This is a genomic window from Myroides phaeus (assembly GCF_009799805.1).
GTDB classification, from domain to species: Bacteria; Bacteroidota; Bacteroidia; order Flavobacteriales; family Flavobacteriaceae; genus Flavobacterium; species Flavobacterium phaeum_A.
The window spans coordinates 315,343-430,685 of sequence record NZ_CP047050.1 but is presented as its reverse complement, the minus strand read 5'-3'; the positions used below and the strand labels follow the sequence as shown (position 1 = coordinate 430,685).

Here is a 115,343-nt window from a genome sequence, read left to right as displayed (position 1 = left end):
CTGCCTAAGATTTGCAAGGCTAATAAACCTGCATTTTTTGCTCCATTTAAAGCAACTGTTGCAACAGGAACACCACCTGGCATTTGAAGTATAGATAATACACTGTCCCATCCATCAATAGAGTTAGATGATTTTACAGGTACTCCAATTACAGGAAGTGGCGACATAGAAGCAACCATTCCTGGTAGATGTGCTGCTCCACCTGCACCCGCAATAATTACGTTTATTCCTCTTTTATGAGCATTTGATGAAAAGTCAAATAACTTTTCTGGAGTTCTATGAGCAGAAACAATATCTACTTCAACGTCAATTCCAAATTCTTTAATAATATTAATGGCGTCTTGCATTACAGGCATATCTGAAGTACTGCCCATTACTACTGCTATTTTCATAATTATTTGCTGATTACTTTGATGGTTTCTTTTACTTGTTGAGCAATTGCTCTTGCTTTAGTCATATCTGGATTAACGATAGTAACGTGTCCCATTTTTCTGAAGGGTCTTGTCTCTCTTTTACCATAAATATGAGGTGTTACCCCATTAATGGCTAAGATTTCTTTCATCCCTTCATAATATACCTGTCCTGTATATCCTTCGGCACCTACTAAGTTAACCATAACACCAGCAACCTTGCTATCTGTGTCCCCTAAAGGTAAATCAAGGATAGCTCTGATGTGTTGTTCAAATTGTGATGTATAACTTGCTTCAATAGAATAGTGTCCCGAGTTATGTGGACGAGGAGCAACTTCATTAACTAAGATGTCATCATCTTCTGTTTGAAACATTTCAACTGCAAGTAAACCAACGTGGTTGTATTTTTCTGATACTTTTAAAGCAACTTCACGTGCTTTATCAGAAACTGCAGAAGGAATTCTGGCAGGGCAAATCACATATTCAACTTGATTTGCTTCTGGATGAAATTCCATTTCTACAACTGGGTAAGTTTTTATTTCTCCTGATACTGATCTTGCTACGATAACAGCTAATTCATTTTTAAAAGGAATCATTTGTTCTGCAATACATTCTACATTAGGTAGTTTGTCTAAGTCAGCCACAGAGCGTACAACTTTTACTCCGTTTCCATCATATCCAAATTGTGCTGCTTTCCAGACAAAAGGAATAGTAGCTTCATTATTGTTAACGGCATCTTTTAGAGATTCGATGTTATCAAATCTTTTATAAGGTGCGGTAGGGATGTTGTTCTGAGTATAGAAGTCTTTTTGTTTTCCCTTGTGTTGAATTAAACGTAGGGTAGAAGGAGAAGGAAATACGTTTAAACCTTCTTTTTCAAGTTGCTCTAAAGCATCAAGGTTAACGTTTTCTATTTCAATAGTTAAAGTGTTTACTGTTTTTCCAAAGCGGTAAACAGTTTCAAAATCCATTAGATCTCCTTGAAAGAACTTGTGAGCACCAAATTGTGCGGGTGCATCAATACTTGGATCTAAGACATTCGTTGCAATGTCAAATTTTCGAGTATCATAAAGGAGCATTTTGCCAAGTTGGCCACCTCCTAAAATTCCCAAACGGAAATCAGTTGAAAAATAATTCATTGTGTTGTTGTATAGTTATAACGACAAAGATAATTTAAAAAAGAATGAAATAGAATTCTGATGTATGATTTTAGAATTAACAGTAAATAATTGTGATAATGATGTTTTAATGAGTAATTGATTTTTAACAGAGTGTGTTTTAAGCTTTTATTGGTTAATTTTTAATATTAGTGTTTTTATTTTGAGTATAGTTTAAATATTGGTAAATAAATATGAATTATAATTTAAATTGAATTTTAATATTTTATTAATAAAATATTTTTTAGTTAAAAAAATTAACTTATATTTGAATTGTGATTGAGTGTTAATCATAGTATAGATAGTGGATGTATAAATGATATTTAAAAGTAATCTCAACGATAGAACTATTAACTTTGGTTTTAGAGTTAGATTGAATTAGTTTGTTTTAACGTAGCGTTTTATAACGCTACGTTTTTTGTTTATACCTTAAAATATTTATTCTAAAAGGGATTAAAATCTTGAGAAATATTTTAACTTTTAGAATAAGATATTAATCATTATCTTTAAAAAGTAGACTTTGCTTATCCGGTAGGTGGAGTGAGGTTTTTTTGTGTTTTCAGGCAATTCCTTTGCGTAGAAACTAATAAAGGTTTATTCTTTTTGTATATTTGCAAATTACGTATAACACAACACAATGGAAATACAAGTTTTAGATAAGGTTTTTGTTCCGTTTATTTCAAGGGAACGTATCGACAACAGATTAAAAGAAATCGCACAACAAATGGTGGTAGATATGAATGGGGAAGTACCTGTTTTTATCGGTGTTTTAAATGGATCATTTATGGTGATTTCTGATTTAGTGAAACACTACACAGCACCTTGCGAAATGAGTTTTGTGAAGATGGCTTCATATATTGGAACACAATCTACAAATCAAGTAAATCAATTATTGGGATTAGATATTGATGTAACGGATCGTAGAGTTATAATCGTTGAAGATATTGTTGATACTGGAAATACGTTGGTGGCTTTGAAAAAGTTATTTGAACAACAAAGACCAAAAGATATCAAAATTTGTACTTTATGTTTAAAACCTGAAGCGTACACAAAAGATATCCCGTTAGATTATGTAGCGTTTGAAATCGAGAATAAATTTATAGTAGGGTACGGAATGGACTATGATAAACACGGTCGTAACTTGCCTGAGATCTATCAAATAAAAGAACAATAATTAATACACTAACAGTATAAAACATATATAATGATTGCAATAGTTTTATTTGGAAAACCTGGTGCTGGAAAAGGTACTCAAGCTCAATTTCTTAAAGAAAAATACAATCTTACTCATATTTCAACAGGAGATGTATTTCGTTTTAACTTAAAAAACGATACTGAATTAGGAAAACAAGCAAAGGTTTTTATCGATAAAGGGGAATTAGTACCAGATGAAATCACAATTAATATGCTTGCTAATGAAGTAGCTAATAATATGGATAAAGCAGGTTTCTTATTTGATGGTTTTCCTCGTACAATTAAACAAGCTGAAGCTCTTGAAGAATTACTAAATGAAAAAAATATCAAGTTCGTAGCGACAATCGGAATTGATGCTGATGATGAAATTCTTGTTTCAAGAATTTTAGAAAGAGGTAAAACAAGCGGAAGAAGCGACGACCAAGATGAAAATAAAATTCGTAACCGTTATACTGAGTACAATGAAAAAACTGCTCCATTAATCAAGTATTATGAAGAGAAATCTAAATATACTGCTGTTGATGGAATAGGTGCTATTGAAGAGGTTACAGAAAGATTAAGTAAAGTTATTGATACATTAATATAGTGTAAACTATTTAATATTCATTAAAAAATATTACATTTGCCGCCCAATTCCTATGGCATAGTGCTTTAGGGTGGGGGAAAAACTTAAGGAAATGACTGAAGGGAATTTTGTCGATTACGTTAAAATATATGTAGCTTCCGGTAAAGGAGGTAGAGGTTCTACACACTTACACCGTGAAAAATTTATTGAAAAAGGTGGTCCTGATGGTGGAGATGGAGGACGTGGAGGACACGTTTATATCGTAGGGAATGAAGGTTTGTGGACGTTGTTTCACTTGAAATTTGCACGCCATATTAAAGCTGGTCACGGTGGTGATGGTGGTAGTTCAAGAAGTACTGGTTCTGATGGTGATGATAGAATTATCGAAGTTCCATTAGGTACAGTAGTTAAAGATAAAGAAACTGGAGAGGTATTATTCGAAATCACTGAACACGGTGAAAAGAGAATTGTAGCTGAAGGTGGGAAAGGAGGTTTAGGTAACTGGCACTTTAGAAGTTCTACAAACCAAACACCAAGATATGCACAACCAGGTATGCCAAGTACTGAGTTAGATGTTATTTTGGAATTAAAAGTATTGGCTGATGTTGGATTAGTGGGATTCCCTAATGCGGGTAAATCTACTCTTCTTTCAGTAGTTACTTCTGCTAAACCTAAGATTGCTGATTATCCATTTACAACGCTTAAACCAAACTTGGGAATTGTAGCTTATAGAGATTTTAAATCTTTTGTAATAGCTGATATTCCTGGTATTATTGAAGGGGCTGCAGAAGGAAAAGGATTAGGACATTATTTCTTACGTCATATTGAGCGTAACTCTACGCTTTTATTTATGGTTCCGGCAGATGCTGACGATATTACGAAGGAGTATAATATTCTTTTAGATGAGTTAAGACGTTACAATCCTGAAATGCTTGATAAGGATCGTTTGTTAGCAATTACTAAATGTGATATGTTAGATGACGAATTGAAAGCAGAAATGAAAGAACAATTGGATGCTGAATTAGAAGGTGTTCCTTATATGTTTATTTCTGCAATTGCAAATCAAGGTATGCAAGAGTTAAAAGATAAGCTTTGGAAAATGCTTAACAGCTCTAAATAAATAGATTTTAATAATATTACCATATAAAACCGATCTGAATTTCAGGTCGGTTTTTTTTATTCTTGCAATTGTTGCATCTGTTTTTGAAGAAAAAAACTATCTTCGCAATCTAACACAGTATTTTAATTTATGAAAAAAGTCATTTTATTTTTAACTGCATTTTTGTTAGCGCTACCTTTTCAGGTAAAAGCTAATGAAGGAATGTGGTTTTTGATGTTCATTGATCGTTTAAATCAACGTGATATGGAAAAGATGGGACTGCAATTAACAGCAGAAGAAATTTATAGTATAAATAATCACTCATTAAAGGATGCTATTGTGCAATTTGATGGTGGGTGTACAGCAGAAATTATTTCTAATCAAGGTTTAGTGTTGACTAATCACCACTGTGGATATGATAAAATTGCTGACTTATCTACTCCAGAAGATGATATCTTAACAAATGGTTTCTGGGCTAAAGACAAAAATACAGAGCGTTCTGCAAAGAACTTATCTGTACGTTTTTTCGTTAGAATGGATAATGTGACAAGTCGTATCTTAAGCGTTGTTAGAGATTCAATGACTGAAGCAGAAAGAGAAAAAGCAATCAATCAAGAAATTGCTAAAATTCAGAAAGAGAATGATGGAGATGGTAAATACACTGTATCGGTTAAATCATTCTTTCAAGGAAATGAATTCTACTACTTCGTTTACCAAGATTACAATGATGTACGTTTAGTAGGTACTCCTCCTAATAGTATTGGTAAATTTGGTGGAGATACTGATAACTGGGAGTGGCCACGTCATACAGGTGACTTCTCTTTGTTTAGAGTTTATACAGATAAAAATGGAAACCCAGCAGAGTACTCTCCTGAGAATGTTCCGATGACTCCTAAGCATTATTTACCTGTTTCTATAACAGGAATTCAAGAAGGTGACTTCTCTATGATTTTAGGTTACCCTGGTAGAACTAATCGTTGGATGCCAGCACAAGGTGTAGAGCAAAATATTAAGTTTGCATACCCAGCTTGGGTTGAAGGTTCTAAATTAGGAATGGATGTAATGAAGAAACATATGTCTTTAGATGACGCTGTTCGTTTAAACTATGCTTCTAAATACGCAGGGGTTGCTAACTATTGGAAAAACCGTCAAGGTATGATTGATGCCTTAACGCAACATAATACAGTTGGTTCAAAAACTGAAGCTGAAAATGCTTTTAATAAATGGGCTAATAAAAAAGCTAACAAAGCAAAATACGGAAACGTAATCCAAGACATTAATAATTTCTATGCAGCTACAAATGAAAAAGCTCGTCACGATAATTACTTAATGACAATGATGCGTACTTCTATTTTAGCAGCAGCTCCTTATCGTTTAGCTGGAGGTATGGAAGCATACGCTTTAGGTGATGATAAGAAAAGAGATGAAATGCGTGAAGATTTTACAGCGTATGTTGAGAGTATTTACAATAGTGTAAGTGAGCCTTTAGAGCGTGAAATGTTAGCTAAACAATTAGCATTATATGCTTCTAAATCGGAAGGGTATGCTATTGCTCCATACATTGCTCAGATTGAAAAAGAGTATAATGGTGATTTCGAAAAATTCGTAAATGAAGCTTTTGATAAGAGTGTATTTGCTAATAAAGCTAAGATTGAAGCTTTTTTAAAAGATCCAAAAGATATTGTTGTATCTCGTGATCCTTTATTGAAATTGTCTTCTGCAATTATGGATAAATACAGAGAGAAATCAGATGCTTTAAGTGCTTTAGAAGATAAATACCAAAAAGCATATCGTTTATTTGTAGATGGTGTTCAGAAAAGTAATCCAACAGGAAAATACTATCCTGATGCAAACTCTACTTTACGTTTAACTTATGGTACTGTAATTGGATTACCAAGAGGTAATAAAGTGAATGATGCAAAAGAAAATTGGTTTACAACATTAAAAGGAACTGTTGCAAAACACGTACCTGGTGATGAAGAATTTGAAGCTCCTCAAAAGTTAATCGACTTATACAATAGTAAAGATTATGGAATGTATGCTGATAAAGACGGTCATATGCCTGTAAACTTTTTAACTAACCACGATATTACTGGTGGTAACTCAGGTTCTCCAGTATTGAATGGAAAAGGGGAATTGATTGGTTTAGCATTTGACGGAAACATTGAAGCTATGGCAGGAGATGTTATCTATGATCCTAAATTACAAAGAACAATCAGTGTTGATATTCGTTATGTGTTGTTTATCATTGATAAGTTTGCAGATGCAAAACATATCGTTGACGAAATGACTTTAGTGAAATAAGACAATTTTAAAAAATATGAAGAATGCCTAATTTATTAGGCATTTTTTTTTGCACTTTTGTTAATCTAAATAAGAGGTAATAAAATGAGGTATTTAATTTGTTTGTTGAGTTTGTTTTTGTTGCTCGGATGCGATTTTAAAAACAATAAAAATTCAAAAACATCATTGTCATATTATTATTGGCGTACGTCTTTTCAGTTAGATAGTATAGAGAAAAAGTCATTGGAAGAATTGAATATAAAGAAACTTTATATAAGGTATTTTGATGTTGTTCTTCAAGGCAATCAAGCTATACCTGTTAGTCCAATCATTTTTAAAGAACGGCTACCTCAGTTAGAAGTTGTACCTGTTGTTTATATTAAGAATGAAGTTTTAATTAACGAGCAGACTAACTTGTACACATTGGCAGAGAAGATAGTTGATTTTATTAGACAGGTAAATGATGTGAATGATGTAGACTGTCAAGAAATTCAATTAGATTGTGATTGGACTTTACAGTCTAAAGATCGTTTTTTTAAGTTGATCGAGTATATTAAAAAAGATATTGATTGGAAGTTGACGTCAACAATCCGATTACATCAAGTTAAGTATGCATCAAAAACAGGAATACCTGATGTTGATGGTGGAGTACTAATGTATTATAATATGGGAACTATTGCTTCTGATAGTTTGAATTCTATTTATGATAGAAGCATAGCGAAAAAGTATATAGGAGGATTGAAAGATTATCCTCTAACATTAGATTATGCTTTTCCAATTTACTCTTGGGTAGTTCAAAGTAGAAATGGAAAAGTAATAAAGTTAATAAGTCGTGTACGCTTAGATGACTTAAAGGAAAAAAGTGGACTAAAGCAAATCAGTGAATTTGTTTTTAGTGTTCAAGAAGAAGGACTTTATTTTGGGGAGTATTTTCAAGTGGGAGATCAAGTAAAAGTTGAAAGTATTAAACCAGAACAGTTGCAAGAAATGAAACAAGATTTGTATCAGGCAAGTGGTAAATGTCCATCTGAAATAATATTATATGATTTGAATTCAAAAAATGTGCGTTTTTATGAGAAAGAAGTTTTGGAAGAATTGTCTCTATGCAAGTAGCTTTTCTTTAATAATAGGAGTAGGAGCCTATACTTATGCGTGTGCAGACGATTGGTTTAGTTATTCGTCTGTGTCGTCATTTGCACCAGAGGCTTTTGTTGATAATTCATATAAACCAATGTTTTTTGCGCCGTATGAGCGTTTTTATAATTGGGGCTATATGGATAATGTTTCTATGTTCAACGACCAAATTGTTGAAGATTGGAAAGCTTATTTAGGGAGTAGTGTACCTGAACACGTAATCAAAGAATACTTAGTAGAAAGTACGGATACAACTGATAATATACGTGATTTATATAATGATGTATTAAAGAAGAAAGCAAAAACGGGAACTTATGGTTTAAACCTGAAAGATGAAAAGGTTAGAAACTTTATTACATTCTTATATTTTGCAAAGGAGATAGAAGCTTATAGTGCGCAAACGATTAATTATTGGGATTACGAAAATCATATTGCGATTACAGCTTCTGATAGAGTGGTTAATGAAATAGAGTCGTACTATAATAAGTTGAGTAAAAACGACACTTTCTTTACAAACCGTATGTGGTTTCAAGTAATGAAAGCTAAGTTTTATTCTAAGGATAGAGCTTCGGTGATTTCTTATTTTGAGCATACAGCAAACGGGCAAGTTAAGAATACTCTTTATTATCGCGCGGTGGGCTATGTTGCTGGTGCTTATTATCAACAAGCTAATTACGTTAAGTCTAACTTGTATTATGCAGAGGTGTTTAATGCTGAACCTTCAATGAGACAAGTGGCATTGTATAATTTCAGACCATTAGACAATAAACAACTTCAGAATGTTATTAATAGTACCAATGATAAAGAAGTAAAAGCCGCAATTTGGGCGATTACTGGTTATTATAAAAGTTCGGCTGAAGCAATGAAAGAAGTCTATGCTATAGATCCAAATAGTAAGCATATAGATTATTTATTGACTCGCTGGGTGAATGAACAAGAGAGTGCTGTAAATGTTTTTGTAGACAGTAGTTTTAAGTCGAAGGATGAGTATTTCAAGACTATTAAAAAGAAGATTGACTTAAATACATTGAAATGGGTAAAACAAGTTGCTAATGATACAAAAGGTGTTCATAACCCTGTATTGTGGAAGTTGGCAGCAGGTTATATGGATGTGTTTCAAGGTAATTATAGCGAAGCAGAGAAATTAATAAAGGAGGCGAAAAGTTTTGTAAAAGGAGATGATAAACTATTGGCAGATCAAGTGAGATTGTTTGCTTTGATAAATACTGTTTCACAAGTTAAGAAGATTGATAAAACAGTTGAAAAATTGTTGATAACAGATTTAAAGTGGCTTTATAATGATTTGCCCAATGGTGATTATGAAGGAGCTTTTAGATATGACTATGCATCAAATTGGATACGCCAATTTTTATCTGCGGTTTATAAGGAACAAGGTAATTTAATTATGTCTGAACTATTGCTTAGTGATGGTAGTTCTTTCTACCAAGATGTGAAACGTTCTAATGAAATGGAAGCCTTTTTTAAAAAAACGAATAAGTCTGAAATAGAAAGTTTATTTGCTTCTCATTACAGGTTTAATTTGAGTGATATTTATGAAAGCCGTGCTATCTATTTGTATTATCAAGATAAGGTAGAAGAGGCTATAGTAGAAATGGAAAAGGCAGAGCCAGTTAGAAAGTGGAGTAGTTTTTACAATGAAGAAACGGTTGATGCATATAAAGAAGCTGAATTGTATGGAAACCCGTTCAATGGTAAGATAAAGGACTGTAATGACTGTGATCACGCTGCTAAGCAAAGTGTAAAATACAGCAAGCTTGCTTTCTTGAAAAAGGTAAAAGAAATGCAAGATAATGTTAAGAATGGTAACGATGTGTTTAACAATGCTATGTTGTTAGGAAATGCTTATTACAACACAACTTATTTTGGTAATGCAAGAATGTTCTATTATAATAATATTGTTGGAGAGTCAGGAAGTAATAGTATAATGTCAGAAAACAAATCGTTTTTGTTAAGTATGAAATTAGCTCAAAAATATTACAATATTGCTAAAGCTAATGCTACAACAAGAGAACAGAAAGCAAAGTTAGCTTACTTTGATGCTAAAATAGAACGCAATACATTTTATGTAGGGAAGTATCACGCAGATAGTTATTACTACGGAGCTTGGGGAGATGACACTGTGTTTAAAAAGTGGAGTGGATTTGCCGAGTTACAAGAAAAGTACAGCGATACTAAATACTATAAAGAAGTAATTAATGAATGTGGATATTTTAGAAAGTATCTTGGAATGGAATAATTAATAATAAGAACTCTGGGTAACTTAGGTTATTCAGAGTTTTTTATTTGGTTAAAGCTAATAGGATAACAAGGTTTAATCCGATTGAAATTGTAATTGGAAAAAGTGATATTACAATTGCAAATAGAGAAGGAGTGAGCTTATTGTTTATCTTTTTAGATTTGTTGTAAGAGAGAATTGAAAACAATAAAGCTGTACAACCCAAGAAGAAAGCAATTATGTTGACAAATGGTATAAATGAAATAATGATTGCGATAAACGAACAGATAAATGATAAGAGATTATAGACAAAGCAAGTACTTGCTATATTCGCTTTCTCATAATTTGTAAGTTGCTTGTTCATTAGAAAAGACTTAATAGTTAGATATTTTAGTCCTAATATAGCTGTATTTTGATTAAAAATAAGTATGTTTTCTTTTTAAAATTGTATTTTTACGCTAAGTTGAATTTATTGATCAAAATAGAAAATAATGCGTGTACATTTTATCGCAATAGGAGGGAGTGCAATGCACAATTTAGCTCTGGCATTGCATGCAAAAGGTGATGTTGTATCGGGTAGTGATGATGCTATCTTTGAACCTTCAAAAACAAGACTTGCTCAACAGGGACTATTACCAGAACAAGAAGGTTGGTTTCCTGAGAAAATAACTTCAGATATAGAGGCTGTAATTCTTGGTATGCACGCTAAAGGGGATAATCCTGAATTAGCGAAGGCAAAAGAATTAGGCTTGAAAATATATTCTTATCCAGAGTTCATTTACGAACACTCAAAAAATAAAACGCGTGTTGTAATCGGTGGTTCTCACGGAAAAACAACCATTACATCTATGATTCTTCACGTTATGCATTATCACGGTGTAGAAGTGGATTATTTAGTTGGTGCTCAATTAGAAGGGTTTGACCGAATGGTAAACTTAACTTCTGACAATGAATTTATGCTAATAGAGGGAGACGAATACTTATCGTCTGCTTTAGATTTACGCCCTAAATTTCACTTGTACCAACCTAATATTGCTTTGCTTAGTGGTATAGCTTGGGATCATATTAATGTGTTCCCAACTTTTGATAACTACGTGGAGCAATTTAGCATCTTTGTTGACAAAATTGTTAATGGAGGAATCTTAATCTACAATGAGGAAGATGCAGTTATCAACGAAATAGTTGAAAATACTAAAAACCCAATTCGCAAATTACCTTATGCAACTCCGGAATATTCAATTGACGGAGGGGTTACTTATTTAGAGACTCCAGAAGGACCAATGCCTTTAGAGGTATTTGGTAAACACAATTTAAGCAACTTGAGTGGGGCTAAGTGGGTTTGTCAAAATATGGGTATTGATGAAGAAGATTTTTATGAAGCTATTGCGTCTTTTAAGGGAGCATCAAAACGCTTAGAGAAGTTGTGTGATAATGGAAGTACTGTTGTATTTAAAGATTTTGCGCATTCTCCAAGTAAAGTGATTGCTACTACTGAAGCTGTAAAAATGCAGTATCCAAACAAGAAGGTTATCGCGTGTTTAGAATTGCATACTTACAGTTCTTTAAATGCAAACTTTTTGAGTGAGTATGAAGGAGCACTTGCTAAAGCTGATGAAGCAGTTGTTTTTTACTCTTTAGAGGCTTTGAAAATTAAGCGACTTGATGAAATCTCATCAGAGCAAATGGTTAATGCATTCAAGAAAGATAATCTTGTAACGTATACCAATGCTGCTGATTTTAGAACGTATTTAGATGCTTTAGATTTAGATAATACCGTATTACTATTTATGAGTTCTGGTAATTACGGAGGATTAGACTTAAACGAATTTGCCAATAATTTGATTACATAATATGCACACTATTACTCCTGAAAATATTTTATTAGTAGGATCTGTTCTTTTATTTGTTAGTGTTTTAGCAGGTAGAACTTCATTCCGTTTTGGAATTCCAGTTCTTTTAATGTTCCTTTTTATAGGAATGCTTGCAGGTTCGGAAGGACTTGGTGGAATTCATTTTGATAACCCACAATTGACACAGTTTATAGGAATTGCATCGTTGAATTTTATTTTATTTTCAGGAGGATTAGATACGCATAAAGATGATATACGCCCCGTCGCCGCAAAAGGAATAGTACTCTCCACCTTAGGAGTGTTACTTACTGCTTTTGCGGTAGGGGCGTTTGTTTTTTACATATCTCCATTCACCTTTTTAGAGTCATTATTGTTGGGGTCTATTGTGTCTTCTACAGACTCTGCTGCTGTATTCTCTATACTGCGTTCTAAAGGATTAGGTTTGAAGAATAATATCAGACCAATGCTTGAGTTAGAGAGTGGTAGTAATGACCCAATGGCATATGTTCTAACGATTACAGTTTTGAGCTTTATGCAGATTCCGGATATGAGTTGGTTTTCCATATTAGAGTCGTTTGTTTTACAAATGTTAGTTGGTGCTGTTATGGGATTTGTAATGGGGAAAGCTGGTCGCTATGTATTGAATAAATTAGATTTAGGGTATGAAGGCCTTTATATGGTAATTGTACTTGCACTAATGTTCTTTACTTTCTCTTTCACAGATGTAATTCGTGGAAATGGATTCTTAGCTGTTTATATTGCAGGATTAGTCTTAGGTAATTCGAAGGTTGTTCATAAAAAACAAATCATACGATTCTTTGATGGAATGGCTTGGATTATGCAAATTGTCTTGTTCTTGACCTTAGGACTTTTAGTGTTCCCATCTGAAATTATTAATGTTGCTGGAATCGGTATTGCTGTTTCAATCTTTATGATTTTGGTAGCAAGGCCTATTGCAGTCTTTATATGTTTATCTTTTTTTAAGGTGGATATTCGAACTAAAACATTTGTGTCTTGGGTTGGTTTAAGAGGAGCAGTTCCTATTGTATTTGCTACTTATCCTTTAGTAGCAGGAGTTCCTCAAGCTGATGTTATTTTTAATATAGTTTTCTTTATTACACTTATATCTATTTTATTCCAAGGGAGTACAATTTCTTTGTTTGCTAAGTGGTTAAAATTAGATTTACCAGAAGAAGATAAGGTTAAGGAACAATTGACATATGATTTAGATAATCGTGAAATGACCTTAATGGCAATTGTAGATGTTAAAGAACATTACCCTGTTGTCTCAAAGAGCTTGGTTGATATTGATTTGCCATCAAGTGTTATTATAGCAATGATAAGAAGAAATAAACGATTCTTTATTCCAAGTGGTTCTACTGTTATTGAGGCAGGAGATAAGATTGTACTTCTGGCAAGTGATCGGGAAGAGAAGCGAAAAACGACTGCTTTTTTTAGAGGAGAAGGTTTTTTAGGTGTTGAAGAATAAGTAATTCAAGGCTTGATTTTTGATAGTGATAAGTTGCTATTAAAATATCAAAAATGGAAAAACAAAGGATTACTATCAAAGAATGGGCTGAAGACGACCGGCCACGAGAAAAATTAGTTTTAAAAGGAAAGGCATCGTTAAGTGATGCCGAATTACTGGCAATACTTATTGGTTCGGGAAATAAAGAAGAATCAGCAGTTGAGCTATGTAAGAAAATATTACTTACCTATAATAATAACTTAGGATTATTAGCACGGCAAAGTTTAAGCCAATTGACTTCATTTAAAGGAATAGGAGAGGCTAAAGCTATTTCAATTATTGCTGCATTAGAACTTGGTCAACGTAGACGAATGAACGAACAATTAGATTTGTCTAAGATTACATCAAGTAAAGATGTTTTTGAAATTATGAATCCGATTATAGGAAGTTTAGATCACGAAGAGTTCTGGGTTATCTTTCTGAATAATTCAAATAAGATTAAGTTTAAAACGTCTTTAAGTAAAGGGGGAATGACAGGAACGGTTGTTGATATTCGCGTCTTATTTCAAATTGCCTTAGAGCAAAAAGCGACAGGAATTATCTTGTCTCACAATCATCCAAGTGGGAAACTTAAACCCAGTGAGGCAGATATTTCAATCACCAAAAAAATAAAGGAAGCAGGAAAAGTAATGGATGTTCAGGTGTTAGACCACGTTATTGTAACTGAATATAGTTATTATAGTTTTGCAGATGAAGGTTTGTTATAGTGCTTACTAAATTTAGAATACTTAATTTTGTCGCTAACACAATGAAATTATAGGTATGAGTTTTGGAGGTTTTTCTGGAAAGACAAATATATTTTTTGATTTAGATCACACTTTATGGGATTTTGAAACAAATTCAGCAAAGGCTTTTGAGCAGGTAATAGCTGAGTCTAATTTTCCTTTTACAAGTGAACAGTTTTTAAATTATTACATAGATATTAATGCTGTTTACTGGGATAAATATAGTTTGAATCAAGTAACAAAAGAGGAGTTAAGGGTAGGACGTATTCGCGATACATTTGAGGCTTTGGACTACGAAAGTAGTGTAGAGGGAATTCTGAAATTAGGAGATGAATATATTCGTACTTTACCTAACTTTAATCATCTTTTTGATGGGGCTGTAGAATTGTTAGACTATTTACAACAAAAATATAGATTACATATAATCACAAATGGATTTAGTGAAGTTCAACAAAAGAAGTTGTCTAATTCAGGAATTGAAGATTATTTTATTACGGTTACTAATTCAGAATTAGCAGGAGTTAATAAACCTGATCCACAAATATTTCACTTTGCTATGAATCAAGCGAAAGCAAAAGTTGATGAAGCGGTGATGGTAGGGGATAACTTATTAGCAGATATTAAAGGTGCTTTAGGTGTAGGAATGGATGCTATTTATTATAATCAATTTGATAAAGAAGTATCGCCGGAGATTATACAAGTAAATGAATTAATAAAAATAAAAGACCTACTTTAAGAGTAGGTCTTTTATTTTATAATTATAGTCTTAATAGTTATATTTTATCTGCCATCTGTTTTTCAAGAATTCACGAGTACTCTTTTCTCTGCTATTATCGCCAGGTTCATAAAGTACAAGACCACTAATCTCATTAGGTAAGTATTCTTGCTCTACGAAGTTGCCAGAATAATCGTGTGAGTATTTGTAGTCCTCACCATAACCTAATTCTTTCATTAATTTAGTTGGGGCATTTCTTAAGTGAATAGGAATCGATAAATCGCCAGTTTGTTTTACTACTTGTTGTGCTTTTCCAATAGCTAAATAAGTTGAATTACTTTTAGGTGATGTAGCTAAATAAATAGCGCATTGGCTTAGTAATATTCTACTTTCAGGATAACCAATAACAGAAACAGCTTGGAATGTATTTGTTGCCATAATTAAAGCAGTAGGATTTGCATTTCCGATATCTTCAGATGCAGAAATAACAAGCCTCCTTGCAATGAACTTTACATCTTCACCTCCTTCAATCATTCTTGCTAACCAATAAACTGCACCATTAGGATCACTTCCTCTAATTGACTTGATGAATGCTGAAATGATATCATAATGTTGTTCACCAGTTTTGTCATACAAAACAGTATTTTTTTGAACAACCTTCATAACCATTTCATTGTTGATTTCAATCTTGTCATCCGTTGTTGCGTTGACAATAAGTTCAAATGTGTTCAAAAGTTTACGGCCATCACCACCAGATAATCTAAAAAGAGCTTCTGTTTCTTTTAAGGTTATCTCTTTTGATTGTAAAAATTTGTCTTTAGCAATAGCTCGAATAAGTAGTGCGTTTAAATCTTCTTTGGTGAAAGCATTAAGGGTGTAAACCTGGCATCTTGAAAGTAAAGCAGGTATTACTTCAAAACTTGGATTTTCTGTGGTTGCACCAATTAGAGTTACCCATCCACGTTCAACCGCAGCAAGCAATGAGTCTTGTTGAGATTTGCTAAAACGATGGATCTCATCAATAAATAAGATTGGATTTCGAGCAGCAAATAAGCCTGTATTTTGTTTAGCTTTATCAATTACTTCACGAATATCTTTTACCCCAGCATTGATAGCACTTAATACATAGAAAGGACGTTCACTTTCTTTAGCTATAATTTCCGCTAATGTAGTTTTACCAGTACCAGGAGGTCCCCAAAAGATAAGGGAAGGAATAAATCCCATTTTCAATTGATTGGTCAGAATACCTGTTTCTCCCACTAAATGGGATTGACTGATATAATCTTCTAATGAATGCGGTCTGACTCTCTCTGCTAAAGGTGCTTCCATAGTATCTTTCTTAATAACTTTATTCACAAAAATACAACGCTTTTTTAAACTTCATCAACAATCTGTTTATTATGATTAAATCAACAGCTTTTAGTTGTGATTGAATATGTTTAAAAACAGAAAACTTTAATGACTGGAAGCATCAATTGTGATTGCTAATTAGCTGTATAGTGCTGAATGCGATGATTTATTTTAAATAAAAAAAGCTAATCTTAAACGTGTTTTTGTTTAAAAACTGGACTTGTAAATACTTTTTTAGTCAAAAAAATGCCTGTTTTTAAAGATTATAAGTGCTATTTTAGAGATAATATTACTTTTATAGAACAATATTATTTTACTTTTTTGAGTCTGTTTTTTAGAGTTATTTATCCGTAAGCCCTTTAAGTACGGAGATTAACAGATTTATCTTATGCAATATTTCTTGTAGATTTTTTATAGAATTATCTGAGGGGTGTCTGAGTATTGTCGGACAATGGTCCGACTTTAAGGCCCTCAACCCGTGTAAACACGGAGAATTCTCAGATGAGAGTCAGAGAATACTATTTTAAGATATTGTCAATGGTTTGTTTAAGGGAGTGTTGAATGTGAGTTTAATTATAGTAGTTCCTTTGTTGATGAGGGGGGAGAGCTGTTTATAAAGGTAGTTTTAAGATATTAAGAAGTTGGCTTTTGCTTTAATTGATAGATATGATCAAGAATTACAATTAAAGTTTCTTTTGTTATTTAATATTCACAATAGTTACTAAATTAGGAGGATGAATCAAAAGAATCCACCCTTTACAATTTCGCTTTTGTTATTACCTCTTTTTGCTGTGGTAATTATATGGGGTGTTTACTGGGCTGATTGGACCTACTATTTAGAATTATATAGGTATGGTGTTTATCCTCGTACTTTGAGCGGCTTGCGAGGTATTCTGTTTAGTCCTTTTATTCACGGAGGGTTAAAGCATTTATATAACAATTCAGCTGCATTATTTGTATTGCTAACGTTACTTCAATACTTCTATAAAAAACAAGTATGGGCTGTACTTGGCTTTGGTATTATACTTTCGGGTATTGGTACTTGGCTAATAGCAAGAGAGAGCTTTCACATAGGGGCGAGTGGTTTGGTTTATGTTTTAGTGAGCTTTATCTTTTTTAAAGGAGTACAAACCAGATATTTTAGATTGATGGCTTTGTCTTTAGTAATAGTTGTTTTGTATGGTGGTACTGTCTGGTATATGTTTCCAGAGATAGAAGAAGGGATTTCTTGGGAAGGACATTTAAGTGGTTTTATAACTGGTTTAATATTGAGTTTTGTTTTGTCTAATCCAGATATGCCTGAAAAGTATTACAAATACGAGTGGCAAAAACCTGATTATGATGAGAGTAAAGATTCATTTATGCAATGCTTTGATAAAAATGGGAATTTTATAATAATTCCCAAAGAAGTAGTTGTTGAAAGAGATTATAAGAATCCTTTTCGTTCTTCGTTACCCATTATATATAATAAGCTATATCCTATAAAACAAAATAAGGATTTGCAAGAAGAGTTAATTAAGTTGTTGATGATTGCTCTTGATAAAAGAGAGATTACTAAATAGTAACAAGATCAAAATAAAAAAGCGTCTTCGTTAAAAGACGCTTTTATAATTTTTAATGACATAGTTTATCATAGTCTCTAATATTTCTCCCATATTAGAGCAGTATTTAAATTGTTTGTCTTTGCTCAAGTTGTACAAATCGAGTTTGAGATGATCTATATTTTCGAGAGTTGAAATGGTGTCTTTTTTCATTACCTCAATTAGGTCATCAAATCGTTCTTTGTTACTCAAAACTCTTCTGACTAAAACGGAACGGACTTCTTTTCGATACTGTTCTATTGAATTGTCTTTTAGTTTGTCTAAAACCATCATAACTACCGTACTATTTTCTTTGAAAAACTGGGGCATATAAAACTTTAAATTGCCTTCATAATTTTGCTGATCAAAGTCAATAGGACGTATTCTATAAACTACTTGGTCAAAATCGTGGGTAGGAATGATAACGTAATTATACGATCTCATATCACCTAATAAGCCAAGTAGACATCTTTCATTGAACTTTACAAACTCTTTAGAGATTTGTGCTTTTTCTAATTCAGTACATTTTGGCAAGTGGTCTTTTATAAACACATCAGCAGGAATTCCTAAGATGTGCTCTTCAATTAAAGTTTCCTTATAAACCAAAAAGTTCATTGGGTAAGGAGAGAGCATCTCTTCTAATTCTAACCCGTATATTCTTGAAGCATCGGCTCTTTTTATATAAAGATTTGTAAAGTTGTCATTCAGAATATTTCTTACTTTAATTCTAAAGGGTTTTGAATTGCCAAACGAACAAAAGTCAATGCTGTCAATTGTTAAGAATGGCAATGTTTGTTCATCTCCATCAGAATGAAGTAAAGTGTATATTTTTGTTAGACTTGCTTCAATTTCTTTGTATTCGTGTTCAGGATAATAAACTCTTAACCAAAGTGTATCATTTCCTTTAGAATCTTCTAAATTGATAAAACCACAAAAGCGCATTAAGTCATCATAGAAAATACTGGTCTTAGTAATACGGTTGTATTTTTCTAAGTACGCTTCAAGTTCTTGATTAACTGGAAAATTAGGTTTCTTTTGTAGTTTAGTCTTTTTCAAATTATCTTCTTTGTCTGATAGTTTCATACAAGAAAGCACCACAAGCAACAGATACGTTTAATGAATCAATTACACTAAACATCGGTAGTTTTGCTTTCTCGTCGATGATTTTTAATACAGAAGGGTTGATTCCTTTATCTTCACTACCCATAATAATAGCTAAAGGTACGTTTAGATCTACGTCGTAAATTTCTTTCTCAGCTTTTTCAGTAGCTCCTAAAGTGATTACACCAGAACCTTGTAAATAGAATACAGCATCTTTAATGTGATCAACTTTACAAATAGGAATATTAAAAACAGCACCAGCAGATGTTTTAACAGTATCTCCATTTACTGGAGCAGCACCATTTTTACCAACGATGATTCCGTCAGCACCACAACATACAGCAGTACGTATAATAGCTCCAAAATTACGAGCATCTGATAATTGGTCTAAAATAAGGAATAGAGGTTTATCTTTTTTCTCTAAAACAGATTCAACTAAAGTTTCTAAAGCAACAAATGCAATAGGGGCAATGTTAGCAATAGCACCTTGGTGATTCTTTTTAGTAAGTCTGTTTAATTTTTCAATAGGTACATATGAAAAATTAATATTATTCTTTTTTAAGTTTTTGATAAGTTCATTCATTAGCTCACCTTGAGCGTCTTTCTGAATAAAAACTTTATCAATGTCTTTTCCTGCTTCTATGGCTTCGATAATTGCGCGAATACCAAATATTTGATTGTCCTGTTCCATTTTGCAAAGGTAAATATATTTTGTGTTCAACAATACAAGAAAGTTTAAATGCTCTCTATATTATAAGGAGAGAGAATTATTGGAATGTTTTTTGTGTTTTGTTTTTTTGTAAAATGTTGTTTTTTAGATTTTTGTATTCAATTTTAGGTTTTTTTTTGACAATGTAAAAAGCTTAAATAAGATGTTTTTTTGGTTTTGACGATTATTTTTCTTATATTGAATATGCAAAAAGTATTTCTATTAAAAACTAAAAATACAGGATAAATCTAAGTAATATGGGGGTTTGAAAAACGCTCAGGATAAACACGTTCTTTTTTGTATTAAAAGGAATAGGTAAAAAAAATTAATTCTGTTGAAAATTAGTGTTTTGAGATTTGAATAATTAAAAAATAGTTATACATTTGCAACCCCGTATATAGTGCGGAATAATATATTGTAGAAATTATTAATAAACATTATGCCAACAATTCAACAATTAGTAAGAACAGGGAGAACCCAATTGACTAAGAAGAGTAAATCGGTTGCTTTGGATTCTTGTCCTCAAAGAAGAGGTGTTTGTACGCGTGTTTATACTACTACACCAAAAAAACCTAACTCTGCAATGCGTAAAGTTGCAAGGGTACGTTTGACAAATGGTAATGAAGTAAACGCTTACATCCCAGGAGAAGGACACAATTTACAAGAGCACTCGATAGTATTAGTTAGAGGTGGAAGGGTGAAAGACTTACCAGGTGTTAGATACCACATCGTTCGTGGAGCTTTGGATACTGCAGGAGTAAGCGGTAGAACTCAAAGAAGATCTAAATATGGTGCTAAACGCCCTAAAGACAAAAAATAATCGTATAAACGTTTAAGAAACAGACATGAGAAAAAGACAGGCTAAAAAGAGACCTCTTTTACCAGATCCAAAATTTAATGACCAGTTAGTAACTCGTTTCGTTAATAACTTGATGTGGGATGGAAAAAAGTCTACAGCGTTTAAAGTTTTCTATGATGCTTTAGAAATCGTAGAAGAAAAGAAACAAGATGAAGAAAAAACTTCATTAGATGTTTGGAAAGATGCATTAACTAACGTTATGCCACACGTAGAGGTTCGTTCTCGTCGTGTTGGTGGAGCAACATTCCAAATTCCAATGCAAATTCGTCCGGATAGAAAGATCTCTATGGCAATGAAATGGATGATTTTGTATGCGAGAAAAAGAAATGAGAAATCTATGGCTGCAAGATTAGCATCTGAAATTTTAGCTGCTGCTAAAGAAGAAGGAGCTGCTGTTAAAAAGAGAATGGATACTCATAAAATGGCTGAAGCTAATAAAGCATTCTCTCACTTTAGATTTTAATCCATACAGAAACTATATACAATGGCAAGAGATTTAAAATATACAAGAAATATTGGTATCGCTGCTCACATCGATGCTGGTAAAACAACTACTACAGAGCGTATTTTGTTCTATACAGGTAAAAACCATAAAATGGGAGAGACTCACGAAGGATCTGCTACTATGGACTGGATGGAGCAAGAAGCAGAAAGAGGTATTACAATTACTTCAGCTGCAACTACTTGTACTTGGAGTTTCCCAACGAATCAAGGGGCAAAATTGCCTGATTCAATGGAATACCACTTCAATATTATTGATACTCCAGGACACGTTGACTTTACAGTAGAGGTTAACCGTTCTTTACGTGTATTAGATGGATTAGTATTCTTATTTAGTGCTGTTGATGGTGTTGAGCCTCAATCAGAAACTAACTGGAGATTAGCTGATAATTACAAAGTACCTCGTATGGGGTTTGTAAATAAAATGGACCGTCAAGGTGCTAACTTCTTAGCTGTTTGTCAGCAAGTTAAAGATATGTTGAAATCAAATGCAGTGCCGATTGTTTTACCAATTGGTGATGAAGCTGATTTTAGAGGTATCGTTGACTTAGTTAAAAACAGAGCAATCGTATGGCACGATGAGAACCACGGTTCTACATTTGATGTTGTTGAGATTCCTGCTGACATGGTTGATGATGTTAAACAATACAGAGGTCAATTAATCGAAGAGGTTGCGGCTTATGACGAAAACCTTTTAGAAAAATATATGATGGATGAGGAATCAATTTCTGAGGACGAAATCCACGCTGCATTAAGAGCTGCAACTTTGGATATGAGTATCATTCCAATGACTTGTGGATCTTCATTCAAAAACAAAGGTGTTCAGTTTATGTTAGATGCTGTTTGTCGTTACTTACCTTCTCCAATGGACAAGGAAGGTATTGAAGGAACAGATCCTGATACTGAAGAGCCAATCGTACGTAAACCATCTGTAACAGAGCCGTTCTCTGCATTAGCGTTTAAAATTGCTACTGACCCATTCGTAGGTCGTTTAGCTTTCTTTAGAACTTATTCAGGACACTTAGATGCAGGTTCTTACGTATTGAATACTCGTTCTGGTAATAAAGAGCGTATTTCTCGTATCTACCAAATGCACGCTAACAAACAAAATCCAATCGAATATATTGAGGCTGGAGATATTGGAGCTGCTGTAGGGTTTAAAGATATCAAAACTGGAGATACTCTATGTGATGAGAAAAACCCAATCGTTTTAGAAAGTATGATTTTCCCAGATCCTGTAATTGGTATCGCTATTGAGCCAAAAACAAAAGCGGATATGGATAGAATGGGTACTGCTTTAGCTAAATTAGCTGAGGAAGATCCAACGTTCACAGTGAAAACTGACCATGCTTCTGGACAAACAGTAATTTCTGGTATGGGAGAGTTACACTTAGACGTGTTAATCGACCGTATGAAACGTGAGTTTAAAGTAGAAGTTAACCAAGGTGAACCACAGGTAGAGTACAAAGAGGCTCTTACACGTGATGCACAACACAGAGAAGTTTATAAAAAACAATCTGGTGGACGTGGTAAATTCGCTGATATCGTTTTCAAAATTGGACCTGCAGAAGACGTTGATGGTAAACCAGCAGTTGGATTACAATTCGTTAATGAGGTTAAAGGTGGTAACGTACCAAAAGAATATATTCCTTCAGTAGAAAAAGGATTTAGAGAAGCAATGAAACAAGGACCTTTAGCAGGATTCGAAATGGATTCTATGAAAGTTACTTTAACTGATGGATCTTTCCACGCAGTTGACTCTGATGCTTTATCTTTCGAATTAGCTGCTAAAATGGGATATAAAGAGTCTGCAAAAGCTGCAGGAGCTGTTATTCTTGAGCCAATTATGAAGTTAGAAGTGTTAACTCCAGAAGAAAACATGGGTGATATTGTAGGTGACTTAAACCGTCGTCGTGGACAAATCAATAGCATGGATGATAGAGCTGGTTCTAAAGTTGTTAAAGCTTCAGTTCCATTATCAGAAATGTTTGGTTATGTTACTACATTAAGAACATTATCATCAGGTAGAGCTACTTCTACAATGGAGTTCTCTCATTATGCAGAAACACCTTCTAATATTTCTGAAGGAGTTATTGCAAAAGCTAAAGGAAACGCATAATCTTAGTTAGAGAAAAATGAGTCAAAAAATCAGAATAAAATTAAAATCTTACGATCATATGTTGGTTGATAAATCAGCTGAGAAAATCGTAAAAACTGTAAAAAGTACAGGTGCAGTAGTAACAGGACCAATTCCGTTACCAACACACAAAAAAATATTTACTGTTCTTCGTTCTCCTCACGTGAACAAAAAAGCAAGAGAGCAGTTTGAATTAAGTTCTTACAAAAGATTGTTAGATATCTATTCTTCATCTTCTAAAACAATTGATGCTTTAATGAAATTAGAGTTACCAAGTGGAGTAGAAGTTGAAATCAAAGTGTGATAAATAACGCTTAGTTCGAAACAAAAATTTTATAACTAAGTATTGAGGTAATTGCCTCAATACTTAGTTCTTTTAAATTGAAAAATAAATTTTAAATAAATATTTATGTCTGGGTTAATTGGTAAAAAAATCGGCATGACAAGTATTTTCGATGAAAACGGGAAAAACCTTCCTTGTACAGTAATCGAATTAGGTCCAAATGTCGTTACCCAAGTCAGAACCAATGAGGTTGACGGGTATGAAGCGTTACAACTTGGTTTCGATGACAAGACAGAGAAACATGCTACTAAAGCTGAGTTAGGTCACTTTAAGAAAGCTGGAACATCTGCTAAAAGAAAAGTTGTTGAAATCAAAGAATTCGAAGGTGATTACAAATTAGGTGATGTTATCACTGTTGATTTGTTCGCTGAAGGTGAATTTGTAGACGTTCAAGGTGTGTCTAAAGGAAAAGGATTCCAAGGGGTTGTTAAACGTCACGGTTTCGGTGGAGTAGGTCAAGTTACTCACGGACAAAAGAACCGTTTAAGAGCACCAGGATCTGTAGGAGCTTCTTCTTACCCATCAAGAGTATTCAAAGGAATGCGTATGGCGGGAAGAACTGGAGGAGTAAATGTAACAGTACAAAACCTTAGAGTTTTAAAAGTAGTTGCTGATAAAAATCTACTTGTTGTTAAAGGAGCTATTCCTGGACACAAAAACTCTTATGTAATCGTTCAGAAGTAATGGAAGTAAAAGTTTTAGATATCACAGGAAAAGATACTGGAAGAAAAGTTGAACTTTTAGATTCAGTATTCGGTATAGAACCAAACAATCACGCAGTATATCTTGATGTTAAACAATATTTAGCAAATCAAAGACAAGGTACTCATAAAGCTAAAGAAAGAGCTGAGATATCTGGTAGTACTCGTAAGATTAAAAAACAAAAAGGAACTGGTACAGCGAGAGCGGGAAGTATCAAGTCTCCAGTTTTCAGAGGAGGGGGAAGAATCTTCGGACCAAGACCGAGAAACTACTCTTTCAAATTAAACAAAAGTTTAAAACGTTTAGCGAGAAAATCTGCTTTCTCTATCATGATGAAAGAATCAAATTTAATCGTTGTTGAAGACTTTAATTTCGAAGCACCAAGTACTAAAAAATTCATTAACGTTTTGAATGCTTTAGGGTTGGAAAATAAAAAATCTCTATTTGTGTTGGGTGAATCAAATAATAATGTATATTTGTCATCACGCAATTTAGAGAAGTCTGCTGTTGTAACTAACTCAGAATTAAGCACTTACGCTGTTTTAAACGCAGGTAGTTTAGTGTTAACTGAAGGATCTGTAGCAGGAATTGTTGAAAATTTAAGTAAATAATAGGAAGATGAGTGTTTTAATTAAGCCTATAATTACAGAAAAAATAACTAAAGACGGCGAAATTTTCGGCCGCTTTGGTTTTGTAGTTGATAGAAAAGCTAACAAAATTGAGATTAAAAAAGCTGTTGAGGCAGCTTATGGAGTTACTGTTGTTAGTGTAAATACTATGAACTACGGTGCTGAGCGTTCTGTTAAGTACACTAAAAGTGGAATGATCAACGCTAAAACTAATGCTTATAAAAAAGCAATAGTTGAATTGAAAGAAGGAGAAAGTATAGACTTTTATTCAAATATCTAATTAATAAGTAATGTCAGTTAGAAAATTAAAACCTATTACCCCAGGTCAGCGTTTTAGAGTTGTAAATAGTTTTGACGCTATAACAACTGATAAGCCGGAGCGTAGTTTACTAGCACCGAAAAAAAAATCTGGAGGTAGAAATAGTCAAGGAAAAATGACCATGCGCTACATGGGTGGTGGTCATAAGCAAAGATACCGTGTTGTAGATTTCAAAAGAACTAAAGCAGGTATCCCAGCTACTGTTAAGACAATTGAGTATGATCCAAACAGATCAGCGTTCATTTCATTGATCGCTTATGCAGATGGAGCTAAATCATACATCATTGCTCAAAGCGGTATGAAAGTTGGACAAACTGTAGTTTCAGGACCTGATGCTTCACCAGAAGTTGGAAATGCAATGACTTTAAAAACTATTCCATTAGGAACAGTTATTTCTTGTATCGAGTTACGCCCTGGACAAGGTGCTGTTATCGCTCGTTCAGCAGGAACTTTTGCTCAATTAGTTGCTAGAGATGGTAAATATGCTACAATCAAAATGCCTTCTGGAGAAATCCGTTTGATTTTGTTAGAGTGTATGGCTACTATCGGAGCTGTTTCTAATCACGATCACCAATTAATCGTTTCAGGTAAAGCTGGTAGATCAAGATGGTTAGGAAGAAGACCTAGAACTAGACCAGTAGCAATGAACCCAGTAGATCACCCAATGGGAGGTGGAGAAGGTCGTTCGTCAGGAGGACACCCACGTTCTAGAAATGGAATGCCTGCTAAAGGGTACAGAACTCGTTCTAAAGTTAAGGCGAGTAATAAGTATATCGTTGAACGTAGAAAGAAATAAAAGATTAAGACATGGCACGTTCGTTAAAAAAGGGACCTTATGTTCACTTCAAATTAGAGAAAAAGGTTCAACAAAATGTTGAAGCTGGTGGTAAAGGAGTTATCAAGACTTGGTCAAGAGCTTCTATGATTACTCCAGACTTCGTTGGACAAACTATTGCAGTACATAATGGTCGTCAATTTGTTCCTGTGTATGTTACAGAGAACATGGTAGGACATAAATTAGGTGAGTTTTCGCCAACAAGATCTTTTAGAGGTCACGCTGGTGCAAAGAATAAAGGTAAAAAATAATAAGAAGCTATGGGAGTTCGTAAAAGAGAAAGAGCAGAGCAAGTTAAAGAAGCTAATAAGCAAGTTGCTTTTGCTAAGCTAAACAATTGCCCTACTTCTCCTAGAAAAATGCGCTTAGTTGCGGATTTAGTAAGAGGTCAGAAAGTAGAAAAAGCTCTAAATATATTAAGATTCAGTTCAAAAGAAGCTTCTCGTAAATTAGAGAAATTACTTTTGTCTGCTATTGCAAACTGGCAAGCGAAAAACAGTGATTCAAACATTGAAGAAGCTGGATTGATCGTTAAAGAAATCAGAGTTGATGGTGGTATGATGTTGAAAAGACTTCGTCCAGCACCTCAAGGAAGAGCACACAGAATCAGAAAACGTTCTAATCACGTTACAATCGTATTAGGATCTAATAATAACACACAAAGCAATTAGTAAACAGTATGGGACAAAAAACTAATCCAATCGGGAATCGCCTTGGTATTATCAGAGGATGGGACTCAAACTGGTATGGTGGAAACGACTACGGTGATAAAATCGCTGAAGATCACAAAATCAGAAAGTACATCCATGCTCGTTTATCAAAAGCTAGTGTATCTAAAGTAATCATTGAGAGAACTTTGAAGCTTGTAACCGTTACTATCACTACTGCTAGACCTGGTATCATTATCGGAAAAGGTGGACAAGAGGTAGACAAGTTAAAAGAAGAATTGAAAAAGATTACTGATAAGGAAGTTCAAATCAACATCTTTGAAATCAAACGTCCTGAGATTGATGGATATTTAGTGGCTGCTAGTATCGCTCGTCAAATCGAAAACAGAATTTCTTACCGTAGAGCTATCCGTATGGCTATGGCTGCAGCGATGAGAATGAATGCAGAAGGAATCAAAGTAATGATTTCTGGTCGTTTAAACGGAGCTGAAATGGCACGTTCTGAAACATTCAAAGAAGGAAGAATTCCATTATCAACTTTCAGAGCTGATATTGATTATGCACTTGCAGAAGCTCACACTACTTACGGTAGAATGGGAATCAAAGTGTGGATCATGAAAGGTGAAGTTTACGGTAAAAGAGATCTTTCTCCGTTAGCTGGTATGGATAAAAAACAATCCAAATCATCAGGGTCTCCAAAAGGTAAATCTAACCCACGCAAAAGAAAGTAATTTTTAAACTGAAGAAAAATGTTACAGCCTAAAAGAACAAAATACCGTAAGGTACAGAAAGGTAAAATGAAAGGGATTTCTCAAAGAGGGCATGAACTTTCAAATGGTATGTTTGGAATCAAATCTATGGACTCTGCATTTATTACTTCACGTCAAATCGAGGCAGCGCGTATCGCTGCTACTCGTTTTATGAAACGTGAAGGGCAGTTATGGATTAAAATTTTCCCAGACAAACCGATCACTAAGAAACCTCTCGAAGTACGTATGGGTAAAGGTAAAGGTGCAGTAGAATACTGGGTTGCTGTGGTAAAACCAGGAAGAATCATGTTCGAAGTTGGTGGAGTGCCAATTTCAGTAGCTAAAGAAGCTTTGCGTCTTGCAGCTCAAAAACTTCCTGTAAAAACTAAATTTGTAATTGCTAGAGATTTCGAAGCATAATAAAATTTTATCATGAAACAATCAGAAATAGTAAATCTATCTGTAGCTGAATTACAAGATCAACTAAACCAGTTGACTAGCACATATAACAGCTTAAAGTCTTCTCATGCAGTTTCTCCAATCGAGAATCCTCTTCAAATTAAATCAATTAGAAGAAGTATTGCAAGAGTTAAAACTGAACTAAGCAAAAGAGAGTTACAATAATTGTATTTTGCCGAAAGATGGAAAATAGAAAATTAAGAAAAGAAAGAATAGGTGTTGTTACTAGCAACAAAATGGAGAAATCTATCGTTGTAGCTGAAGTAAAAAGAGTTAAACACCCATTATATGGTAAGTTCGTGTTGAAAACGAAGAAATACGTTGCACACGACGAAACAAATGACTGCAACATTGGAGATACAGTTAAGATTATGGAGACTCGTCCAGTATCTAAATCTAAATGTTGGAGATTAGTTGAAATCATTGAAAGAGCGAAATAATTATGGTACAACAAGAATCTAGACTTAAAGTAGCAGATAACACAGGAGCAAAAGAAGTTTTGACTATCCGTGTTTTAGGAGGAACGAAACGTCGTTATGCCTCTGTAGGTGATAAAATTGTAGTTTCTATTAAAGAAGCAACTCCAAACGGAAGCGTTAAGAAAGGAGCTGTTTCAACTGCAGTAGTTGTGCGTACCAAAAAAGAAGTGAGAAGAGCTGATGGATCTTACATCAGATTCGATGATAACGCTTGTGTATTATTGAATGCTGCAGGTGAGATGAAAGGAACTCGTGTTTTTGGTCCAGTAGCAAGAGAACTTCGTGAAAGACAATTCATGAAAATTGTATCATTAGCACCTGAGGTGTTGTAATTCGTTCTAAACATGATTAAGCTAAAGATAAAAACAGGAGATACAGTACGAGTTATCGCTGGAGATCACAAAGGATCAGAAGGTAAAATCGTACGTGTATTACGTGAAAAGAACAAAGCTATTGTTGAAGGAGTTAACATGATTTCAAAACATGTTAAGCCAAGTGCTTCTAACCCTCAAGGTGGAATTGTTAAAAAAGAAGCTCCGATTCATATTTCTAACTTAGCGATCGTTGATCCTAAGACTAATGAAGTTACTAAAGTAGCTATCAAAGAAGAAAATGGAAAAAATGTAAGAGTTTCTAAAAAATCAAATCAAGTATTATAGTTATGGCTTATATACCAAGACTTAAAGAAGAATATAAAAGCAGAGTTATCTCTGCTCTTACTGAGGAATTCGGTTATAAAAACGTAATGCAAGTTCCTAAACTTGAGAAAATCGTTGTTAGCCGTGGAGTTGGTGCTGCTGTTTCTGACAAAAAATTAGTTGATTACGCTGTTGAGGAGTTAACTAAAATTACAGGACAGAAAGCAGTTGCAACAATTTCTAAGAAAGACGTTGCTTCTTTCAAATTAAGAAAAGGAATGCCAATTGGGGCAAAAGTAACGTTACGTGGAGAGAAAATGTACGAGTTTTTAGACCGTTTAGTTACTTCAGCTTTACCACGAGTTAGAGATTTTTCTGGTATTAAATCTGATGGATTTGACGGAAGAGGAAATTATAACTTAGGTGTTACTGAGCAAATTATTTTCCCTGAAATCAACATCGATAAAGTAAACAAAATCGCTGGTTTTGATATCACTTTCGTTACATCTGCTAATACAGATAAAGAAGCGAAATCTTTACTTGCTGAATTAGGATTACCTTTTAAAAAGAATTAAGTATGGCTAAAGAATCAATGAAAGCCCGTGAGGTTAAAAGACAGGCATTAGTAGATAAATATGCTGCTAAAAGAAAAGCTCTTTTAGAGGCAGGTGACTACGAAGGATTACAACTGTTACCTAAAAATGCTTCACCAGTACGTTTACACAACAGATGTAAATTGACAGGTAGACCAAGAGGGTATATGCGTCAATTCGGTATTTCTCGTGTTACTTTCCGTGAGATGGCAAACAATGGGTTAATACCTGGTGTTAAAAAGGCAAGTTGGTAATTAAGATTTAAAGGTAAAAACAATGTATACAGATCCAATAGCAGATTTCCTTACAAGAGTTAGAAACGCTGTTAGAGCAAACCACAAAGTGGTTGAAATCCCAGCATCTAATTTCAAAAAAGAAATCACAAAAATTTTATTCGATCAAGGATATATCTTAAGCTATAAATTTGATGACAGTACAGTTCAAGGTACAATCAAAATAGCTCTTAAATATGATAAAGACACGAAAGAGTCTGTAATTAGAGATATCCAAAGAATTAGTAAACCAGGTTTGCGTAAATACGCTTCTGCAACAGACCTTCCAAGAATCTTAAATGGTTTAGGAATCGCTATCGTGTCAACTTCAAGAGGATTGATGACAGGAAAACAAGCGAAACAATTAAACGTTGGTGGAGAAGTAGTTTGTTACGTATACTAATTTAAAAAGACTAAGAGATGTCAAGAATAGGAAAAAGTCCAATAGCAATTCCTGCTGGTGTAACTGTAACAGTTAACGAAGGAGAAGTTGTTGTAAAAGGTAAATTAGGAGAACTTACTCAGAAATTTAATACAGTTAGTGTTAAAGTTGAAGAAAATCAAGTTATTGTTGAGCGTTCTTCTGATGCAAAAGAAGAAAGAGCACAACACGGTTTATACCGTAGTTTAATCAATAACATGATCACTGGTGTTTCTGAAGGATTTACTATCAGTTTAGAATTGGTTGGGGTAGGATATCGTGCTTCTAACCAAGGACAAAAATTAGATTTAGCTTTAGGATTCTCTCACAATATTGTGTTGAATGTTGCGCCAGAAGTTAATGTGGAAACTATATCTGAAAAAGGTAAAAATCCTATCATTAAATTAACTTCATTTGACAAACAATTAGTTGGTCAAGTTGCAGCTAAGATCCGTTCATACCGTAAACCAGAACCTTACAAAGGTAAAGGTATCAAGTTTGTGGGTGAAGAGTTAAGAAGAAAAGCAGGTAAATCAGCTTAAAAATTAAGACTATGTCATTAACAAAATCTGAGAGAAGACAACGTATAAAATTCAGAATCAGAAAGACAGTTAGCGGTACTCCTGCTCAACCAAGACTTTCTGTTTTCAGAAGTAATAAAGAAATCTATGCACAAGTTATAGATGACGTGAATGGAGTAACTCTTGCTGCTGCATCTTCAAGAGAAGCAGGTATAACAAGAGGAACCAATATTGAAACTGCTGCATCGGTTGGGAAACTAATTGCAGAGAAAGCTTTAAAAGCTGGGGTTGAAACTGTATCTTTTGATAGAAGCGGTTATTTATACCACGGACGTGTTAAATCATTAGCAGAAGGAGCTAGAGAAGCTGGATTAAAATTCTAATTAGTTATGTATCAAAATTATAAAAACGTAGAATTTGTAAAACCAAGTGGTCTTGATTTAAAAGATCGTTTGGTTAGTGTAAATCGTGTTACCAAAGTAACTAAAGGGGGAAGAGCTTTTGGATTCTCAGCTGTAGTTGTTGTAGGTGATGAAAACGGTGTAGTGGGTCATGGTTTGGGTAAATCAAAAGACGTTTCTGAAGCAATCGCTAAAGCAGTAGAGGATGCTAAGAAAAATCTAGTTAGAATTCCTTTAAACGGACATACTATTCCTCACGAGCAAAAAGGAAAATTTAGTGGAGCAAGAGTTTTATTGATGCCTGCATCTTTAGGTACTGGAGTTATCGCTGGAGGTTCTGTTAGATCGGTTGTGGAATCTGTAGGAATCACGGATTTATTATCTAAATCTCAAGGTTCTTCTAACCCACATAACGTGGTGAAAGCTACTTTCGATGCTTTATTACGCCTAAGAAGTGCTTCTACAGTTGCAAAACAAAGAGGAATTTCTTTAGAAAAAGTATTTAAAGGTTAATTTGAAAGAATTATGTCAAAGATTAAAGTAAAACAAGTAAGAAGCCAAATTAATTGTCCTCTTAATCAAAAGAGAACATTAGAGGCTTTAGGACTTCGTAAAATGGGACAGGTAGTAGAACATGAGTCTACATCTGCTATTTTAGGAATGGTAAATAAAGTTCAACACTTAGTTTCTGTAGAAGAAATTAAATAATATTGTAAAGTATGAATTTAAGTAATTTACAACCAGCTAACGGTTCAGTACACAACCAAAACAAACGTGTTGGTCGTGGTGAAGGTTCTGGAAAAGGAGGAACTTCTACAAAAGGACATAAAGGAGCTAAATCACGTTCAGGATATTCTAAAAAGATCGGATTTGAAGGAGGGCAAATGCCACTTCAAAGACGTGTTCCTAAATTTGGTTTCAAAAATATCAATAGAGTAGAATATGATGTTATTAACTTAGAGAAATTACAGTCTTTAGTTGATAGCGGAGTGATTACAGATACTGTTGATTTCGCTCTTTTAGTTGAGTTAGGATTAACTTCTAAGAATAGTTTGGTTAAGGTTTTAGGGCGTGGAGAAATCAAAGCAAAATTGAAAGTTTCTGCACACAAGTTTTCAGCATCTGCTATTGAAGCAATCGAGGCAGCTGGAGGAGAAATTGTAAAGTTATAAAATCTTAATAAACAAGATGAAGAAGTTTTTTGAAACATTAGCCAGTATTTGGAAAATAGAGGAGTTGAAGAACAAAATCTTGATAACATTGGGATTATTACTTGTGTACCGTTTTGGTACACAAGTAACCCTTCCAGGTATTGACGCAACGAAATTGCAAGCTTTAACAGAGCAAACTGACCAAGGTATTGGTTGGTTGATTAATGTTTTTACAGGTGGTGCATTTTCGCAAGCATCTGTATTTGCATTAGGTATTATGCCTTATATTTCTGCTTCCATTGTTGTTCAGTTGATGGGAATCGCGGTTCCTTATCTTCAGAAACTCCAAAATGATGGGGAAAGCGGTAGAAAGAAAATGAACCAGATAACAAGATGGTTAACTATTGGTATTACTTTATTACAAGGACCTAGCTATATCTATAACTTGTATGTCCAACTACCATCAGATGCATTTTTGTTAGGTTTCAATTCTTTCTCATTCTTGTTTTCTTCAGTAATTATACTAGTTACCGGAACTATTTTTGCAATGTGGTTAGGTGAGAAAATTACTGATAAAGGTATTGGAAATGGTATTTCATTATTGATTATGGTTGGTATTATTGCAAGACTTCCAATGTCTTTCATCCAAGAATTCCAATCAAGAATCACTGATAATAATGGAGGACCAATGTTGGTGGTTATAGAAGTAATTTTATGGTTGTTAATCATTGTTGCTTGTATCTATTTAACTCTTGCAGTGAGACGTATACCGGTTCAATATGCAAGAAGAAGTGCTTCGGGGACTTATGATCAATCTATGTTAGGCGGTAATCGTCAGTGGATCCCTTTAAAGCTAAATGCTTCAGGAGTAATGCCGATCATTTTTGCTCAAGCAATTATGTTCGTGCCAGCTGCAGTAGCTGGTTTATCTACTTCTGATACTGCTAAATCAATCAGTTCTACATTCCATAATGTGTTCGGATGGCAGTATAATTTACTTTTTGCTTTATTAATCATAATTTTTACGTACTTTTACACCGCAATTACAGTACCTACTAATAAAATGGCAGACGATCTTAAGAGAAGTGGTGGATTTATCCCAGGTGTTAAGCCTGGATCTGACACTGCTGATTACTTAGATAGAATTATGTCGTTAATTACATTCCCAGGGTCTCTTTATCTGGCTTTGATAGCAATTTTTCCTGCTATTGTAGTTAGTTTATTAGGAGTTCAACAAGGTTGGGCAATGTTTTACGGTGGAACGTCGTTATTGATTATGGTTAGTGTTGTAATCGATACAATACAACAAGTTAATTCATACTTGCTGAATAAACAGTATGATGGTATGATGACGAGTGGTAAAAATAGGAAAGCAATAGCTTAATTTTTTATGGCAAAACAATCAGCAATAGAACAAGACGGTTCAATCATTGAAGCATTATCAAATGCAATGTTCCGTGTGGAATTAGAAAATGGACATATAGTAATCGCTCATATATCTGGAAAAATGCGTATGCACTACATTAAGTTGTTACCAGGTGACCGAGTTAAATTGGAAATGAGCCCTTACGATTTGACCAAAGCAAGAATTACTTATAGATATTAAAGAGGCTATTAAAATGAAAGTAAGAGCATCAGTTAAAAAAAGAAGTGCCGAGTGCATTATAGTACGTAGAAAAGGTAGACTTTACGTTATTAATAAAAAGAATCCTAGATTTAAACAAAGACAAGGATAATTATGGCAAGAATCGCAGGGGTAGACATACCTAAACACAAAAGAGGAGTTATTGCTTTAACTTATATTTTCGGAATTGGTTCAAGCAGAGCTAAAGAAATTCTTGGAAGAGCGCAAGTTAGCGAAGATAAAAAAGTTCAAGAATGGAATGATGACGAGATCGGAGCTATTCGTGAAGCCGTTTCTCATTTCACTATTGAAGGTGAATTACGTTCTGAAATTTCATTAAATATCAAACGTTTAATGGATATTGGATGCTACAGAGGTATCCGTCATAGAGTTGGTCTTCCTTTAAGAGGACAAAGAACTAAAAACAACTCTAGAACAAGAAAAGGTAAAAGAAAAACTGTTGCTAACAAGAAAAAAGCAACTAAATAATAAGTAGTAATATGGCTAAAGCGAATACAAAAAAACGTAAAGTACTTGTTGAAGCAACAGGTGAAGCTCATATTAATGCGACATTTAACAATATCATCATTTCATTGACTAATAAAAAAGGTGAAGTGATTTCTTGGTCATCAGCAGGTAAAATGGGATTCAGAGGTTCTAAAAAGAACACACCTTACGCTGCTCAAATGGCTGCAGAAGATTGCGGTAAAGTTGCACTTGAGGCAGGATTGAAAAAAGTAAAAGTTTATGTTAAAGGACCAGGTAACGGAAGAGAATCTGCTATCAGATCTTTACATAACAACGGAATTGAAGTAACAGAGATTATCGATATTACTCCAATGCCACACAACGGATGTCGTCCTCCGAAAAGAAGAAGAGTTTAATTTTATAGTATAACCTAAGGTAGGAATAGATTATCGAAGGAAAGTGACCTGAATTCATAATCCCTACCTTTTTTTAATTTTTAGAAATGGCAAGATATACTGGTCCACAAACGAAAATCGCTCGTAAGTTCGGTGAAGCAATTTTTGGTGATGATAAATCATTCGAAAAAAGAAATTACCCTCCAGGGCAACACGGATTAGCAAAAAAGAGAGGTAAAAAATCTGAGTACGCTGTCCAATTGATGGAGAAACAAAAAGCTAAATATACTTATGGTATTTTAGAAAAACAATTCAGTAATTTATTCAAAAAAGCATCTGCTGCTCGTGGAGTAACAGGTGAAGTTTTGATCCAATTATGTGAGTCAAGATTAGATAACGTTGTTTACAGAATGGGTATCGCTCCTTCTCGTAGAGCTGCACGTCAAATCGTTTCTCACAGACATATTACTGTAAATGGAGAATTGGTTAACATTCCTTCATACCAATTAAAACCTGGTGATAAAGTAGCTGTTCGTGCTAAATCAAAATCTTTAGAAACAATCGAACGTTCATTATCTAATTCTAGTGCTGTTTATGAATGGATTACTTGGAATCCTGAAACTTTAGAAGGTACTTTCGTTTCTGTACCTCAAAGACTTCAAGTTCCTGAAAACATCAAAGAACAGTTAATCGTAGAGTTGTACAACAAATAATAATTGACATTCAGTCGAAACAAATATGGCAATATTTAATTTTCAAAAGCCCGATAAAGTTATCATGATTGATTCGACCGATTTTAAGGGTAAATTCGAATTTAGACCTTTAGAACCGGGATATGGATTGACTATAGGTAATGCATTAAGAAGAGTTCTTCTTTCTTCACTTGAAGGATATGCTATTACTTCAGTTCGTATCGAGGGTGTGGATCATGAGTTTTCTACTATCGCTGGTGTAGTTGAGGATGTTACTGAAATCATTCTTAACTTAAAACAAGTTCGTTTTAAACGTCAAATAGAAGATGTAGATAATGAAACTGTAAGTATTTCTTTCTCAGGAAAAGAACAGTTAACTGCAGGAGACTTCCAGAAATTTATTTCAAGTTTCCAAGTTCTGAACCCAGAATTAGTTATCTGTAACTTGGATAGTAATGTAACTATTAATATGGATCTTACTATTGAGAAGGGAAGAGGTTATGTACCAGCTGAAGAGAATAGAAAACCTAATGCACCTATTGGTACTATCTTTACTGACTCAATTTATACTCCAGTTAAGAACGTTAAGTATGCTATAGAAAACTATCGTGTTGAACAAAAAACTGACTATGAAAAGTTAGTTTTTGATATCATTACAGATGGTTCTATTCATCCAAAAGATGCGTTAACAGAAGCTGCAAAAACTTTAATCCACCACTTTATGTTATTCTCTGATGAGAGAATTACTTTGGAGGCTGATGAGATTGCACAAACTGAATCGTATGACGAGGAATCTCTTCATATGAGACAGCTTCTTAAAACTAAATTGGTAGATCTTGATCTTTCAGTTAGAGCATTGAATTGTTTGAAAGCGGCTGAAGTAGATACATTAGGAGACTTAGTTTCATTTAACAAAAATGACTTAATGAAGTTTAGAAATTTCGGTAAGAAATCTCTTTCTGAATTAGAAGAGTTAGTAGCTGTTAAAGGACTTAATTTCGGTATGGATCTATCAAAATACAAATTAGATAAAGAATAATATAGACTTTAAGTCTAAATTCTAGAAAGAAATGAGACACGGAAAGAAAATAAATCATTTAGGTAGAAAAGCTGGACATAGAAATTCTATGTTGGCTAATATGGCTTGTTCTTTAATTGAGCACAAGCGTATCAATACTACTGTTGCTAAAGCTAAAGCTTTAAAACAGTTTATTGAACCATTAGTAACTAAATCTAAAACTGACGATACTCATAACCGTCGCGTTGTTTTCTCTTATTTAAGAAGCAAAGAGGCTGTTACTGAACTTTTTAGAGAGGTTGCTCAAAAAGTTGGAGATCGTCCAGGAGGATATACTCGTATCATTAAGTTAGGTAACCGTTTAGGTGATAACGCTGATATGGCAATGATCGAATTAGTAGATTTCAATGAAATCTATAATGTTGCTAAGAAAGATGCTAAAAAATCTAACACTCGTAGAGGTAAGAAAAAAGCAACTGAAGCTCCTGCAACTGAAGCAAATACTAATGAATAGTTTTTTTAAAATTATTTATTATTAATTATATTAAAGGACACCCTTTTAGGGTTGTCCTTTTTTTTTATTTTTGTAATTCATACAACACAACTTTATTATGGAATATATAGAAAGAAAAAAGGCTCTTTTAGTTTTAAAAGATGGAACTGTTTTTTATGGTAAATCAATTGGTATAGAAGGTACTGCATTTGGTGAAATCTGCTTTAATACGGGTATGACGGGATATCAAGAGATATTCACTGATCCATCTTATTTTGGTCAAATTATGTTAGCTACTACTGCGCATATTGGAAATTATGGAGTTAATAATAATGAAGTTGATTCGGATAGTATTAAGATAGCAGGTTTAGTTTGTAAGAATTTTAGTTTTAATCATTCACGTGTAGATTCTGATTCTGATTTGTTTACTTACTTAAAGGAGGCAAACTTGGTAGCTATTTCTGATGTCGATACTCGTGCTTTAACTGCTCATATCCGTGATAATGGTGCAATGAATGCAATTATATCTACTGATGGTAAGTCTGTTTCTGAATTGAAGGAATTACTAAGTAATGTTCCTTCAATGGATGGTTTAGAACTTTCATCAAAGGTGTCTACAAAAGAGGCTTATACTTTTGGAGATAGTTCTGCTACTTTTAAGGTTGCAGCAGTGGATTTTGGTATTAAAACTAATATTTTACGTTGCTTTGAAGAGCGTGATTGTTTTGTAAAGGTATTCCCTTATGATGTTTCTTTTGCTGAGTTAGAAGATTTTGGAGCTGATGGTTATTTCTTATCTAATGGACCTGGTGATCCTAAAGCTCTTGCATCACTTGGTGTTTTAGATACAGTGAATAAGGTTATAGATTCAGGTAAACCAGTTTTTGGAATTTGTTTAGGACATCAATTGATAGGTCTCTCACAAGGTGTTTCTACATTTAAGATGTTTAGTGGACATAGAGGTGTTAATCATCCTATTATGAATAGAAAAACAGGTAGAGGAGAGATTACTTCTCAGAATCATGGTTTTGCTATTGAAAAGTCTGCATTAGATAGACATCCGAAATTAGAATTAACACATGTGCATTTAAATGATGGTACAGTAGCTGGTATGAAAATGGTAGACAGAGATGTCTTTTCAGTACAGTATCACCCTGAATCAAGTCCTGGTCCACATGATTCAAGATATTTATTTGATGAGTTCGTACAGAGTATGACAAAAAAGAAAGGAGCTTAATAAGCTCTTTTTTTTTGGTTTTTTATTAGTATTTCGTTGAATTATAGGAATACCTCTTTTTTAATTTGTAAATTTGTTTATACTAAATTTTAAGACACAATATATGAGTACAATTGTAAGTGTGCATGCACGTCAAATCTTAGATTCAAGAGGTAATCCTACTGTTGAAGTTGATGTAATTACTGAGAATGGTTTTTTAGGTAGAGCTGCTGTTCCTTCTGGAGCATCTACTGGTGAACACGAAGCTGTGGAGTTACGTGATGGTGGAAAAGCATTTATGGGTAAAGGAGTTTTGAAAGCAGTTGATAATGTTAATAGTATTATTGCTGAACATGTAGTTGGTGTTAGTGTTTTTGAACAAAATACTATTGATCAACTAATGATTGAACTTGATGGAACTTCAAATAAAGGTAATTTAGGAGCAAATGCGATTTTAGGTGTTTCTCTTGCAGTTGCCAGAGCAGCAGCAGCAGAATTGAATATACCATTGTATCGTTATGTAGGTGGTGTTTCTGCTAATACTTTACCAGTACCTATGATGAATATTATTAATGGAGGTTCTCATTCAGACGCACCGATAGCATTTCAAGAGTTTATGATCATGCCTGTTAAAGCTATCACATTCACACATGCTATGCAAATGGGGACAGAAATTTTTCATCATTTGAAGAAGGTTCTTCACGAAAGAGGATTGAGTACAGCTGTTGGTGATGAAGGTGGTTTTGCTCCAACTTTGAAAGGAACTGAAGATGCATTAGACTCTATCAAAAAAGCGGTTGAAAATGCAGGATATAGATTTGGTGATGAAATTATGATTGCATTAGACTGTGCAGCGTCCGAATTTTATGTTGATGGGAAGTATGATTATACTAAGTTCGAAGGTGATTTAGGTAAAGTACGTACTTCTAAAGAACAAGCTGATTATCTTGCTGAATTAGCAGCAAAATATCCTATTATTTCAATTGAAGATGGAATGCAAGAAGATGATTGGGAAGGATGGAAGTATTTAACTGAAAGAATTGGAGATAAAGTTCAATTAGTTGGAGATGATTTGTTTGTAACAAATGTAGAGCGTTTATCAAAAGGAATTGAAGGTAGTATTGCAAATTCAATTTTAATTAAAGTTAATCAAATAGGTACATTAACAGAAACTATCGCTGCTGTTAATATGGCTAAAAATGCTGGTTATACATCAGTGATGTCTCATCGTTCTGGTGAAACAGAAGATAGCACTATTGCCGATTTAGCTGTGGCTTTAAATTGTGGACAAATTAAAACTGGTTCTGCTTCTCGTTCTGATCGTATGGCTAAATATAACCAATTGCTTAGAATTGAAGAGGAGTTAGGAGATGTTGCTTACTATCCTCAAAGCAATGCTTTTAAAGTGAAGTAATATATTTTATTTATTATATAGTAAAGAGCGATAACAATCAAATGTTATCGCTCTTTTACATTATTAGTTATTCTTTTTACTGTTATGAAACTTAGGTGAGCTATAAAAGCTTTCATTTTTCTATTTTTTTAGGTTTTTGATTGTTTTGTTTTTTAAGATTTTTATTGCGAAAAATGAAATATACTTTAGGTTAAATTTCGATATGATGTCGTTCAATGTCAAAGCTTAATTTTTAAGTATAATTCTATGTGTTTAGGTTGTGTTTAAACTTGTATGTATGCATAATAAGTCGTATCTTTCCTTCTGAATTTCTTTGGTTTTTTAATAAATAGCAAAGATTTAATTTAGTAATGAAAAAATAAAATAATAACAATATGTCTAAAACAGCTTATATAGAAGTTGATGGTCAAAGACACGAGTTTCCAGTGTTAGTTGGTACAGAAGATGAAGTAGCAATTGATATCCTTAAATTACGTGCATTAACAGGGGCTATCACTTATGATCCAGGTTATAAGAATTCTGGGTCTTGTAAAAGTGCAATTACTTTTCTTGATGGTGAAAAAGGAATTTTAAGGTATAGAGGATACTCGATTGAAGATTTAGCTGGTAAATCAAACTTTTTAGAAGTAGCATATTTAATTATCTTTGGTGAATTACCTACTAAAGAGCAAATCGAGAAATTTGAAAATGATATTAGAAGACATTCTTTAGTTAATGAAGAAATGAAAAATATCATTGACGGATTTCCTAAAACTGCACACCCTATGGGGGTTTTAGCTTCTTTGACAAGTGCTTTAACTGCTTTTAATCCAAAGGTTGTAAATGCTGAATGTGAGAAAGATTTATATGATGCAGTATGTAAAACTATGAGTAAGTTTTTGGTTATTGCAACATGGACTCATAGAAAAGCTAAAGGTTATCCTTTAAATTATTATGATAATACTAAAAGTTATGTAGATAACTTTTTACGTTTGATGTTTGCTTTACCAACTCAACCGTACGAAATTGATCCTGTAATTAAAAATGCAATAGATAAATTATTTATTTTGCATGCTGATCATGAGCAAAACTGTTCTACGTCTACAGTAAGAATAGTAGGATCTTCTCACGCAGGTCTTTTTGCTTCTGTTTCTGCTGGAGTTTCTGCTTTATGGGGACCATTACACGGTGGTGCTAACCAAGCAGTTCTTGAAATGTTAGAAGCTATTCAAAATGATGGTGGTGATGTGGATAAATATATTGCAAAAGCTAAAGATAAAGATGATGCTTTTAGATTAATGGGATTCGGACATAGAGTTTATAAAAACTTTGATCCAAGAGCTCGTATTATTAAGAAGGCAGCAGATGAAGTTCTTAGTAAGTTAGGTGTTGATGATCCAGTTTTAGAGATTGCTAAAAAATTAGAAGAAGCTGCATTAAAAGATCCTTATTTCGTAGAAAGACACTTATATCCTAATGTTGATTTCTATTCAGGAATTATTTATAGAGCATTAGGTATTCCAACTGAAATGTTTACTGTAATGTTCGCTATTGGACGTTTACCTGGTTGGATTGCTCAATGGAAAGAAATGAGAATTAATAAAGAACCAATTGGAAGACCTCGTCAATTATATGTAGGGGAAGCTTTAAGAAGTTTTGTTCCAATTGATGAAAGAAAATAATTAGCTTTTTGCTATGTAAATTATAAAGCCACTTTTTAGTGGCTTTATTTATTTGCGACATTATTTATTGTCTTGATTATTCGGAGCCCTTTTTTGTTATATTTGTGGAAAATGACTATTATGTTAAAACTACATGTAACCAATGAAACTGCTCGTTTGCGGGCTGTGGTCCTTGGTACTGCTAACAGTATCGGACCCACACCTACGATTGAAGAAGCGTATGATCCAAAATCATTAGAACATATTAAAGCAGGGACTTATCCTGTAGAAGCTGATATGGTAACTGAAATGGATGCTTTTAATAATGTATTTAAGAAATATGATGTTCAGGTTTTTAGACCTGAGATAATTGAGGATTACAATCAAATTTTTACTCGCGATATTGGTTTTGTTATTGAAGATAAATTCATTAAGGCTAATATACTTCCTGATAGAGATCGTGAGCTCGAAGCTATACATTACGTTTTAGATAAAATTAATGATAATGATATTATATCCGCACCAGACGAAGTTCATTTCGAGGGTGGTGATGTAATGTTATGGGATGATCATATTTTTATCGGTTCTTATAAACGTCCAGATTATAAAGATTATATTACTGCAAGGACTAATGAAGCTGGTGTAAACTTTATAAAAGAACTATTTCCTAATAAAATTGTGAAGAGCTTTGACTTGGTTAAGTCTAAAGTTGAACCAAGAGATAATGCTTTACATTTAGATTGTTGTTTTCAACCAGTTGGAAAAGATAAAGCTATAATATATAAAGGTGGCTTTTATGATGAAAAGGAATATCAATATTTAGTTGATCTTTTTGGTTATGATAATTTGTTTCATATCGAAAGAGAAGAAATGTATCATATGTTTTCTAATGTATTTTCGATAGCTCCAGATGTTGTTGTTTCTGAAAGAAACTTTAAACGTTTAAATGATTGGTTAAGAAATCATAATTTTATTGTAGAAGAAATTCCTTATGCAGAAATTGCTAAGCAAGAGGGATTATTAAGATGTTCTACTTTACCTTTGATACGTGATTAATAATATAAAAAGATATGAGTCAAACTACAAATAATATATTAATGATTCGCCCAGTTGCTTTTAGAATGAATGAGCAAACTGCTGTGAATAATTATTATCAAAAAGTTTTAGATAATCTAACACCTGCAACAGTTAACGCAAAAGCTCAAATTGAGTTTGATGCGTTTGTTGAAAAACTTAGAGCTGTAGGTGTGAATGTTATTGTTGTTGAGGATACAGTTGATCCTGATACTCCTGATAGTATTTTTCCTAATAATTGGATTTCATTTCATGAATCTGGAGAGATAGTTTTATACCCTATGTTTGCTGAAAATAGAAGAGGGGAACGCAGAGAAGATATTCTTGATGCATTAGAAGAACAGGGCTTTGTTATAAATGATGTATGGGATTATACATCAGCTGAGGAAGATGATTTGTTTTTAGAAGGAACAGGCAGTTTGTTACTTGATCGTGTAAATGAAAAAACATATTGTGCATTATCTCCTCGTGCAGATGAAGGTTTAGTAATAGAGTTTTGCGAAGACTTTGAAATGGACCCTGTGATTTTTGAAGCATTTCAAAATGTAAATGGTGAGAGAAAACATATCTATCATACAAATGTTATGATGTGTTTAGCTGAAACATTTGCTGTTATTTGCTTGGACTGTATTGATGATAAACAAGAGAAAAAGATTGTTTTAAATAATTTAAAAACGTCAGGTAAAGAAGTAATAGCAATTACTGAAGATCAAGTGAATAACTTTGCGGGTAATATGTTACAAGTTAAAGGAGCTAATGACAAGAAATATTTAGTAATGTCTACTCAAGCTTTTAATAGTTTAACACCAGTACAAGTTAAAAGTATAGAAAAACATTGTGAAATTTTACATAGTCCTTTAGATACAATTGAAGCTTGTGGAGGAGGAAGTGCTCGCTGTATGATGGCAGAAGTTTTTTTACCACAGAATTAATGTAATGTTATATAATTGAAACGGAGCTTTTAAGCTCCGTTTTTTTATTTTAAATATTATTATTTAAACTCATTTTAAATAATAATATTTCTTATATTTGCAATTGAGAATTTATCTTAATAAATAATAAGAAAATATTAATGAAGCGTAAGTTAATAATTGCACTTGGACTTTATTCAGTTTTTAGTGTAGGGGCAAGAGCACAAGTAAATGATACTATTGCTTCACCAGATCAAAAATTAGAAGAAATTGTTATTTCAGGTCAATATAATCCACAATCAATAAATAAAGCTGTTAATAATGTTACTATTTTAAATAGGCAAAGAATTGAAAATTTAGGAGCTGTAACTTTAGCTGATGCTTTAAATCAGGTAATGAATATCTCTATATTGCCTAACGGAGGTACAGGACGTTCATCTGTGAAAATGTTTGGATTAGACGCACAATATTTTACAATATTAATTGATAATGTGCCTATGATTAGTGATGAAGGATTTGGAAATAATACAGATTTGACTCAGATAAACCTGGATGATGTTGCGCAAATTGAAATTGTAGAAGGTGCAATGGGGGTTGATTATGGAGCGAATGCTGTTACAGGAATCATCAATATTATAACTAAGAAAAATAGTATTCATGATTGGAATGTAAAAACTTTTGTTCAAGAGGAAACAGTTGGAAAGGAATATAATCTCAAGAATAAAGGTAAACATATCCAAGGTATTACTATAGGACATAATATTAATGATAATGTATATGCAAGTATAAGTTATACTCATAATGATTTTAAAGGTTGGTATAACGATAGAGAAGGACAAAATTATTATGGAGATGTTGATAAAAGAGGACATGATTGGTTACCTAAAAATCAGAATAATGTTAAAGGATTATTGAATTATCATAAGGGTAAATATCGAGTTTTTTATAAGTTTGAATATTTCGATGAGCGTATGAAAAATTATTCTCATTTATATGAATTCAATGAAGATCCCATTTTTGAAACTATTGATCCAACAGCTAAAGATAAAATTACAAATACTAAACGTTGGTCTAACGTATTAAATACTTCTGGAACAATGGGAGATTTAATGTTTTTTGACCTTTCTTTTTCTTATCAAAAACAAGAAAGGAACATAGATACTTATCGTTACCGTATTAAGTATGACGAAAAGTTTGATAGAGAGTCTTTTAAAAATGAAAGTAAGGAAGTTTGGTTTTCAAGAGGAACTTTTAGTGATTTTATTAAATGGGAAAAAGCAAAGTTTCAAGTAGGTTATGAAATTTTAAATAATAAAGGGTATTCAAGTATGACTGAGTTATTAGGAGAGAAACCTAAAAAGAAAACTTTGGGAAGTTATGATTTTTATGCCTCTTCTGAAATTACAGTTACTCCTAAATTTATGGTGAGACCTGGATATCGTTTAATGACCTCTAATGTTTTTGAAAGTCAACATGCTTTTAGTTTAGTAATGAAGTATGTGTTTAATAAGGATTATGAATTACGTGCAACTGTAGGTACTTCTCCAAGATTACCTAATTATGAAGAACTTTATACTTACTTTGTAGATGTTAATCACGACTTACAAGGTAATCCCAACCTTAGTCCTGAGAAAGGAAAAACTCTTTTTGTAAATCTAAAGAAAGAGTATAATCTTTCTGACGATTTTAATGCTACAACGAGTTTAACTGGTCGATATCTTACTGTTCAAGATAAAATAGATTTGATTGAGATTGTTAGTCCAGATGGATTGAGATTTGAGTATGATAATGTTGATCGTTTTAGAAATATTGGTTTTACTATTTTGAATCAATTAAGTTATAAGCAGTTTGACTTTGGACTTGGTTTTACTATGTCAGGTACTGCTCAAGAAATATTTAATGCTCCTCAAGATGTAGATAAGTTTTTATATACACCTGAAGTTACTGCTAATATTAGTTATAGATTACCTAAAACAGGATCTGTTTTCTCGGTTTATTATAAGTATAATGGCGAGGAGTATAAGTATAAAAAGGAGAGTGATATTTTTGGAGAATATTATATTAAGGGAAAACAAGAGAGTTATTCAATGCTTGATTTAACCGCAAGACAACCTTTTTTAGATAAAAAGTTAATGTTAACTGTAGGGATAAGGAATTTATTTGATGTAAAATATTTGAAATCAACAACAAGTGCAGGAACAGCTCATGATGGTGGAGTTACGACAATTCCTTTAGGATACGGAACGAGTGTTTTTATGAAATTACAATATGATTTAGGTTTTTAGAAGAAAAAGAAAATGAAGAATTTTATTAAAATAAGTATATTATTATTGATAACGTGTTTTTTTGCTTCTTGCGAAAAGGATTCAAAAAATGGTAATAATGAAAGCAGAGATTTTATTGTAGCGTTTGCAGAACAGTCTATTTCGTATTTAGATATAAAGAGTACAAAAAATATTTCATTAATATTTTCTGATGTTGCTGTTGAAAGTGGAAGTGTAGAGATTCGAGTGAAAGCAATTAATGCTGAATATGGAGTTGATTTCGAAACTTTACCTGCTGTTTCAGATGAAGTTTTAATTATACCTTTTGTAAAAGGCGATAGAGGAGCTGAATTCACGTTTAAGAATATTGAATTTCCATGGAGACGTCAAGATATGACCATCCAATTTCAAATAGAAAGAATTAATTATAAGGGGGCTAATTCATTTATTCAAGGATACGATGTAATGGCTATTAGTTTTGATGCTGCATTAGGAGGGATTTTGAGTCCTGCTATTGGTGGACCAAGTCAGCCATTTCAAGTATATGTGGACTTAGGAGGTAAAGCTACTTATCCAATTAAACGTGATTCTTGGGACTTAGCTTTTTATTCTGGTAAAGAGGATGTGGTTAAGATAAATGGAGCTGTTTATATGGCAGCTGGTAAGTTAGCTTTTAATGATATTGATAAAGTGAATGAAGGTCATGTTAGTGAAATGAAAAAACAGGTTCAAATAGGAACTTTTGATGCTGCAAATACTGCTTATATTGATCATACTTCGGGTAGTTTAGATTTTACTGCAATAAACAAAGTAAGTGATAATGATGTAGAGAATAACGTTTATCTCTTAAATTTAGGATTTCTTCCTGGTACTGGAAATGTAGCACCTGGCTCTGTTAATATTACTGGTGATGAAAGAGGTTGGATGAAAATTCGTATTTTGAAAAGAAACGATGGTTATTTATTGCAGTATGCAAATTTGAGTGACCTAACGCATAAGGAAGTAGTTATTTCTAAAAAAGAAGCTTTTAATTTTCAATTTTTTAGTTTAAAAGACCTAAAGGTTGTAAATGTTGAGCCTTCTAAAAAGAAGTGGGATTTAAACTTTACTGTTTTTACAAATACAGTAGATCAAAATGGTACTCCAAAAGGGTCTTATGGTTTTTCGGATTTCATAGTTATTAATCGTTATGCAGGAGTTAAAGCATATAAAGTTGATATTCCTAAAGGTGATAAGAAATTTTATAAACAGTTTGCTAAACAAGATATTGTCGAAAGTAATTTATCTTCAGATTTAACCACTATTGGTGGTAGTTGGAGAGATGTTGCAAATGCTAAGGTTTTAAATAGAGATGTTTTTTATGTTATAAGGGATTCGAAAGGAAACTTTTATAAAATGAGGATGCTTGGTTTTATGAATGAGAAAGGGGAACGTGGTTATCCTAAGTTTGAATATAGCTTATTATATTAGAGAAGATATTACATAGAGAAATGTTGTCGCACTTTATGTATGTGATTCAATTAAATTGCCAAATGCTAATGTATTTGTTGTTTATTGAGTTGTTAGTTTATTTTTGTTAGAAGAACCCCAAGTTTGTCGCACTTGGGGTTTTTTGATATATGTAAGTATTATATTAAAAGTGTTTTATAGTATAATGAAGTATTAGGAGTGTATTTATTGCTAAATTTCAGCATAGTATTTTTTATAAGATATTCTATTATCTGTTTTGCATTGCTTGTTTGTTAGATTATGGTAAATTCGCAGACTAATAAATTTAGTGTATATTGATATGCTAAATCGAAAACATACAACACAACAAAAAAATGGAATTATTACGTCAACGTATTCTTCAAGATGGTAAATGTTTTGAAGGAGGTATTTTAAAAGTAGATAGCTTTATTAATCATCAAATGGACCCTGTTTTGATGAAGTCAATCGGTGTAGAATTTGTCCGTCGTTTTGCTTCGAGTAATGTTAATAAGATTATGACGATTGAAGCAAGTGGTATTGCTCCTGCTATTATGACTGGGTATTTATTGAATCTACCTGTGGTTTTTGCTAAAAAGAAAAAACCAGCGACTATGGAAAATATGTTGCATACACAGATTCATTCTTTTACAAAAGATAGAACTTATGATGTTGTTATCAGTGGAGACTTTTTAAAGCCTGGGGATAATGTTCTTTTTGTAGATGATTTTTTAGCTTATGGTAATGCTGCAATCGGAGTTTTAGATCTAATAGAGCAATCTGGAGCAAATCTTGTAGGAATGGGATTTATAATTGAAAAAGCTTTTCAAGATGGCAGAAAGCTATTAGAGGAGAAGGGAGTGAGAGTAGAATCACTTGCTATTATTGATGATTTGTCTAATTGTACAATTGATATTAGATAGTTATACAAAATCACTTCTTTGATGGAGTGATTTTTTTGTTTAGAATGGTATGTGTACGTTATTCATTTTTTAAAATAAAAATAAGTAACTTGTATTTTGTGTGAAATTATAAATGAATGTTATGGGAGATAAATCTAATAAAATACCTTATTCTTTTTTAGATCTTGCAATTGTAGGAGAGGGAAAAAGTATAACTCAAACTTTACATAGTGTTTTAAGGTTGGCTCAATGTGCTGAGAATTTAAACTATAGTAGATTTTGGATGGCAGAACATCATAATATGGCTAATATAGCTTCTTCTGCTACATCAGTTCTAATAGGATTTGTAGCAAGTGGCACGTCTAAAATAAAGGTGGGGTCAGGTGGAATTATGTTGCCTAATCATTCGTCTTTAGTTATTGCTGAACAATTTGGAACTTTAGATGCATTGTATCCTGGTCGTATTGATTTAGGATTAGGACGTGCTCCTGGAACAGATCAACTTACCGCCAAGGCATTAAGAAGAAATGATGTTCAAATAGCGGATTCATTTCCTAATCAAATTGAGGAGTTGAAGAATTATTTTAGCAATACAGATAAGCAATGTAAAGTTCGTGCTTTTCCAGGTGAGGGGGCTAATGTTCCTTTATGGATATTAGGCTCAAGTACTGAAAGCGCATATTTAGCGGCAGAGCTTGGATTACCTTATGTTTTCGCAAGTCATTTCGCTCCTCATCAACTTCAACAAGCGAGTAGGATTTATAAGAGATATTTTAAGCCATCTTCTCAATTGCAAGAACCTTATTTTGTTGCTTGTGTAAATGCTATTGTTGCAAAAACGTCTGAAAAAGCACAATTCTTAGCTACGTCTTTTTATAAAATGTTTTTAGGGATTATTAGGAATGATAGAAAGCCAATGCAAGAACCTTGTGAAACTATGAGTGGGGTTTGGACTGCTGAAGAAGAAGAGGCAGTATATAATATGACGGCTTGTTCTTTTATAGGAACTCCTGAAGATATAAGCGAGGATGTTCAACGTTTTTGTGACATCTTAGAGGTGGATGAATTAATGATTACATCACCTATCTATGATGAACAAGAAAAAATAATTAGCTTAGAATTATTTTCTGAGGTAATGAAGAAGTGTAGAAAATAAAATTTTTGTTGATAGTATAAATATGAGTTTGTTTACGAGAATAGGAGGATTAATTTTTATTGCCACTTTTTTTTTGAATTGTAGTGATAAAGTAGATGTTAAGGTTGTTGATTTTAATAATGAGTACTCTATAGAGTTACCAAATTATTTAAAAAGAGTTGAAGGTTTGAACTCTGAAGCATCATTACAATATATGAATACTATTAATGGTGTATGTGTAATGGTAATTGAAGAGCCTAAGTCTAATCTAACAAAGTTAATAGCATCATCTGCTTTTAAGGAAAGTTATTCGGATAGTTTAGAAGGATATGCGGATATTTTTTTGAACCAAATTGATAAGAAATTTAGTATAATTGGTAAGCCCATTATTCAAAATTCAACTATAAAAAACAATAAGTTTGTATTTCTTTCTTTTAATGTAAGATTGGTCGAGAATGATATTTATTATGATATTGCTTTAGTTGAGGGTACAGGAAAATATTATCAAGTATATACCTGGGTTCCTGTTAATGGAAAAGTAAAAGAACAAAATTCTATGAGGAAAGTATTGGAGTCATTTGAAGAATTATAAATTATATTTAGAATTTTTTGAAACGATATTATATAATATAAAAACAAAAAAGCCACTTAACACTTGCGTTAAGTGGCTTTTTTGTTTGGCGTTAGTACGGGATCTCTTGCTTGGTTTTGTGATGGTAAGTAGTACAAATAGCTAATAGTATGGTGAGTATTAGTAGTGAAAAAGGTTTTTACGAAGTTCTAATAAGAGCTTTTTTACAAGATTTACACTCTGAATAGCTTGTAAATATTGGGTTTCAGACTGTTTTATAATAGTTTGGTGTGGTGCTTAGTCGTAGATAGCTCGTAGATAAGCCGTAGATGGTTCGCGAAAAAGGCCTTTAGGCGAGGTATCTCCGACTTATCTCTGGTGTATCTCCGAACAATCTTCATTTAAGATAATGTAATTATTTTGAAAATCAGTATGTTATATTAAATATAGAAAAAAGTGGGACAGCGTTTATAGTGCATATGATGTCATTTGATAGCAAATGATATCAAATGATATCAAAATAACCGCTTTATAATACCTGTAGAAGTAATATAGGTAACTTTGTACTATATATAAGGAGAGTAATAAGAATGCATATATATAATGAGGAATAACTTTACTAAAGAAGTCAGAGCTATTTGAACCAATAAAAACAAAAAAGAAAAAAACTTTCAGAGGTAAGAAGCAACATAACAATAGGTTATAAAAAACCTTTCAAAAAATGTGTTTTGAAGTTTGGAAATAGCGAAAAAGATGCTACTTTTGCATCCGCATTACAGCAGACGATCATACACAAATAGTGAAGGAGTAAAGATAGAAAAGTAACGTTATTTCGCTTTGAAAAAAATAAGAAATTAAATTTGGATAAGTAAAAAATAAGGTTGTATCTTTGCAGTCCGCTTCAGTAAATACGGTGGTTTAGCGACAAAAAACAAATTGAAATTTATTTCAAAAAAGTTTTGCTAAATCAAAAAAGTTATTTACTTTTGCACTCGCTTTGAAACACAAGTGAGATTAAAACTAAGAAGACACGTTCATAGACATATTGGATTGACAGCAAAAATTAAGAGAGTAAGGCAGATGTTTACATTTGAATTAACTTGCTAATTAACGAAATTAAAAATATACGATGAAGAGTTTGATCCTGGCTCAGGATGAACGCTAGCGGCAGGCCTAACACATGCAAGTCGAGGGGTATATTGAGCTTGCTTAATAGAGACCGGCGCACGGGTGAGTAACGCGTATGCAACCTACCTTCTACAGGGGAATAGCCCGAAGAAATTCGGATTAATGCTCCATGGTTTAATTGGATGGCATCATTTGATTAATAAAGATTTATCGGTAGAAGATGGGCATGCGTATCATTAGCTAGTTGGTGTGGTAACGGCATACCAAGGCAACGATGATTAGGGGTCCTGAGAGGGAGATCCCCCACACTGGTACTGAGACACGGACCAGACTCCTACGGGAGGCAGCAGTGAGGAATATTGGTCAATGGAGGCAACTCTGAACCAGCCATGCCGCGTGCAGGATGACGGTCCTATGGATTGTAAACTGCTTTTGTACAGGAAGAAACCTCGCTACGTGTAGTGATTTGACGGTACTGTAAGAATAAGGATCGGCTAACTCCGTGCCAGCAGCCGCGGTAATACGGAGGATCCGAGCGTTATCCGGAATTATTGGGTTTAAAGGGTTCGTAGGCGGTTGGATAAGTCAGTGGTGAAATTTCTTAGCTTAACTAAGACCCGGCCATTGATACTGTTTGACTTGAATAGTATGGAAGTAACTAGAATATGTAGTGTAGCGGTGAAATGCTTAGATATTACATGGAATACCAATTGCGAAGGCAGGTTACTACGTACTTATTGACGCTGATGAACGAAAGCGTGGGGAGCGAACAGGATTAGATACCCTGGTAGTCCACGCCGTAAACGATGGATACTAGCTGTTCGGTTTTCGGACTGAGTGGCTAAGCGAAAGTGATAAGTATCCCACCTGGGGAGTACGTTCGCAAGAATGAAACTCAAAGGAATTGACGGGGGCCCGCACAAGCGGTGGAGCATGTGGTTTAATTCGATGATACGCGAGGAACCTTACCAGGGCTTAAATGTAGATTGACAGGTTTGGAAACAGACTTTTCTTCGGACAATTTACAAGGTGCTGCATGGTTGTCGTCAGCTCGTGCCGTGAGGTGTCAGGTTAAGTCCTATAACGAGCGCAACCCCTATTGTTAGTTACCAGCGAGTAATGTCGGGAACTCTAGCAAGACTGCCGGTGCAAACCGTGAGGAAGGTGGGGATGACGTCAAATCATCACGGCCCTTACGTCCTGGGCTACACACGTGCTACAATGGTCAGTACAGAAAGCAGCTACCTGGCGACAGGATGCGAATCTCAAAAGCTGATCACAGTTCGGATTGGAGTCTGCAACTCGACTCCATGAAGCTGGAATCGCTAGTAATCGGATATCAGCCATGATCCGGTGAATACGTTCCCGGGCCTTGTACACACCGCCCGTCAAGCCATGGAAGCTGGGGGTACCTGAAGTCGGTGACCGCAAGGAGCTGCCTAGGGTAAAACTGGTAACTAGGGCTAAGTCGTAACAAGGTAGCCGTACCGGAAGGTGCGGCTGGAACACCTCCTTTCTAGAGAAAAAATTAGTAATTAATACTTTACTCTCGCTGTTAGTTCAAAATACAACACTTAAGTATACAGAGTCTCGTAGCTCAGCTGGTTAGAGTACTACACTGATAATGTAGGGGTCGGCAGTTCGAGTCTGCCCGGGACTACTAATACATTAAGGGTTTAAAAGGAAATTATAGAGGTTGCGTTATCCACAACCCAATGGAAGCAGATAACACAAATATCTATATCTATGGGGGATTAGCTCAGCTGGCTAGAGCGCCTGCCTTGCACGCAGGAGGTCATCGGTTCGACTCCGATATTCTCCACAACGGCATAAGTCAAAGCTGATATACTTATCAGTTATGATTGCCACAACGATCATTGACATATTGAGATACTTAACTAATACAGTTAGAAAAGAATCAAAAATAATAAAATTTATAGAAAGTACGATTCGAAAGAATTGTAAGCACATAAGCAAAATAAGGGCGTATGGGGAATGCCTAGGCTCTCAGAGGCGAAGAAGGACGTGATAAGCTGCGAAAAGCTACGGGGATCGGCACACACGACTTGATCCGTAGATATCCGAATGGGGCAACCCAGTATGTTGAAGACATATTATCCTAATAGGAGGCGAACCTGCTGAACTGAAACATCTAAGTAGGCAGAGGAGAAGAAAACAAAAGTGATTCCGCAAGTAGTGGCGAGCGAACGCGGAATAGCCCAAACCAATGTTGTTACGGCAATATTGGGGTTGTAGGACCACGATATTTCTTGCGGATTTAATTAGAATTACCTGGAAAGGTAAACCAAAGAGGGTGATAGTCCCGTACAAGTAAGAGAAGATAAGAATAGTGGTATCCTGAGTAGGTCGGGGCACGTGAAACCTTGATTGAATCCGGCGGGACCATCCGCCAAGGCTAAATACTCCTGAGAGACCGATAGTGAACCAGTACCGTGAGGGAAAGGTGAAAAGAACCGTGAATAACGGAGTGAAATAGATCCTGAAACCATACGCCTACAAGCGGTCGGAGCCCATTCGTTGGGTGACGGCGTGCCTTTTGCATAATGAGCCTACGAGTTACCGTTGCTGGCAAGGATAAGGACTTCAGGTCTGGATCCGTAGCGAAAGCGAGTCTTAATAGGGCGCTTTAGTCAGTAGTGGTAGACGCGAAACCGTGTGATCTACCCATGGGCAGGTTGAAGTTTAGGTAACACTAAATGGAGGACCGAACCGTTTAACGCTGAAAAGTTTTCGGATGACCTGTGGGTAGGGGTGAAAGGCCAATCAAACTCGGAAATAGCTCGTACTCCCCGAAATGCATTTAGGTGCAGCGATAATCGATAGTTACTTAGAGGTAGAGCTACTGATTGGATGCGGGGGCTTCACCGCCTACCAATTCCTGACAAACTCCGAATGCTAAGTAATGATAATTATCAGTGAGGGCATGGGTGCTAAGGTCCATGTCCGAGAGGGAAAGAACCCAGACCATCAGCTAAGGTCCCCAAATGTATGCTAAGTTGAAAAAACGCGGTTTGATTGCCCAGACAGCTAGGATGTTGGCTTGGAAGCAGCCATTCATTTAAAGAGTGCGTAACAGCTCACTAGTCGAGCGATCGAGCATGGATAATAATCGGGCATAAGTATACTACCGAAGCTATGGATTTACGCTTAATGCGTGAGTGGTAGGGGAGCATTCTAACGGGGTTGAAGGTGATTTGTGAGAATTGCTGGACCTTTTAGAAAAGAAAATGTAGGCATAAGTAACGATAATGCGGGCGAGAAACCCGCACGCCGTAAGACTAAGGTTTCCTCAGCTATGCTAATCAGCTGAGGGTTAGTCGGGACCTAAGGCACACCCGAAGGGGGACGTCGATGGCCAACGGGTTAATATTCCCGTACTACTTATAACAGTGATGGAGTGACACAGTGATGAAAGCACCGCGAACTGACGGAATAGTTCGTTGAAGCACGTACCTATAGGTCTGATAGTAAAATGCGTCGGACTTGGAGAAATGCGATAGTACTCGGAGTCTACGGACGAAGAGATAGTGTGCCTAAGGGCTGTCAAGAAAAGCTTCTAAACTTAGGTTATAAGTACCCGTACCGTAAACCGACACAGGTAGTCGAGGAGAGTATCCTAAGGCGCTCGAGAGATTCATGGCTAAGGAACTAGGCAAAATAGACCTGTAACTTCGGGAGAAAGGTCGCCAGCGCAAGCTGGCCGCAGTGAAAAGGTCCAGGCGACTGTTTATCAAAAACACAGGGCTCTGCAAAATCGTAAGATGAAGTATAGGGCCTGACACCTGCCCGGTGCTGGAAGGTTAAGAGGAGATGTTATCGGTGAGTAATTGTTGAGAAGCATTGAATTGAAGCCCCAGTAAACGGCGGCCGTAACTATAACGGTCCTAAGGTAGCGAAATTCCTTGTCGGGTAAGTTCCGACCTGCACGAATGGTGTAACGATCTGGACACTGTCTCAGCCATGAGCTCGGTGAAATTGTAGTATCGGTGAAGATGCCGATTACCCGCAGTGGGACGAAAAGACCCTGTGCACCTTTACTATAGCTTAGTATTGTTCTTGGATAAGTGATGTGTAGGATAGGTGGGAGACTTTGAAGTGGCGTCGCTAGGCGTTGTGGAGTCATTGTTGAAATACCACCCTTTGCTTATTTGAGATCTAACTTCCGTAAGGAAGGACATTGCTTGGTGGGTAGTTTGACTGGGGTGGTCGCCTCCAAAAGAGTAACGGAGGCTTCTAAAGGTTCCCTCAGCACGCTTGGTAACCGTGCGTAGAGTGCAATGGTATAAGGGAGCTTGACTGAGAGACAAACAAGTCGATCAGGTACGAAAGTAGAGCATAGTGATCCGGTGGTTCCGCATGGAAGGGCCATCGCTCAAAGGATAAAAGGTACGCCGGGGATAACAGGCTGATCTCCCCCAAGAGCTCATATCGACGGGGGGGTTTGGCACCTCGATGTCGGCTCGTCACATCCTGGGGCTGGAGAAGGTCCCAAGGGTTGGGCTGTTCGCCCATTAAAGTGGCACGCGAGCTGGGTTCAGAACGTCGTGAGACAGTTCGGTCTCTATCTACTGTGGGCGTTAGAAATTTGAGTGGATCTGATTCTAGTACGAGAGGACCGATTTGGACCAACCTCTAGTGCATCTGTTGTCTCGCCAGGGGCATCGCAGAGTAGCTACGTTGGGAAGGGATAAGCGCTGAAAGCATATAAGTGCGAAACCCACCACAAGATGAGATTTCTTTAAAGGGTCGTGGAAGATGACCACGTTGATAGGCTATAGATGTAAAGACAGTAATGTCAAAGTCGAGTAGTACTAATAACCCGTAAGCTTATGTGTATCTCTCCCTGATTAAATTCAGGGAGAGGGCAACTTTCTAAGCAATAAATTGGATTACAGATTCAAATCACAATAAAGTACTGTATAGTATAAAGTTAAGTAACTTAATATAAAAATATTAGTTATCCGTAGGGTAACAACCGATTTAAGGTGGTTATTGCAGCGGGGCTCACCTCTTCCCATTTCGAACAGAGAAGTTAAGCCCGCTAGCGCAGATGGTACTGCTAACCAGTGGGAGAGTATGACACCGCCTTTCTTTTGAATCCCCAATCTCTATGAGGTTGGGGATTTTTTTTGCTTTAAACTGAAGTACTAATAGTATTTAGTAATATAGTAGCTATAAATATTTTTTATAGTAGTATTAAGGAGAAGAGAGAAGCATTATTTTTGTACAGTTTGAAAAATATATTTTTATATGAAAAGTGTTTATAAGCGTATTTTAAAGATTTTTGCTATTACTTTAGTAGGTGTATTCGCTTGTGTATTATTACTAATGTATTTAATACCTAAGATTTATAATGACGAAATTCGCAAGGAGGTAGGTGTAGTATTAAGTGATAATATTAAGGGTGATGTTTATTTTGAACAAATAGAGTTGTCTTTTTATAAAAAATTCCCATATTTAACAGCGAACATTAACTCCCCTTCTATAGAGGGAGTAAGTATAGATTCTCTTTTTACGGAGAAATTATTTGCAGCAGAATCAATTAGTTTGGGAGTGAATTTTTTAAATCTTTTTAGAGGTAAGTTGAGTTTTGATAAGATTTATGTAGATGATCCAACTATATTTATATATGTTAATGAAGAAGGATTAGCTAATTACGATATTTTTAAAGTAACTGATGATAAAGATACAAGTGACGATTCTATTGAATTAAAAATTGATCAAATAGAAATTAAGAGTGCTAATATTATATACAATGATTTAGCTAGTAAAGTTAGTTTTGTAGCTCAAGATTTTGACTATACAGGAACAGGAAACATGAGCGATGATATATTTGATATAAAAAGTATTGCCCGTATAAAATCTTTTGACTTTAATTTTGATGGAGTTCATTATGTAAAAGAAAAACCTATTCTTGCGAAATTAGAAACTAAAGTAGATACAAAATCTTTAACTTTTGAATTTAAGAAAAACAATATTCGCATAAAGGAATTACCAGTCGATTTTATTGGAAGTTTTGGTTTTATAGAAAATGGTTATGATATGCTTTTTGATATTAAAACAGAAAAAGCAAGTCTTGAACAGTTGTTTTCTATTGTGCCTCCAGAGTACCAGGGATGGTTAGATAATACGAAGTTTGGGGGAGAAGTAGAAGGTAGATTTAAGCTTATAGGAAAGTATATTGTAAGAGATTCTTTAGCTCCAAATGTAGATTTTGCATTGAAAGTTAAAAACGGTTTGATTCAACATGGTACGATTGATAAACCATTAGAGTCATTTAATTTAGATTTTGAATATCACTTACCTAAGTTAGATATCCAAAAAAGTCAAGTGGCTATTAATGAGTTGTCTTTTTCTATCGATGGAAAACAAAGTGAAATTTCTTTTCATAGTAAAGGATTAGAAACTTTAGAAACGAAAGGGAACATTCATAGTAATGTTGATCTTAGTCTGTTTAGTAAAGCTATCGGTTTATCTGGATTTGAAATGAAAGGTGATTTGAATCTTATAGGTGATTTTGAAGGAGTCTATTCTAAAGGAATAAAAGTAACCAGAACTTTGCGTAAGGTATCGCGTGACACTATTATTACAAGTATTCCGAGCTTTAATTTACAAGGTAGTTTACATAATGGATATTTTAAATTATCACAATTACCAAAAGCTATTGAAAATGTAGATTTAGATTTTGAGAGTAGTTGTTTGAATTCTGATTATAAAAATATTGCTGTAAATCTTTCAAATGTTAGTTTGAAAGCAATGGATAACTATTTTACGGGAAGGGTTTATCTAAAGAATTTGTCAAATTATAATGTGGATGCCGATGTAAAAGGTAATGTTGATTTAGAGACTTTACGTGAGTTTTTGCCAATTACAGATATTGATGTAAAAGGTATCTTGAAAATTGATAGTTCTATAAAAGGTATTTATGAACCGAATAGAAAGCGTTTTCCTATTATAAATAGTGATATTAAGTTAGAAAATGGTTTCGTAAGATTAGCAAATTTGCCCGAGTTGCCAATTGAAGATATACAAGTTAATACTCATTTAAAGAGCAAACGCGGATCTTTAAGTGATTTATCAATAAAGCTATTACCAATTAATTTTAAACTTGCAGGAGAGCCATTTCACTTATCAGCCAGTTTACACAACTTAGATGATTTAAATTATAATATTAAATCTAAAGGTGATCTTAATATTGGTAATATTTATAAAGTATTTAAAATTGCAGGATTAGATGTAAGAGGAAAAGTATTGACTGATTTGACTTTAAATGGTTCTCAAAGTGATGCTTTAAAAGGTAATTTTGAAAAACTTAAGAATAGTGGTCAGTTTACAGTTCGTAATGTTAGTATAAGCTCAGAGATGTTTCCAAAGCCTTTAGTAATTAATCAGGGAGTGTTTAGGTTCTTTCAAGAGCAAATGCAATTTGAAAAGTTTGAAGCAAGATATGGTAGTTCAAAGTTTAGAATGAATGGCTATTTGACTAATGTTATTAATTATGTTGTAAAGGGAGATACATTAAAAGGGATATTTGATTTGGAATCACCTTATATGGATGTAGATGAGTTTATGATGTTTAGCAACAATAAAACAAATCAATATAATGCAAGTTCTACTGGAACAGGTGTTGTTCAAGTGCCAAATAATATAAACCTTACGTTTAACGCTAATGCAAATAAGGTAAAGTATTCAGAGTATAATCTTGAATCGCTTTTAGGTAAGCTAATAGTTAACAGTGGAGCTATTACTTTAGAGGATACTAAGTTTAATTTGATAGGTACAAAAGTATCGATGAATGGTAACTATAAGCCTACTGGATATAGAAGTGCTTTGTTTGATTACCAAATAAGTGCTTCTGAGTTTGATATTCAACGTGCTTATCATGAAATTACTCTTTTTAGAGAAATGGTAAGTATGGCTAAGGATGCTTATGGAAATGTTTCTTTGGACTATAAGTTGAAAGGGGAGTTAGATAAAAATATGTTTCCTATAATGAAATCTTTAGAGGGAGCAGGTGTATTGTCTATTGAAGATATCAGCTTTAAAGGATTTAAGCTTTTAGGAGCAATTGCTAATAAAACAGATGCTAAATCATTAGAGAATGGTACTCTTTCAAAAGTCGATATCAAGTCAAGTATAAAAGACAATGTAATGACTATTGAAAGAACCAAGATGAAAATGGCTGGTTTTAGACCAAGGTTTGAAGGACAAGTCAGTTTAGATGGTGATTTGAATATTGGCTTTCGCTTAGGTTTACCTCCTATGGGGTTAATAGGTATTCCAATGAGGATTACTGGTAATGCTGAAGATTTTGATATTAAATTAGGCCGTTATAAGGCAAGTGAGGTATTAGGGCAAGAAAGTAATGAAGAAGAGGAAGAAGAGGGATATGAGATTAAATCAGTAAATGATCCTCTACCTGAAATACCTGAAGAACAAAATGAAAATAAGACGGTAGAAATACCACAAAATGCTGCATAAATTAAAGCTCGAATTTTTATTCGAGCTTTTTTTATATCTATGCGTGATATATTTCCTAATTTTGTTTTCTCAAAAGAATAGGCTATGCAAAATAGAACAAAACTTAATGAATCAGAATTACAGATTATAAACTTTGGAGTGATTGAAGAACCAATGCGTGTACTTCAAACAACAGATGAGTCGGACTTAAAAGTTCTACGAATGACGTGTGAGGAACTTATTCCAGAAGATGAAAATTTGAAACTATTAATTTCACGAATGTATCAAACGGTACGCGATGAGAATAAACCAGGTGTTGGTATCGCAGCTCCTCAAGTTGGAATTGCAAGACGCTTATTTATAGCACAACGAATGGATAAAAAAGACAACCCTTTTGAATTTTTTATTAACCCTGAGATTGTTTGGTTTTCGAATATAAAAAGAAGAGGCGAAGAAGGATGTTTATCTATTCCTGATGCATATGGAGATGTACATAGAAGTTTAGCTATTCAAATAACATATTACGATATGAGTGGTACTCATTTTCAAGAGGTAGTAGAAGGTTTTACAGCTGTGATAATGCAACACGAAATGGATCATTTGAATGGAGTGTTATTTACTGATCGCATGGAAGAGCAAGCTGAAATAGAATATTATAATGCTTCTCCAACAGGAGAAATTGTTTATCCTCGTTAAATGCTAAGTTTGAATAAGTGGAATAGGCATATATTCGTTTTTTTAGTGATACTTACAAGCTACCAGCTATTTGCTCAAAAAGTAAAAAAAGAATATAACTTTTCATTAGTTAAACTTGAGTGTCCAACAGATAATAATAAGCTAATTGATTATTATAAGTCAGGATTTGAAGCATTGAATTATCAATGGCTTGCGAATACAGCTGGTAAGATATTTTTTAATATTATACAAGAAGACAAAAGTTTATGTGATGCTTATTTTTATACAGGGATATCTTTAACGAAACAAGATAAGCATCAAGCTGCGTTGAATTATTATTACTATGCGGATAGTCTTGCTACCAATAGTAACGCTGATTTTAAACAAGCATTAGCTGAAGCAGCAGTAAGAGTTGGTAATGTTGGATTAGCTCGTAAGAAATATGAAGAGCTAATTAAAGATTTTCCTAATGATCCAGATGCTTATTATGGAATGGGATTAACTGCTACGAGTATTGGTGATGTCAAAAATGGGTTGAGCAATCTTTTAATTGCAGAGGAAAAGTATTTGTTGGAAGGTACTTGGGATACCATAAGAAAAAGTGAGGTTTTTTTAATGCGTGGAATTCTTTTTACTATGGACAAGCAGTATCAAGAGGCAATTAATGCATTTGATCATTGTAGTGAAGTGTTTAATGATCTTGATGATTTTAATGCGAACTACGCATTAGCAAGTTATAAGCTATATCAGGAGTCACAAGATGAAAAGTGGAAAGAAGTAAGTAAGACTGCATTTGAACGTATAAAAGCTAAAGACAAACTTCGTAAAAGCTATTTAGAGATGTTTGATTACACAGATTAAAAATAGGATGATAAAAAAAGCCTGCTGATCTTTTTAAGATTAGCAGGCTTTTTTATAGTATAATTATTAAAGCAGTTTGCTTTAAGCTTAACTTATTCTATTGTTTTTTTAACTGCACTACCAGTTTCTTTTAAAGTGAAAACTAATACAGTTGCAATAGCAATACTTCCTACCCAGAATAATACAATATTGTTTTGAGCAGATTGGTATAAATCTATATTTTTCAAGCTCTCACCAAAAAGGTAAATAAAGATAGGGCCAATTAATGTACTTACACCAAATGTAATAAAGTTCATTGCACCAGTAGCACTTCCCTTCACATTGTCAGGATTAGCTTCTTTAATAACTGAGTAAGTAATCATAGTTCCCCCAGAGAAGAATCCGAAGACGAACATTAGTACACTTGGATTTAGTAGGTTTGGAGCGAAGATTAATTGTAATAAACATATAATCATTGCTATACAAGATACAAGAAGAACGGGTTTTCTACGACCTAATTTATCTGTTACAACACCTAAAATCGGACTACCAAATACCCATCCTAAAGCTGCCATTGAACTTACAACTACAGCTTGTTCATACTCAATTCCTGCTAAGTTGAAATATTTAACTCCCCATATCATTACAAAAATTGTTGTCGGAGCAAACAATAACCCTGATATTAAACCACAAATCCAAGATTGTGCATTTCCAAAAACTATTTTGAAAGGTGCGAAAATACTAACTCTTGGTTTTCTTTCTGATTTATCAATTGCTCTTCTTTCTTTTATTCTTGTAGGTAACGGAACAACAAACCAAAGAATGATTGCAGTTACTAACAAGATGATTGAAATTACTATCCAAAAGTTAGAATAAATTTCTGCTGAATAATCATAATTTTTAAAAAGAGAACCCATTGAATGTATTCCTACATATCCACCGAACATACCAATACATTGAGTAATACCAATTGCTGTTGCTAAATGTTTTGCAGGGAATGCTTTTGTTGCTAAATAAACACAACCAGGAAATGCAAAAGCACAACCAATTCCTTGTAAAAGGCGTCCTATGTTTCCAGCTACAAAGCTTGAAGTTAAGAAAAGAGCAGAACCTAAAACCAATAAAACTACTCCAGTCGTAATTGAATATTTAGCTCCAAGTTTGTCTAAAGCTACCCCAGCTACAAGAGCAAAAAGAGCATAAGTATAATAAAATCTACCAGTCATTAAACCAATAGCTGTTTGGTCGGTTTGAAAATTGTTCTCTAAAAGAACAGTCATTACTGAAGGTACTGATCGTACAACATAACTACAGAAGTAGAATATTAGACAAAAGAACCAGGCGACTAAAAAAGCTTTTACTTTGTTGTCTAATTTTGAATTTTGCATAAGCTAATTTTTTAATTAAAATTTAAAATGTGTTTATGCAAAGTTACGAGTAATATAAATATTTAGTTAACAAGTCAATCTAAAATACGAATAAATAAGTGAAATATAATTTTTTATGTGAAGTCTTCAAAACCTTTGAACTCACTTTGATTTTTTTTATATGTACAAGAGTGGAAATAGCAGTGAACAATGAAATCTCAATTCACAGAATACTTGTTTTATAGATATGTATTGAGGCATTTGATTATTTAATCGCAAGGTTTGTTTCAAAACCTACACCGCGTAGGCTCGTGATTTGTACATTGTCATCGTAACTTAAGTATTTTCTCAAGCGTGTTACAAACACATCCATACTCCTTCCATTAAAGTAATCAGCAGAGGGCCATAATTGTGTCAAAATAACATCTCTTGGAAGGACTTTTTTGTTGTATTGAATAAATAGCAACAGCAAGTCTTTCTCACGTTCTGTTAATCGGAATGTTTCTTTTGAATGAACTAATTTAAGCTGCATAGGATAAAAAGTATAAGCACCTAAATAGTATTTATCATCTATTGAGACTGGATTTCGTTTTATAATATTTTCAATGCGCAACTTTAATTCTTCAGGATCACACGTTTTAGAAATATAATCTTCTGCGCCAAGCTTCAATCCCATTAATCGATCAATATTTTGATTTTTAGCCGTCAGAAATAGAAAAGGGATGTGAGGATACTTTAGTCTTATGTCTTTTGACAAGTTAAAACCATCTTGTATAGGCAACATAATATCTAAGATAGCAAGGCTATATTTATCTTGTTCTAATGTTTTAAAAACATCTGTAGGGGTAGTTAACCATAAGATTGAGAAACCACAAATCTCTAAATACTGCTTTATTACAGTTCCATAATCTAAATCATCTTCTACTAAAAGTATCTTATGCATGAGGCAATGTTATTTTAAATGTAGTTCCTTTATTGACTTTACTTTCTAAGATAATGCTCCCTTTATAGAGATTGACTACCTGTTGAACTTGATGCAGTCCTATTCCAAGACCTTTTGTCGTGTGAATATTATCTTGCATAATACGATAGAATTTCTTGAAAATAAGTTGTTTCTGATTCGAGTGGATACCAATTCCATTATCTTTTATCGTAAGCACAAGCTTTTTATTCTTTTGGATAAGTTGACAAGTTATTTCCGTTCCACCATATTTTACAGCATTTTCAATGAGGTTTAGTAAGATTGTTTCAATAGGTGTTTTAGGGAAAAGGAGTGTCAAATCTGCAGACCATTCTTTATGAAAGACAACTGAAGGAAATTGGTCTTGTAGATCGGCAAACATATTGTAAAAGTCTTCCTTAGTATATGAAACAGTATCTTCTGTAATATTTGTAGATAGCGTATTTTGTAACCTTTCTAAACGGTCTATCTGTCTTTTTAATAATTCAATGGTAGGGGATTGATATTCTTTTGAAAGGTTATTACAGCCGTATTTCAATGTAGCAATAGGTAGTTTAAATTCATGAGATACATTATCCACCATATTGTGTAGATTAATTACCTCTTGTTCTTTTTGTTTAATTGTTTTATAAGTGATGTAATACAACAATAAGATAAACAAACAGATTAAAACTGATACTAACAAAAGAGGTACTAATGAAAGTAGTACAATGCTGTTTATGTTTAGAATATCAGTATATTTTTCTTGAAATATTGTAAAATGATGTTGATACTCTTCCTCTTTTTCCCTCTGATATGTTTGTAAACTACTTTCTTTTACTTCCCATTTAGAGCTGTTAATTCGGTAAGAAGTAGAAATGTTTTTATCGGTTTTTAGTACTGTAAATGGTTCAGTCAATAATTCCTTTTGATCCTTGTTTGAATAAACACGTTTTACTACATGGCGTACTGCTACTTCATAGTTGTCTTTTTCAAAAAGACTATCAATATGGTGACTCAACAAATCATTGCTCTGTTTCATAAAGTCTTTTTTATCCTCTTTAATTTCATCAACAGTCTTCTTACCGTGTATAAAATCCAATATAGAAGCATAGAGCCCATTCTCTTGTTTTAGTTCCAAGGATTTAAAAGAATCAGAATCTTCATAATTATCTATGACATTGTAAACATAAGAGATAACTTCTTTCGTCTTTAGCTGATAAGCATTATAGAAATAATAAGCCATTACTCCAAGAAGTAAGAGATATAAAGCACTAAATGCTGTTAGATAGTATTTTGGTTTGGGATTTTTCATTTAAACAAAAGTAGGATAAATAGTATAGATGTTTTTGATAATCGGAGCATTAACCGTTCGTTAACCGTCTATTAACCCGGATATTTTAGAAAGTGAACGACTTTTGAATCAAAATAGTAATAAGTATGGTACGATTTATAATAGTTTGGTTTTGTTTATTAGTGGGACTAATAATGCAAGCGCAAGTAGTAAAAGGAATAGTAGCAAACAAACAAGGGGAGATGCTCGCGTTTGTTACAATTATTGTTCAAGATAAAGATGGAAAGAATAGCAATTCTTTTTTTACAAATGAACAAGGAGAATTTCAGTTAACTACTGAACAAGATACTCAGGTTACATTCCAATATATCGGATATAAAGAAAGAGTAATACCAATCCATTCGCTTGAATTAAAGCATGTGATTTTAGAAGAGGATAACACAGTTTTAAATGAAGTTACCGTTATTTCAAAACGACCTACGATAAAAAGAGAGATAGATAGACTTGTGTTTCGGGTTCAAGACACGCCATTGACTTCTACCAATGCGTGGGATATTTTAAAACAAACACCAGGGGTAAGTGTTCTTGGTGACAACATCTCTATTCGCAACAGTTCAAGTATTTTGGTTACTATTAATGACAAGAAGGTAATGTTAAGTGGCGAACAGTTAAAACAGTTGTTGGAATCTACGGAAGGTACTTTAGTAGAATCAGTGGAAGTAATTACTACACCACCTGCTAAGTATGAAGCCGAAGGGAATGCTGTACTGAATATTAAAATGAAAAAGAATGTAAACCTGGGTTATAAAGGAAGTCTTTCAGAACAATTTAGACAAGGACAATATGCTTATAATACAGTAAGTACCAACCATATTTACGCAGATGAAAAAGTGAATTTTACTGCAAATTATGCTTTTAGTAATGGAAATATTGTACGTAACAATTGGGACAATGTTATTTATGAAGATGGAACAACGTGGTCAAGTGATATGACACGTAAGAATAAGATTGATGGGAGACATAGTTTTAATATCGAAACAGACGTTGCTATTGATAGCACATTCACATTTACAGTAGGGGGTACTGGCTATATCAATTCAAAAACGAAAGGCGTATTTGTAATACCAACATTGATTTATAATTTAGAGCATATAGTAGAATCGAACTATGTGACTACAAATGACAAAAAGTCTAACATGGATAGCTATACGGGGTATTTTATGTTTGACAAGAAGTGGAAGGCAAATCGAAAGTTGCTTTGGTCTAATTATTTCACGTATGACAACCAAGTAGAGAATCAGTTTGTTTTTACGGAGTTAAATTTTAAAGATCAAGAGGCAAGTGAAAGTACTTATTTGAGTGATGATAATTCTCGTACAAGATTAGTAGTTTCTGCTTTAGACTATACTTCAGGAGAAGCAACGTCAAAATGGGAATTGGGTGCTAAGTACAGTTTTATACAAGCACAATATCAATTAGAATTTTGGGATGATGAACTGGGAAGTTTACAATATAGAGCTAAGAAGAGTAACTTATTTGAATATCAAGAGTTAAATTGGGCAGGATATGCTTCTTACCAAAAGCAATGGGAAAAGTGGCAATTCAAAGCTGGTCTTAGAGCTGAGTACACAGGAATTCAAACTCAAAATAGAGAAGAAGAAAGCAACAAACAGAGCTATCTCAAATGGTTTCCTACTGTATATCTGATGTATGAGATAAATGATTTACAGAAATTAGGGTTCTCTTACGGTAAGCGAATAAACAGACCAAGTTATTCTTGGATGAATCCTGCAAAGAGTTATTTCAATATGTTTTCTTATTTTCAAGGAGACCCGAATTTAAAACCTGCCTTAAGTCATAATTTTAACTTAACCTATAACTGGAACCACCTTGACGTGGAAGTGTTTTTCAATTATGAGAAAAACCCTTCTATGGAAATATCTTTTCAGGAGGAACAAACAAAGTATTTAATTTATCATTATACCAATATAAACAAGAGAAGAATGGCAGGTTTGCAATTGTCTCATCCGTTTAAATTTACAGAGTGGTGGACCGGAAGTGTCTATTTGCATTTTCAGCAGCAAGAGGATTATTTCTATGGAATTGATCAAATACTTCATGAAAACAGCGCTTTTACATTTGGAAGTAGAGTTTATTCAATCTTTGATATAGATAAAAAGAGCAATTGGAAGGCAATGATTACGTATGGTTTTTATACGCCAAGTGTGCAAGGTACTTTTAGAGTAAGTGGAATGCAGCAAACAAATGTGATGGTGTCACGAGATTTTTTCAAAGGGAAAATAGCGACAAGTTTGACCTTTAATAATATTTTTAAGAGTGATATACAGACAATCAAAACAAAGTATGCAAATCAAAACAATTATTTTAGAGATTATTCAGACACACAAGCTGTCGTAATTGGACTAAGATATAATTTCGGAAATAGCAAAGTTAAGTATGATTCTAAGGATATAGACATTGAAGAAAAGCAAAGATTGTAAGAATACAATGTAGCTTGTGTAAATGGTTTTATTGAAGAAGGAGTAAAATGTAACAGTTTAATAATAGGCGAAATAGAAAAAATAATTAAATTAATTGTTTGATTATAAGTGAACTAAAGGAGTGTTGTAAATAGCATTCCTTTATTTGTGGTGAATGTCGTATTTTTGGTGGCTTTATGACTTTATATGTTGTAATTTTAACAGTTAAATATTAGAATATGGAATTTGATTATTTTGATAAGATTCGAAAGATTAGAACGGGAATTCGCTTTTATAGTGAGTTGTTAATCGAGGCTTCTTGGAATATGTGGAATATCAAAACGAGAGTAGGAATTTTCTTTTTTTCGTTAGTTGCAGCATTTGCAGGTACTTATTTTTTAGCACCCGAAGCCTTTTCTGAAGCTCAAAGTTATACGCTGTTTATCTTAATTTTTTCTATTTTATTATGGGCTACTGAAGCTATTCCTCCTTTTGCAGTAGGGATAATGATTATTGGGTTCTTAGTCTATACAATGGGGAATATGGAAGGGGCTACCTTATCTCCTCAAGAGATTTCCGCCACCTGGTCTGACAGTGTTATTTGGATATTCTTAGGAGGTTTTTTCTTGAGTGAAGGAATGCGAAAAACCAACCTCGACTTATCATTATTTAAAAAGACACTTTCAATATTTGGTTCAAATCCTAATACCTTAGTTTTAGGTATTATCATTGTAACTTCAGTTCTATCTCTTATTATATCAAATACAGCTACTGCCGCAATGGTATTAGCATCAGTGATGCCATTGATTGATAGAGAAGGGAAAGACTCAATGATGTCTAAAGCTATTTTAATCAGTATTCCAGCTGCAGCTACATTTGCAGGGATGATGAGTATGGTATCTACACCACCTAACTTAATTGTAGTAAACGTATTGAAATCAAAAGGATACTCTGTTAGTTTTATGCAATGGTTCTTTTTAGGTTTTGTACCGGCAACTATCTTGTTAGTTGGTTTCTGGTTAGCAGTGGTAAAGAAATATACTTCTAAAGTAAAAGGATTAGACGTATCATTTGCCAATAAGGCATTAGACCTAACTAATAGTATGCGTTTACAGAGACTAACTGTAATTGTTATATTAATTATTACAGTAGGAATGTGGATGTTTGGAAGTACATTACATATCCCAACTGCCGGTGCGGCAATGGTTCCTATTATGTTTTTACCGATGATGGGAATTATTACAGCTGAAGACGTTAGAAAATTACCTTGGGATACGCTGATGTTAGTAGCGGGTGGTTTAGCCTTAGGTATGGCAATTAAAGAGCTATTAGCTCCGTATTACTCTCAATTCTTAGCAGATATGGAGTTTAATATGATTGCAATGATGATCATTTTTGCTGTTGTTACTGTGTTATTTTCAAATATTATGAGTAGTACAGCTACAGCAACAATTGTAATTAACGTAGCTGCTATTGTATTGCCTCCTGAACAATTATTACCTGTAGGTTTGGTTGTGGGGCTTTGTGCTTCTTGTGGTCTATTCTTACCTGTTTCTACACCTCCCAATGCTATTGTATTTGGTACAGGATTATTAAAACAAAAAGACTTTAGACTTGGAGGAATTTTTGGAGCTGTAATCGGTACTACGATTATTATTTTATGGGTATTGTTATTACAACATTTTACAACATTCTTTGATTATTTGTAATCAGTTTTTAAGATATAACAAAGGCGTAATAATTACTATTACGCCTTTTTGCTTTTATATACGTTCAGGATAATTAGTTATTATTCCATCTACTTTTAGTTCTTTCATTCTGTTTATATCCTCTTGATCGTTTACGGTCCACGGATATATTTTTAAATTAGCTTCTCGTATTTTAGAGGCATTTAAGGCATTCAAATCTTTGTGGTAAGGATTTATTGCTACGGCGTTTATTTGTTTCGCAAAAGCTATTGCATCAGCTGGTTCCTCCTCTGTTAATACTGCAATGTCAATTGAATTATTAAGGCTTCGCATTTTTTCTAACTCATTCCACTTAAAACTTGAGATTATAAAGTCGGTATTAGTCCACCCTTTGTTTATAAATAATTGAATAAGTTGGTGTGTTTCTTTTGCTGTATTATTGCCTTTTAGTTCAATGTTTAAAACAGCTTTGCGATCTATTGTTTCAATTATTTTTTCTAAAGTTGGAATTTGATAAACTCCATTCACTTTTACCTTTTGCAATTCATTGTAGGTATAGTCTTCAATGTTTCCTGTAACGTTTGTAAGTCTATCAAGTTGATCATCGTGAAAGACCATTAATTCGCCACTTTTAATTTTGAAAACATCAATTTCAATTACATCACAATTTAAGTCTATTGCTTTTTGAATAGATTCAACTGTGTTTTCTGTTATGTGTCCCATTGCACCACGATGTCCTATTCTTAATATGTTATGCTCTTGAGCAAAAGAGGTACTACTCATAGTAAGGAAGATTAGTAAGAGTTTGTTAATTGTTTTCATCTTGTTTAATGATTGGTTTAAACAAAGATGATTGTTTTGTTTTATTCAGAGATTATCTCAATGTTATGCTTGTGTAAAGTAATACAATAAAAATAGAATAGGAGGAAAGTTGGGAAAATTTGGACACAAAAAAAGCTGTTCGAAGTAGAACAGCTTTTAGTAAATTATTTTGTTGGAGTACCGTAAAGGTCAAACTCCGTTGCTTCATCAATTGTAATATTTGCAAATTCACCAATTTTCAAATAGTGTTTTGTTGCATCAATTAATACCTCATTATCAACATCAGGACTATCAAATTCAGTACGACCTACAAAGTGATTACCTTCTTTTCTGTCGATAATACAACGGTATGTATTACCAATTTTCTCTTGATTTAATTCCCAAGAAATTTGAGCTTGAATTTCCATAATTTCGTTTGCTCTTTCTTGTTTTACTTCTTCCGGAACATCATCTTCAAGTAAATAAGCGTGTGTGTTTTCTTCGTGAGAATAAGCGAAACAACCTAAACGTTCAAAACGCATTTCCTGAACCCAGTCTTTCAAGATTTGGAAATCTTCTTCTGTTTCTCCAGGATATCCTACAATTAATGTAGTTCTGATAGCCATTCCAGGAACTGCTTCTCTAAATTCGTTTAATAACTTAGTAGTTTTTGCTTGTGTAGTACCACGGCGCATTGACTTTAAGATATTATCAGAAATATGCTGTAAAGGAATATCTATGTAATTACAGATTTTAGGCTCACGTTTCATCAATTCCAATACATCCATAGGGAATCCTGTAGGGAATGCATAGTGAAGACGAATCCACTCAATACCTTCAATTTTAGCTAAGTTTTCTAATAGTTCAGCTAAGTTTCTCTTTTTATATAAATCTAATCCGTAGTAAGTAAGATCTTGTGCAATTAAAATAAGTTCTTTTACACCATCTCTTGCAAGTCCTTCAGCTTCTTTTACTAATTTTTCAATTGGTTGAGAAACGTGTTTTCCTCGCATAATTGGAATAGCACAAAAGCTACAAGGACGATCACATCCTTCAGCAATTTTTAAGTATGCGTAATTTTTAGGAGTAGTAGTCATACGTTCTCCTAATAATTCGTGTTTATAGTCAGCTCCTAAAGCTTTTAATAATAAAGGTAAATCAGTTGTACCGAAGTATTGATCTACGTTTGGAATTTCTGCTTCTAAGTCTGGTTTATAACGTTCAGATAAACATCCAGTAACGAAAATTTTATCAACAATACCTTGTTCTTTTTTATCTACGTATTCTAAAATAGTGTTTACAGATTCAGCTTTTGCATTATTGATAAATCCACAGGTATTAATTACTACAATGTTTGCTTCATCATTAGCTGCTTCATGCGTTACTTCTTTACCACTTGCTTTTAGTTGTCCCATCAACACTTCACTATCGTAAACGTTTTTTGAACAACCTAAAGTTACTACGTTGATTTTATTTGTTTTTAAAGTTTTGGTTCTCATTGATTTAAAAAATTGGACTGCAAAAGTACATTTTTTTTCTATAGAAAGCATCAGCTTTAGTATAATTATAATATTGTGTGTAGTAAATTATACTCATTCCTGTTAATACTTAAATGATTGATATTGTTTGATTTATTTTGTTTTAGATTAAGAAAATATCAAATTAAGAATGCCTTTTATATTTGAGAATAAAAAGAATGGGGAATGTAATTTCGTGAAAAATATATAGGTAAATAGAGTTCTTCAAGATACTGAATAGTAGTATTAGTGATTGTTTATTAAAGTCTTAGAGGTATCTTGTTCGGGAGATGTACCACTCAAGTACCACAATAGTTCGGAAAAAAGCTTTTTTTCCGAAGATGTCTCGGAGATGTGTGGGGCATGTCTCGAATGAGTCTTGAATAAACTGATAGTGATTATGAATATGAGTCTAAGGAAGTCGTAGAATTATTGTTTTTTGGCTTTAAAAGTTTACTAAGAAAGGAATCTGGATAATTGAAAAAAAAGAGTCCGTTCTCAATTGAAAACGGACTCTCGCTATATTGAACTCTTAAAAGAGTATTATAATCTAAAGATACCACCAAAGGCAATAACAGTTTCTCCAAACCAGAAATCGTGCATTGCTTTATCAGCTTTATCAGCAGTTGTACGTACATCATACATATTGATGAAACCACCTTTTAATTCTGCTTGAATAAAGAAGTGTTTGAAGAAAGTTACGTTTAAACCAGCTTTAGCAGAAACTCCTAAACCAGCAACGTGGAATTCATCATATCTTTCTTTACCTAAAAGTTTTGTGTTTGTTTTTGGATAAACAAGTCCAAAACCAACACCTTCAGTTAAGTTAATTTGTACTTTATCAGTATTCCAAACACCGAATAATTTAGAAATATCATCAACTCTGTTTATTTCAAAGTTAAGATAGTTTAAACCATCAGTGTGTTCAAAAGTTAAGAAGTCATCAGTAAGTAATACTTGGTCTGGATTTCCAGCAACAGCTTCACCATATAGATTATCTCCTTGTCCAGGGTAATAACCTTTAATGTTTACTGTTTTATTTTGATCCATTACATATTTCATATGGTCAACACCTAAAGAGATATTGTATTTATCACTAATAAAGTAACCAATTCTTAAGTTTGTTTGTGGAATAGTCATACGACCTGGGTTGATATAATCAACATGCCATCCTTTTGGTTTATCACTTGCTTGTACATTTTCCAATGTAAAATCGTAATCAGCACCTCTAAAACGGATATCTGAGTTTGTGTAATATCCACGGTTACCTCCCCAGTAAATATAGAATTTACCTTTGTTTGAATCAGTATAACGCAATGGTGTTGTAACAGCGTCTTGTGCAAAACCAGAAGCAGTTGCAAATAAGCAAAGAGCTACAAATAGTTTGAAAATATTCTTCATTTCTTCTAATCTTTTTATTTACTAAAAACGAACTGCAAAGGTACAACAAAAAAAATCTCTTTAATAGTTTAACCATTAAAGAGATTTAGTACAAAAAGTTCTAAAAATATTAGAAGCTTATATTGTATGTTAAGTTGACAAAATTATCACGTGTTTTAATATTTGCAGCTGAATATAAGTTGTTTACAGTCATATCAACTAAGCTGGTTTGAAATGATTGAGCAGTTCTTGTATAAGAAAGGTCTAATCTTGAGTTTCCAAATGAATAACCAACCCCTGTTGAAAAACTATTCAAATCACCATAAGCTTTGAAATCCTTTTTATAAGGGCTTTGTTCAAATCTATAACCACCTCTGATGCTAAAGTCTTTAATTCTATATTCACCTCCAATACGTATATGGCTTGTACCTTGTGTTGTATTTGCAATAGAATTGTTTAAAGTTTTGTAAGCATTATTTCCTTTTGGACGGAATTCGTTGTTGCTATAATCTTTATATGTATAGTCAACACTAATAAGTCCTTTCTCACCAAAAACGTAAGCTAAACTCCCTGTGTATTTAGAAGGAGTTCTCAAACGGTAACGATCATATAAGTTTACTACTTGTGGGTAAATGTATTCAGATTCATCTTTTCCAACAGCTATAGTTTCTAATCCTTGAGCTAATTCATCTTTTAAAGAATACCAAGTTGGAGATTCATAAGATATACCCGCTCTAAGTTCATCAGTTACTTGAGCAATTGCTCCTAAGTTGAAAGAGAAACCAGTACCATAAGTATAAGTACTATTGTAAAAATTCATAATATCAATAGTTCCATCTCCTGCAGGTGTTTGTGCTCTTTCAATAGCGCGTGATGTTTGTGTATAATCAACTACGTGAATATTTAAATTTCCTCCCACATAAAAGCGATCACCTAATTGAGCAGCAAAAGTACCAGCAAATTTACTTGAAAAACCAGAAGTAGTAAATACTCTGGCTTGATGATAAGCACTATTAGTAGCGTAATTTGCTGAGTAAACACCATCTTGTTTATCGGATAAGATTACACCCGTTTCGTGTGCTAAGAAAGTTTGTTGACCATCATAACCAGCCATATTACCTGCTTGTACATATGCATCTGTACCATCGTTAGTTTTAGGATCTGCAACATCGTAAGGAATATGATTGTTATTAGCAATGTTGAAAAAATAATCACCTAAACTATTGCCATTGCTCAATCCTCTAAACAAATAGTCATTTCTAAGGTTCTTTGTGCTTTCATAATTAAGTCCAATTGTAAACTTTTTCATTACAGCATCTTTGTCATAGCTGTTGAAAACAAATAAAGCTCCCATTTGTCCAACATCAAGTCCGTTGTAATTTTTAGATTCTTTGTTTCCAAAGTAATCCGATTTATTGTTTTTTGCAACGTATGACACTGTAAAAGCAGCAGTATTATAATTGAAAATAGCTCCCCCAGCAGGGTTTATACTCAATGCAGATAAATCTCCACCTACAGCTCCAAAAGCACCACTCATTCCTCTAAAACGAGCTGTACCATTTAGGTCGGTTTGGTTAAATTTCATTACATCACCAGGAGATGCTTCTTGCGCATAAGTAGCTCCGGTTAACAATATAGCAGAAAGTAAGCTATAAAAATATTTATTCATAATAGTTGTGTTTTTTGGTCTTTGGCTTAATTAACGGCGATAGCTACTGCGAGATGATCCACTTGAGCTACTTCTTGACGACGACGAAGAAGAAGGAGCAGAGTAACTACTTCTTGATGATGAAGTAGAGTAGCTGCTTCTGCTATTACTACTTCTTGTATTTGTATTGTTAGAAGAGTTACTATTGTTATATCTCGAATTATTGTAAGAAGAAGAACTATTTCTATAAGATGATCTTGAATTAGAACTTCTTGTGTTATTGTAATAAGTATTAGTACTATTAGACGAATTTACATTTGTAGGACGTCCTGTACTTTGATAGCTCGATCTTGAATAAGAAGATCTTGTGTTTCCATAATTACCTCTATTACTTGAAGAGTTGCCTCTGCTGTAATAAGAATTACTTGATCTTGTGCTATTTGTTCCGTTGTAAGAAGAACGATTACCACTATAGCTTGATCGATCACCATAAGGGCGAGTAGTTCTTACGTAGTAATTGTTGTAATAAGGCGAGTAGTATCCTCCTCCATAATACGGTGAACCATAATATCCACCCCAAGGACGGTTATAATATCCATAACCCCATCCCCATCCGAAGCCAATACTAATACCACTGCCCCAATAATAAGGACTGTAGAATGGGTCATAATATCCACCCCAATAGTTATTGTAATAACCATTATACCCGTAGTAAGGAGATCCGTAGTAACCTCTGTTATAAACATTCACTTGAATACTTGATGGTTCACTACCCCAAGATCCGTAAGAAACTGCTTTAGTTGGTTTGTGTTTAACTACGCTATCATTGATAGGTGAGGTATATTGATTAATATCTGTGAAATATTCTAAATCATTGTTTAATGATTGAAAATAATTTTCATAGTAGTTGTCATTTTGATTACTGCTATTTTGTTGTGGGCTATTCCCTTGAGAATAAACACCATCATCATAATATGAGGTGTTGTAATAAGAACCACAAGAAACTGCTAATCCTCCGATAAACAGAAACGCACAGAATCTGCTTATTAACTTAGAAGTTTTCGTAATTGTTTTCATTTCATTGTTTTTTTAATTGTCGGTCAAAACAAATTTAGTTAGTTTTGTGGAATTATTATAGTTAATTAAGAGTTAAACACTAATTAGTGCCAAATTTAAAAGATGAGCAAGAATATTACTAAAAGAGAAGAGGATTATTCAAAGTGGTACAATGAACTTGTAGTGAAGGCTGATTTAGCTGAAAACTCAGGTGTACGCGGGTGTATGGTAATCAAACCGTATGGTTATGCTATATGGGAAAAGATGCAAGCAGAAATGGATAAGAGGTTCAAGGAAACTGGACATCAAAACGCTTATTTCCCCTTGTTCATCCCCAAATCTTATTTTAGTAAAGAGGCAAGTCACGTAGATGGTTTCGCAAAAGAGTGTGCGGTAGTAACGCATTATCGTTTGAAAACAAGTGAAGATGGGAAATCAATTGAGGTTGACCCGGATGCAAAACTTGAAGAAGAATTAATCGTACGTCCAACTTCTGAAACGATTATTTGGGATACATATAGAAAATGGATTGAATCTTATAGAGATTTACCTATTTTAGTTAATCAATGGGCAAACGTTGTTCGTTGGGAAATGAGAACAAGATTGTTCTTGAGAACTGCTGAGTTTTTATGGCAAGAAGGGCATACAGCTCACGCAACAAAAGATGAGGCAATTGCAGAAGCAGAACAAATGCTTGAAGTATATGCTGATTTTGCAGAGAACTTTATGGCTATCCCTGTTGTAAAAGGATTTAAAACAGAGACAGAGCGTTTTGCTGGTGCAAATGAAACTTATTGTATTGAAGCTTTAATGCAAGATGGAAAAGCACTACAAGCAGGTACATCTCACTTTTTAGGTCAGAACTTTGCAAAAGCATTTGATGTTAAGTTTACAAGCCAAGAAGGTAAGCAAGAATATGTATGGGCTACATCGTGGGGTACATCAACTCGTTTGATGGGAGCGTTGATTATGACGCACTCTGATGACAATGGTTTAGTATTGCCTCCAAATTTAGCACCTATACAAGTAGTAATTGTTCCAATTCACAAAACGGATGAGCAATTAGAAACTATTCGTGCTGAGGTTAAGAAAATCACAGATAGATTTAAAAAATTAAATATTTCATTCAAGTTTGATGATCGTACGACTTTCAAACCAGGATGGAAATTTAATGAGTATGAATTGAAAGGAGTGCCTGTACGTGTGGCAGTAGGACCAAAAGATCTTGAAAATGGAACTTTTGAAGTTGCTCGTCGTGATACATTGACAAAAGAGGTTGTTTCTAAAGATGGAATCGTGGAGTATATCCAAGATTTGTTAGAAGAGATTCAATCAAGCTTATTCAATAAGGCATTAAAATATAGAGATGAACATATCACAGAAGTAAATTCTTTTGAAGAGTTTAAAGATGTGTTAGAAAATAAAGCAGGATTTATTTCAGCTCACTGGGATGGTACTGCAGAGACAGAAGAGAAGATAAAAGATCTTACTAAAGCTACAATTCGTTGTATTCCAATTGATAGAAAAGAGGAAGAGGGTGTTTGTGTGCTAACAGGCCAACCATCTAAGGGTAGAGTTCTTTTTGCAAAAGCATATTAATTTTTAATTTTTTTTGTTTTTCTCTTGTAGGATAAAAAAATTATTGTAGTTTTGCATCCGCATTAGAGAAACAAATGGTCCGTTCGTCTAGGGGTTAGGACGCCAGGTTTTCATCCTGGTAACAGGGGTTCGATTCCCCTACGGACTACAAAGTTCTTTTAAATGTAGATATTGATATTAATGGTCCGTTCGTCTAGGGGTTAGGACGCCAGGTTTTCATCCTGGTAACAGGGGTTCGATTCCCCTACGGACTACTTAGTTCATTTAGAACTTACACATTGAGATTTTTTTGGTCCGTTCGTCTAGGGGTTAGGACGCCAGGTTTTCATCCTGGTAACAGGGGTTCGATTCCCCTACGGACTACAGGTTTTTTTAAAACTTAATATATTGAGATTTTGGTCCGTTCGTCTAGGGGTTAGGACGCCAGGTTTTCATCCTGGTAACAGGGGTTCGATTCCCCTACGGACTACAAGTTTTTTTAAAACTTAATATATTGAGATTTTGGTCCGTTCGTCTAGGGGTTAGGACGCCAGGTTTTCATCCTGGTAACAGGGGTTCGATTCCCCTACGGACTACTTAGTTCATTTAGAACTTACACATTGAGATTTTTTTGGTCCGTTCGTCTAGGGGTTAGGACGCCAGGTTTTCATCCTGGTAACAGGGGTTCGATTCCCCTACGGACTACAAGAGAAAAAATAGTATAGACTTAATAAAATATTTAGAAAATGGCAAATCATAAGTCAGCTTTAAAAAGAATTAGAAGTAACGAAAAGAAGAGAGTATTAAACAGATACCAACACAAAACAACTCGTAACGCAATCAAAGCATTACGTATGATCGAGGATAAAACTGAGGCTGGTGTTAAATTACCTGTAGTTGTTTCTATGATTGATAAATTAGCAAAGAAAAATATCATTCACTCGAATAAAGCTTCTAACTTGAAATCAAAATTAACTAAACACGTTGCTGCATTATAATAATACAGTAAAACGATTTAGTTTGTTAAGAAGAAAAAAATATCAAGCTCTCAATATCTGAGGGCTTTTCTTGTTTTTCTTATTCGTTTTATAAACGAAGTTATTAAATTAAAAATTTAAATTTTAAAATCCTTATATGACACCAATTAGGAATATTGCGATTATTGCACACGTTGACCACGGTAAAACAACTATGGTTGATAAAATCTTACACCACTGTCAATTGTTTCGTGACAATGAGAGCACGGGAGAATTAATTTTGGATAATGAGGATATCGAAAGAGAAAGAGGTATTACTATTACTTCAAAAAACGTTTCAGTAAGTTATAAAGGAACAAAAATCAACATTATTGATACTCCAGGCCACGCCGATTTCGGTGGGGAAGTAGAGCGTGTATTGAATATGGCTGATGGTGTTCTTTTAATTGTAGATGCTTTTGAAGGGCCAATGCCACAAACTCGTTTCGTACTACAAAAAGCTATTAGTCTTGGATTAAAGCCGTGTGTAGTTGTAAATAAAGTTGATAAAGAAAACTGTACTCCAGAAGAAGTTCACGAGAAAGTATTCGATTTAATGTTTGAACTTGGTGCTGAAGAATGGCAAATGGATTTCCCTGCTGTTTACGGATCTGCTAAGAACAATTGGATGTCTGATGATTGGAAACAACCAACAGATTCATTTGAGCCTTTATTAGATATGGTTTTGAAACATATTCCAGAAGCTAAAGCTAACGAAGGAACTCCACAAATGTTGATTACATCTTTAGACTACTCTACTTTTACAGGTCGTGTTGCTATCGGTCGTCTTCACAGAGGTATTTTAAAAGAAGGAATGAATATTTCTTTAGTTAAACGCGATGGAAAAATCGTTAAATGTAAAATTAAAGAATTGCAAACTTTCGAAGGTTTAGGACGTAAGAAAGTAAGCGAAGTTCACGCTGGTGATATTTGTGCTGTTGTAGGAATTGAAGGATTTGAAATTGGAGATGTTATCGCTGACTTCGAAAATCCAGAAGCATTAGCTACAATCACTATTGATGAGCCAACAATGAGTATGTTGTTTACAATTAATGACTCTCCTTTCTTCGGAAAAGAAGGTAAATATGTAACTTCTCGTCACATTAAAGATCGTTTAAGCAAAGAGCTTGAGAAAAACTTAGCTTTACGTGTTAAAGAAACTGACAGTGCTGATAAGTTTATGGTATTTGGACGTGGTGTATTGCACTTATCTGTATTGATTGAGACAATGCGTCGTGAAGGATACGAATTACAAATTGGACAACCACAAGTAATCATCAAAGAAGTTGATGGTGTTAAATGTGAACCAATTGAGGAGTTAACAATTGATATTCCTGAGAATTTATCAGGACGTGCTGTTGAATACGTTTCTTTAAGAAAAGGTGAAATGTTAAGTATGGAGCCTAAAGGAGAACGTATGATTATTAAATTCAATATTCCTTCAAGAGGTATTATTGGTTTAAGAAATCAGTTATTAACAGCTACTGCAGGTGAAGCTATTATGTCTCACCGTTTCTTAGAATACCAACCATACAAAGGAGAAATTGCTGGACGTAATAATGGTTCATTAATTTCTATGGAGAATGGTAAAGCTATTCCTTATTCAATTGATAAATTACAAGACCGTGGTAAATTCTTCGTTAATGCGAATGACGAAATTTACGAAGGACAAGTAATTGGAGAGAATACACGTAGTGATGATATGTGTATTAACGTAACTAAGGCTAAAAAACAGTCTAACGTTCGTTCTTCTGGTAATGATGAAAAAGCAAGAATTGTTCCTCCAGTTATTTTCTCTTTAGAAGAAGCTTTAGAGTATATTCAAAAAGATGAGTATGTTGAGGTAACTCCAAAATCTTTACGTATTAGAAAGATCTTCTTAAAAGAAACAGATCGTAAACGTAACGTAATTAAATAATAATATTTTATTATATATTAAAGTCGACCAGTAATGGTCGACTTTTTTTTTTGGGATTTCTTCTACTTAAATATTTAGTGAAATCTGTAGTTGTTTTTAATTTTGGATAGGTGCTTTTTTTGTATATTTCTGCATCTATCGGTTTTATCTATCTTTTCAGATCTAATTAAGGGAAATACTTTTTAATAATAGATTGTATTCTTTTGAATAAAATTCTAAAGAAAATAAGTAAAAAAACAATTTTTAAATCGAAGTAATGATAGGAATTAGGGAGATAGAGATTACTTTTTGTAAGAATGATAATTTTATAATCTATTATAAAAAGTCCGAAATATTATTAAATTTGTAATTTGAATCAAAAATCACAACCTTAGGTTATAAATATGGCAAAGTTCGAATTAAAATTACCCAAAATGGGTGAGAGTGTTGCTGAGGCAACAATTACAAACTGGTTGAAAAATGTAGGAGATCGCATAGAGGCAGATGAAACAGTTTTAGAAATAGCAACTGATAAAGTTGATAGCGAAGTTCCGTCAGAAGTGGAAGGAACTTTGGTTGAGATATTATTTCAAGTAGATGATGTTGTTCAAGTAGGACAAACAATTGCAATAATTGAAACTGAAGGAGGAAGTGCTGCACCTGCTCCAACAGCAAATAACACTGTAGCACCTGAAGTTAAAGTAGTAGAAAACAATGTTGCAGCTGCTCAAGAAGCGGTAGCTCCTGTTGATTTTTCTGATTCAGAAAAGTTCTTCTCTCCATTAGTGAAAAATATTGCTAAAGAAGAGGGAATATCTCTTGTTGAATTAGAAGCTATTGCTGGTACTGGTAAAGATGGACGTGTAACTAAGAATGATATTTTAGAATACGTTAAAAATAGAGGTTCACAACCAACTCAAGTTGCTGCCCCTGCACAAGCAGTTGCGCCAAAAGCAGCGCCTGTAGCTCAAACAGCAAGTAAAGCAGCTCCTGTATCAGTTAATGGTGCAGATGAGATTGTAGAGATGGATCGTATGCGTAAGCTTATTTCTGGGTATATGGTACAATCTGTACAGACTTCGGCTCACGTACAATCTTTTATTGAGGTTGACGTAACTAATATTGTAAACTGGAGAAATAAAGTTAAGAGTTCTTTCGAGAAGAGAGAAGGTGAGAAATTAACGTTTACACCAATCTTTATGGAAGCGGTTGCAAAAGCATTAAAAGATTTCCCAGGAATGAATATTTCTGTTGATGGTGATTACATCATTAAAAAGAAAAACATTAACCTTGGTATGGCTGCAGCTCTTCCAAATGGTAATTTAATTGTTCCTGTAATTAAAAATGCAGACCAATTGAACTTAGTTGGAATGGCAAAAGCTGTTAATGACTTAGGTAATCGTGCAAAAGCTGGTAAATTAAAACCAGACGATACACAAGGTGGTACTTATACAGTAACTAACGTTGGTACTTTTGGAAGTGTATTTGGTACACCAATTATCAACCAACCACAAGTAGGTATTTTAGCTTTAGGAGCTATTCGTAAGGTTCCTGCTGTTATTGAAACACCAGAAGGAGATTTCATTGGTATTCGTCAAAAAATGTTCTTATCTCACAGTTATGATCACCGTGTAGTAGATGGAGCTTTAGGAGGACAATTCGTACAACGTGTTGCTCAAATCTTAGAGGCATTTGACCCTAATAGAGAAGTATAATCTATTCGATTAATATATTTAAAAACGGCTTGGCTTTTGTCAAGCCGTTTTTTTTATACCTTGTGTTTACAAATATTAGATGATTATGACTTCTAAGGCGTTTTTAAATTGGAGTACAGGAAAAGATGCAGCTTATGCATTATATACCCTGCAAAGGACAAAGGAATACAATGTAATTAGACTTATGACAACAGTAAACAAGTCTTTTGGAAGAGTGTCGATGCACGGAATTCGTGAAGATGTGTTACGTAGACAAGCTGTATGTTTAGGACTGCCAATAGATATTGTGTATTTAACGGAAACATTGTCTTTACAAGAGTATGAGGCAATAATAACGAAACAATTAAGCGTGTATAAGTCTGAGGGGATATGTAATAGTGTTTATGGGGATATTTTATTAGAGGACTTGAAAATCTTTAGAGAACAACAGTTGCAAAGATTAGCTATTCAAGGAGTTTTTCCTTTGTGGAATATGAATACAAAGCTATTGGTAGAAGAGATGGTAAATGCAGGGATAAAAGCTATTGTCGTGTGTGTGAATGAGCAATTCCTTGATAAGAGTTTTGTTGGTAGGATAATAGACCATCAATTTATTGCAGACTTACCCGAGGGAGTCGATCCTTGTGGGGAGAATGGAGAGTTTCACACCTTTGTTTTTGATGGTCCTATGTTTCAAAAACGTGTTCCTTTTGAAATAGGTGAAATAGGTGAAATAGTTTATAAAACCTATGATGCTCCGAAGCAATGTAATCAGAAAGAAATACATCACTACGGATTCTGGTTTTTAGATATTTTGTAAGGAGTTATTCTTGTGGAATGAATTGTGTTTTCAATACTTCAGGTACTTCTACTACAGCTCTCTTATTGTAATCAAAAGTAACCATACCTGTTTTTGCTTTTGCAATTAGTTTTGTTTCTGTTTGAACAAGGTAGTACAAGTCAAAACCTACTCTTGTAAAATCTCCGGCAACTACTTGTATTGTTAAGTGATCACCATAGAAAGCTTCATTCTTGTATTCTATAGCCACATCACCCATTATTAAGCCTTTTCCTGCACAATCTAACTCTGTATATCCAAAGTTAGCTAAAAACAGCACTCGTGCCTCGTGAAGGATAGATAAGAGTTTGTCATTTGCTAAGTGATTACCATAATTAAGGTCTGTGATTCTCACGGGTATTGTTGTTGAGAAGATATATTCGTTTGGTAAGTTTAGTTTAATACGCGCCATTGTAAATTGGTTGTGTTTAATGTGTTTAAAAATAAGTAATGGTTATAAGAAAATCTCTTTGTCTCTATAGCTAATCGCCATTTATATTAAGAATGCGAGATAGTTAAAGATAATATATGTATTTATAAATAGCGATCACACTAACAAGAAATAAAAAAACCGGTAAGAGAATTACCGGTTTTTAAGATATTATAATTTGTAAGATAAGTTTACAAAGAAGTTTCTTCCTGGATTTGGAATTTTGTTCCAATCAGAATATGTAGTGTAATTAGTGTCTAAGATGTTTTCAACACCAGCACCAATACTTAATATTTGTGTACCAAAGTTAAACTTGTAGTTTGCATTATAGTTTAATGTTGCATAAGCAGGAGTAGTAGTTTCTCCATACGCTTCAGCAGCATTGCTTTTTATTGCATTACCAGTAACGCCTAATTGAGTATTAAACGAATTATATTTATAATCAACTGCAGCGCGATAAGCAATAGGACTAATAAAAGGCAATGTGTTTTCGTCTTTATCTTTTCCGTAGCTATATCCAACACCTCCGGATACAGTCCAATGAGTATCTACATTGTATTTGAAATTCCAATCAATTGTAGCTTGAATAGCATGGTCAATATTTTGGTAAATCTTAAGCCCATTTCCTCCTGGAGTCATTGCGTTGAATGGAGGAGTAATTACACCAATGATATAATTGTCTAAATAGAAGAAATTACCAGATAATTTAGTTGAGAAAGCAGGAGAAACATATTTTACAAATAAGTTAGCTTCGTAAGAAGACTCGTTTTTCATACCTGGGTTACCAATATAGTCATACTTATCTCCACTGTTGAAAAGGTAATATCCATATCCTTCAGAAACAGAAGGAGCTCTGTTACCATATCCTATACCAACTCCATAAACCCAATTGTCTTGTAGTTTTTCATAGTTAGCAGCAAAATTACCAACTACTCTTGTTTTATCTTTTTTAAACGAATCATCTACTAAGAAAATTCTCAATTGATTTACACCAGCTTCACTAACTGTATTATTATGAGATCCGATACTTGCTGTTAGCATTAAACTCTGACTGTCGTCTATTTGCCAATGGTCTTTAAAAGTCCCTCCAACATAAGTAGTTTTAACGTTAGGCCAAGTGTAAACAGACATGTTAACGGCGTTAGTAAGAGTTGAGAACATTGTCATTTCCGCAATAGACTTATTGTGGTAAGTGTTCACTGTAGCACTTAAATGGTGGTTTTCTTTAGCTGTTGCTGATATAGTAGAATATGCACCAAAAGTATCGCTCCATCCTGGCATATCCATACGGATAGCTACATCTGGGCGATTGGTATCATCCATTCTATGTGTAATTGTATTGTAGTACAATTTAGTTTCCCATTTTGTTACCCAAGAATCAGTAGGAATGTAAGTGTGTTTCACAGAAGTGATAATCGCTTCTGCTAACGATACATCCATTGGTAGGGCAGGGTAACCAATGTCTGTTGCTTTATCATAGATAATAGCAGCTTCAACGCTATTGCTTTTGTTGATTGAGTAACCTAAAATACCAGATGTATTTAGTTTTCTAAATTGAGAGTATAAAACCTCTTTATTTCCACCAGCTTTATAATTGTCTGCATCTCTAAACATAATAGAACCACTCGCATAGAACTTTTTAGAAGTGAAGTCGAAGTTTCCGCCTACAATCTTTTGTTTGTTGATACTCTCAAAACCAGTTTGCACTTGTCCGCTAAATTGTTTGTCTTCAGTAAAAGCAAGTTTCTTTGTTCTCAAGTCGATGCTACCACCTAAAGTAGGACCAAAAATAGAGCCTTGTGAACCAGAAGTAACATCTATTTGGTCAAGGTTGTTGATTTCGACATAAGAAGTAATAGGATCCATTTTATCTGTACAAGCGTGGAATATTTGCATTCCATCAATAGTTTGTCTTGTACGCTCAATCGTCATATTGTTGATTAACGGCTCCCAAGCATAAGCACCACGTCTAACTAAAGTGATGTTTTCTTTTTTAGCAAGATAATCATCAATAGTTGTCAATGGTTTTTTATCAACAAGCTCTTTTTCTTTTGAATAAGTTAGAACAACCTCTTTCAAATTGCTATTCTTAAGCGTGTCATTTGCTGATGTATTTTGCCCTATTGCCATTGTAGCACTTAGGGCAGTTAATACACCAGTTATATATATATGTTTAAACATAGTCTTTTATTAAAAAGTGGATGACTTTAGGTTGGGCAAGTATAAATTATATGAATATATCAAGGAATTTGTCACCAAGAACAGGAGTTATATCAGTGTCTTTATTAACTCTAACAGGAGTATATACAGGCTTACCAGCAACAATATTCCCAGCTTCGTCTTTCACTACTAAATTGATATACCAATATCCAGGCATATTGAATACAATAGTACCATCATACATTCCAATATTACTATTGTATTTTAAAGGGTTTATAGCTGCACTAACACCATGGTTTGCCATATCTGGCATTCTTGGATCAATTTCTATAGATAAGTTTTCTACAACAGGAAATTCCATTCCCATTTTTTCTGATCTAAAAACCGATACCTGCATTTTATTTCTTCCAACCTTTGGATTTGGTATTTGATGAAAAGCGATGAAATGATTTTTACCATTATAAGTGAACATTTCTAATGTTTTGTTATCTCCTTTTGCAATAGAATTTATAATATTTTCTCTGTCAAAGAAATTGCCTGGTCTAACAGTTGTATTGATATCTGTTTTAATCTTATTTCCTTTGTTTTCTGATTCAACAGTAATTGTCCAATAGTTTTTTTCTAACTCCATTCCTGCCATAGAAAACATAATTTCCCCTTCAAACTTATTAGTAGTTCCAGCTACAGGTCTAAGTTGTGTAATAGGAGCAGAGTGAGACATTTGATGACCATCTTGCATTGTCATATGCATTGTGATAGCCATTTTTGTGTTTGTAAACACTTTATTAGTCTCATCTTTATTATCTGTAATTTCTATGATAATTGGAGCTGTAGAAGGAGCGTAAAACTCTTTAGTATTAGTAAACACTTTAATAGAATAATCGCCTTCTGTTTGTGTTTTTATTGGGTCTGTAATGATTTCAACAGGTCTTGTAGTTGGCCCCTTTAACATTGAATTATCATCAGAAGAACAAGAAGTTGTTGTAAAAGCGATTGCGATTGCTGTAAAAGCGAAGTATAGTATTTTTTTCATTTTGTTTAAATCTTAAAATTATAATTATAGGTACATAGTGGCTTATGCGCTAAATAGCACAAAGTCAGTATATAAAACGGTAATAAAATAAGATTTAAGCGTGTGGTGGTTTGATAAAATCAAACGTAGGTAAGTAAGTATAAGCTATTTGGTAACTATCAGTTACTTTCGTAGCAAAGGGAATTGTGGGGATTACAGGACTATCCCATTCGTAGGGATTAAAGAAAAGTACCTCTAATTGCAATTGAAATGTCTTCTTAGCTGAGAAAGGATTATCCTCCTGAGCTGTTTTAGCTAATTCACTTTTTAAGTGACAGCTACCGTTACATTCTAATTCAGGCTTATCTTTATTGATACACAGTTCTTGAATAGCATCATAGTTAACCACGAAGTCCAATATTGGGAATACTGGCTTCATAAAGAATAACATTACTATGACTACTATAAAGTGTTTCATAACTGCAAAGGTACGTAAGCTTTGAGAAATAATTATATGATTAAAGGCAGTTTTGTATTAAAAAACAATATTATGATTTAGATAATCAATCATTTTTAGGCGTAATATTATAATTTTCAATCATTTTAGACAGGCGTTTACCTATTCTCTTTTTTAATTCTTTTGGTTCAAGAACTATCATATTTTCCCCAAAACCAAGTATTTCACGCTCCAATTCAAAGTTTAGAACCACGTCTAAGCGAAAAGTTGTCCCTTCTTTCGTTTCGGAAATCACCTGTTGTGAAGGGTGAATAGGTTTTGTCTTTACATAAGGAGCATTATTGGCATCAATCCAAAGAATAACTTTTTTTGCTCTGTCTTTTTCAGTTTTAGTAACGCCTATTGTATCCTCAAAATAACGGTTGAAGTCAATGCCCTCATATTGTTTAAAAGGTTCATTTGCTAAGGTGTGTATATTTACAATTCTGTCCAAAGCCAGCGTGAGTAAATGAGGTAACTTATTATTTCTTGTGATCAAGAACCAGCGATTTCTATATTCTTTTAATAAATATGGATGGTATATTTCTTTACTTGCTTGTTGCGATTTGAAAGATTTGTATTCAATCAAAATGGGCTGTTTACTTTTTATCGCCTCATACAAAGGATTGATAAATTGAATCCCCTTTAAGCGATTATTGTTTTCCATCTGTATATAGTCAGGAGCTTTAGAACTACGCTTAAGCAAGCTATTATCAAGTTTAGCAATCATCTCACTCATCTCATCCACTTGACTAAAACCGTTGAGGTGTTTTAAAATATTGACTACCTCTTTTAGTTTCTCCATATCAGTATCGTTAATAGGAGAATTTTTAATGCTAAAATCAGGATCTTCGTAAGTATAGTACTTTCGGTCTACAACAACAATAGGAGCATTATATCCTAAGCTATCACTACGCATCGTTTGAATATCCAGTTGAATGGTACGTTTACTAACACCACTATCTATTCCTTCAAATTCATATAACGCATCAGAGACTTTTTCAATCAAGTCATCTAATGTCCATTTTCTAAACCTATTTTGTAAGCATTCGTCAATGATTTTGTAGCGTAATAATGCCAATTTATTTGTAGCCATTCCTTTTGTCGATAAATAATAGGAGATAAAAGTACACAAAAACTTATTATGTACGCAAAGGATTTGCGTAGTTGTTTTTTGTTTAAAAAGGTATTGTTTGTAAAGTGTTGTAAAACAAATGTTAGTGAATATTTTTAAACTTTTTTTAATCTGCGCAAGTCTATTGCGCATATAAATGCGCATCTTTGTACTGTTCGAAAGACGCAAGCCTTGGAAGTGTTTCTGAATAGCACGGAAGTGAGGGACAATAGTTTACCTTATACTGCTTGTGGACTTAGAACAAACGGGCAATGCTCGTTTCCATATTCAAGATGTAGGTTCGAATCCTATTATTGTCAAAAGGCAATATAGCTTAAATGGTAAAGCGGAATATTCACGCAGCCTTCGGGCATTTATGGATGAAGCAGAGGACTTCTATAAAAACCTCTCATCATAAAAGGTTCTGATAAATAGTGTTTCTGTTTTTTGTTTCGACAAAGAACACCTTTTTTTAAACCTGAAAAAACAAGTATAAGTTTTGGTGAGGTATATGGGATGTAGTGAGAATTTACTTTGCTTGCTGAGGTAACTTGGACACTACACAAGCTATACTAACGAATGCTTAACTCGTTTTTCCGTTTATAAAAAAGGGAAGCCTATTTATCGCTCCTTTTTCAACAAAAGATTTAAAAGATTAAAAAAATAGTACAATGAAAAAGTTACAAGTAAAAACAAATCACGTTGCCTTAGTTTTTAACCAAGGTGAATTGACTAAAGTATATCAGACAGGACAATATATTATTTGGGGTAATAAAGAAATTGAGCAATTCAACAAAGCGGATATGTTCCCAGTTCGCGAAGACGTAGATGCACTATTGCAAAATAGTACATTACAAGCGATGTTGAATGTAATTGACGTATTAGACAATGAAGTTGTTTTAGTGTTCAAGAACAAGGTATTTATGACTGCTCTTGGGGCGGGAAGACATATCTTTTGGAAAGACGCTACTGAGTTTGCTTTTGAGCGTTACAACATCGATACAATAGAGGTTGACGAAACGATTCCTCGTGTATTGACAAACAAAGGTAATATGGGGCAATTCATCCGCAAGGTTGTTGTGTCTGCAAACGAGAGAGCGTTATTAGTAATCAACGGTAAGTTTGAACGTATTTTAGAAGCAGGTGAATACCGTTTCTGGAACAACGATTCTATTATTGAGACACAGTATATTGATATTCGTCAACAGAATATGGAGATGAATGGGCAAGAGATATTGACAAAAGACAAAGTACAATTAAGAGTAAACTTTAGCTTAACATACCAAGTGAAAGACCTACTTGTAGCTTATGTTGATAATAAAGACGTTGAAAGACAAGTGTACACTATTATCCAATTAATGTTGAGAGAGAAAATCGGAAGAATGTCTTTTGACGAATTAATGGAAAATAAAGAGAACTTATCAGGCGATTTATTGCAAGAAGTGAAGGCTTCAATTGCAGCATTAGGTATTGATTTAACAGCTTGTGGTATCAAAGATATCATCTTGCCAGGAGAGATCCGTGAAATTATGAACCAAGTGTTAGTTGCTGAAAAGAAAGCACAAGCCAATATGATTACTCGCCGTGAAGAGACAGCAGCAACAAGAAGTTTGTTGAATACTGCCAAACTAATGGAAGAGAATGAAATGTTGCTGAAGTTAAAAGAGATGGAATACATCGAGAAAATTGCCGAGAAAGTTGGTGAAATCAGCTTATCTGGTGGTGGTAATGTATTACAACAGTTGAAAGAGGTATTTGGAAAATAATGCATCGTTTGCTGTAGTAACGCACTACTTGCTATAGATATCAAGGCAATTACACATCGTAATTGCCTTTTTTTATGGCGTTAACCCAAGTAGTTTGTTTATAAAAAGGCATTGTATAATTTAGAAGAACACATTCTTTGTAATTAATAGTCAAATGACTCTGTAGCTTAAAAGCAAAAGCCTACGGTTAAATTTGCTAACGTAGAGTGTACGGATATCCCGGCTTGACCTGCGCGGACAAGTTGGTAGAGTTTACAGAGGCACCGAAGATAGTAGGGAAGCGTATTAACAGCCGTACTGCCAATATGGAATGTGGGTTCGAATCCTACCAGAGTTACAAACAAAGAGAATTGTTCTTCTGAGAAAAAAGATAAAATAAAATGAAAAAGGAAAATACAGTTATAAACGGAAATGATTTGATTGCGATAGGTTATCCAGAGAACGCTTTGTTGGGTGTTGCCTTAAAAGCAAACAAGAAACGTACAGGATTTACCAAAACAGAGATGTTAGCACATTATAAAATGGTGTTGGATAATGCAGAAGATTATCTAAATCACAAGGTATTTGGAAAGTTGGCTAAAGCGATTATTGATGGCGTAGGACAAAGAGAAGAAACAGGAGTGATTCCATTAAGAGAAGAAGCTGTTGCTTATAGTATTTATGGAGCAGATCATATTGAAGAAGGAGCAATTAAACAAATGCAAACTGCTGTGAAATTACCCGTTGCAGTAGCTGGGGCATTAATGCCAGATGCACACCAAGGATACGGATTGCCTATCGGAGGCGTGTTAGCTACAGAAAATGCGATCATTCCGTATGGTGTAGGTGTAGATATTGGTTGTAGAATGGCACTGTCTATTTTTGATATTAAAGGAATGGAGTTTTATGGAATGGAAGGCTTGCTAAAAGAACAATTAGTGAAACACACTAAGTTTGGAGCAGGACACGGTTTTTTAGGACAACATAAAGCCAATCACGCTATATTAGATAGAGGAGAGTTTAACTTAAATCCGTTTATCAAGAATTTACAAGATAAAGCTTGGTCACAGTTAGGTTCATCAGGAGGGGGAAACCACTTTGTAGAATGGGGGATTATGGAGTTTACAGACCGCGATGAGGTGTTGAATATTGATAAAGGAACTTACTTAGCTTTATTGACACACTCAGGTTCTCGTGGAATGGGAGCTACAATTGCAGGGCATTACACTAAAATTGCAAAAGAGGTTTGTAAGTTGCCACAAGAAGCGGCTAACCTTGCTTACTTGGATTTGAATTCACAAGAAGGACAAGAATATTGGATGATGATGAACTTAGCCGGAGATTACGCCTCTGCTTGTCACGAGGTAATTCACGATAAGTTGACCAAAGCTATAGGAGCAGAGGTATTAGCAAAGATTGAGAATCACCACAACTTTGCGTGGAAAGAGATGTACCAAGGAAAAGAAGTTATTGTACACAGAAAAGGAGCAACACCGGCGAGTGAAGGAGTTATGGGAATTATTCCTGGGTCTATGACTGCCCCTGGGTTTTTAGTTCGCGGAAAAGGAGAAGCAACTGCACTAAATTCAGCATCTCACGGAGCAGGACGACAAATGAGTCGTACACAAGCTATCAAGAACTTGAAGGTAGAAGATATCAAAGCCGTTTTAGCAGATTGTGGTGTACAGTTAATTGGAGCCGGAAAAGACGAAGCACCTATGGCTTATAAAGATATTCATGAAGTAATGGCAGCACAAGGAGAGTTAGTTGATGTAGTAGCGAAGTTTACTCCTAAAATTGTTCGTATGGCTGATGATGGAAGTAGAGAAGATTAAAGGGGATAAAAGTTTTATAAATCAAGAGAGTTACTTTTTGTAAAAAGAAGTAACTCTTTTTTTGATTACAATTTTAGTGAAATACAAAAGCTGTGATTTATTACTTGGGAGAATCTGAAAAGGAAGGTTGTTTACTATTTAACAGAAACTTCTTTTTTACATTGTATATATATCGTAATATTGCGATATGATATTATAAGCATTAAAAGTTATGGGAATTACAAAGTCAGAATTGTTTAGCGATAAGAAGAATAAGTTAGCAGCAATGTTTAAGGTGTTGGCACATCCTGCCAGATTAGCGATTTTACAATTTATAATCAACCAACACGCTTGTATATGCAATGATTTAGTAGAAGAACTTGGCTTAGCACAAGCTACAATTTCTCAGCACTTGAAAGAATTAAAAAATGCAGGGATTATCAAAGGGAATATTGAAGGGAAATCAGTATGCTATTGTATTGACGAACAAGTGTGGCAAGAATTTGCTGTTGAGTTTGGACTTTTCTTTGCGCAAGATATAAAAGTAGATAAATGCTGTTAAAGCATTTTTTTAAATAAACGTATCGTAATAATACGATTATAAATGAAACAATAAATAAGAGAATATGAAATTATCAGAGGTTAAAGCAGCTTTAGAAAATTTAGAAAAAGTAGATTTTCAGTTTGAAGATGGTTCGTTTGTTCCAGCACATTTTCACGTAACTGAAGTGGGACAAGTTGATAAAAAATATATTGATTGTGGAGGTGTAATTCGACGCGAAATCAAAGTTAGTTTTCAGTTGTGGAATGCCAACGACTTTGAGCATCGATTAAAAGCTCGAAAGTTGTTTAATATAATTCGCTTGTCAGAGAATAAATTAGGGATAGAAGATGCAGAAGTTGAGGTTGAGTATCAAGGAGCAGCAACAATAGGAAAATATACATTAGATTTTAACGGTACACATTTTGTGTTAATTAATACATTAACCGCTTGTTTAGCAGAAGATGCTTGTGGTATAACACCAGAACAAGTAGCAGGTAAAAAGAGTGAATGTAGTCCGGGGTCAGGCTGTTGTTAGAATGTATGGTGATTAATTAAGTCCTAAATAAAGAATAGTATGTTGTATTTACTATGCTTTTGCAACTCTTTTAATGGAGTTTTATTCAGAGTGCTTGTATAGTGTATGTATACTCTATGTATACCCAATGTATAAAAACTATGTAAAAGTATAGAAGCATATTACAAGTACTATATAAAAAATATACATACAAGGTGAATAGCATTCAAATAATAATATTAATACTTTCGTAACCTATTGTAAGAAATTATTCTATCCTATACATTTGTCAAAAATCATCAATATGAAAAAAATTGTTGTAACACTAATTGCGTGCTTTGCATTGTTTGCTTGTAAGCAAGGTGAAAACGAAGAAACAGCAGGAGTAAGTGAAGTAAAATCAGAAGTTACAGCTACACAAAGTGAAGCTATTCACAAGTTGACTTCAGAATTAATGGTTCCTTTGGAAATAGTAGAAGAAGGAAGTACAATTGCTACAGAGCGATATGGACTTGATTTTTCAGGTAATTGTTATGCTTGTGATATTGCTAATGTATTGATAGATGGTGAAATGATTACCTTGATGAATGCGTGTGATTTAGAAAATCAAATATCGTTTAAAGTAACAGGAATTGAAGAGAAAGAGAATACAATTACTGTAAAGACACCTGTAAATGAATTTATATTCGAACAAATTGATGAGGTGCCGGTTTATAAAGTTACAGTAACGGGACAGTCGTTAGACAAAGAATTTTTTAGAATAGGAGCCTTTTATACAACACATAGTAAGTTGAAAACATTTAGTATTCACGACTGTGGGGAGTTTGATGGTTAATAATAAATAAAAACATATATAAACGGGATTATAAGGAATTATAATTCCGTTTTTTCTTTTAGCAATAGTTCTCCCCACGCATTTAAGTTCCAAAGTACAGCAACTAACTTTTCTCCAAGTGGAGTTAAGGAATATTCTACTCGTGGTGGCAGTTCATTAAAACTTGTTTTTAGTAATATGCCATCCTGTTCCAACTCTTTTAGCTGTTGATTGAGAACACGGCGGTCAACTTTCATTATTCCTCTAAGCATTTCACTTGGGCGCTTATGTCCATTATTGATTTGCCAAACAATAGGAATTTTCCATTTTCCACTTATTGCATTAACTGCAAATTCAAGAGGGCATACTTTTTCTTCTATCGTTGGTTGCTTGTTATTCATAAAAGTGACTTTTTTATCCCTATGGGGTAATTTTATGCGGTATTGTACAGACCACTACTCTTTATAATCTTTGTAAAAATAAGGTTTTTATAATGAATGAAATTAAGCAAGCGTTAGAAGAAATAAAGGAGGTGATGACAAAGCAATTACCTACTGAAGTATTAGAAGTATTTAGTTCTTCGATAGAAGATTTAAAGAGACAAGAAGAGTTAAAGTCTGTTGTTGAGGTTGGCGATTTATTTCCCGATGCTTGTTTGTTGACAGTAGAAGGAGAAAGTGTTGATTTAAAAGAATTATATGGCTCAAGTAAGTTGATTGTTTCTTTTGTAAGAGGGAATTGGTGTCCTTTTTGTTCTGTTGAGGTAAGTTTTCTTGCCAAACATTATGCAGAAATCAAACAAAAAGGAGGTGAGGTTGTCGTTATTACTCCCCAACAAAGTAGTTTAAATGCAGCGTGGAGTACAGAAGCAAGTTTTCCTTTCTGTGTACTACAAGACAAAGACAATGCACTGAGTAATGTGTTAGGAATAAGTTTTGCGTTGCAAGAAAATGTAATCCCCTATTATAAAGCGTTAGGAATTGATTTAACTTTGATAAATGGAAACGAAGATTATAAGTTGCCAATTCCAGTTACTTATATTGTAGACGAAAAGGGAATTGTAACTTATAAATATGAAGACAAGGATTATATGAATCGCGTAGAGATTACAGAACTACTAAAAAATATATAAGGAATGGAAAAGCGCAAAGGAGCCCGTTCGATGAAAGATATACCGACTGCTATTTTAGAACAATTGAATAGAGGGGAAATAGAAAGTGCTAATCTTACAGAATGGTTAGCAATTGATAAGTTGTTACTGGTAGAAAATGTTTTGGCAGATTTAAAACGTACAGCATATATACCTATAGTGTTAGATGGAATTGCAGGTCTTAAAAAAGTTACAGCAAATACGATCAATCAAAGTGTAGGGCATACATTATATCAATTATCAAAAGAGAGAGGAGATAAGGAGTTATTTGGATTACTAAAAAATCACAAAAGTGATTCCGTACGTTGTTGGGCTACATATTTCATACAATACAATAAAGAGATGTTGATAAGTGGCAAATTGAAGGCTATAAGTGACTTTGCGCGAGATACACATTTTGGAGTACGTGAGATTTCTTGGATGGCAGTTCGACAAGATATCATTGAAAATTTAGAAGAAAGTTTGAATTTATTACAAGAATGGACTAAGGATGGAAATGAGAATATCAGAAGGTTTGCGTCTGAAGCTACACGTCCAAGAGGAGTATGGGCAACACATATTACTGAGTTAAAAGTCAACCCCAGCCTTGCTTTACCAATATTAGAAGTGTTAAAAGCAGACTCTTCAAAATACGTTAGAGACAGTGTAGGGAATTGGTTAAATGATGCTGCTAAGGATAATCCTCTTTTTGTAAAAGAAGTTTGTGATGAATGGATGCGTGAAAATGGAAGCAAGGAAACAGCATATATAATTAAAAAAGGAATAAGAAACCTTTGATTTTTATTCTCAAATATTGGAAATAAGATTATTTAGAGCAATTATAAAGTGAAGAAGATTACAAAAAGTGATGATTTGACTTTTTTACAATCAATATTTAGTGAATATTACAATTATTTAAGGTTTTTTTAGATTGTGTTAAATAATTTTAACAGGGTGTTTTTAGTGATATGTTTAAAGATATTCTTTAATTGATTGTGATAATTGGGTGATTTAAGGTAATTAGGTGGTTAAATGTTAATTTAGTGTTATTGACTTATTTAAAGTTTTGTCTAAAAGCTAAAAAAGATTGTTCTGTTTATTTAATTAAGGTAATTAATATTTTATAATTATTATTTTAGTAAAATATTTAATTATAATTGAGAGATGTTCTGTTTGAATTTATAAATACTTAATAATGATTATATATTGTTGTGATTATTAATGAATTAGTATCTTTATCTGTGAAAAGAAAATTAAATTTTGTTGTTTATGAAAGCAGAAGTACATTACAATGACTTCACAGGAAGTATCGCAGCTGATATCTCTGACAGAATCGCTGCAAACAAAGGTAATTATATCAGTAGTATTGGGGAATACTTTGGTATAGATCAAGAAAAATTTAAAGTAGTAGGAATTTCTATGTCGGGAATTACAAGCTTTAGTGTTACCTTAATATGTGTGGATAAAGAAAAAAGTTCACCAGTAAAAGAGCACATCGTAAAGATGAATGTGAATTTAGATGTTGAAGGACAAAAAACAATGCTTGAGTTATTATTTAAGCGTATCAATGTTATGTTGTTTGATGCAGGAGAGAATCACTACCCGTCTTTAGAGTGTGATGAGGAAGTAGCGTATGAAGACTTCCATCAGGTAGAGCATTATGATATTTACTAATATATAGTAAATACTTTCAGAGATTGAAAAAGCCCTTAGCATTTTGCTAAGGGCTTTTTTAATGATTTCTCTTTTAAAAAGGTATGACTATTTGTTAAAAAAAATTGGAATCACTTTTAGAATTTATATCTTGAGATATAAATTGAAAAAAATGGAATTTAATATAAGTGATTTTAGATTTTATCACCCGTTAGAAGTTAGATGGAGTGATTTAGACCCTTTAGGACACGTTAACAATGTTGTGTTTATCGACTATTTTCAAATAGGTAGAGGATATTATATGAAGGAAGCAAGTAAAACGTGGGATTGGTATAAAGATATGTTTGTGATTGCGAATATTTCGTGTAATTATTTAAAAGAAATAAATCTAACAGTACAAAATCCACGTGTAGGTGTGCGAATTTCAAAAATGGGAGGGAAGAGTTTTGAAATTGAATATGCTGTTTTAAGCGATGGTGCTGAAAGAGAGGTAATAGTGCATGCTATTGGAACAAGTACTCAAGTGATGATTGATATGAAAGAGAAAAGGTCAATTGAAATACCTGAGTGGTTAAGAAATGAGATTTCTACATACGAACCAGCATTGTAAGGATAGAATAACAATTGAAAAGCATTAAATAACAAGAGGTTTCTAAATTTAGAAACCTCTTGTTATTTAAAAACGGACATTTTTCCAAATAGCCATATCGGCTAATATTTTATCTGTATCAGCATTCACTTCTTTTAAGTGATTTGATGTGTATAACGTATATCTTGCTTTATCTAATTGAAGCCTTACCTCATACTGATTAATAATCTTTACACTTATTTGTTTGCTTGAGTCTATAAATTCTTGGTATCTACCGTTAGAATTATTCTCTTGAAGTTTCAAGAAAATAGGCTCTGACTTTTTATTTAGCTTGTCGTCTTGTTGATATACAAGTGTAGCTTCTCCATCTTTATATGTAAAGAAATAATTTTTAAACATAAAGGTTTTGGCAGAATATATAGTTGTTTCAGATTTGTTTAATTTATAAGGAGCCGAAACAATAGTTTCTGTTGTTTGGCAACTTTGAAGAAGCAAACCAGAAAAAGTTAGCATTAGTAAGTAAAAAGAAGATTTCATTGCTTATTGTTTTTGATTGGTTGATACCAAAATATAATAATTAATTAATAAAACAAAATTAATTTTATTATATGTGTTTTTTTAGGCGTTTTTTATTGTTTAAAAGTATTGTCTGTTGCTGATGTTTTTGAGAATTGTTTAATTTGAAATACTTCAATTCTGCTGACATTTATCATATGTATTATTTCTTTGATAAGGTACATTTAGGAACAAATAAATATTAAAAACCTATGTTTAAAAAAGTTGTTTTATTATCTGTTTTAATGTCATTTGTAGCTTGTAAAAATGATCAAGAAAAAACGGAAGACGTTAATTCAAATGAGAAATCAGAATTATTAAGTAAAGCGAGTACTTATTTTAAGTCTCTATCAACAGTAGAGTTTGAGAAGTTAGATCCCAAAAAAGTAGAATTAGGGAAGTATTTATATTTTGACACGAGGTTATCAGGAGAGGGGAATATTAGTTGTAACTCTTGTCACGATTTAAATACATTTGGAGTAGATAACAAGAAGTTTTCTCCTGGAGATGACGGTTCATTAGGAGCAAGAAACTCACCAACGGTATTACACGCATCATTGCATAGTATGCAGTTTTGGGATGGTCGTGCAAAAGATGTAGAAGAGCAGGCAGGTGGACCTATTTTAAATCCTGTAGAGCACAATATTAAAAATGAAAAAGAATTAGAAGAGAGAATTCAAAAGATAGATTTGTATAAAGATCTATTCGCTCAAGTATATAAAGGAGAAAAACAGCCTATTAGTTTTGGTAATATTACTAATGCTATCGGTGCTTTTGAGAGAACATTGAATCCTGAGAGTAGATTTGATAAGTTTTTGGATGGAGATGAAAAGGCTTTAACTGCACAAGAACAAAAAGGATTAGAAACTTTTATGAGTGTAGGATGTATTACTTGTCATAATGGCGTAGCATTAGGAGGACAAATGTTCCAAAAATTCGGAGTATATAAAAATTACTGGGAATTGACAGAGTCTGAAAAAATTGACAATGGATTGTATGATTTAACGAAAGAGGAAGTTCAGAAGTATTTGTTTAAAGTGCCAGGATTGAGAAACGTAACAAACACAGCACCCTATTTTCACGATGGTTCCGTATCAGATTTAAAACGAGCAGTTGAAATTATGGGTATTGTTCAAAATAATATAACACTTGATGCACAACAATTAGACGATATCGCTGCTTTCTTAGGTAGTTTATCTTCTGATTTACCAGATAGTGTAAAAAAATCACCTTTCTAAAAAGGGATAATGTTAATGTTATAATTGTTTTTAAAGAAGGAAGTCACTTATTCGTAAGTGGCTTCTTTTGTTTAAAAAACAAGTAGAATTTAAATCTTAACGTTAATTGTTTTTTAAACTTAGGACGTTATAACCTGAATGAGTGTTTTACATTTTATATATTTGTAGTAAACAAAATCTGAATAATGGAATTAAAATTACATAGACCAATTTGTTTTTTCGATTTAGAAACAACAGGTATTGATGTAGCGAAGGACAGAATTGTAGAGATTGCAATTTTAAAGGTATATCCAAACGGAAACAAAGAAAGTAGAACTTGGTTGGTTAATCCGGGAATGCCTATACCAGAACAGTCTTCAAAGATACACGGGATTACAGATGAGAAAGTAGCAAATGAACCAACATTTAAAGAGTTGGCTTCACAAGTTTACAATATGATTAAGGATGCTGATTTAGCTGGGTTTAATTCTGATCGATTTGATATTCCTTTATTAGCAGAAGAATTGTTGCGTGCTGGAGTTGATTTTGAAATGGGAAATAGAGTGTCAGTTGATGTTCAGACTATCTTTCATAAGAAAGAGGAGCGTACTTTAAGTGCTGCTTATCGCTTTTATTGTAACGAAATTCTTGAAAATGCACACTCAGCAGCAGCAGATACAAATGCTACTTATGAGATTTTAAAAGCACAATTAGATCGTTATGAGGATTTGGAGAATGATATGAAAGCATTGTCTGAATTTACAACAAGAAAAAGAAGTGTTGATTTTGCTGGATTTATTGCGTTAAATGAAGATGGTGAAGAGATTTTTACTTTCGGAAAAAATAAAGGTGTATTAGTGTCTGAAGTATTAGAAAAAGAACCAGGTTATTATGGTTGGATTCAAAATGCCGATTTCCCTTTATACACTAAGAAAGTGTTGACAGGAATTAAATTGAGAAAATTAAACAATAAGTTTTAATCTAATAACATAAGAAAATGAAGATTATTTGTGTTGGTAGAAATTACGTAGATCATATAGCTGAGCTTAATAATGAAAGACCAAGTGAGCCTGTTTTGTTTATAAAACCAGATACAGCTTTGTTGGGAAAGGAAATTCCTTTTGTAATTCCGGAGTTTTCTGAGGATATTCACTATGAAGTAGAGCTTGTGTTGAAAGTGTGTAAGGTAGGAAAGTATATTGATGTCAAATTTGCTCATAAATATTATGATCAAGTTTCGTTGGGAATTGATTTTACCGCAAGAGATCTTCAAAGCAAATTGAAAGAAAAAGGGCTTCCTTGGGAAAAAGCAAAAGGCTTTGATGGTTCGGCAAATGTTGGGACCTTCTTTTCAAAGGATGAATTACCTAATTTGTTTGATACAGAGTTTTTGTTGAAACAAAATGGGAATGTAGTTCAGAAAGCTTCAACGGCACAGATGATTTGGAATATAGATGAGATTATTGCAGAAGTTTCAAAATATTTTACTTTAAAAACAGGCGATTTAATTTATACAGGAACTCCAGCAGGAGTAGGTAAAGTAAATGAAGGGGATGTTTTAGAAGGTGAAATTGCAGGAAGACCGATATTTCGTTTAAATGTAAAATAGTTTTATGGCACTTTATTATGACTTAGGTCCTTTGTTTAAAAAGTATAATGACGATCAAGAACTTGTTAAAGAGAGATTGGTTGATTTTATAGAGGATTCACGTCGTCGTTTGAAAAAAATGAAGACAGGGATAGATGAAAAGGCATATGTAAAAGTTAACAAGCATACACAAGCTTTATTGCCTTCATTAGATTTTTTAGGTATGGATCAAGCTTTAGAAGAACTTTCTTTAATTGAGAAATGGACAAAAGAAGAAGGGAAAACTAAAGAAGTTAAAGAGATATTCAAGTCTTTTAAAACACACGTAAAAAATGCGGTAAAAGAGTTGAAGAAAGATTTCGATTTGTAAGTATGAAAGCGAGTATAGTAACAATAGGTGATGAGATTCTGATAGGGCAAATAGTTGATACAAATTCGGCTTATCTTGCAAAAGAATTAGATAAGCTCGGTTTTGATGTTATAGAAATTATTACAGTTTCAGATAAAAGAGAGGCGATAGAAGCGGTTTTACAAAGACAGTTAAGTATCGTTGATTTAGTTATTATCACAGGAGGCTTAGGGCCTACGAAAGACGATGTTACTAAAAACGTTTTTTGTGATTTCTTCGGAGATAGATTAATTGAAGATGAAAGTGTTTTGAATCACGTTTCAGAAATGTTGGAACGTTTATTTAAAAGACCTTTGTCGCCAATAAATAGACAACAAGCATTAGTTCCTTCGAAAGCTAAAGTCCTATTTAATAAGGTAGGTACAGCTCCAGGAATGTTAATGAGTAAAGAGAATACTACATTTATATCATTACCAGGAGTTCCGTTTGAAATGAAAACAATCTTTGTAGATGAGGTTGTTCCTTTTGTAGAGAAGACATTTCAAAAATCATTTAATTTTCACAAGACTATAATTACTTATGGTTTAGGAGAGAGTTTATTAGCAGAATTATTGGAAGAATGGGAAGATAATTTACCACAAAATGTTAAGTTGGCCTATTTGCCAAGTGCAGGAAGTGTTAGATTACGATTGTCTATTCAAGGTGATTCGAAGGTTTTTTTGGAGCAAGTTATTGATAATCAATTAAAAGCGTTGCCTGAATCAGTGATTCCCTATGTTCGTGCATATGAGGATTTAAGTTTAGGAGAAATTGTTATCAGAGAATTGGAAAATAGAGAAAAAACTATTTCCTTTGCAGAAAGTTGTACAGGGGGGAAACTTTCTACAATGTTTAATGAGAAGCCAGGTTCTTCAAGTTATTTTAAAGGCGGAATAGTAACCTATTCTACTCAAAGTAAGATTGACTTGTTAGGAGTAAACCAAGCGACGATAGATAAATATAGTGTAGTAAGCGAAAAGGTAGCTATAGAAATGGCGACGAAAGCAAAAGAAAGATTTAAATCTGACTATGCGATTGCTACAACTGGTAATGCTGGACCGTCAAAAGGAGACTCTCCTGAGGAAATAGGAACAGTATATATAGGTATAGCAACACCTGAAAAAGTTTTTGCAAAGAAATATCAGTTCGGTCAACCAAGAGAGAAAGTCATAAATAGTGCGGTTTCCAAAGGTTTAGACTTGATATATAATGAAATATTAGAAAAATAACGTAAAAAGTTTTTGTAAAATAATTTTCTTTTTCGTTACTTTGCACCCTGATTTTGAATATTGAAATAAAAGATAAGAAATAATGTCAAGAGTTTGTGAAATTACTGGTAAAAGAGCAATGGTTGGAAACAACGTTTCTCACGCGATGAATAAAACTAAGAGAAAGTTTTCTGTAAACTTAGTTAAAAAACGTTTCTACATTGCTGAAGAAGACAGATGGGTAACATTGAAATTATCAACGTCTGCATTAAAAACAATTAATAAAAAAGGTATTACTGCTGTGTTGAAAGATGCAAAAGTAAAGGGATTAGTAAAATAATCTGAGACCATAAAAAATAGAATACGATGGCAAAGAAAGGTAACAGAATTCAAGTAATCTTAGAGTGTACAGAACATAAAGCATCTGGTTTACCAGGGACTTCAAGATACATCACGACTAAGAATAAGAAGAATACTCCAGATAGATTGGAAATCAAAAAATTCAATCCTATCATGAAGAAAGTAACATTACACAAAGAAATTAAATAATTAGTAGTCATGGCAAAGAAAACCGTAGCAACTTTAAGAACATCTTCTAAAAAGTTGACTAAAGCAATCAAAATGGTTAAATCTCCAAAGACAGGTGCTTACACATTCGTTGAGGCTGTTATGGCTCCTGATTTCGTAGATGATTTCTTAAACAAGAAATAATTTTACCATTATAAAATCTTGAAAAAAGCTGTCCATTCGACAGCTTTTTTTTTATTATATCTATTTTGTTTTTGCACCTATTTTCAGGATGGTAATTATTCTTTATATTTGTGTAAGTTAATAACGTAATTATGGGTTTTTTCAAAAAGCTATTTTCTTCAGAGAAGAAGGAAACTTTAGATAAAGGTTTAGAAAAGTCTAAATCTTCTTTTTTTTCAAAGCTTACTAAAGCAGTTGCAGGTAAGTCAAAAGTTGACGATGATGTACTTGATAATTTAGAAGAGATACTTGTTTCATCTGATGTTGGAGTTAATACAACTTTAAAAGTTATAGAACGTATTGAAGAACGTGTTTCGCGTGATAAATATGTTGGAACAGATGAATTAAATAAAATTCTGAGAGAAGAGATCGCAAGTTTGTTATCTGAAACAAAATCAGGTGAATCTACAGAGTTTGAAGTACCTAAAGATAAAAAGCCTTATGTTTTAATGGTGGTGGGTGTAAATGGTGTTGGTAAAACAACTACCATTGGAAAACTTGCTTACCAATTTAAAAAGGCTGGTTTAAAGGTTGTTCTTGGAGCAGCTGATACGTTTAGAGCAGCGGCAATTGATCAGTTACAAGTTTGGGCAGATAGAGTTGATGTTCCGATTGTTAAACAACAAATGGGAAGTGATCCTGCTTCTGTTGCATTTGATACGTTACAATCAGCAGTTAATCAAGGGGCCGATGTTGTAATTATTGATACAGCTGGGCGTTTACACAATAAGGTAAACTTGATGAACGAGTTGACAAAAGTTAAACGTGTAATGCAGAAAGTTGTTGGTGATGCGCCACACGATGTAATGTTAGTTTTAGATGGATCTACAGGACAAAATGCTTTTGAACAAGCAAAACAATTTACTGCTGCAACAGAGGTAACTTCATTAGCAGTAACTAAATTAGATGGAACAGCAAAAGGTGGTGTTGTAATCGGTATTTCTGATCAATTTCAAATTCCAGTAAAATATATTGGGGTTGGAGAAGGTATTGAAGATTTACAAGTGTTCAATAAATATGAGTTTGTTGATTCATTTTTTAAATAATAGATATGCGTAAGATATTATTTAGTGTTATTTTTAGTACATTACTATTATTAGTTGGATGTGGTAAAGAGATCAAACAGGCTGACTTAGTATTGGTAAATGGTTACTGGGAAATTGAGAAAGCGAAATTACCAGATGGTGCTGAGAAAGATTATACCGTGAATGGAACGATCGATTACTTTGAGGTTGATAGTTTAGGAGTTGGATTTCGTCAAAAGGTAATGCCTCAGTTTAATGGTGAGTTTTTGACAAATGATGTTCCTGAGCAATTGGTCATTTTAAATGAAGAAGGGAAAACACTATTTTCATATAAGACTGATTTTTCTGAGTGGAAAGAAGAATTAGTTAAATTAAGTGAGAAAGAATTAGTGGTTAAAAATGAGAATAATATCATTTACTATTATAAGAAAGCTGATCCGGTAAGTGTAAAAAAATAATTATCGTGAAAAAATTTGAAGCGCAGAAGCGACTTAGAGAAGAAAGTAGTATTCAAGATATTCTGAAGATAATAATCAAAGAGAATAAGTTGGATTATGGTATCAATTCTCTTGATGTTCGCGAAGCTTGGCGTAATTTATTAGGGCCTGGTATTGCGAATTATACTTTAGATATTATTTTGAAACGGGATGTATTATATGTGGCTTTATCATCACCTATAGTTCGTGAGGAATTGACTTATGGTAAGAGTAAGATAATCAAAATGATTAATGAAGAATTAAGGCGAGAGGTGATAAGTGATATTGTTTTTCGATAACTTTATTAGTTATGTAGTCATAAATAGAAAATCTGTAATCATTATATTAATGGTTACAGATTTTTTTTGAAAAACAAAGAAGACTTTTTTGTCTTTTATGTTTAGATTTTCATATATTTGTATTGTAAAAGTAATTTAGATGTTTTCAAAAGCTTGTGAGTATGCTATACGATCTGTGATATTTATCACAGTTTCATCTATGAAAGCTGAACGCGTCGGCTTTAAAGAGATAGCAAAGGAAATTGATGCTCCTGAAGCATTTACGGCAAAGATCTTGCAGAAGTTATCAAAGAGCGGAATCATAGATTCAGTCAAAGGAGTTGGTGGAGGATTTGAAATCCCCGTTTATCGTTTAGATCAAATTAAATTATGTGAAGTCGTTAACGTAATTGATGGGGATGCTATTTATAAAGGCTGTGGTTTAGGTTTGGCAGAGTGTTCTGAAGTTCACCCTTGTCCTGTTCATGAGAAATTTAAATTAATTCGTGAAGGGTTACGAAAAATGCTCGAAACAACAACATTGAAAGAGTTAGCTAAAGGTACCAAGTCAGGCGACACTTTTTTGAAAGTATAGGTAAGTGAAAGGGAATTAGTTCCCTTTCTTTTAAAAACAATAAAGGATAAAATAGTCTTCTATTATTTATTATGGAAAAAGGTCAAAAAAAATTATGGATAGCATTTGCGATAGTTATGTTATTCTCATTTGGAGTATTGGGGTATTTTGGTATTGAAATTTATCAAGAAGCACCACCTGTTCCAAAAGAAGTTGTTACCACAGAAGGTAAGGTTGTTTTGTCTGAGAGTGATATAAAAGACGGGCAGAATGTTTGGCAGAGTATAGGAGGGCAAGAGCTTGGATCAGTTTGGGGGCACGGTGCCTACGTTGCTCCAGATTGGACAGCTGATTATTTACACAGAGAAGCGGTATTTCTTTTAGATTACTATGCTAATCAAAAATATCAAGTTGCTTTTGATAAACTTGGTATTGAGGAACAAGCTGGTGTAAAGGCAAAATTACAAAGTACGATTCGCGTTAATACGTTCGATAAAAATACTGCTAAGCTTACTATATCAACAGAGCGTGATTTAGCTCGTATATATTTGGCTGAATACTACAAGAAGTTATTTACTGATGATCCTGAGTTTGCACAATTACGTAAAAATTATGCTATACCAAACAATACGTTAACTGACGAAGTGCGATTGAAAAAGATGAGTGCGTTCTTTTTCTGGGCTACTTGGGCTACAGTAACGAATAGACCAGGTAGTGATGTTAGTTATACGCATAATTGGCCAGCAGAAGAGTTAGTGGGGAATAAAGCGACCACACCTTTATTAGCATGGTCAGGAGTAAGTATAATTCTATTAATCTTCTTTGTGGGTGTATTGATTTATTATCATGTAGCTTCTAAAAAAGAAGATGAAGAATTGCGTCCAGAGAAAGATCCAATGTCTAATGGTACTACAACAAGAAGTATGACTATGCTTAAAAAATATTTCTGGGTAGTTTGCCTTTTAATGATTTTACAAGTAATACTTGGTATTGTAACGGCTCATTATGGAGTAGAAGGACAAGGTTTTTATGGTATTCCATTAGATCAAATATTACCTTACTCTGTAACAAGAACGTGGCATACACAATTAGCTATCTTTTGGATTGCAACAGCTTGGTTAGGAACAGGATTATATATCGCTCCAGCAGTTGGAGGAAAAGATCCTAAATTCCAAGTATTGGGAGTTAATTTCTTATTTGTTGCTTTACTGATAATTGTTCTTGGATCAATGTTCGGACAATGGCTTGGTGTAATGCAGAAGTTAAATTTAGTACAGAACTTCTGGTTTGGACATCAAGGATATGAATACGTTGATTTGGGACGTTTTTGGCAGATATTCTTATTTGCGGGATTGTTTATATGGTTAGCATTAATGATACGTCCTTTGATTCCTGTATTACGAGAAAAAGGGAGTCAGAGAAATCTAATTGTATTATTCCTTATTTCTTGTGGTGCAATAGCCTTGTTTTATGGAGCAGGATTAATGTGGGGAAGACAAACAAATTTAGCTATCGCTGAGTATTGGAGATGGTGGGTAGTGCATTTATGGGTAGAAGGATTCTTTGAAGTATTTGCTACAGTAGTATTAGCCTTCTTATTTGTAAGAATGGGACTAATCAAAACGAAAACAGCTACTCATGGAGCATTATTCTCTACGATCATATTTATGTCTGGAGGGATAATTGGAACATTCCACCATTTATATTTCACAGGAACACCTACAGCTATTATGGCCTTAGGAGCAACGTTTAGTGCATTAGAAGTGGTGCCATTAACGTTGATTGGATATGAGGCATATGAGAATTATAAAATTTCAAAACACAACAGTTGGTTACAAGATTATAAATGGCCTTTATATTTCACAATAGCAGTTGCTTTTTGGAACTTCTTAGGAGCGGGAGTATTTGGCTTTATAATCAATCCACCGATTGCCTTGTATTACGTACAAGGATTAAATACAACACCATTACATGGACATACAGCAATGTTTGGAGTTTATGGAATGTTAGGGATTGGTTTAATGCTATTCGTTTTAAGAAGTATTTATCGGGATGTGAAATGGAATGAAGGATTATTAAAAATAGGATTTTGGGGATTAAACATAGGATTGCTGTTAATGGCTTTATTGAGTTTGTTGCCGATAGGTATTTGGCAAGCGATAGAAAGTATTCAACACGGTATGTGGTATGCAAGGTCAAGTGAATTGATGCAACATCCTTGGATGATTGTTTTAAAATGGATGCGTTCAATAGGTGATATAATTTTCACTGTAGGAATTGTAGCCATCGCAATATTTGTATTTAAGTTAACTTTAAAAAAGAATTGATTATGGAAAATAGAACAATTGGCTCATTCGTAGCAGAGGATTTTAGAACAGCGGCAGTATTTAATAAATATGGAATCGACTTTTGTTGTAAAGGTGGACGTACTTTAGAAGAAGTGTGTGAAAAGAAAAAAATTAGCCAGACAGATTTAGAAGAAGAATTAGACAAATTATTAAATCAAAAAGCTGGTAATAATATAGATTTCCGCGCTTGGCCATTAGATTTACTCGTTGATTACATAGAGAAAACGCATCACCGTTATGTAGAAGAAAAGATTCCTGTATTGTTACAGTTTTTAAATAAACTATGTAAAGTACATGGGGAGAGACATCCGGAGTTGTTTGAAGTAAATAACTTGTTTATTGGTTGTGCAGAAGAATTATCTCAACATTTGAAAAAAGAGGAGTTAGTTTTATTCCCTTTTGTGAAGCAAATGGTGAACGCTACAATCAGCGGACAATCAGTTCAAGCGCCTCATTTTGGAACAGTACAAAACCCTGTGTCAATGATGATGCATGAACACGATGGAGAGGGAGAGCGTTTTAGAAAAATAGCAGCATTAACAAATAACTATACACCGCCAGCAGATGCGTGTAATACGTATAAAGTAACTTATGCAATGCTTAAAGAATTCGAAGAAGATTTGCACAAACATATTCACTTAGAAAACAATATTCTTTTTCCAAGTGCCGTAGCGTTAGAGCAAAAATTCGAATAATGCTTTAATTTATTATCAAAAGTGCTTTATCTTAGTATAAAGCACTTTTTGTTTATAACAACATGAAAACAATCTACTACTTCACTCCAATATTAAACTTTTTTATTGCTGCTCTATTTGGGTTGCTTTTAAGGGCTTTATTTGTTTTTCCGATAAATGGTGTTACATATCTTTATTTATTGCACACGCATTCTCATATAGCCTTATTGGGGTGGTTATACCTATTGGTATATGTTTTGTTTGTTCAAGTGTTTAGTATAAAGAATGAAAAAGAGGAAAAATTTTATACTCGTTTATTTTGGACAACACAGTTAGCAGTCGTTGGAATGATGGTAACATTCCCTTTTCAAGGATATGCTGCTCCCTCAATTGCATTTTCGACATTGCATATCTTATGCTCTTATGCGTTTGTATATCGATTATGGAAAAACAATACCACAAAGACTAATCAAGAAAAGATATTGTTGAAAACGTCGCTTTTTTTCATGCTATTTTCAACGATTGGCGTTTGGTGTTTAGGGCCTGCTGTCGGAATGATGGGCAAGGCGAGTGCATTTTATCAAATATGTATTCAATTCTTTTTGCACTTTCAGTTTGACGGATGGTTTATGACTGCGTTTTTAGCTTTGCTCTTCTCTTTTTTGTTTAAAGAAAGAGAAATAAAGTTGTTCAAGATGTTTTATTGGACTTGGTGTACATCTGTAGTACTTACCTATTCGTTACCATTAAGTTGGTATGTAGAATATTCGTTTTTGCATATTATCAATACGATAGGAGTAATTATCCAATTGGTAGCCTTCGGATTATTAGTAAAGCCTTGTCTTGATTATTGGAAGGATTCAAATAAACAAAAAAAACGACCTCTACAGTTTTTGTTATTATTAGCAGGTGTCTGTTTTTTGCTTAGAATAGTCGTACAGTTTAGTGCAGTTTATGAAGGATTAGCAGAAAGTCTAAAAGGATTGAGAAGTTGGATAGTCGCCTTTATTCATTTGAATATGTTAGGGATATTGACAGGATTTGGATTGTGGTTATTAGTTCAAAGTAAGAGGTTGAAGGTGAATATACTTTCGAAAGTAGGAAGTTATCTACTGGTGATTGCTTTTTTGGGAACAGAAAGCATTTTGTTTTTACAAGGCTATCAGGGGTTGGTGGCAACTGTTTTTATAGACAATACGATGTCTTTAATGTTTTGGATATCTGTGTTATTTCCGATTAGTATAGGGTGTTTATTATTATCATTTATTTTAAAAAATAAGAACTATGAATGAGTTACATATATTATTAATATTACATCTCTTAGGAGCTGCAGTATGGGTAGGGGGTCATATAATATTAAGCGTAATTATCTTGCCTCAAGTATGGAAGCAACGAGTTGTGGATATCCTATTCGACTTTGAAACGAAGTATGAATGGATAGGGATGCCAGCTCTATTTGTTATGATCGTTACAGGGATACGAATGGCTTACTTATACGATGTGAAAATAGGAAGTTGGTTTGCATTTGAAACGCCGATTGAGACGGTAATTTCATTTAAACTGAGTTGTCTATTAGCAATTCTTGTATTAGCCTTGAGTGCACAATTTAAGGTGTTACCTAAGTTGAAAAAGAGCATAAAAGTATTGCCCTTGATGAGCTTTCATATTTTAGCTGTAACAGTGATAAGTATTGCAATGTTAGTATTGGGAAGTTTTGTGAGATTTGGTGGTATACAATAATAAATAGAAAAGGACAGCTGAGATAAAATTCAACTGTCCTTTTTTAGTTTGTAATAGATTATTTATTTGATGTTGTTTAGTTCTTTTTCTATTTCATTCACTGTAGGTGCGTAATCAATGCCCAAGCCCTCTTGTTGGTATGTTAATTCACCTTTGGTATTAAACACACTGATAATGTTTGAGTGAGAAAAATCAATAGGAGATATCTTTTTATAATTAACAGCTAAAGTAGCCGCAAATTCTCTTGTGTTTTCTTCAGAAGAACGCAAGAATAACCATTGAGAACCATCCATTTGATTTTCTTTAGCAAAATCTTTCAATCGTTCGGGTGTATCAACAGTAGGGTCAATACTTACTAAGACATATTTTACTTTATCAGTGTTTTTAGATTTTACTCTTTGTTCAATATTTCTCATATCGGCTACAAGGCGAGGGCAAGCAGCTTTACAAGAAGTATAGATCATGACCATAACTAATACATTTCCATTTAAATCTTTTAATTCAATGTCGTTACCATCTTGTGTAGTCCACGTAGAGGGCAAGTTATAGATAGACATATCAGAGATTTTGCTGGGAGCCTGAGCATCCGCGGAAAGCGTTTCTGAATTAGCTTGAGCTTCTGTCTGTTTTTTGTCATTGCAACTCGTAAGAAGCAATGTAAAACAGAGTATTGTGGTAGTTAAAATTGTTTTCATAATTTCTTTTTTATAGATCTTTAGCACATCTAAAGCCTAAGTTTTTTGTAGTGAAGTTTGCTTTTAAGCTACCCCTAAAACCATATCGCATAAAAGCGGCATAATCCATTAAATCGGAGGCATTAATTGAAGCACTTCCGCAAAATAGGTTCTCGTCATTTCCTTTATCTTTTCGACTTTCTCCTGATAAGAAAATAGAATTGAAATCACTTACCCATTCCCAAACAAGGCCATGCATATCGTAAACGCCCCAATAATTTTTGAATGTGCTACCGACCGGATTATTATATGTTTTGGGTGTTTCGTACCAAGAGAGAATGTATTTATTATAATCTTCTTTTTCCCTGGCATCCATATTTTTTGCATCAGCCATTGCTACATATTCCCACTCATCCATAGTAGGTAATCTTTTAGTTTGTAGCTCACAGTATTTTTTGGCAGCAAACCACGATATGTTTGTGACAGGAGCATTTGGCTTGAGGTCACCGTAATCTAAATCACCGTTCCAATGAGATAGGTAACTTTTGTTAGCAAATATTCCTTTGATAGCAGACCTTTGATAGTCTGGGTTTTCTTTTAAGAATATTAAAAACTGTTCATTTGTCACTGGATATTGGTCAATAAGAAAAGTTTCTACTTTCACGAAGCCTTCTTCTATACTACCATAAAGTGGAACGTAGGTTCCACTTTTGATAGTAAGCATCTGCGTCTGTTTTTGAGCAAACGTTGTTATCATTGAAAGTAAAGCTAAAACAACAGCGATGCATTTTGATTTATCAAGAAAAAACATTTTATCTATTTTGTTTTACCATTTGAGGAGTTACCACTTTTTTGTTGTTTCCCCAACTATTATATACATACGTAAGTACATCAGAAATCTCTTGGTCAGATAAGTGTTGGCTCGTCATGATAGAGTTGTACTTAACGTTGTTTACTGTAATTTCGCCTTGTTGACCATTAATAACGGTTTTAATAGCTCTATTAACATCCGCATTTAGGTAATCAGATTTAGCAAGAGGAGGGAAGATTCCTTCGATTCCTTGTCCTTCAGACTGGTGACATGCGAAGCAAGTTCTTGTAAATATATTTTTACCATCAGTCATTTGTTGCGCTAAAGTTTTGTCAACGATTACCTCTTTTTTAGCTTCATTTTTAGGCATTGTTTGGATAGTACCACCTTCAGGCAAGTAAATTCCCTCTCTAATTTTTCCAGCGAATACTTTTTCATTTTCATTTCCTTCTACTTTAAGCATACCTAAAGCCCCTTTGTTGAATGCTCTGAAGATTGAGTGATCCACTAAAACTAACGTACCAGGTACGTTCACTTTCATTTCTACAATCGCCGCACCACCTGCAGGAATTAGTGTGGTTTGTACATTTTCGTTGATTAAATCACCACCTTCTACATGAACTTTATCAAATATTTCTCCAATTACGTGAAACGAACTTACTAAGTTAGGCCCACCATTTCCTACGAAAAGACGTACAGTTTCTCCTACTTTTGCAGTAATTGCATTATCATTTACTAAGGCATTTACGCTACCATTAAACACGACATAGTCAGGTTGCTCTTTTAGCGCTTTATTCATGTCAAAAGGTTGTACACCTTTTTCTCCATAATTTCCTTTTGTATAGAAATCCCCTTGCATCACATAGTATTCCTTGTCTACAGGAGCTAAGCCTCCTTCTGGTTCAACTAAAATCAAACCGTACATACCATTTGCAATATGCATTCCTACAGGCGCAGTAGCACAGTGGTAGACATATAAGCCAGGGTGTAGCGTTTTGAAAGAGAAAGTTACTTCATGTCCAGGAGCAACTAAAGACGAAGCGGCTCCACCACCTGGACCTGTTACAGCATGTAAGTCAATGTTGTGAGGCAATTTGTTGTCTGGGTGATTTTTTAAAGTAAATTCTACTTCATCACCAACGCGAGTTCTAATGAAGCTTCCAGGTACTGTACCACCAAAAGTCCAGTAAACATATTTAACACCATCTACCATTTCACCTTCTTCTTCTAAAATTTCTAAGTTTACTTTTAACTTAGTTGCCTCTCTGTTTCCTACTGGTTTTGGAACCATAGGGGGAGCAGTTAATTCTGCTTCCATTTCTCCTTTTACAACAATTTTTTCAGCAATATCAGGAGTCATTTTTGTGGCTTTAGCTTCTTTATTTTGACAGCTATTCATTGCTAATAAACCTAGAGCTAATAGTAATACCCCAAGTTTGTTCTTCATTGATTGTACTCTTGTATTCATAGTTAGATTATTTTTATTTTTTGATATATCAAATATAGAAGACAACTTTGTCTTTTATTATGATAAAAGTCAGTTTTGAGTTTTATTTTACTTAAAATAAAAGTTCTTTTAAAAATGTAAGTATTTGTTATTTTGATAGATGTATTGTTTTTGTTGTTTGTTTGGAGATCTGTGGAGTAGCTGGGTATTTGTGCTGTATAAGGTATTTACTTGTGTAAATAATGAAGGGAAGTTGATTAGTCTAGTGGCAGAATGCTGGCAGTATCCTGGCACTATTGTTCGAGAAATAGGCTGTTTTTCGGGGTAAAGTGCCGGAAAAGTGCCAGTATTCTGCAAGAAAGTGCCAGAGACGATAGTAGCTTTATTTAAAATAATGGTAGGTAAGGCCTAATAATAATTATAAATAAAGTACCTCGTGAAAAAGAGATTATAAAGAGGTTTTTTTTATGTTGTAAAAAAGAGAAAGTATATAAGGATTTAGCTCATATGTTTTACAGACAAGTAGATAGTAGCGAATAGAAAAAATAGAAGAATATTTACAAATTAAAATTATGGTCAATCTGTTTTAAGATAATCTCCGCTAAAAGCTTTTTAGCACGCATTATTTTGACTTTAACATTGTTAAGTGGTTCGTTTAGGACTTCAGAGATTTCGTTGTAAGAAAGCTCTTGAAAGAAGCGCAGTTCAATTACTTCTTGATAGTGTGGTTTTAAAAGCTTAATGTAGTTCTTAAAAATAGCTAAGTTCTGTTCCTTTATTAATTTGTCTTCTATATTTGAAGTGTCGTCAACAATGTTGCTGAATTCAGAATTGTATTCGTCATTAAGATCAACAAATGACATATTTTTTCGTTTTCGTATCATATCGATATGAACATTTTTCGCGATTGAAATAAGCCAAGTGTTAAATGCAAATTCAGGTTTATAACTATTTATACTTGAAAATGCTTTAGAGAAAGTCTCAATTGTAATATCTTCACTGTCTGCTTCATTAGCGGATCTTTTAAGGATATAATTATAGACTTCAGACCAATAGAAATTTAGTAAGAAAGTGAAGGCTGTTTGATCACCTTTTTGTGCTGCTTCGATATTTTGTGGTACTAAGTCTTTCAAATCTTTTTTCTTGATATAAAGTGTGTAACACTATAGTAAGTAGACATAAAAATATGAATTATTTCTAATATTGGAAGTGTCCACAGTAGATCTTTGTTTGCAAAAAGTTTAAAAAGCTTTGCATTGTATATATATATTAGGATATATCTAAAAATAAAAAGTCCTACTACTATTTCTATTTGATGTAAAAAAGAAACTAATACAGCAAACGATATAAAGAATAATACACGACAAAAGTTGAAGAATCTAACTTTTATATTATTTATCGTTTTCGAATTTTTAAGTAGTAAATCGTTGTTTTTAAGCTGTTTTTTCCAAGTTGAGAATTTATTGTCACTTTCAGTGATTACAAAACTATCGGGATGTATTGCAGCAGCTGTATTTCTACTTGTACCGATTTGATTTATAAAAGCATATTCGTCTCCAAAAGGTGTTTTCATATGCTCAATAAAACCATTTACTTTAAAGAATAACTCTTTGTTATAAGCTTGATTTTGTGCGTTACCGTGAAAAGGTTTACCCAAAGCGGCCCAAGAAAATAAGTTTATAGATTTAAACATATTTTGATAGCGCATTAGTTTGTTCAGAAAAGACTTTTTCTTTTTTAATATGCTTGTATGTCCAATTACAACTTTCTTTTTGGTAGAGAAGTTACTTGTTAAGCTTGCCAACCAATTTAGGTTTGCTGGCATTACAGTAGGATCGACAAAAACATAACGATCATAAGATGTTACTTTTATTCCTAAAGTTAATGCGTATTTTTTGTTGCCCCAGAAAGCCTCATTATTAGCTACATTAACTAATTTGGCATTAGGAAATTGTCTTTCAAACGATTCAAGTATATCTAAGCTGTTATCTTCTGAAGCATTATTTACTAAGATAATTTCAAATTGTGGGTAATTTTGATTGATTAAAGAAGTTAAGAAAGTTGTAAGTTTTTCTTCTTGATCTTTAATGTAAACAATAACAGATACAGGTTCGTAATCAATTGATTTTTTGTTAGAAGTTTGAGACGTAAATGCCAAACGACTATAAACAATAACATATTGTAAAAATTCAATTATTAAGACTGCAATAAATAGGTAAAATAATATTGTTAGCATAGTAAAATCCCTTCAAAATAGAGGTATGCAAATGTACAATTTTCTATAAGAATTAAATAAGTTTTTTAAAAGATGTTAACCTCTGCTGATATGCTGATGTTGAATACTTTTTTTACTTCATTTTGAACGGTTTGTGAAAGCTTTTTTATTTGTTCACCAGTCGCTTTTCCGTAATTAACCAAAACCAGAGCTTGTAGGTTATGTACACCAGCATCACCAATGCGATAACCTTTGAACCCCACTTTTTCAATTAACCATCCAGCAGGTATTTTAACTTCAGCATCATTCAAAATATAATGAGGCATTGTAGGGTAAATACTGTGAAGGTGATTAAATGTTTCAGTTGATACTATTGGGTTTTTAAAAAAGCTTCCGCTATTTCCTATTTCTTTAGGGTCAGGTAATTTACTTTGTCTAATGCGAATGACAGCTTTGCTTATGTCTTGGATAGTTGGTACTGTAATACTTTCTAAATCTAACTCTTTTTGAATAGCGCCGTATTCCACTTTTAAATTGTGGTTGTTTTTCGTCAATTTGAATGTTACAGACGTGATAATATATTGGTCTTTTAGATTATTTTTAAAAATACTTTCTCTATAAGCGAATTCACAATCTTTATTGGAAAACTCTTCTATAGCTAACGTTTTTACGTTTAAAGCTTTACAACTATGTAGGGTGTCCTTAACTTCAACTCCATAAGCACCAATGTTTTGAATAGGAGTAGTACCAACATTACCAGGAATTAAGGAAAGATTTTCAATTCCTCCAAAGTCGTGTGCTAAAGTCCATAAGACAAATTCGTGCCAGTTTTCACCAGCTTGAGCCTCTACAAGTACATAATCTTCGTTGTTTTCAACTACCTCAATCCCTTTTAAGTTCAACTTAACAACTATTTTGTTTACATCAGTAGTCAGTAACATATTACTACCTCCGCCTAAAATAAATAGCTTTTGACTATCATTAGCCTTCACTATTTCTTTCAAGTCGGTTAGGTTATTAACTTCAACGAAGTATTTTGCTTTTACGTCTAAACCAAAAGTGTTATAGGGTTTTAATGATATGTTTTCAAGGATTTTCATGAGGTAATTGGTTTAATTTATTCTTCGTTTTGTTGTATTTTGAAAATTTCAAAATCTTGATGTATACTGTTCAGTAAGCTTTCAGTTCTTTCTACGTGAGTATCTGAAATGAACAGTTGTCCAAAAGTGTCTAAATTTACTAATTCTAATATCTTTCGCACTCTATTTTCGTCTAATTTATCGAAAATATCATCAAAAAGAAGAATAGGAGCAACTCCCCTGTATTCTTTTAAAAAGTCAAATTGTGCTAATTTTAAAGCAATCAAGAATGATTTCTGTTGTCCTTGAGAACCAAATTTCTTTATAGGATGACCTTTTAGTTCAAATGACAAGTCGTCTTTATGTA

General features: G+C 33.6%; 116 protein-coding genes, 8 tRNA genes and 3 rRNA genes (2 of these 127 only partly in view). 99 read left to right on the top strand and 28 right to left on the bottom strand.

Translation table 11 applies throughout. The features are described 5' to 3' along the window. Both purE and GQS07_RS02045 read right to left on the bottom strand, forming a co-directional pair. Positions 1-392 carry the 5' portion of a 5-(carboxyamino)imidazole ribonucleotide mutase gene (purE, locus tag GQS07_RS02050; RefSeq protein WP_090405342.1) on the bottom strand. The gene continues 88 nt to the left of window position 1, outside the view, so 392 of the gene's 480 nt are visible here — the first part of the coding sequence; the start codon lies at positions 390-392; its stop codon lies beyond the left edge, outside the window. Positions 393-394: 2 nt separating this feature from the next. Then, positions 395-1,549, bottom strand: coding sequence for a 5-(carboxyamino)imidazole ribonucleotide synthase (locus GQS07_RS02045; RefSeq protein WP_158209403.1), 1,155 nt, complete (start codon positions 1,547-1,549; stop codon positions 395-397). 655 nt (positions 1,550-2,204) lie between these two features. Between GQS07_RS02045 and hpt the strand changes: the two genes are divergently transcribed. The 6 genes from hpt (at position 2,205) to GQS07_RS02015 (ending at position 10,099) form a co-directional block, all read left to right on the top strand. Next, entirely contained in the window at positions 2,205-2,741 is a 537-nt protein-coding gene (hpt, locus tag GQS07_RS13740) for a hypoxanthine phosphoribosyltransferase (protein ID WP_158209402.1), read from the top strand. A 30-nt stretch (positions 2,742-2,771) separates the two neighbouring features. Continuing rightward, positions 2,772-3,347, top strand: coding sequence for an adenylate kinase (locus GQS07_RS13735; RefSeq protein ID WP_158209401.1), 576 nt, complete (start codon positions 2,772-2,774; stop codon positions 3,345-3,347). A gap of 91 nt (positions 3,348-3,438) precedes the next feature. Next, positions 3,439-4,446, top strand: a complete 1,008-nt coding sequence (gene obgE / locus GQS07_RS02030) for a GTPase ObgE (protein ID WP_158209400.1) — start codon at positions 3,439-3,441, stop codon at positions 4,444-4,446. Between the two features lie 129 nt (positions 4,447-4,575). Further along, the gene (locus tag GQS07_RS02025; RefSeq protein ID WP_158209399.1) at positions 4,576-6,729 is read left to right on the top strand and encodes a S46 family peptidase; all 2,154 of its coding nucleotides are present in this window, start codon (positions 4,576-4,578) and stop codon (positions 6,727-6,729) included. Positions 6,730-6,894: 165 nt separating this feature from the next. Next, the gene (locus GQS07_RS02020) at positions 6,895-7,821 is read left to right on the top strand and encodes a hypothetical protein (protein WP_233269298.1); all 927 of its coding nucleotides are present in this window, start codon (positions 6,895-6,897) and stop codon (positions 7,819-7,821) included. Then, entirely contained in the window at positions 7,781-10,099 is a 2,319-nt protein-coding gene (locus GQS07_RS02015; protein ID WP_158209397.1) for a hypothetical protein, read from the top strand. Before GQS07_RS02020 ends, GQS07_RS02015 begins: the two co-directional genes overlap by 41 nt. A gap of 43 nt (positions 10,100-10,142) precedes the next feature. On the opposite strand, the gene GQS07_RS02010 is transcribed toward GQS07_RS02015, so the two are convergent. Beyond that, positions 10,143-10,442 carry a hypothetical protein gene (locus GQS07_RS02010; RefSeq protein WP_158209396.1) on the bottom strand — a complete coding sequence of 100 codons (300 nt, stop codon included), beginning with the start codon at positions 10,440-10,442 and terminating at the stop codon, positions 10,143-10,145. 127 nt (positions 10,443-10,569) lie between these two features. Here GQS07_RS02010 and GQS07_RS02005 point away from each other — a divergent pair, with 127 nt between their 5' ends. Genes GQS07_RS02005 through GQS07_RS01990 form a run of 4 tightly spaced genes read left to right on the top strand, consistent with a single transcriptional unit; the run spans position 10,570 to position 14,917 of the window. Then, positions 10,570-11,928, top strand: coding sequence for a UDP-N-acetylmuramate--L-alanine ligase (locus GQS07_RS02005; protein WP_158209395.1), 1,359 nt, complete (start codon positions 10,570-10,572; stop codon positions 11,926-11,928). Position 11,929: 1 nt separating this feature from the next. After that, positions 11,930-13,417, top strand: a complete 1,488-nt coding sequence (locus GQS07_RS02000) for a potassium/proton antiporter (protein WP_158209394.1) — start codon at positions 11,930-11,932, stop codon at positions 13,415-13,417. A 53-nt stretch (positions 13,418-13,470) separates the two neighbouring features. After that, positions 13,471-14,163, top strand: coding sequence for a RadC family protein (gene radC / locus GQS07_RS01995; protein ID WP_158209393.1), 693 nt, complete (start codon positions 13,471-13,473; stop codon positions 14,161-14,163). Positions 14,164-14,218: 55 nt separating this feature from the next. Next, positions 14,219-14,917, top strand: coding sequence for a YjjG family noncanonical pyrimidine nucleotidase (locus GQS07_RS01990; RefSeq protein ID WP_158209392.1), 699 nt, complete (start codon positions 14,219-14,221; stop codon positions 14,915-14,917). Positions 14,918-14,947: 30 nt separating this feature from the next. Here GQS07_RS01990 and GQS07_RS01985 read toward each other — a convergent pair whose 3' ends face one another. Continuing rightward, the gene (locus tag GQS07_RS01985) at positions 14,948-16,225 is read right to left on the bottom strand and encodes a replication-associated recombination protein A (protein ID WP_158211310.1); all 1,278 of its coding nucleotides are present in this window, start codon (positions 16,223-16,225) and stop codon (positions 14,948-14,950) included. Positions 16,226-16,980: 755 nt separating this feature from the next. Between GQS07_RS01985 and GQS07_RS01980 the strand changes: the two genes are divergently transcribed. Further along, on the top strand, positions 16,981-17,808 hold the full coding sequence (locus tag GQS07_RS01980; RefSeq protein ID WP_158209391.1) for a rhomboid family intramembrane serine protease: 828 nt from the start codon (positions 16,981-16,983) through the stop codon (positions 17,806-17,808). Between the two features lie 30 nt (positions 17,809-17,838). Here the strand turns inward: GQS07_RS01980 and GQS07_RS01975 are convergent, their stop codons facing one another. Both GQS07_RS01975 and rlmB read right to left on the bottom strand, forming a co-directional pair. Beyond that, on the bottom strand, positions 17,839-18,909 hold the full coding sequence (locus GQS07_RS01975) for a hypothetical protein (protein ID WP_410505296.1): 1,071 nt from the start codon (positions 18,907-18,909) through the stop codon (positions 17,839-17,841). Continuing rightward, positions 18,884-19,618 carry a 23S rRNA (guanosine(2251)-2'-O)-methyltransferase RlmB gene (gene rlmB, locus GQS07_RS01970; RefSeq protein WP_158209390.1) on the bottom strand — a complete coding sequence of 245 codons (735 nt, stop codon included), beginning with the start codon at positions 19,616-19,618 and terminating at the stop codon, positions 18,884-18,886. Before rlmB ends, GQS07_RS01975 begins: the two co-directional genes overlap by 26 nt. A gap of 457 nt (positions 19,619-20,075) precedes the next feature. Here rlmB and rpsL point away from each other — a divergent pair, with 457 nt between their 5' ends. The 50 genes from rpsL (at position 20,076) to GQS07_RS01720 (ending at position 60,742) form a co-directional block, all read left to right on the top strand. Next, a complete protein-coding gene (gene rpsL / locus GQS07_RS01965) occupies positions 20,076-20,456 on the top strand; it encodes a 30S ribosomal protein S12 (RefSeq protein ID WP_090410210.1) in 381 nt (126 codons plus the stop codon). Between the two features lie 25 nt (positions 20,457-20,481). Beyond that, positions 20,482-20,958 carry a 30S ribosomal protein S7 gene (gene rpsG, locus GQS07_RS01960; protein ID WP_090410211.1) on the top strand — a complete coding sequence of 159 codons (477 nt, stop codon included), beginning with the start codon at positions 20,482-20,484 and terminating at the stop codon, positions 20,956-20,958. Between the two features lie 21 nt (positions 20,959-20,979). Continuing rightward, entirely contained in the window at positions 20,980-23,115 is a 2,136-nt protein-coding gene (gene fusA / locus GQS07_RS01955; protein WP_158209389.1) for an elongation factor G, read from the top strand. 16 nt (positions 23,116-23,131) lie between these two features. Further along, entirely contained in the window at positions 23,132-23,437 is a 306-nt protein-coding gene (gene rpsJ / locus GQS07_RS01950) for a 30S ribosomal protein S10 (protein ID WP_006259497.1), read from the top strand. 105 nt (positions 23,438-23,542) lie between these two features. After that, positions 23,543-24,160 (top strand): 50S ribosomal protein L3, encoded by a 618-nt coding sequence (gene rplC / locus GQS07_RS01945; protein ID WP_090410213.1) that lies wholly within the window; start codon positions 23,543-23,545, stop codon positions 24,158-24,160. Next, positions 24,160-24,789 (top strand): 50S ribosomal protein L4, encoded by a 630-nt coding sequence (gene rplD / locus GQS07_RS01940; RefSeq protein ID WP_090410214.1) that lies wholly within the window; start codon positions 24,160-24,162, stop codon positions 24,787-24,789. The genes rplC and rplD overlap by 1 nt, the downstream gene beginning before the upstream one ends. 7 nt (positions 24,790-24,796) lie before the next feature. Next, positions 24,797-25,087 (top strand): 50S ribosomal protein L23, encoded by a 291-nt coding sequence (gene rplW, locus GQS07_RS01935; RefSeq protein WP_090410215.1) that lies wholly within the window; start codon positions 24,797-24,799, stop codon positions 25,085-25,087. 10 nt (positions 25,088-25,097) lie between these two features. After that, positions 25,098-25,922 (top strand): 50S ribosomal protein L2, encoded by an 825-nt coding sequence (gene rplB / locus GQS07_RS01930; protein ID WP_090410216.1) that lies wholly within the window; start codon positions 25,098-25,100, stop codon positions 25,920-25,922. An 11-nt stretch (positions 25,923-25,933) separates the two neighbouring features. After that, positions 25,934-26,212 carry a 30S ribosomal protein S19 gene (gene rpsS / locus GQS07_RS01925; RefSeq protein ID WP_090410217.1) on the top strand — a complete coding sequence of 93 codons (279 nt, stop codon included), beginning with the start codon at positions 25,934-25,936 and terminating at the stop codon, positions 26,210-26,212. A gap of 9 nt (positions 26,213-26,221) precedes the next feature. Continuing rightward, positions 26,222-26,632 (top strand): 50S ribosomal protein L22, encoded by a 411-nt coding sequence (gene rplV / locus GQS07_RS01920; protein WP_090410218.1) that lies wholly within the window; start codon positions 26,222-26,224, stop codon positions 26,630-26,632. Positions 26,633-26,640: 8 nt separating this feature from the next. After that, positions 26,641-27,360, top strand: a complete 720-nt coding sequence (gene rpsC, locus GQS07_RS01915; protein WP_090410219.1) for a 30S ribosomal protein S3 — start codon at positions 26,641-26,643, stop codon at positions 27,358-27,360. 18 nt (positions 27,361-27,378) lie between these two features. Then, positions 27,379-27,798 carry a 50S ribosomal protein L16 gene (gene rplP, locus GQS07_RS01910; protein ID WP_090410220.1) on the top strand — a complete coding sequence of 140 codons (420 nt, stop codon included), beginning with the start codon at positions 27,379-27,381 and terminating at the stop codon, positions 27,796-27,798. Positions 27,799-27,810: 12 nt separating this feature from the next. Further along, on the top strand, positions 27,811-28,002 hold the full coding sequence (gene rpmC / locus GQS07_RS01905) for a 50S ribosomal protein L29 (protein WP_090410221.1): 192 nt from the start codon (positions 27,811-27,813) through the stop codon (positions 28,000-28,002). A 17-nt stretch (positions 28,003-28,019) separates the two neighbouring features. Continuing rightward, positions 28,020-28,277 carry a 30S ribosomal protein S17 gene (rpsQ, locus tag GQS07_RS01900; RefSeq protein WP_090410222.1) on the top strand — a complete coding sequence of 86 codons (258 nt, stop codon included), beginning with the start codon at positions 28,020-28,022 and terminating at the stop codon, positions 28,275-28,277. Positions 28,278-28,279: 2 nt separating this feature from the next. Next, positions 28,280-28,648 carry a 50S ribosomal protein L14 gene (rplN, locus tag GQS07_RS01895; protein ID WP_090410223.1) on the top strand — a complete coding sequence of 123 codons (369 nt, stop codon included), beginning with the start codon at positions 28,280-28,282 and terminating at the stop codon, positions 28,646-28,648. A 12-nt stretch (positions 28,649-28,660) separates the two neighbouring features. Beyond that, a complete protein-coding gene (gene rplX / locus GQS07_RS01890; protein WP_090410224.1) occupies positions 28,661-28,975 on the top strand; it encodes a 50S ribosomal protein L24 in 315 nt (104 codons plus the stop codon). Between the two features lie 2 nt (positions 28,976-28,977). Then, complete coding sequence (gene rplE / locus GQS07_RS01885; protein ID WP_090410225.1) at positions 28,978-29,529, top strand: 50S ribosomal protein L5; 552 nt, start codon at positions 28,978-28,980, stop codon at positions 29,527-29,529. A gap of 2 nt (positions 29,530-29,531) precedes the next feature. Next, positions 29,532-29,801, top strand: coding sequence for a 30S ribosomal protein S14 (gene rpsN, locus GQS07_RS01880; RefSeq protein ID WP_090410226.1), 270 nt, complete (start codon positions 29,532-29,534; stop codon positions 29,799-29,801). A gap of 22 nt (positions 29,802-29,823) precedes the next feature. Then, positions 29,824-30,222 carry a 30S ribosomal protein S8 gene (gene rpsH / locus GQS07_RS01875; RefSeq protein WP_090410227.1) on the top strand — a complete coding sequence of 133 codons (399 nt, stop codon included), beginning with the start codon at positions 29,824-29,826 and terminating at the stop codon, positions 30,220-30,222. Between the two features lie 17 nt (positions 30,223-30,239). Then, positions 30,240-30,782 (top strand): 50S ribosomal protein L6, encoded by a 543-nt coding sequence (rplF, locus tag GQS07_RS01870; protein ID WP_158209388.1) that lies wholly within the window; start codon positions 30,240-30,242, stop codon positions 30,780-30,782. Between the two features lie 11 nt (positions 30,783-30,793). Next, on the top strand, positions 30,794-31,144 hold the full coding sequence (gene rplR / locus GQS07_RS01865; RefSeq protein ID WP_158209387.1) for a 50S ribosomal protein L18: 351 nt from the start codon (positions 30,794-30,796) through the stop codon (positions 31,142-31,144). Positions 31,145-31,150: 6 nt separating this feature from the next. Then, positions 31,151-31,675 (top strand): 30S ribosomal protein S5, encoded by a 525-nt coding sequence (gene rpsE, locus GQS07_RS01860; RefSeq protein ID WP_158209386.1) that lies wholly within the window; start codon positions 31,151-31,153, stop codon positions 31,673-31,675. A 12-nt stretch (positions 31,676-31,687) separates the two neighbouring features. Beyond that, positions 31,688-31,870, top strand: a complete 183-nt coding sequence (gene rpmD, locus GQS07_RS01855; protein ID WP_090410231.1) for a 50S ribosomal protein L30 — start codon at positions 31,688-31,690, stop codon at positions 31,868-31,870. Between the two features lie 11 nt (positions 31,871-31,881). Continuing rightward, positions 31,882-32,334, top strand: coding sequence for a 50S ribosomal protein L15 (gene rplO / locus GQS07_RS01850; protein ID WP_090410232.1), 453 nt, complete (start codon positions 31,882-31,884; stop codon positions 32,332-32,334). Positions 32,335-32,350: 16 nt separating this feature from the next. After that, positions 32,351-33,697 (top strand): preprotein translocase subunit SecY, encoded by a 1,347-nt coding sequence (gene secY, locus GQS07_RS01845; protein WP_090410233.1) that lies wholly within the window; start codon positions 32,351-32,353, stop codon positions 33,695-33,697. 6 nt (positions 33,698-33,703) lie between these two features. Continuing rightward, a complete protein-coding gene (gene infA / locus GQS07_RS01840; protein ID WP_090410234.1) occupies positions 33,704-33,919 on the top strand; it encodes a translation initiation factor IF-1 in 216 nt (71 codons plus the stop codon). A 13-nt stretch (positions 33,920-33,932) separates the two neighbouring features. After that, positions 33,933-34,049: a type B 50S ribosomal protein L36 gene (gene ykgO, locus GQS07_RS01835; RefSeq protein ID WP_002987490.1), complete on the top strand. Its 117-nt coding sequence runs from the start codon at positions 33,933-33,935 to the stop codon at positions 34,047-34,049. A 2-nt stretch (positions 34,050-34,051) separates the two neighbouring features. Continuing rightward, complete coding sequence (gene rpsM, locus GQS07_RS01830; RefSeq protein WP_158209385.1) at positions 34,052-34,426, top strand: 30S ribosomal protein S13; 375 nt, start codon at positions 34,052-34,054, stop codon at positions 34,424-34,426. An 11-nt stretch (positions 34,427-34,437) separates the two neighbouring features. Next, positions 34,438-34,821, top strand: a complete 384-nt coding sequence (gene rpsK / locus GQS07_RS01825; protein WP_090410236.1) for a 30S ribosomal protein S11 — start codon at positions 34,438-34,440, stop codon at positions 34,819-34,821. An 86-nt stretch (positions 34,822-34,907) separates the two neighbouring features. Next, positions 34,908-35,513, top strand: a complete 606-nt coding sequence (rpsD, locus tag GQS07_RS01820) for a 30S ribosomal protein S4 (RefSeq protein ID WP_158209384.1) — start codon at positions 34,908-34,910, stop codon at positions 35,511-35,513. Between the two features lie 25 nt (positions 35,514-35,538). Beyond that, positions 35,539-36,531, top strand: coding sequence for a DNA-directed RNA polymerase subunit alpha (locus tag GQS07_RS01815; protein WP_158209383.1), 993 nt, complete (start codon positions 35,539-35,541; stop codon positions 36,529-36,531). 31 nt (positions 36,532-36,562) lie between these two features. Beyond that, positions 36,563-37,024 carry a 50S ribosomal protein L17 gene (rplQ, locus tag GQS07_RS01810; RefSeq protein ID WP_158209382.1) on the top strand — a complete coding sequence of 154 codons (462 nt, stop codon included), beginning with the start codon at positions 36,563-36,565 and terminating at the stop codon, positions 37,022-37,024. A 97-nt stretch (positions 37,025-37,121) separates the two neighbouring features. Beyond that, positions 37,122-38,240, top strand: a complete 1,119-nt coding sequence (gene carA / locus GQS07_RS01805; RefSeq protein WP_158209381.1) for a glutamine-hydrolyzing carbamoyl-phosphate synthase small subunit — start codon at positions 37,122-37,124, stop codon at positions 38,238-38,240. Positions 38,241-38,343: 103 nt separating this feature from the next. Then, complete coding sequence (gene eno, locus GQS07_RS01800) at positions 38,344-39,633, top strand: phosphopyruvate hydratase (protein ID WP_158209380.1); 1,290 nt, start codon at positions 38,344-38,346, stop codon at positions 39,631-39,633. Positions 39,634-40,007: 374 nt separating this feature from the next. Then, positions 40,008-41,294, top strand: coding sequence for a citrate synthase (locus GQS07_RS01795; RefSeq protein WP_158209379.1), 1,287 nt, complete (start codon positions 40,008-40,010; stop codon positions 41,292-41,294). Between the two features lie 120 nt (positions 41,295-41,414). Then, positions 41,415-42,329, top strand: a complete 915-nt coding sequence (locus tag GQS07_RS01790) for a dimethylarginine dimethylaminohydrolase family protein (RefSeq protein WP_158209378.1) — start codon at positions 41,415-41,417, stop codon at positions 42,327-42,329. Between the two features lie 14 nt (positions 42,330-42,343). After that, complete coding sequence (ctlX, locus tag GQS07_RS01785; RefSeq protein WP_158209377.1) at positions 42,344-43,279, top strand: citrulline utilization hydrolase CtlX; 936 nt, start codon at positions 42,344-42,346, stop codon at positions 43,277-43,279. 140 nt (positions 43,280-43,419) lie between these two features. After that, positions 43,420-45,543 (top strand): TonB-dependent receptor plug domain-containing protein, encoded by a 2,124-nt coding sequence (locus GQS07_RS01780; RefSeq protein WP_158209376.1) that lies wholly within the window; start codon positions 43,420-43,422, stop codon positions 45,541-45,543. A gap of 12 nt (positions 45,544-45,555) precedes the next feature. Next, positions 45,556-46,992: an HmuY family protein gene (locus GQS07_RS01775; RefSeq protein ID WP_158209375.1), complete on the top strand. Its 1,437-nt coding sequence runs from the start codon at positions 45,556-45,558 to the stop codon at positions 46,990-46,992. 353 nt (positions 46,993-47,345) lie between these two features. Beyond that, positions 47,346-47,912 (top strand): xanthine phosphoribosyltransferase, encoded by a 567-nt coding sequence (xpt, locus tag GQS07_RS01770; RefSeq protein WP_158209374.1) that lies wholly within the window; start codon positions 47,346-47,348, stop codon positions 47,910-47,912. 121 nt (positions 47,913-48,033) lie between these two features. Further along, entirely contained in the window at positions 48,034-49,047 is a 1,014-nt protein-coding gene (locus GQS07_RS01765) for an LLM class flavin-dependent oxidoreductase (RefSeq protein WP_158209373.1), read from the top strand. Positions 49,048-49,069: 22 nt separating this feature from the next. Next, positions 49,070-49,618 carry a hypothetical protein gene (locus GQS07_RS01760; protein WP_158209372.1) on the top strand — a complete coding sequence of 183 codons (549 nt, stop codon included), beginning with the start codon at positions 49,070-49,072 and terminating at the stop codon, positions 49,616-49,618. A 1,105-nt stretch (positions 49,619-50,723) separates the two neighbouring features. After that, positions 50,724-52,241: ribosomal RNA gene (locus GQS07_RS01755) — 16S ribosomal RNA — on the top strand. A gap of 70 nt (positions 52,242-52,311) precedes the next feature. Continuing rightward, positions 52,312-52,385: transfer RNA gene (locus GQS07_RS01750), tRNA-Ile, on the top strand. 88 nt (positions 52,386-52,473) lie between these two features. Then, positions 52,474-52,547: transfer RNA gene (locus GQS07_RS01745), tRNA-Ala, on the top strand. Between the two features lie 145 nt (positions 52,548-52,692). Then, positions 52,693-55,581: ribosomal RNA gene (locus GQS07_RS01740) — 23S ribosomal RNA — on the top strand. A gap of 146 nt (positions 55,582-55,727) precedes the next feature. Further along, positions 55,728-55,837: ribosomal RNA gene (gene rrf, locus GQS07_RS01735) — 5S ribosomal RNA — on the top strand. The 16S, 23S and 5S rRNA genes sit together here with 2 tRNA genes alongside, the layout of an rRNA operon. Positions 55,838-55,996: 159 nt before the next feature. Continuing rightward, entirely contained in the window at positions 55,997-59,227 is a 3,231-nt protein-coding gene (locus GQS07_RS01730; RefSeq protein WP_158209371.1) for an AsmA-like C-terminal region-containing protein, read from the top strand. Between the two features lie 84 nt (positions 59,228-59,311). Beyond that, positions 59,312-59,902: a peptide deformylase gene (gene def, locus GQS07_RS01725; RefSeq protein ID WP_158209370.1), complete on the top strand. Its 591-nt coding sequence runs from the start codon at positions 59,312-59,314 to the stop codon at positions 59,900-59,902. 45 nt (positions 59,903-59,947) lie between these two features. Next, positions 59,948-60,742 carry a tetratricopeptide repeat protein gene (locus GQS07_RS01720; protein ID WP_233269297.1) on the top strand — a complete coding sequence of 265 codons (795 nt, stop codon included), beginning with the start codon at positions 59,948-59,950 and terminating at the stop codon, positions 60,740-60,742. Positions 60,743-60,834: 92 nt separating this feature from the next. Here GQS07_RS01720 and GQS07_RS01715 read toward each other — a convergent pair whose 3' ends face one another. The 3 genes from GQS07_RS01715 to GQS07_RS01705 form a co-directional block, all read right to left on the bottom strand. Further along, positions 60,835-62,109 carry an MFS transporter gene (locus tag GQS07_RS01715; protein ID WP_158209368.1) on the bottom strand — a complete coding sequence of 425 codons (1,275 nt, stop codon included), beginning with the start codon at positions 62,107-62,109 and terminating at the stop codon, positions 60,835-60,837. Positions 62,110-62,353: 244 nt separating this feature from the next. Then, entirely contained in the window at positions 62,354-63,031 is a 678-nt protein-coding gene (locus tag GQS07_RS01710) for a response regulator transcription factor (protein WP_158209367.1), read from the bottom strand. Beyond that, positions 63,024-64,343 (bottom strand): sensor histidine kinase, encoded by a 1,320-nt coding sequence (locus tag GQS07_RS01705; protein WP_158209366.1) that lies wholly within the window; start codon positions 64,341-64,343, stop codon positions 63,024-63,026. The genes GQS07_RS01710 and GQS07_RS01705 overlap by 8 nt, the downstream gene beginning before the upstream one ends. Positions 64,344-64,468: 125 nt before the next feature. On the opposite strand from GQS07_RS01705, the gene GQS07_RS01700 reads away from it, so the two are divergent. Together GQS07_RS01700 and GQS07_RS01695 are read left to right on the top strand one after the other, a co-directional pair. Further along, a complete protein-coding gene (locus tag GQS07_RS01700) occupies positions 64,469-66,823 on the top strand; it encodes an outer membrane beta-barrel family protein (RefSeq protein WP_158209365.1) in 2,355 nt (784 codons plus the stop codon). A gap of 218 nt (positions 66,824-67,041) precedes the next feature. Beyond that, a complete protein-coding gene (locus tag GQS07_RS01695; RefSeq protein ID WP_158209364.1) occupies positions 67,042-68,511 on the top strand; it encodes an SLC13 family permease in 1,470 nt (489 codons plus the stop codon). A 54-nt stretch (positions 68,512-68,565) separates the two neighbouring features. On the opposite strand, the gene GQS07_RS01690 is transcribed toward GQS07_RS01695, so the two are convergent. The 5 genes from GQS07_RS01690 to GQS07_RS01670 form a co-directional block, all read right to left on the bottom strand. Next, positions 68,566-69,312, bottom strand: coding sequence for a glycerophosphodiester phosphodiesterase (locus GQS07_RS01690; protein WP_158209363.1), 747 nt, complete (start codon positions 69,310-69,312; stop codon positions 68,566-68,568). Positions 69,313-69,476: 164 nt separating this feature from the next. Next, a complete protein-coding gene (gene rimO, locus GQS07_RS01685) occupies positions 69,477-70,790 on the bottom strand; it encodes a 30S ribosomal protein S12 methylthiotransferase RimO (RefSeq protein WP_158209362.1) in 1,314 nt (437 codons plus the stop codon). Between the two features lie 561 nt (positions 70,791-71,351). After that, complete coding sequence (locus GQS07_RS01680; protein ID WP_158209361.1) at positions 71,352-72,209, bottom strand: hypothetical protein; 858 nt, start codon at positions 72,207-72,209, stop codon at positions 71,352-71,354. Between the two features lie 109 nt (positions 72,210-72,318). Beyond that, positions 72,319-73,857, bottom strand: a complete 1,539-nt coding sequence (locus GQS07_RS01675; protein WP_158209360.1) for an OmpP1/FadL family transporter — start codon at positions 73,855-73,857, stop codon at positions 72,319-72,321. Between the two features lie 30 nt (positions 73,858-73,887). After that, complete coding sequence (locus GQS07_RS01670; RefSeq protein WP_158209359.1) at positions 73,888-74,913, bottom strand: hypothetical protein; 1,026 nt, start codon at positions 74,911-74,913, stop codon at positions 73,888-73,890. A gap of 102 nt (positions 74,914-75,015) precedes the next feature. Between GQS07_RS01670 and proS the strand changes: the two genes are divergently transcribed. From proS to GQS07_RS01615, 11 genes are all read left to right on the top strand, one after another. Further along, entirely contained in the window at positions 75,016-76,491 is a 1,476-nt protein-coding gene (gene proS, locus GQS07_RS01665; protein ID WP_158209358.1) for a proline--tRNA ligase, read from the top strand. A 76-nt stretch (positions 76,492-76,567) separates the two neighbouring features. Beyond that, positions 76,568-76,639 (top strand) — tRNA-Glu (locus tag GQS07_RS01660). A gap of 34 nt (positions 76,640-76,673) precedes the next feature. Then, positions 76,674-76,745, top strand: a tRNA-Glu gene (locus GQS07_RS01655). Between the two features lie 37 nt (positions 76,746-76,782). Then, a tRNA-Glu gene (locus GQS07_RS01650) sits at positions 76,783-76,854 on the top strand. Positions 76,855-76,888: 34 nt separating this feature from the next. Then, positions 76,889-76,960, top strand: a tRNA-Glu gene (locus tag GQS07_RS01645). 34 nt (positions 76,961-76,994) lie between these two features. Further along, positions 76,995-77,066: transfer RNA gene (locus GQS07_RS01640), tRNA-Glu, on the top strand. 37 nt (positions 77,067-77,103) lie between these two features. Continuing rightward, a tRNA-Glu gene (locus GQS07_RS01635) sits at positions 77,104-77,175 on the top strand. 41 nt (positions 77,176-77,216) lie between these two features. Then, positions 77,217-77,468, top strand: a complete 252-nt coding sequence (gene rpsT, locus GQS07_RS01630) for a 30S ribosomal protein S20 (protein WP_090409392.1) — start codon at positions 77,217-77,219, stop codon at positions 77,466-77,468. 136 nt (positions 77,469-77,604) lie between these two features. Continuing rightward, complete coding sequence (typA, locus tag GQS07_RS01625; protein WP_158209357.1) at positions 77,605-79,404, top strand: translational GTPase TypA; 1,800 nt, start codon at positions 77,605-77,607, stop codon at positions 79,402-79,404. A gap of 383 nt (positions 79,405-79,787) precedes the next feature. After that, entirely contained in the window at positions 79,788-81,098 is a 1,311-nt protein-coding gene (locus GQS07_RS01620; RefSeq protein ID WP_158209356.1) for a dihydrolipoamide acetyltransferase family protein, read from the top strand. An 85-nt stretch (positions 81,099-81,183) separates the two neighbouring features. Then, positions 81,184-81,897, top strand: coding sequence for a diphthine--ammonia ligase (locus GQS07_RS01615; protein WP_158209355.1), 714 nt, complete (start codon positions 81,184-81,186; stop codon positions 81,895-81,897). Positions 81,898-81,901: 4 nt separating this feature from the next. Here GQS07_RS01615 and GQS07_RS01610 read toward each other — a convergent pair whose 3' ends face one another. From GQS07_RS01610 to GQS07_RS01590, 5 genes are all read right to left on the bottom strand, one after another. Beyond that, positions 81,902-82,327, bottom strand: coding sequence for a thioesterase family protein (locus GQS07_RS01610; protein ID WP_158209354.1), 426 nt, complete (start codon positions 82,325-82,327; stop codon positions 81,902-81,904). Between the two features lie 189 nt (positions 82,328-82,516). Then, complete coding sequence (locus GQS07_RS01605) at positions 82,517-84,526, bottom strand: TonB-dependent receptor plug domain-containing protein (protein WP_158209353.1); 2,010 nt, start codon at positions 84,524-84,526, stop codon at positions 82,517-82,519. A 46-nt stretch (positions 84,527-84,572) separates the two neighbouring features. Beyond that, positions 84,573-85,538, bottom strand: a complete 966-nt coding sequence (locus GQS07_RS01600; protein ID WP_158209352.1) for a hypothetical protein — start codon at positions 85,536-85,538, stop codon at positions 84,573-84,575. A 94-nt stretch (positions 85,539-85,632) separates the two neighbouring features. Then, on the bottom strand, positions 85,633-85,995 hold the full coding sequence (locus GQS07_RS01595) for a hypothetical protein (protein WP_158209351.1): 363 nt from the start codon (positions 85,993-85,995) through the stop codon (positions 85,633-85,635). 85 nt (positions 85,996-86,080) lie between these two features. Next, positions 86,081-87,109, bottom strand: coding sequence for a helix-turn-helix transcriptional regulator (locus GQS07_RS01590; RefSeq protein ID WP_158209350.1), 1,029 nt, complete (start codon positions 87,107-87,109; stop codon positions 86,081-86,083). A gap of 689 nt (positions 87,110-87,798) precedes the next feature. Between GQS07_RS01590 and GQS07_RS01585 the strand changes: the two genes are divergently transcribed. The 5 genes from GQS07_RS01585 to GQS07_RS01565 all read left to right on the top strand — a co-directional run bounded on the left by GQS07_RS01585 (position 87,799) and on the right by GQS07_RS01565 (position 92,579). Next, on the top strand, positions 87,799-88,893 hold the full coding sequence (locus GQS07_RS01585) for a slipin family protein (RefSeq protein ID WP_158209349.1): 1,095 nt from the start codon (positions 87,799-87,801) through the stop codon (positions 88,891-88,893). Between the two features lie 380 nt (positions 88,894-89,273). After that, the gene (locus tag GQS07_RS01580; RefSeq protein WP_158209348.1) at positions 89,274-90,707 is read left to right on the top strand and encodes an RtcB family protein; all 1,434 of its coding nucleotides are present in this window, start codon (positions 89,274-89,276) and stop codon (positions 90,705-90,707) included. A gap of 211 nt (positions 90,708-90,918) precedes the next feature. After that, the gene (locus GQS07_RS01575; protein WP_158209347.1) at positions 90,919-91,248 is read left to right on the top strand and encodes an ArsR/SmtB family transcription factor; all 330 of its coding nucleotides are present in this window, start codon (positions 90,919-90,921) and stop codon (positions 91,246-91,248) included. Between the two features lie 64 nt (positions 91,249-91,312). Beyond that, a complete protein-coding gene (locus GQS07_RS01570) occupies positions 91,313-91,765 on the top strand; it encodes a DUF6428 family protein (protein WP_158209346.1) in 453 nt (150 codons plus the stop codon). A gap of 283 nt (positions 91,766-92,048) precedes the next feature. Further along, a complete protein-coding gene (locus GQS07_RS01565) occupies positions 92,049-92,579 on the top strand; it encodes a hypothetical protein (RefSeq protein WP_233269296.1) in 531 nt (176 codons plus the stop codon). Between the two features lie 38 nt (positions 92,580-92,617). Here the strand turns inward: GQS07_RS01565 and GQS07_RS01560 are convergent, their stop codons facing one another. Then, on the bottom strand, positions 92,618-92,959 hold the full coding sequence (locus GQS07_RS01560) for a winged helix-turn-helix transcriptional regulator (protein WP_158209345.1): 342 nt from the start codon (positions 92,957-92,959) through the stop codon (positions 92,618-92,620). A gap of 92 nt (positions 92,960-93,051) precedes the next feature. Here GQS07_RS01560 and GQS07_RS01555 point away from each other — a divergent pair, with 92 nt between their 5' ends. From GQS07_RS01555 to GQS07_RS01540, 4 genes are all read left to right on the top strand, one after another. Next, positions 93,052-93,690 (top strand): peroxiredoxin-like family protein, encoded by a 639-nt coding sequence (locus GQS07_RS01555; protein ID WP_158209344.1) that lies wholly within the window; start codon positions 93,052-93,054, stop codon positions 93,688-93,690. A 3-nt stretch (positions 93,691-93,693) separates the two neighbouring features. Further along, complete coding sequence (locus GQS07_RS01550; protein WP_158209343.1) at positions 93,694-94,485, top strand: DNA alkylation repair protein; 792 nt, start codon at positions 93,694-93,696, stop codon at positions 94,483-94,485. Positions 94,486-94,956: 471 nt separating this feature from the next. After that, entirely contained in the window at positions 94,957-95,361 is a 405-nt protein-coding gene (locus GQS07_RS01545; protein ID WP_158209342.1) for a hypothetical protein, read from the top strand. A 151-nt stretch (positions 95,362-95,512) separates the two neighbouring features. Further along, entirely contained in the window at positions 95,513-95,950 is a 438-nt protein-coding gene (locus GQS07_RS01540) for an acyl-CoA thioesterase (protein ID WP_158209341.1), read from the top strand. 66 nt (positions 95,951-96,016) lie between these two features. Here the strand turns inward: GQS07_RS01540 and GQS07_RS01535 are convergent, their stop codons facing one another. Then, positions 96,017-96,466, bottom strand: coding sequence for a hypothetical protein (locus GQS07_RS01535; protein WP_158209340.1), 450 nt, complete (start codon positions 96,464-96,466; stop codon positions 96,017-96,019). A gap of 230 nt (positions 96,467-96,696) precedes the next feature. Here GQS07_RS01535 and GQS07_RS01530 point away from each other — a divergent pair, with 230 nt between their 5' ends. From GQS07_RS01530 to GQS07_RS01455, 16 genes are all read left to right on the top strand, one after another. Continuing rightward, positions 96,697-97,722, top strand: coding sequence for a cytochrome c peroxidase (locus GQS07_RS01530; RefSeq protein WP_158209339.1), 1,026 nt, complete (start codon positions 96,697-96,699; stop codon positions 97,720-97,722). Positions 97,723-97,907: 185 nt separating this feature from the next. Then, a complete protein-coding gene (locus GQS07_RS01525) occupies positions 97,908-98,681 on the top strand; it encodes a 3'-5' exonuclease (RefSeq protein ID WP_158209338.1) in 774 nt (257 codons plus the stop codon). Positions 98,682-98,698: 17 nt separating this feature from the next. Further along, positions 98,699-99,310, top strand: a complete 612-nt coding sequence (locus GQS07_RS01520; RefSeq protein WP_158209337.1) for a fumarylacetoacetate hydrolase family protein — start codon at positions 98,699-98,701, stop codon at positions 99,308-99,310. 4 nt (positions 99,311-99,314) lie between these two features. Then, the gene (locus tag GQS07_RS01515) at positions 99,315-99,659 is read left to right on the top strand and encodes a histidine kinase (protein ID WP_158209336.1); all 345 of its coding nucleotides are present in this window, start codon (positions 99,315-99,317) and stop codon (positions 99,657-99,659) included. A gap of 2 nt (positions 99,660-99,661) precedes the next feature. Continuing rightward, on the top strand, positions 99,662-100,906 hold the full coding sequence (locus tag GQS07_RS01510; protein WP_158209335.1) for a competence/damage-inducible protein A: 1,245 nt from the start codon (positions 99,662-99,664) through the stop codon (positions 100,904-100,906). An 82-nt stretch (positions 100,907-100,988) separates the two neighbouring features. After that, positions 100,989-101,225 carry a 50S ribosomal protein L28 gene (gene rpmB, locus GQS07_RS01505; RefSeq protein WP_010250743.1) on the top strand — a complete coding sequence of 79 codons (237 nt, stop codon included), beginning with the start codon at positions 100,989-100,991 and terminating at the stop codon, positions 101,223-101,225. Between the two features lie 26 nt (positions 101,226-101,251). Next, positions 101,252-101,434 (top strand): 50S ribosomal protein L33, encoded by a 183-nt coding sequence (gene rpmG / locus GQS07_RS01500; protein WP_090409327.1) that lies wholly within the window; start codon positions 101,252-101,254, stop codon positions 101,432-101,434. Positions 101,435-101,443: 9 nt separating this feature from the next. Continuing rightward, positions 101,444-101,596 (top strand): DUF4295 domain-containing protein, encoded by a 153-nt coding sequence (locus tag GQS07_RS01495; RefSeq protein ID WP_006260302.1) that lies wholly within the window; start codon positions 101,444-101,446, stop codon positions 101,594-101,596. A gap of 131 nt (positions 101,597-101,727) precedes the next feature. After that, on the top strand, positions 101,728-102,681 hold the full coding sequence (gene ftsY / locus GQS07_RS01490; protein WP_090409324.1) for a signal recognition particle-docking protein FtsY: 954 nt from the start codon (positions 101,728-101,730) through the stop codon (positions 102,679-102,681). A gap of 5 nt (positions 102,682-102,686) precedes the next feature. Continuing rightward, positions 102,687-103,118, top strand: a complete 432-nt coding sequence (locus tag GQS07_RS01485) for a hypothetical protein (protein WP_158209334.1) — start codon at positions 102,687-102,689, stop codon at positions 103,116-103,118. Between the two features lie 5 nt (positions 103,119-103,123). Further along, positions 103,124-103,435: a DUF721 domain-containing protein gene (locus tag GQS07_RS01480; protein ID WP_158209333.1), complete on the top strand. Its 312-nt coding sequence runs from the start codon at positions 103,124-103,126 to the stop codon at positions 103,433-103,435. Between the two features lie 139 nt (positions 103,436-103,574). After that, entirely contained in the window at positions 103,575-104,009 is a 435-nt protein-coding gene (locus tag GQS07_RS01475) for an RrF2 family transcriptional regulator (RefSeq protein ID WP_158209332.1), read from the top strand. Positions 104,010-104,080: 71 nt separating this feature from the next. After that, positions 104,081-106,315, top strand: coding sequence for a nitric-oxide reductase large subunit (locus GQS07_RS01470; RefSeq protein ID WP_158209331.1), 2,235 nt, complete (start codon positions 104,081-104,083; stop codon positions 106,313-106,315). A gap of 2 nt (positions 106,316-106,317) precedes the next feature. After that, positions 106,318-107,031, top strand: coding sequence for an iron-sulfur cluster repair di-iron protein (gene ric, locus GQS07_RS01465; protein ID WP_158209330.1), 714 nt, complete (start codon positions 106,318-106,320; stop codon positions 107,029-107,031). A gap of 62 nt (positions 107,032-107,093) precedes the next feature. Further along, positions 107,094-108,302, top strand: coding sequence for a hypothetical protein (locus GQS07_RS01460; protein WP_158209329.1), 1,209 nt, complete (start codon positions 107,094-107,096; stop codon positions 108,300-108,302). Further along, positions 108,295-108,750 carry a CopD family protein gene (locus GQS07_RS01455; RefSeq protein WP_158209328.1) on the top strand — a complete coding sequence of 152 codons (456 nt, stop codon included), beginning with the start codon at positions 108,295-108,297 and terminating at the stop codon, positions 108,748-108,750. Before GQS07_RS01460 ends, GQS07_RS01455 begins: the two co-directional genes overlap by 8 nt. 62 nt (positions 108,751-108,812) lie before the next feature. Here the strand turns inward: GQS07_RS01455 and GQS07_RS01450 are convergent, their stop codons facing one another. The 7 genes from GQS07_RS01450 to recF all read right to left on the bottom strand — a co-directional run. Then, a complete protein-coding gene (locus tag GQS07_RS01450) occupies positions 108,813-109,445 on the bottom strand; it encodes an SCO family protein (RefSeq protein ID WP_158209327.1) in 633 nt (210 codons plus the stop codon). 10 nt (positions 109,446-109,455) lie between these two features. Then, positions 109,456-110,235, bottom strand: a complete 780-nt coding sequence (locus tag GQS07_RS01445; protein WP_158209326.1) for a formylglycine-generating enzyme family protein — start codon at positions 110,233-110,235, stop codon at positions 109,456-109,458. 1 nt (position 110,236) lies between these two features. Beyond that, a complete protein-coding gene (gene nirK, locus GQS07_RS01440; protein ID WP_158209325.1) occupies positions 110,237-111,703 on the bottom strand; it encodes a copper-containing nitrite reductase in 1,467 nt (488 codons plus the stop codon). A 536-nt stretch (positions 111,704-112,239) separates the two neighbouring features. Continuing rightward, complete coding sequence (locus GQS07_RS01435; protein WP_158209324.1) at positions 112,240-112,815, bottom strand: RNA polymerase sigma factor; 576 nt, start codon at positions 112,813-112,815, stop codon at positions 112,240-112,242. Beyond that, a complete protein-coding gene (locus tag GQS07_RS01430; RefSeq protein ID WP_158209323.1) occupies positions 112,812-113,918 on the bottom strand; it encodes a glycosyltransferase in 1,107 nt (368 codons plus the stop codon). The genes GQS07_RS01435 and GQS07_RS01430 overlap by 4 nt, the downstream gene beginning before the upstream one ends. 65 nt (positions 113,919-113,983) lie before the next feature. Next, entirely contained in the window at positions 113,984-114,997 is a 1,014-nt protein-coding gene (murB, locus tag GQS07_RS01425) for a UDP-N-acetylmuramate dehydrogenase (protein ID WP_158209322.1), read from the bottom strand. A 17-nt stretch (positions 114,998-115,014) separates the two neighbouring features. Continuing rightward, a protein-coding gene (recF, locus tag GQS07_RS01420) for a DNA replication/repair protein RecF (protein WP_158209321.1) crosses the window boundary here: on the bottom strand, positions 115,015-115,343 show its 3' portion. The gene runs 766 nt beyond the window's last position; 329 of the gene's 1,095 nt are visible here — the last part of the coding sequence; its start codon lies off the right edge, out of view; its stop codon occupies positions 115,015-115,017.

Bases quoted from the DNA above. Each gene is read 5' to 3' on its own strand.
- GQS07_RS13735 (WP_158209401.1), top strand. From the start codon at position 2,772: ATGATTGCAATAGTTTTATTTGGAAAACCTGGTGCTGGAAAAGGTACT.
- rpsG (WP_090410211.1), top strand. From the start codon at position 20,482: ATGAGAAAAAGACAGGCTAAAAAGAGACCTCTTTTACCAGATCCAAAA.
- GQS07_RS01980 (WP_158209391.1), top strand. From the start codon at position 16,981: ATGAATCAAAAGAATCCACCCTTTACAATTTCGCTTTTGTTATTACCT.
- GQS07_RS02005 (WP_158209395.1), top strand. From the start codon at position 10,570: ATGCGTGTACATTTTATCGCAATAGGAGGGAGTGCAATGCACAATTTA.
- GQS07_RS02015 (WP_158209397.1), top strand. From the start codon at position 7,781: ATGAGAAAGAAGTTTTGGAAGAATTGTCTCTATGCAAGTAGCTTTTCT.
- ric (WP_158209330.1), top strand. From the start codon at position 106,318: ATGGAAAATAGAACAATTGGCTCATTCGTAGCAGAGGATTTTAGAACA.
- rplB (WP_090410216.1), top strand. From the start codon at position 25,098: ATGTCAGTTAGAAAATTAAAACCTATTACCCCAGGTCAGCGTTTTAGA.
- GQS07_RS01590 (WP_158209350.1), bottom strand. From the start codon at position 87,109: ATGGCTACAAATAAATTGGCATTATTACGCTACAAAATCATTGACGAA.
- GQS07_RS01430 (WP_158209323.1), bottom strand. From the start codon at position 113,918: ATGCTAACAATATTATTTTACCTATTTATTGCAGTCTTAATAATTGAA.
- ykgO (WP_002987490.1), top strand. From the start codon at position 33,933: ATGAAAGTAAGAGCATCAGTTAAAAAAAGAAGTGCCGAGTGCATTATA.
- eno (WP_158209380.1), top strand. From the start codon at position 38,344: ATGAGTACAATTGTAAGTGTGCATGCACGTCAAATCTTAGATTCAAGA.
- infA (WP_090410234.1), top strand. From the start codon at position 33,704: ATGGCAAAACAATCAGCAATAGAACAAGACGGTTCAATCATTGAAGCA.
- rplX (WP_090410224.1), top strand. From the start codon at position 28,661: ATGATTAAGCTAAAGATAAAAACAGGAGATACAGTACGAGTTATCGCT.
- ftsY (WP_090409324.1), top strand. From the start codon at position 101,728: ATGGGTTTTTTCAAAAAGCTATTTTCTTCAGAGAAGAAGGAAACTTTA.
- GQS07_RS01585 (WP_158209349.1), top strand. From the start codon at position 87,799: ATGAAAAAGTTACAAGTAAAAACAAATCACGTTGCCTTAGTTTTTAAC.
- rplV (WP_090410218.1), top strand. From the start codon at position 26,222: ATGGGAGTTCGTAAAAGAGAAAGAGCAGAGCAAGTTAAAGAAGCTAAT.
- rpsN (WP_090410226.1), top strand. From the start codon at position 29,532: ATGGCTAAAGAATCAATGAAAGCCCGTGAGGTTAAAAGACAGGCATTA.
- radC (WP_158209393.1), top strand. From the start codon at position 13,471: ATGGAAAAACAAAGGATTACTATCAAAGAATGGGCTGAAGACGACCGG.
- rpsS (WP_090410217.1), top strand. From the start codon at position 25,934: ATGGCACGTTCGTTAAAAAAGGGACCTTATGTTCACTTCAAATTAGAG.
- xpt (WP_158209374.1), top strand. From the start codon at position 47,346: ATGGAATTATTACGTCAACGTATTCTTCAAGATGGTAAATGTTTTGAA.
- GQS07_RS01560 (WP_158209345.1), bottom strand. From the start codon at position 92,959: ATGAATAACAAGCAACCAACGATAGAAGAAAAAGTATGCCCTCTTGAA.
- GQS07_RS01610 (WP_158209354.1), bottom strand. From the start codon at position 82,327: ATGGCGCGTATTAAACTAAACTTACCAAACGAATATATCTTCTCAACA.
- rpmB (WP_010250743.1), top strand. From the start codon at position 100,989: ATGTCAAGAGTTTGTGAAATTACTGGTAAAAGAGCAATGGTTGGAAAC.
- rpsT (WP_090409392.1), top strand. From the start codon at position 77,217: ATGGCAAATCATAAGTCAGCTTTAAAAAGAATTAGAAGTAACGAAAAG.
- rplR (WP_158209387.1), top strand. From the start codon at position 30,794: ATGTCATTAACAAAATCTGAGAGAAGACAACGTATAAAATTCAGAATC.
- nirK (WP_158209325.1), bottom strand. From the start codon at position 111,703: ATGAATACAAGAGTACAATCAATGAAGAACAAACTTGGGGTATTACTA.
- GQS07_RS01555 (WP_158209344.1), top strand. From the start codon at position 93,052: ATGAATGAAATTAAGCAAGCGTTAGAAGAAATAAAGGAGGTGATGACA.
- proS (WP_158209358.1), top strand. From the start codon at position 75,016: ATGAGCAAGAATATTACTAAAAGAGAAGAGGATTATTCAAAGTGGTAC.
- GQS07_RS01525 (WP_158209338.1), top strand. From the start codon at position 97,908: ATGGAATTAAAATTACATAGACCAATTTGTTTTTTCGATTTAGAAACA.
- GQS07_RS01795 (WP_158209379.1), top strand. From the start codon at position 40,008: ATGTCTAAAACAGCTTATATAGAAGTTGATGGTCAAAGACACGAGTTT.
- GQS07_RS01565 (WP_233269296.1), top strand. From the start codon at position 92,049: ATGAAAAAAATTGTTGTAACACTAATTGCGTGCTTTGCATTGTTTGCT.
- secY (WP_090410233.1), top strand. From the start codon at position 32,351: ATGAAGAAGTTTTTTGAAACATTAGCCAGTATTTGGAAAATAGAGGAG.
- rpmD (WP_090410231.1), top strand. From the start codon at position 31,688: ATGTCAAAGATTAAAGTAAAACAAGTAAGAAGCCAAATTAATTGTCCT.
- GQS07_RS01550 (WP_158209343.1), top strand. From the start codon at position 93,694: ATGGAAAAGCGCAAAGGAGCCCGTTCGATGAAAGATATACCGACTGCT.
- GQS07_RS02010 (WP_158209396.1), bottom strand. From the start codon at position 10,442: ATGAACAAGCAACTTACAAATTATGAGAAAGCGAATATAGCAAGTACT.
- GQS07_RS01575 (WP_158209347.1), top strand. From the start codon at position 90,919: ATGGGAATTACAAAGTCAGAATTGTTTAGCGATAAGAAGAATAAGTTA.
- GQS07_RS01455 (WP_158209328.1), top strand. From the start codon at position 108,295: ATGAATGAGTTACATATATTATTAATATTACATCTCTTAGGAGCTGCA.
- carA (WP_158209381.1), top strand. From the start codon at position 37,122: ATGGAATATATAGAAAGAAAAAAGGCTCTTTTAGTTTTAAAAGATGGA.
- GQS07_RS01985 (WP_158211310.1), bottom strand. From the start codon at position 16,225: ATGGAAGCACCTTTAGCAGAGAGAGTCAGACCGCATTCATTAGAAGAT.
- GQS07_RS01675 (WP_158209360.1), bottom strand. From the start codon at position 73,857: ATGAATAAATATTTTTATAGCTTACTTTCTGCTATATTGTTAACCGGA.
- GQS07_RS01470 (WP_158209331.1), top strand. From the start codon at position 104,081: ATGGAAAAAGGTCAAAAAAAATTATGGATAGCATTTGCGATAGTTATG.
- GQS07_RS01715 (WP_158209368.1), bottom strand. From the start codon at position 62,109: ATGCAAAATTCAAAATTAGACAACAAAGTAAAAGCTTTTTTAGTCGCC.
- rlmB (WP_158209390.1), bottom strand. From the start codon at position 19,618: ATGGAACAGGACAATCAAATATTTGGTATTCGCGCAATTATCGAAGCC.
- murB (WP_158209322.1), bottom strand. From the start codon at position 114,997: ATGAAAATCCTTGAAAACATATCATTAAAACCCTATAACACTTTTGGT.
- GQS07_RS01705 (WP_158209366.1), bottom strand. From the start codon at position 64,343: ATGAAAAATCCCAAACCAAAATACTATCTAACAGCATTTAGTGCTTTA.
- fusA (WP_158209389.1), top strand. From the start codon at position 20,980: ATGGCAAGAGATTTAAAATATACAAGAAATATTGGTATCGCTGCTCAC.
- rplP (WP_090410220.1), top strand. From the start codon at position 27,379: ATGTTACAGCCTAAAAGAACAAAATACCGTAAGGTACAGAAAGGTAAA.
- GQS07_RS01710 (WP_158209367.1), bottom strand. From the start codon at position 63,031: ATGCATAAGATACTTTTAGTAGAAGATGATTTAGATTATGGAACTGTA.
- hpt (WP_158209402.1), top strand. From the start codon at position 2,205: ATGGAAATACAAGTTTTAGATAAGGTTTTTGTTCCGTTTATTTCAAGG.
- rpsE (WP_158209386.1), top strand. From the start codon at position 31,151: ATGTATCAAAATTATAAAAACGTAGAATTTGTAAAACCAAGTGGTCTT.
- rpsD (WP_158209384.1), top strand. From the start codon at position 34,908: ATGGCAAGATATACTGGTCCACAAACGAAAATCGCTCGTAAGTTCGGT.
- GQS07_RS01990 (WP_158209392.1), top strand. From the start codon at position 14,219: ATGAGTTTTGGAGGTTTTTCTGGAAAGACAAATATATTTTTTGATTTA.
- GQS07_RS01690 (WP_158209363.1), bottom strand. From the start codon at position 69,312: ATGAAAACAATTAACAAACTCTTACTAATCTTCCTTACTATGAGTAGT.
- GQS07_RS01620 (WP_158209356.1), top strand. From the start codon at position 79,788: ATGGCAAAGTTCGAATTAAAATTACCCAAAATGGGTGAGAGTGTTGCT.
- GQS07_RS01510 (WP_158209335.1), top strand. From the start codon at position 99,662: ATGAAAGCGAGTATAGTAACAATAGGTGATGAGATTCTGATAGGGCAA.
- rplO (WP_090410232.1), top strand. From the start codon at position 31,882: ATGAATTTAAGTAATTTACAACCAGCTAACGGTTCAGTACACAACCAA.
- GQS07_RS02045 (WP_158209403.1), bottom strand. From the start codon at position 1,549: ATGAATTATTTTTCAACTGATTTCCGTTTGGGAATTTTAGGAGGTGGC.
- GQS07_RS01595 (WP_158209351.1), bottom strand. From the start codon at position 85,995: ATGAAACACTTTATAGTAGTCATAGTAATGTTATTCTTTATGAAGCCA.
- typA (WP_158209357.1), top strand. From the start codon at position 77,605: ATGACACCAATTAGGAATATTGCGATTATTGCACACGTTGACCACGGT.
- GQS07_RS01570 (WP_158209346.1), top strand. From the start codon at position 91,313: ATGAAATTATCAGAGGTTAAAGCAGCTTTAGAAAATTTAGAAAAAGTA.
- rpsQ (WP_090410222.1), top strand. From the start codon at position 28,020: ATGGAAAATAGAAAATTAAGAAAAGAAAGAATAGGTGTTGTTACTAGC.
- rplW (WP_090410215.1), top strand. From the start codon at position 24,797: ATGAGTGTTTTAATTAAGCCTATAATTACAGAAAAAATAACTAAAGAC.
- GQS07_RS01605 (WP_158209353.1), bottom strand. From the start codon at position 84,526: ATGTTTAAACATATATATATAACTGGTGTATTAACTGCCCTAAGTGCT.
- GQS07_RS01580 (WP_158209348.1), top strand. From the start codon at position 89,274: ATGAAAAAGGAAAATACAGTTATAAACGGAAATGATTTGATTGCGATA.
- rpsC (WP_090410219.1), top strand. From the start codon at position 26,641: ATGGGACAAAAAACTAATCCAATCGGGAATCGCCTTGGTATTATCAGA.
- GQS07_RS01775 (WP_158209375.1), top strand. From the start codon at position 45,556: ATGAAGAATTTTATTAAAATAAGTATATTATTATTGATAACGTGTTTT.
- GQS07_RS01485 (WP_158209334.1), top strand. From the start codon at position 102,687: ATGCGTAAGATATTATTTAGTGTTATTTTTAGTACATTACTATTATTA.
- GQS07_RS01600 (WP_158209352.1), bottom strand. From the start codon at position 85,538: ATGAAAAAAATACTATACTTCGCTTTTACAGCAATCGCAATCGCTTTT.
- GQS07_RS01975 (WP_410505296.1), bottom strand. From the start codon at position 18,909: ATGAAACTATCAGACAAAGAAGATAATTTGAAAAAGACTAAACTACAA.
- rplF (WP_158209388.1), top strand. From the start codon at position 30,240: ATGTCAAGAATAGGAAAAAGTCCAATAGCAATTCCTGCTGGTGTAACT.
- rpmC (WP_090410221.1), top strand. From the start codon at position 27,811: ATGAAACAATCAGAAATAGTAAATCTATCTGTAGCTGAATTACAAGAT.
- rpsM (WP_158209385.1), top strand. From the start codon at position 34,052: ATGGCAAGAATCGCAGGGGTAGACATACCTAAACACAAAAGAGGAGTT.
- GQS07_RS01520 (WP_158209337.1), top strand. From the start codon at position 98,699: ATGAAGATTATTTGTGTTGGTAGAAATTACGTAGATCATATAGCTGAG.
- rimO (WP_158209362.1), bottom strand. From the start codon at position 70,790: ATGAGAACCAAAACTTTAAAAACAAATAAAATCAACGTAGTAACTTTA.
- rplN (WP_090410223.1), top strand. From the start codon at position 28,280: ATGGTACAACAAGAATCTAGACTTAAAGTAGCAGATAACACAGGAGCA.
- def (WP_158209370.1), top strand. From the start codon at position 59,312: ATGCAAAATAGAACAAAACTTAATGAATCAGAATTACAGATTATAAAC.
- GQS07_RS01445 (WP_158209326.1), bottom strand. From the start codon at position 110,235: ATGTTTTTTCTTGATAAATCAAAATGCATCGCTGTTGTTTTAGCTTTA.
- GQS07_RS01695 (WP_158209364.1), top strand. From the start codon at position 67,042: ATGGAATTTGATTATTTTGATAAGATTCGAAAGATTAGAACGGGAATT.
- GQS07_RS01460 (WP_158209329.1), top strand. From the start codon at position 107,094: ATGAAAACAATCTACTACTTCACTCCAATATTAAACTTTTTTATTGCT.
- GQS07_RS01535 (WP_158209340.1), bottom strand. From the start codon at position 96,466: ATGAAATCTTCTTTTTACTTACTAATGCTAACTTTTTCTGGTTTGCTT.
- GQS07_RS01615 (WP_158209355.1), top strand. From the start codon at position 81,184: ATGACTTCTAAGGCGTTTTTAAATTGGAGTACAGGAAAAGATGCAGCT.
- rpsK (WP_090410236.1), top strand. From the start codon at position 34,438: ATGGCTAAAGCGAATACAAAAAAACGTAAAGTACTTGTTGAAGCAACA.
- GQS07_RS01515 (WP_158209336.1), top strand. From the start codon at position 99,315: ATGGCACTTTATTATGACTTAGGTCCTTTGTTTAAAAAGTATAATGAC.
- GQS07_RS01760 (WP_158209372.1), top strand. From the start codon at position 49,070: ATGAGTTTGTTTACGAGAATAGGAGGATTAATTTTTATTGCCACTTTT.
- rpmG (WP_090409327.1), top strand. From the start codon at position 101,252: ATGGCAAAGAAAGGTAACAGAATTCAAGTAATCTTAGAGTGTACAGAA.
- rplD (WP_090410214.1), top strand. From the start codon at position 24,160: ATGGAAGTAAAAGTTTTAGATATCACAGGAAAAGATACTGGAAGAAAA.
- GQS07_RS01530 (WP_158209339.1), top strand. From the start codon at position 96,697: ATGTTTAAAAAAGTTGTTTTATTATCTGTTTTAATGTCATTTGTAGCT.
- GQS07_RS01680 (WP_158209361.1), bottom strand. From the start codon at position 72,209: ATGAAGAATATTTTCAAACTATTTGTAGCTCTTTGCTTATTTGCAACT.
- GQS07_RS02000 (WP_158209394.1), top strand. From the start codon at position 11,930: ATGCACACTATTACTCCTGAAAATATTTTATTAGTAGGATCTGTTCTT.
- GQS07_RS01545 (WP_158209342.1), top strand. From the start codon at position 94,957: ATGAAAGCAGAAGTACATTACAATGACTTCACAGGAAGTATCGCAGCT.
- ctlX (WP_158209377.1), top strand. From the start codon at position 42,344: ATGAGTCAAACTACAAATAATATATTAATGATTCGCCCAGTTGCTTTT.
- GQS07_RS01780 (WP_158209376.1), top strand. From the start codon at position 43,420: ATGAAGCGTAAGTTAATAATTGCACTTGGACTTTATTCAGTTTTTAGT.
- rplQ (WP_158209382.1), top strand. From the start codon at position 36,563: ATGAGACACGGAAAGAAAATAAATCATTTAGGTAGAAAAGCTGGACAT.
- GQS07_RS01540 (WP_158209341.1), top strand. From the start codon at position 95,513: ATGGAATTTAATATAAGTGATTTTAGATTTTATCACCCGTTAGAAGTT.
- rpsH (WP_090410227.1), top strand. From the start codon at position 29,824: ATGTATACAGATCCAATAGCAGATTTCCTTACAAGAGTTAGAAACGCT.
- GQS07_RS01450 (WP_158209327.1), bottom strand. From the start codon at position 109,445: ATGAAAACAATTTTAACTACCACAATACTCTGTTTTACATTGCTTCTT.
- rplC (WP_090410213.1), top strand. From the start codon at position 23,543: ATGTCTGGGTTAATTGGTAAAAAAATCGGCATGACAAGTATTTTCGAT.
- GQS07_RS01670 (WP_158209359.1), bottom strand. From the start codon at position 74,913: ATGAAAACAATTACGAAAACTTCTAAGTTAATAAGCAGATTCTGTGCG.
- GQS07_RS01790 (WP_158209378.1), top strand. From the start codon at position 41,415: ATGTTAAAACTACATGTAACCAATGAAACTGCTCGTTTGCGGGCTGTG.
- rplE (WP_090410225.1), top strand. From the start codon at position 28,978: ATGGCTTATATACCAAGACTTAAAGAAGAATATAAAAGCAGAGTTATC.
- GQS07_RS01475 (WP_158209332.1), top strand. From the start codon at position 103,575: ATGTTTTCAAAAGCTTGTGAGTATGCTATACGATCTGTGATATTTATC.
- GQS07_RS01730 (WP_158209371.1), top strand. From the start codon at position 55,997: ATGAAAAGTGTTTATAAGCGTATTTTAAAGATTTTTGCTATTACTTTA.
- obgE (WP_158209400.1), top strand. From the start codon at position 3,439: ATGACTGAAGGGAATTTTGTCGATTACGTTAAAATATATGTAGCTTCC.
- GQS07_RS01700 (WP_158209365.1), top strand. From the start codon at position 64,469: ATGGTACGATTTATAATAGTTTGGTTTTGTTTATTAGTGGGACTAATA.
- GQS07_RS01765 (WP_158209373.1), top strand. From the start codon at position 48,034: ATGGGAGATAAATCTAATAAAATACCTTATTCTTTTTTAGATCTTGCA.
- rpsJ (WP_006259497.1), top strand. From the start codon at position 23,132: ATGAGTCAAAAAATCAGAATAAAATTAAAATCTTACGATCATATGTTG.
- GQS07_RS01495 (WP_006260302.1), top strand. From the start codon at position 101,444: ATGGCAAAGAAAACCGTAGCAACTTTAAGAACATCTTCTAAAAAGTTG.
- GQS07_RS01815 (WP_158209383.1), top strand. From the start codon at position 35,539: ATGGCAATATTTAATTTTCAAAAGCCCGATAAAGTTATCATGATTGAT.
- GQS07_RS02025 (WP_158209399.1), top strand. From the start codon at position 4,576: ATGAAAAAAGTCATTTTATTTTTAACTGCATTTTTGTTAGCGCTACCT.
- rpsL (WP_090410210.1), top strand. From the start codon at position 20,076: ATGCCAACAATTCAACAATTAGTAAGAACAGGGAGAACCCAATTGACT.